The following is a 115,343-nucleotide window of genomic DNA, read 5'->3' as shown; positions in this document are numbered from 1 at the left end:
TCAGGCCAAAAATCAGTAAAATCCTGCTGCTATCTTGAAATAACATTAACCGAATCAAGACATTTCCCGCGCCTTCTGACTTAAAAGCCCTCCCATATTTCACAAAATATCTTTGATATCAACACCTTTAGGGAACGTTAAAAGTTCGAGAAATTTCGCATCATTTGCTAACAATTTCTTGCAATGATAATAGCAATGCGTATATTTCTCATTTGCTTTAAAGGCAACATCACGCCAGCGCGAAGACGTACGCAGAGTGGGTTTTCTGGGATAACCCCCAGAAAAAAGGCGAAACGCAGCGGTTTCGTCCGCCAGGCTGCAAGGCTGTGAACAGTGGCAAAAAATCAAAAATATAAATGAGGAATTACCGATGTCTTTTGATGTTAAGCGCGTCAGGGAATCTGCAACGAACATGCCTTCGCTTGCGCACAACAAACCTCTGCGTCTCTCCTTGCTGGCGGCTGTTGTCGCTACCGCCTTCACCAACAATGTGCAAGCAGCAGAAACGACTGTGCCCGCCGCCACTGATGATCAGACCATGGTGGTGAGTGCATCCTCTGCGGGTGATGTTGCCGATACGCCTAATACCGATTACAGCGTGCCCGTGACACGTGCAGGAACAAAATTAACCTCTACCGTGCGTGATATTCCGCAGTCGGTCAGTATTATTACCCAGCAGCGTATGCAGGATCAGCAGCTGCAATCGCTGGGGCAAGTGTTGAATAACACCACTGGCATTCAGGAAAGCACCGCTGACATGGATCGTAAAACCTACTATTCACGCGGCTTCCTGATTGATAACTACATGATTGACGGCATTCCCAGCGTATTTGAAGAGCGCTGGAACCTGGGCGATTCACAAACCGACTCGGCGCTGTATGAGCGTATTGAAGTCGTCCGTGGTGCGAATGGCCTGTTAGTCGGCGCGGGTAATCCTTCGGCAGCTGTGAATATGATCCGTAAACATGCGAACAGCAAAGTGGCAACGGGCGACCTTTCCGCCAGCTACGGCAGCTGGAATAAACAGCGCTATGTCGCCGATGTTCAGACTCCGCTGACTGAATCAGGTAACGTGCGCGGACGCGTCGTTGCCGGTTATGAAGATAAAAACAGCTTCGTTGAGCGTTACGGTGCTGAAAAGAAATTTATATCTGCCATCGTTGATGCAGACCTGACTGACTCAACGACCTTGTCGTTGGGTTATGAATATCAGGAAAATAAAGCCGACAGCCCAACCTGGGGTGGCTTGCCACGTTACTACACCGATGGCAGCAAAACCGATTATCGTCGTGGCTTTAATACCGCGCCGGACTGGGCTTACAACAACAAAGAGACCAAAAAGGTCTTTGTCAATTTGCAGCAGGCGTTTGATAACGGCTGGCAACTCACCTTAAACGGTACGCATAACGAAACCAATTTCGCCAGTAAGCAGCTCTATATTGATGGCTACTTCGACAAAGTCACCGGTATTGGACAGTCGGAATATGCCGGTTATCCGGTAGTGGGTGGGACAGGTTATAACACCGGCAAGCGTAAAGTGGATGCAGTGGATACCTTTGCCAGCGGCCCGTATGAGCTGTTTGGGCGCACCCACGAATTGATGGCAGGCGTGAGCTACAGTAAGCAGCAAAATACCTATTACAGTGCGTTTGCCAATATTTCGCCGGAAGAGTTGGGTGACTTCAACAACTACAACGGTCAATTCCCTGAAACGGATTGGGGTCCGCGCTCGCTGGCGCAAGATGACACCACGCGCCAGAAGTCAGCTTACATGGCAACGCGCATTTCACTGGCCGATCCGCTGCATCTGATTTTAGGTGCCCGCTACACGCGTTGGATCAACAACACGCTGACCGGTGATTTAGAGAAAAACAACATCACGCCTTATGGTGGGTTGGTGTATGACATCAATGATAACTGGTCGACTTACGCGAGTTACACCTCGGTATTCAAACCCCAAACCAACCGTGACAGCAGTGGCGCGACGCTTTCACCGGTTGTGGGTAACAACTATGAAGCGGGTGTGAAATCAGATTGGTTTAATAGTCGCCTGACGACGTCATTCACCGTGTTCCGTACCGAGCTGGATAATGTCGGCGTCAGCACCGGTCGCATCATTGAAGGATCAACCGACACGGCATATGAAGCTAAAAAAGGCACAGTCAGCCGCGGCGTGGAGTTTGAAGTCAACGGCGCACTAACCGATAACTGGCAGATGACGTTTGGTGGCACGCGTTACATTGCGGAAGATCGCGATGGTGAAGCAGTTAATCCAAACCTGCCGCGCACCCAGCTGAAACTGTTCACCCGTTATCGCCTGCCGATGTTGCAGGATCTGACCATTGGCGGTGGTGTGAACTGGCAAACTCACGTCTGGAAAGAGAGCGCGGGCCCAAGCGGCAATGGCACCTTCTACTCTGAGCAGGGCAGCTACGCGCTGGTTGATCTCTTTAGCCGCTATCAGCTGACCAAACAGCTGGCGCTGCAAGCTAACGTTAACAACCTGTTCGACAAAAAATACGACACCAATATCAATGGTGATGTGGTTTACGGCGAACCGCGTAACGTCTCGGTAACGGCGAGCTACAGCTTCTGATTTTTTTGCCTTGGCTTATCCCGTAGTAAAAACGCCTCTTCGGAGGCGTTTTTACTGCAAACTTTACAATCCCCTTAAAAAGCGTTCTCAAGCCTTATTACCTAAGCCGCTGATGAACGCTTCTGCTCGGCTTCATACTCCGCCACTTTTTGACGAATCACGGGTAGCAAATACTGGCCATACTCAGTGGCATCGCGCAATTGATCGAAACCACGAAACAGAAACGTCGTCACGCCGAGTTTGTAGTATTCCAATGCGGCATTGGCGACGGTTTCCGGCGAACCCACCAGCGAGGTTGAGTTGCCCGCAGCGCCTGAAAGCGCCGCAATCCCTGTCCACAGGCAGCTGTCATAAACCTTGCGCGCCGTCGCGAGTTGATACAACCGTTGTGAACCGACATTGCTGTCCGGCTGAATCGCTTTACCGCCTATATTGGCCTGCGCGGCGGCCAGCAGCGATTCTGCCCGTGCCCACGCCTGTTCATCACTGGCAGCGACAATCGGACGCAGTGACAAACTAAAGCGAATCTCATTTTCACGACCATATTTTTTCGCCGCTTCACGCACCTGTTCAATGCGGGCTGCAACCTGTTCCAGCGGTTCGCCCCACATCATGTAAACATCTGCATGTTGCGCTGCAATTTCCACTGCAGCATGTGAAGCACCGGAAAAGTAGATGGGCACCCGTGGTTTTTGTAGCGGTTTCACCTCAGTCAAATTATCCCGTACCTGATAAAACGCGCCTTCAAAGTCAAAAGGCTGGTCGGATTGCCACACCTGTTTCATGATCTGCACATATTCACCGGTGCGGGCGTAACGCTCATCCTTGGTCAAGAAATCGCCGTCACGCTGCAAATCGCCGCTGTCTCCGCCGGTAATCACATTGATCGATACGCGCCCCTGACTCAGCTGATCGAGCGTGGCAAACTGGCGTGCAGCAAAGGTGGGCGCTTGAAATCCGGGACGATGCGCAACCAGCAAACCCAACTTCTCCGTAAAGGCGGCGACGTAACTGGCGATAATCATCGAGTCTGGCGCGCGGGTATTGACCGCCAGCAACACTTTATCGAAACCTGCATATTCCTGAGCATGGGAAAAGGCTTTGATAAAAGGGATATCGACAATTTTACCGTTGCCTGCGTCCGATTCACTCTGTTCATGCGCGCCGACCAGACCAATAAATTCGAGCGTCATTTGTGACTCCTGTTAAATGAGAGCGCCGTTTTACCGGCAGCTGTAAAAATGACATCATCCTGCGGGGTATGAATGCGGCCACACAGCACGTTACGTAAATGCCGTTCAAGTGGATTACTGCGTGTCAGGGCATGATTACCAATGCTTTCCACCATCAGCTGAACGCTGCGAATGGCATTTTCAATCACAACCTGTTTGATCTTCGGCGCCTGAGCGCTTGCAACCAGCCCGGACGTGGCAAAATCGAGCAGCGTCTGGCTGGTAAACAGCAAGGTTTCTACCCGGCCAACAATCTCCTGAAAGCGTGGCAAACTCGCCAGCGGCGCACCTAAATTTGCCGGGATGCGCTGCTGAAGAAAGGTGATAAACCAGTCGCGCGCGGCGTGGGCGATGGCGTCATAGAGCGATCCAAGCAAAACCGCCATCCACACCGTCTCCTCATCATTTAAACCTGCACGTGGTTCGCTCCAGCGGCTGACGTTGACGGCATTTTCAGCCGGGATCCATACATCATCAAACACCACGCGATGGCTACACGTGGCGCGCATGCCCAGATGATCCCACTCAGGTTCAATGCGAATGCCCGTTGCTGATGCCGGGACCAAATAACTGCCCACCAGCGGATCGGCGTCGTCGCTGCTTGCCCAAACCAAAAACCAGCTCAAGCCCACGCTGCCGGTGGCGTAAATCTTCTCACCGCTCAGGCGCCAACCATCGGGTTCACGGCGCGCGACGGTTTTGGGTAAACCGCCGCGTGCTGGCGTGCCGAGTTCCGGTTCAACACGCAGCGCATTAATCAACGCGCCCTGATCGCGCACGCTTTGCGCTACCCGTAGACGAACGGATTCTGGCCAGTCTGAATCCTCACCTAAACGGCGCGAATTCAAATACTGCATAATCACAATCAAGGCGGTGGAGGGTTCGCCTTGTGCTATGGCGGCAATAATGGCGCGGGATTCCGTTAAATCAGCCCCGAATCCACCCGCCGAAATCGGTAGCGCCCGGCTCAGTAATCCGTGTTGCTGCAACAGCGCAAAATTTTCGTGGGGAAATTCGCCCTGCCAATCAATCTGATCGGCTGATTCCTGGAGGGCACGCGTAATGGCGGGCAGACGTTCTCGCAAAAAGATGGATGAATTATCGCTGTCGTTAACGGACATAACGCAAGCCTCAATGAATAACCTGATTGTGACGCAATCTTTTATTTTTATGCCGCCAATGTAAAAGCAAAATACCAGATAACCTCATGCAGAATTGGCATAATTTCAATGCTGGTTGCTGAGCAAATTAATCATTACTCTGCATGAGATTAATGAAAACGTTATTTATGTTAAGGGTCTCCACTTATTTGGGAGTAACATCGTGCCAGCTCAATATTCACTATCTCGTCGGCATTTTCTTAATTATTCGGCTGCGGCATTAGCCGCCAGCGCATTACCCGCCTGGGCAAACCCTCATGACGCGATGAATATGTCGCCTGATATTTTACAGGGAGGTGCAGGGAAATGGGCGTTGGCAAAACCCGCGAAAATACGTCTGGCGGTGAACCTCAACGCTATTTGTCTGGCGCCGGTGATCGTCGCCGATCAGCATAATTTCTTCAAAGCACATAATTTGGAGGTCGAGTTCGTTAACTTTGGCAATTCAACCGAACTTTTACTGGAGTCGATTGCCACTGGCAAAGCCGAAGCCGCGGTGGGCATGGCGCTGCGCTGGTTAAAAGCACTGGAGCAGGGCTTTGACGTTAAGCTAACGGCAGGCACGCATGGCGGTTGTATGCGGCTGTTAACGCGCGACGACGGTCCACGCTCGCTTGAAGCGCTGAAAGGCACCACCATTGGCGTTACCGATATGGCCGGTGCCGATAAAAACTTTTTCTCCTTAATGCTGAAGCGGCACGGGCTTGATCCTAATACGGATGTAAACTGGCGCGTTTATCCGCAAGACCTATTGCCGCTGGTGTTACAGAAAGGTGAAATTCAGGCCGCAACCGGATCCGATCCGGTGATGTGGCGACTCTCTCAACAGCCCGGTTATCGCGAGGTTGCGACCAACTTAATGGATGAATATGCCAATCTGAGCTGCTGCGTCATTGGTACGCGCGGCAGTTTGATTCGCGATCAGCCTGAAGTGGCAGCGGCGATTACCCATGCGATTTTACAGGCGCATGCTTATGCGGCGCAGCATCCTGATACCATTGGCACCGAATTTAATGGTAAAGCGCTGAATACCACGCCACAGGAGATTGCCAGCGTATTGAAAACCCATACGCACGGCCACTATTCCGTGGGGAATGACTTTGTGAAGGAAATAGACGTCTATGCCCGCGATTTAAAAGCGATCAACGTATTACGTCCAGAAACCGATCCGATGCTCTTCGCCAAAGGTATTACTTCAGACGTATTGATATAACAAAAAAGGCAGCCTCGGCTGCCTTTTTTGTTTGTAACGATCAGCTTAAAAGCTGTTGTGATGTCTGTACCGCATTGGCGTTTTTTAAACTTTCTGCGGGACGATGGTGATCGAACAATTGCGTAGAAAGATAATTTCCACCGCCATCCGCCAGCAAAATGACGATACGTTTTCCCTGATTCTCTGGCCTTGCTGCCAACTGCCTTGCCGCATACAGCACCGCTCCCGACGAATCCCCAACTAATATCCCTTCGACTAATGCCAGCTCGCGCGCCGCCTGATACGCCTGCCAGGTTTCCACTGCAATCACCTCATCAATCACCTGATGATCGACATTGGCGGGGATCCGCTCCGGTGGTTGGCTGCTAAAGGCGTGAACGCCAGTGATCTCAAGCGGGTCAGGATTATCAGGTTGTGGCTGCGAGCCAATACCCGGTTCTACAGCAACCACATGAAGTTCTGGATACTGCGATTTGAGATAGCGCCCAATACCAGAAAGCGTACCGCCGGTGCCCACCGAGGCCACTAAAATATCAAGCTCACCTTGCGTATCGCGCCAGATCTCTGGCCCGGTTGTCAGCGCGTGCACACGCGGATTCGCCGGGTTCTCCAGCTGCTGCAAAAAGTGTACGTGCGGTTCTGCTTCCCGCACCCGCGCCACCAGCCAGCGGGTTGCCGCGACAAAATCGCCGTCGGTAGATTCATAGAAGTCGGCAAAGCCCGGAACCTGGCTAAAAGGGATCAGTTCTGCGCCTAAAGCCTGAATCACCTTGCTGCGTTCGATACTAACAAAGTCATTGATGTAAACACGAAAGCGATAACCTTTTGCCGCCGCAAACGCCGCCAGGCCAATACCGGTATTGCCGCTGGTGGTTTCAGCAATCACATCGCCAGGTTTTATCAGGCCGCGGCGTTCAGCATCTTCAATCATCGCCAGCGCAATGCGGTCTTTCACGCTGTGATTAGGATTAAACAACTCCAGCTTCGCCAGCAGGTCAACATGCAACTGGTAGCGCTCACTAAAGCGCGTCAGGCGCAGCAGCGGCGTATTGCCAGTGAGCTCGGTTATTGAATTATAAATAGATGCAGCCATTTCTTGTCCTCACTGAGATAAAAGTGCGATCACCATTTCACCGCATTGCGCTGCCACGCCAATGTGCGATCGCGCACGATGAACAGCAGCGTAATCAGCGAAGAGCACAGCAGCGCCATGATGATCAATGCCGCATACATGTTGGCGTACGCCGCCCAGCCTTGCGCCCACTGCAAATACCAGCCAAGACCTGATTTAACACCCATCATTTCTGCAGCAACCAATACTGAGAATGAGGCGCCCAAGCCCATAAACAGCCCGACAAACAGATGCGGCAGAGCAGCGGGCACGGCGACACGCAGCACTAAAAACAATGCGTTCGCCCCCAGCGTGCGCGCCACATCGTAATAACGGTTATCAACGCTGGCGACGCCTGACCACGTCAACACCGTCACCGGGAACCAGGTCGCCAGCGCAATGAGAAAGACCGCTGCGGAAAAGCTTGAGGGAAAGAAATAGAGCGAGAGCGGTAACAACGCAGTGGACGGCACCGGCCCAAGAAAACGTAAAACAGGATGCACCCAATATCCCAGCCCGCGCGACCAGCCAATTGCCACGCCAGTAATGAATCCCACCACGCTACCAAAGGCGAACCCAATGGCCAGCAGACGCAGCGAATTCAGTACGCTGTCGAGCAGGCGGGGCCAATCTGTGGCGTAAGCTTCAAGTAACGCACGCGGTGGGGCGAAAAAGGGGCGGGCAACAGCGCCTGTTTCGCGGTGACGTATTCCCAAATCCCCAACAGCAGGGCTAACACCACTAACCAGCGCGCACTGGTTTTCAGCGGTTGCCAGAGTTTCAAATGGGGTGCTGCGCTGGCTGCCAGCACTAACACCGTAAGGAGTGACGCAAGGGCGATAAAAAACGCTTGGGTTTCATTGACAAAGCGTGGGGCCGCAAAGCCGATTTGTTTATCGGGCAGGCCGGTCATCAGCGCGACCAATCCCCACCAACAGAGTAAGGCTGCCCATAAGAGGGGATCAATGCGACGTACCGCATTTGACGATCGCCCCAGTGCTAACGTTTCACTCACCATGTTTCTCTCCCGCTGATAACTGCAATATTTACTGTATTTGCCAGGCATTCATTAATTGATTGCGAATGCGCAAGCCCTGTTAGTCATCAATATTGATAAACCCGTATTTAAAGCAATATCGCAAAGCTGGAACCGCACACCAAATAACAATCCTGTATGAGTTAATGCGGTTTTTATTTATGAGTGATTAGCAAACGCTATGCTGCTATTAGCATAATTACCGGCGGGTTATTTGTGTTATTAATTTTTAAAATGCATTTTTAAAGTCATCCGCTTGAGGAGTATGATATGGCATCACAGAATGTAGACGCTATTAATAGAGGCGCGAACAGCGCCGGCGTTAATATTGATATCGAAAATGTCAGCCACCATTTTACGCTGGAAGGAAACGATTTGGCGGTATTGGAAAATATTCACTTGCAGGTAAAAGCGGGTGAATTTGTGGCGCTATTAGGCCCGTCCGGCTGCGGTAAATCGACCTTGCTGCGCTTGCTGGCTGGACTCGAACAACCCGCCAATGGCTTACTGGCAGAAGAAGGTCGCGCCATTACTGCGCCACACCCTTCTCGCGTCGTGGTGTTTCAAGATCCTACGCTTTATCCCTGGCGCACGGTTTACGACAATGTAGGATTAGGACTGCAAATTCGGGGCGAGAAAAAGCAGGCGGCAGAAGGACGCATCAATGCCATGCTGGATCGCGTAGGTCTGCGTCAGTTTGCACGCGCCTGGCCACATCAACTTTCTGGCGGCATGGCGCAGCGTGCGGCATTGGCGCGCGCTTTAATCAATCATCCTCGCTTACTGATTCTGGACGAACCGCTTGGCAAGCTGGATTCATTGACGCGCTTACGCATGCAGCAGGAGATTGTCGATTTGTGGCAAGAGCAGCAATTCACGACCTTGATGGTGACGCATGATGTGGAAGAGGCGCTGTTTATGGCTAACCGCGTGGTGGTATTTAGCCCGCGTCCGGCGAAGATAGTGGAGATTATTGAGGTTAAGCAGCCGTGGCCGCGTCGCCGTGATGATCCAGAATTAGTGGCACTGCGTAGCAAGGTTCTTTCGCTGCTGGGTAGCGAGCACGTCGCCGCCTAAAAGCAGGGAAGGCTGAGCCTTCCCTGCACGTTATAGATGAAAGCGCAGCGCTAGGTGAAAACCTGACGAGGCTTCCACCACAATCGCCTCCTCTTCCTCAATGAAATTCACATCGCCCAGCAGCAACGCCGCTTTGACCTTCGCCAAATCCTCTGTTTTAAATCCCAGCGCCGCCATGCGTGCACTGCCGTCATAATCTTCGGGTAAAGAATGAAAGCGACGTTTTGCATAGTCTGCCGAGGCGAAGCGAACTGTTGCTGCGCCAGCACGCAAAACAAAAGCCCCTTCAGGGCAGGCAAGAATGCGTGCGGCACCAAACAGATGGCTGTAAACCTGCGCCGCCAGCGCCGGATCCTGCGCTACGATCACAAACTCACTGATGTTCTGCACGCCGTTGGGATGTTGCTGCCATTCCTTTTGCCAGACGTTTTCTGGCGTCAAATGCTGACAGAAGAAACTACGGCCGTTGGGAATTAACGACGGGCGCAGGCGAACGGTGCGAAATTGTGCCTCACCAACCGTGCCATCGGGTAAGTCGACAGGGCGATGAAAAGAGGCGGGCGCGTCACCGTCTAAATCCTGACGCTGTAAATGCAGGAATTCGCTGTCTGCATCGTCTGTTTTCCACACCAGTCCACTTAGACCTGGCGGTGCTTGCCAAAGATCGGCACGTTTCTGGGCGTTACCTTGCTCATAACCCAGCAGCTCAAGGTAGTTTTCACCGAATATCGCCAGGTGATTACTGGAACCCAGCGAGTGATGACCGCGTTCAGTCAGCTGAAAACCGAGGCGACGATAAAGCGCACTCACCGCATCTAACTGATCGGCAACGTTGATCACCACATGATCCAGAACGGGTTGTGGAACAGGTACAGACATTAAGCGTCTCCTTCTTTTCGTCATTGCTGCGCCACAATCTGCAAAGCACGCGGCGCCAGCGCACTAAAATAGTTAACGGCTGCATCGATCAGTGATTCATCAGGATCGAAAGCGGGATGGTGCAAACCAAAATCACTGGCGCTGCCGATACTGACAAAAACGCCAGGTAGCTGTTGCAGGTAAAAAGCAAAGTCCTCGCCACCCATTTGCGGCGATTCAGCGCGTTCAGCGTGATAACCGGTTTCCTGCGCCAGCGCCAAAGCGAAGTCTGCCCAAGCAGGTGTGTTGATTAATGCGGGTGGACCTTCAATCCACTCCAGCTCAGCCTGTGCGCCAAAGCCGCCGGCGATTCCCTGAATCAGAGAGGTGATCTTATGCGGGATCTGGGCACGGATGTCAGCGTTGTGGGTGCGCACGGTACCTTCCAGCTCAACGCTTTGTGGCAGCACGTTCCAGGTATTACCGGCGGTAAAGCGCGTTACGCTCAGCACCACCGATTCCAACGAACTGAATACACGACTCGGTAGCGTTTGCAGAGCGGTGACAATGTGGCTGGCAATCACAATAGAATCGATGCCTTCCTGTGGTCGGGCGGCATGTGCGCCTTTACCATGAATGCGGATCACAAAGCGATCGACATTGGCATAGAACGCGCCGGGACGCGTGCGAAATACACCCAATGGTAAATCTGGTGCGTTGTGCATGCCAAAGATCGCCTGAACGCCATCGAGTGCGCCTGCGTCAATCAGCTGCTTCGCGCCATCAAACGTCTCTTCAGCCGGTTGAAACAGAATGCGCACCCGACCCGGCAATTCAGCCTCGCGCTGTTTGAGCTGATGGGCAACACCCAGCATCACTGAAGTATGCAGATCGTGGCCACAGGCATGCATAACGCCAGGTTGCTGTGATGCCCACGGTTGTCCGGTGACTTCTTCAATCGGCAGCGCATCGATATCAGCGCGCAGGGCAATTAACGGTTCGCCTTGGCCGATCTCAGCCACCACGCCGGTTTTCAACTCAAACGGCAGTAAACGAATATCACCTTGCTTCAACCAGCGCGTAATACGTTCTGTGGTGGCAAACTCCTGATTGGACAACTCAGGATGCTGATGTAACTCACGCCGCCATTGCACCCGCTGTTGTGAAAGCTGTTGTGCTGATAATGAGGTAGAACGTTGTTCAGTTAAAAGCGTAGTCATGATCATCCTTGAGACGTTGGCAGGAAAGGTTCACCCAGAGTGAGCATCAGGCGGTTGGCCCAGGCGAAGAAGGCGCTGGATTGGATCAGATCGAGCAGAGCCAGCGTGTCCAGGCCTTGCTCGCGTAGCACGGTGATCTGATTCAATGATGCCTGCTGTGGCGTAACGGAGAGAGAAGCTGAAAAGCCGATCACCGCTGCCCAGCGTGGAGATTGACCATGCGACAACACCGCACCCGGTGAAACATTCAGCAGCTTTTGTACCGCTGCATCCTCTTTCGAGAGTTGGCTGGCTTTGCGTGCATGTACGGAAGCGCAGAATATGCAGCCGTTCACTTTACTCACCACCGCAGCGGCTAATTCACGCTCGGCACGCGGCAATCCACCGGCGGTATAGAAAATGCCTTTATCGGTTAAGGTTCGCTGCTCAAGCAGCGGCAGATTGCGCGCCAGCAGGCGGAAATAGTCGGAATCCGTGTGCCCAAAACGCGCCAGCGTGGCGTGCTCTTCTGGCGTAAACTCGGTCAGCGGTTTTGCCGCCAGCCAGGGTTCCCATCCCAGCGCGTGCTGTGTAAAGGCGGTCAACGCGGTTTTCCCGCTTGCGGTCTGCGGCGCATCATGCCAGCGGCCCGCCACTACAGCCGGACCCTCACTCGTTGGCTGCTGGCCCTGGAGCAGTAATAACCCTGCTAATAAACGGCTTTGAAAGCTGATAAAAGCGATTAACTGTGACAACGTCACAATGCCGCGTGCACTCCAGCCAGCTTGTTGAAGTTCAGTAAGATGTTCTTGCTTGGCCTCAACCGGCGCAAAGGTCAAGCGCTTTGCAAAGGCCAGGGCAACCTGATGGCGTGTGCTATCGCTCAGCGGTTCTGCCTGCTGCCGGTAATGCGCCTGCAAACCCGCTTGTGCGTGCCATTCTGCCACGTGCGCCGCGATTGCGAACCGTTCCGCCAAGGGAAAGTCTTCATCGGCCTGGCTAAACAGCACGTCGTAACTGCCTTGCGCATGTCGTGTAGCGGCGTCACGCGTTTGACGTGCCTGCGCCAGTTCAGAATCGGGAGCGATGTCTGCCAGTGCAGCCAATAAATCGTTGGGTTGAGTCATCTTCTTCTCCAGTTAGCGTGCTTAACCCGCCGCTTTGAGCGCGGGTGCAATGGTTTCAGCGATCAGTTCGATTGAGCGCAGCGTGTCGCTGTGTGAAGGCTCAACGGAATGCACCTGAAACGAAATATCAGTAACTCGCGACAAAACGCTGTCTTGCGCCAGTGAAGCCAGAACGTCACTGGCGTCGCCAACGTGCGCATCAAACTGCGTCAGTAAATCGCTGAAACTTTCGCCACGCAGCGTATGGCCGCTGGCGAGATAGTGCGCCGCTTGCTGACGAATGCCCGGCTCGGCGATGCGCCGCGCATAATCAGTGGAATCGGCGACGAAGGCCGTTCGCGAAGCCAGAATGCGTGGTGCTACAGGGGTTGGCAGCGCCGCCAGATAAGCGTCAATAATCGGATTTTGAATGGCGTCCAGCGGCAATTCAGGTTGTCCAGCGGGACGCGGCTGAGTGCGGGATAACATCAAGCCGTGTCCCGCCTGGGCGGCACGAATCGCACCTTCAACCGAGAAGGTGGCAATCCATACCCGTTCGGCCAGTTGTGGGGCCGCCGGATAAAGGTGGTTATCCGGATGGCTTAGCGAATCACCGCGCCAGGCGCTGATCAGGGTGTGCAAATTGTCGTTGAATGCGCCGCTGCGATCGGCAAACGTCAGGCCAAACGGTAAAAACGAATTTGGCGTACCGCCTGAACCTAGTCCGATTTCCAGTCGTCCATCGGCCAGCAAATCCAATACGGCGGCATCTTCCGCTACGCGTAACGCGTTTTCCATTGGCAGCGTAATGATCGCGGTGCCCAGGCGGATGGAGCGCGTATGGGCAGCAACATGCGCCAAAAACAGCAGCGGTGCCGGCAAGCCGCCTTCCTGTTCATGAAAATGGTGCTGTGCAATCCACGCTCCGTCGAAACCCAGTCGCTCAGCGTGCTGAATCTGCTCTGTCGCCAGCCGATAGCGCTCTTTCGCCGGGACGTTATCCAGTAGGCGAGTAAAAAAGCCGATATTCATGCAGGTTCCTCTTGGTGAGTCGGGTAAAGCGGGGGAATAGCCGCGATCAATTCTTGGGTATAGGCGTGTTGCGGTGATTCAAATATCGTGACAACGTCACCACGCTCAACCACTTCTCCCGCTTTTAATACCGTGACGCTGTCGGCTATTTGCCGCACTGTCATTAAATCGTGGGTGATAAACAGATAGGTCAAGCCTTGCTCAGCCTGTAGCTGCTGCAACAGCGTCAGAATTTGCGCCTGCACGGTGACATCCAGTGCGGAGGTGGCTTCATCAAGCACCAGAATCGAGGGTTGTAATATTAATGCTCGCGCCAGTGCGACACGCTGTCGCTGACCGCCGGAAAGCTCGCGGGCGCGACGAGATAAAAACGCCAGCGGCAAAGCCACACGTGCAGTTACCGCTTCAACCCGCAGGCGACGTTCTGCACGACTCAACTTTTCAAAGTTGAGCAGCGGTTCTTCAATGATCTCAAACAGCGTCTGGCGCGGATCGAGTGAGGCAAACGGGTTTTGATAAACAAACTGAATTTTTCGGCGCAACTGGCGTAGCGCTTCGCCCTTCATGCCGTTGACGACGATGCCATCCAGCTTCACGCTGCCGCTGTCGGGCTGCTCAAAGCCGAGCAGAATGCGCGCCAGCGTGGTTTTGCCGGAGCCAGATTCACCCACCAATGCATGTGTGGTGCCGCGCTGCACCTGAAAAGTCACATCCTTCAACGCCTGCAAGCGCTGTTGTTTGCTCAGCCTAAAGCTTTTATTAATGGCCGTTGCCTGAATAGCCGGGGCAGAAAAGCGAGCCGCAGAGTAAGGCTGGCGCGGGCGCGGTGCGGCATCGGTCAGCAATTGCCGCGTGTACGGATGCTTCGGTGTAGTGATCACGTCTGCGGTTACGCCCGCTTCCTGAATCTCGCCGTGACGAAACACAATAATGCGATCGGCACGTTCGGCGGCCAGTGCTAAATCATGGGTGACAAATAACACCGCCGTGCCCGATTCACGACGTAGCGTATCCAGCAGATCGAGAATGCGTTTCTGCACCGTGACATCCAGAGCGCTGGTGGGCTCGTCGGCAATGATGATGTCCGGCTGCAAGGCCAGGGCGATAGCGATCAGCACGCGCTGCTTCATACCACCAGAAAGCTGGTGCGGATAGTGATTAACACGCTGTTCAGGATGACTTAATCCCACCCGTGTGAGCAGGTCAATCACCCGCTGTTGCCGCTGAGAACGGCTAAGGTTGAGATGCAGACGCAAGATTTCTGCCACTTGTTCGCCAATGGTTTTTACCGGATTCAGGGAATTGCCCGGATCCTGCGGCACCAGGCTAATGCGCGCGCCGCGCAGCGAATCAAAACGCTTTTGCGACCATTGGCTGATCTCCTCATCATTGAGCAAGATCCTGCCGTTATCGCGGCGGCCATTTTCCGCCATCAAACCAATAATCGCCTGCGCGGTGGTGGTTTTGCCCGAACCTGATTCACCCACCAGCGCCACTATTTCACCTGCTTTCAGTTCAAAGCTGACGTTGTGCACCACCTGTTGCCAGGCGTTGGCGCTGCGATAACTCAGGCTGAGATTGTCGACCTTTAATAACGTGCTCATCGGCGGACTCCTGACAGTTGCTGGCTGATGCGATTCGCTGACAGCACCACGGCTATCACCACCACGCCGGGAAAGGTGGTTAGCCACCATGCGGTTGCCAGATAGTTTCGACCTTCGGCAATCAATAATCCCCACTCAGGCGCGGGCGGTGGCGTGCCGTAACCGAGAAAGCTCAGCGTCGAGAGCGCCAGAATGGCCTGACCAAACTGCAACGCGGCGTAGGCGATAACCGGCGTTAGCGCGTTAGGTAAAATGTGACGCCACAGCACCGTAGAGAAGCGTCCGCCGCTACCAAAGGCGGCTTCAACGTATTCGCTGTGACGAATGCGCACGACTTCACCGCGTGCCAGGCGGGAAAAACTGGCAATAGACGCAACGCCGACTGCCAGTGCGGCGTGCAAGGTGCCGAAACCCATGAGAATCAACACGCTTAATGACAATAAAAGTGACGGAATTGAGAGCAGCACATCCACAGCGCGCATTAGCCAGGATTCGGTTCTGCCGCCGATTGAACCTGCCAGCACGCCTAACGCGGTTCCCACGATCAATCCCATCGCTACCGCAATCAGTGCCGCGGAAAGTGAATGTGATGCGCCGTAGATAATGCGTGCATAAAGGTCGCGTCCGAGTTGATCGGTGCCGAGCCAGTGTCCAAGTTGTGGGGCTAAACGTTGCGCACCGGCAACACCGTCGGTTGCGCTGTAGTCAGTGAACAGTCCTGGCGCCACGGCGGCCAGCAGCGCAGCAATCATTACTAACCAGGCCAGCCATAAACCGGGTTGCACAGAGAAACTGCGGCGAGGTGTGGCCGCCGTTTTTTGACGTGCGCTGGCGTAATCGACCAGACTCATGCTGCACCTCCCACTGTTTGTAACCGGGGATCCAGCAGCGGCATCAGCAGATCGACCAGCAGGTTAATCACGACAAATCCCAGCGCTGAAATCATCACCACGGCTTGCAATACTGCCACATCCTGATTATTCACAGCCTGCTGCGTCAGTTGGCCCAAGCCACCCAGACCAAACACGGTTTCAGTAATCAGCGCACCTGCGATCAGCTCGCCTAACAGCAAACCGGCCACGTTGAGCACTGGTAGCATGGCGTTACGTAACACATGGCGCCACAGCACATAACTTTCACTGGCCCCTTTAGCGCGAGCCACCGCGACAAACGGACGCGTCGCCACATCGTCAATGCTGCGTAATAGAATTTGTGCCAAAGGGGCCGAGATCGGAATGGCCACAGTGATAATCGGCAGGATCAAGCCCTGCCACGGCGACGGATTGATCACCGGAATCCAACGCAGCTGGAAAGAGAACAGCTGAATCAGGGCAATGCCGAGCCAAAAGGTTGGCACTGAAATGAACAGCGCAGGCAGCGATTGCAACAGATTGCGCAGGCTGCGTAACGCCGGAAAACGTGACAACGCCGCGAGCACGAATGCCAGACCCATCGCCAGCAAAAAGCCACACAGCGCCAGGCGTAATGTGCCGGGCAGATTGCTGGTTAGCTGATCGCTGACCGGCACGCCCGCCTGCACGGAATAGCCAAAATCACCGTGCAGCATGGCGACCAGCGTATGCAGATATTGCTGCCACAACGGGTTGTCGGCACCATACGCCTCGCGCATCTCCGCGATCTGTTGTGGGCTGAGGCCAAGATCGGGATTTTGAAATTTAATCAAAATCGCGTCGCCCGGCAGCACCTGCAACAGCACGAAAGAGAGGGTGAAGGCGGCCCATAACACCAGCAGCCCAAGCCCAACCCGATGCAGCAGATAACGTCGCATCATTCACCTCAACTTAATGTTTTTCCAGCCATGCGCCATACAGCGCTGGACGGCCAACGGCTTCGAAATTTACGCCTTTTAACCAGGGCGCACCCGCAAAGACTTGCGGCTCTTCAAACACCGGGATCACGTAGGCCTGGTCCAGCAAATAGCGCTGCACGTCGCCGGTTAATTGCAGGCGTTTAGCCGGATCAACTTCAGCGGAAATATCCACCAGTAGTTGATTCAGCTTGGCGTCACGGAAGTTTTTCACCTTGTCGCTGGAGCCGCCTTTTTGCAGCAGCGCATCGCGGTTAGCAAAATAGAAACTGCTTTTAATCACATCAGGGTCGGCGCGGCCGACTTCGGTGACATTCAGCGGTGTTTTCTGCGGGTCGAGGCTGTCGATGGTTTTACTGCCTGCATCACCGGCTTTTACCGTTAACGCCACGCCAACCTGACGCCACTGCTGTGCAATGAGCTGAAGCACCTCTTTGTTCTGCGGCTGCGGCAGTGATTCATACACGGTCAGCGCCAGACGTTGTCCCTGCTTTTCACGAATGCCATCGGCACCCGCTTTCCAACCCGCTTCATCCAGCAGACTTTTGGCTTTTGCCTGATCGAAGGTGAGCTTGTCAGCCAAATTAACGTAACCAGCGGCAGTGGTAGCAATCACCGATGTTGCTTGCGGATAGTTTGGTGAGAACAGCGTTTCAACCACCTGTTTCGAGTGAGTGGCATGCAGCAGCGCCTGACGTACGCGAATATCGCTGACCAATGGGTTATCTGGACGGAAACTGATGCTGTCATTTACCCCACGCGTGGGTGCGGCATAAATAGGAAAGTTTTGGTCTTTGGCCTGCTTCTCATCGTAAGCCTGTACCTGACGAATAAAATCTGCCTGACCCGCCAGCAATGCGCCAATACGCACACTGTCTTCCGGGGTCACGATCACTTTAATGCCGTCGAGATTCGCCGGGCCTTGCTGCTGACCATTTTTCGGGCCCCAGTCATACGCTTTACGGGCGGTTAAATCGACTTCGCGTCCTAACTTTTCAGCGCTGACCACAAAAGGACCAGAACCAATGATATTGCGCGCATCACCCAGTTGATCAAAATTACGCGCCAGCGTGCTTAGCGATACCAGCCCGGAACCAATGGTTGCGGTGCCTTGTAAAAAGCCCGGTGACGGTTTTTTGAAATAAAACTTCACCGTGAGTGGATCAATGACTTCACTGCGATCGTAATTATTAATCACCTCTGAAACCGGCAGGCGTTGAGCTTTATTTCCTAATCCGTAAGTATCGAAGTTTTTAGCCACGGCATTGGCATCTAATGGTGTGCCATCAGAAAAGGTGACACCCGATTTTAATTTAAAGGTGTATTCGGTTTTATTTTCATTGGTGGTCCAGCTTTCTGCAATCCAGGGTTCAACCTGCAACGTCTTTGGATTCTGCCAGGTCAGTTTATCGGTAATTTGATTCAGTATGCCGCCATTGGGATAAAACCCACCTGCGGGTGGATAAAGATTAGTATGCGCCTGCTGTTCAAGATAGATCAGCGTTCCGCCTTTAACCGGCGTCTCAGCGGCATGGCTGGCAAAACTCCCGGCGAGTAAGGCAAAGGCCAAAGCGCGCGATAATGGCGAAATCGGTAATAACGTCTTCATGTTGAATTCCTTTGTTATTAATTGCCTTAGCAGGCTGGAATCATCATCGAATGACGGCGCTATCAGGTGAAGCAACGAATTGGTCAAAGCTTATCTGGAATTGATAAATACCCTCAATCCTTCACGTCGCAGAGGCGTTGGCTGCGCTTGTGCATGTCAGTCACCCTGAATTTTCTGTGGTGGGGATGAACAGGCTTGCCGCCTTTCCGCAACGCGAATAATTAACGGCGGAGTGATTACACTTTAATAAATAGATTTCGCATTAAGCCTGTTTTTTTATTCGTAATTCATTTCAAGACGCAATGCGCATTACGTTGCATTGCCATTTTTTAACTTCGTATTTTCATATTTGTTGTTTTACGAAATATAACCTCCGCTCCACACTAGCCCACAAATCGTATTTAAGAGGAAAGGGTGAATGTCATATCGACTGAGTCTGTTAGATAAATCACCGGTTGTAACGGGAGAAGCGCCCAGCGCCGCGCTACAGCGCACATTACAGCTGGCTCAGCAGGCAGAAAGCTGGGGCTTTCACCGTTTCTGGCTGGCCGAGCATCACAATACCGATCGCCTGGCGAGTCCTTCACCTGAAGTATTGATCGCCTGGATCATCGCGCAGACGCAACATATTCGAGTGGGCTCAGGCGGCGTGATGTTGCAACATTACAGCCCGTATAAAGTCGCCGAAAATTTTAACCTGTTGGCTTCACTGGCGCCGGGACGCATCGATCTTGGCGTGGGTAAAGCACCGGGCGGTTTACCGCTTTCAACCCATGCGCTGCAACTGGGCGTTCACGCTGACGAGAAGGGCAGTTTCGCCGAACAGTTACGCCTGCTTGATAACTGGTTGCAGACCCGCGCGCAGGATGAAAATGATGACGAAGAGGTTTTACGCGCCACGCCACAACCGGCGCGACCGGCGAATCGCTTTCTGCTGGGTGCCAGCGAAGAGAGTGCCAAACTCGCGGCGGAGCTGGGCTGGCAATTTGTTTTTGCTGCCCACATCAATGGCGATCGCCCGTTGCTTGAGCATTCGCTGAATACCTATTCCACGCTCAGTAAGGGGCAACGTGCCTTGGTTGCAGTGCAGGTTGTGGTGGCGGATTCTCCTGCTGAGGCGGATCTGCTGGTGTCCGATCTCAAGCACTATCACGTGCAGGTCAAAAACGGCCCGAGCGTGAATGTCGGCAGCCTGGAACAGGCAGAGCGTTATGTGCGGCAGGGGGATTTTCCGATTACCTGATCGAGCCGCGCACGCCGTCGCTGCTCAAAGGCACCGCGGCTCAAGTCCATGCTCAGCTAGAAGCGCTGCATCAGAACTTCAACATTGACGAATTCATTATTGATACACCGATTGCCGAACCCGTTGCGCGTCATGCGTCGCTGGCGTTGTTGGCAACGCACCATCTGGTCGAAGCCTGAGTGCAGACATTCAGCGGAGGTAAACCATGAAGCCGAATGAATCACAGTTGATTGCGTGGCGACGCGAACTGCACACCTGGCCGGAACTCTCCGGAAAGGAATTTGCGACCACTGCGCGTCTGCGTGAATGGTTGCAGAGTGCGGGTATTCGCTTACTGGACTTTCCGCTGGAGAGCGGTGTGGTAGCCGAAATTGGCAGCGGTGAAACGCGGGTGGCGCTGCGTGCCGATATCGATGCACTGCCGATTCACGAAGCCAGCGGTGTCAGCTTTCACTCTCGCCATCCTGGTGTGATGCATGCCTGCGGGCACGATCTGCACAGCGCGGTAATGCTGGGCGCAGCACTGGAATTAAAAGCGCAGGAAGCGCAACTGAAAGGGTGCGTGCGCATCTTATTTCAGCCTGCTGAGGAGATTGGCCGTGGTGCAAAACAGTTCATCAAGGCGGGCGTGTTAGAGGATGTACAGGCTATTTTTGGCATGCACAACGAACCGGGGTTGCCCACCGGCACCTTCGCCACGCGCGGCGGCGCGTTTTATGCCAATGCGGACAAATTCATTATCCACGTCAACGGCAAAGGCGCGCATGCTGCGCACCCTGAGCAAGGCGTTGATGCGATTGTGGTTGCCAGTCAGATCATTCAGGCACTACAAACCTTAACCAGCCGCAGCTTCAATGCGCTCGATAGCGTGGTGCTGAGCATTACGCGCATTGACGGCGGTAAAACCTGGAATGTATTGCCGAGCGGGGTGGAATTTGGCGGCACCGCGCGTACTCACGATCTTCAGGTACGCGCCGAACTGGAACAGCGACTGCGTCAGTTGGTGGAGAGCATCGCCTTAGCCCATGGTGCCGACGCGACACTTCGTTGGCATCCTGGCCCGCCCGTGTTGATCAACGATCCCGATTGGGCGCGCTTCAGTAGCGAGATTGCGGCGCAGGTCGGCTATCACGTGCAAACGGCTGATTTGCACCTGCTTGGTGAGGATTTTGCCTACTATCTGCAAAAAATTCCCGGTGTATTTGTCAGTATCGGCAGCGCCAGCGATTTTGGTTTACATCATGCCGCCTTCACGCCGGATGAAGCCTCAATTGCCCCTGCCGCACACTATTTTGCCCAACTGGCGCAGCAGGCGCTGCAACATCTCAACGCACGATGTTGTGAACCCCTTCTGAATTAATCCCCCTTTTTAAATGGCGTCTGGACGCGAGGCAAATGCACTCTCGCCAGGCTCGCTACGACTAAAACAGAGAGAAGATCATGACAACGAGACAGCTTCGACTGGGTACGATTTTGCACGGTGCGTCAGGCAATATGTCAGCGTGGCGCCATCCGGCAGCGCAGGCTGATGCCAGCATCAACCTTGCGTTCGCCAAGAAGATTGCGCGTAAAGCTGAGCAGGGCAAGCTCGATTTTTTGTTTGTTGCTGACGGGTTATTCATCAATGAAAAGTCGATCCCTCACTTTTTAAACCGTTTTGAGCCGTTAACCTTGCTGTCCGCGTTGGCCGGCGTGACGGAACATTTGGGGCTGGTCGGCACGGTTTCGACCTCCTACAGCGAACCCTTTACCGTGGCGCGCCAGTTTGCCAGCCTCGATCATTTGAGCGGCGGACGCGCTGGCTGGAATGTGGTGACATCGCCACTGGAAGGGTCTGCTAAGAACTTCTCACGCGCCCAGCACCCGGAACATGCGCTGCGCTATCGTATTGCCGATGAGTATTTGCAGGTGGTGAAAGGGTTATGGGATTCCTGGGAAAAAGATGCGTTTGTCCGTAACAAAGAGAGCGGCCAGTTCTTTGATCCCAGCAAGCTGCATACGCTGGATCACCATGGCGATTTCTTCCAGGTGCAAGGCCCGCTGAACATTGGCCGCACGCCGCAGGGCCGGCCGATTATCTTTCAGGCCGGCGCGTCTGAAGATGGCAAAAAGCTGGCCTCCAGCCACGCCGATGCAATTTTTACTCATCAACCGACGCGAGAAGAAGCGCAGGCGTTTTATCGCGACGTTAAGCAGCAGCTGGTGGAGAAAGGCCGTAAACCGGAAGACTTGCACATCTTCCAGGGTGTTAGCGTGATTGTTGGCGACGATGCCGACGACGTGGAACAGCAATATCAAACCACCGCTGCGCTGGTCTCGATTAAAGATGCGCTCAACTATTTGGGTCGTTTCTTTGATCATCACGACTTCTCGCAATATCCCCTTGATGAACCTTTCCCTGAATTAGGCGATATCGGACAAAACAGCTTCCGCAGCACCACCGATGAAATCAAAAGCAAGGCGCGTCAGTTTAATCACACGCTGCGTCAGGCTGCGCTGGAAGCGGCTACCCCGCGCCCGCTGTTCCACGGTACGCCTGAACAAGTCGCTGATGGTTTGCAACTCTGGTTTGAAACCGACGCCACCGACGGTTTCATTATCAACGGCGGTACGCCAGATACCTTTGAACGCTTTGTTGATCGCGTGGTGCCGATTTTGCAGGCGCGTGGTTTATCGCGTCGCGAGTATCCCGGAACCACATTGCGCGACAGTTTTGGCCTGAAACAACCCGTTAATCAGTTCACACAACAATAAGAGTCTTCGCTATGCAAAAAACGAAAACAGTGATCGCCCTGATGCTATTGGCTGCCAGCAGTAGTGCATGGGCTGAAGATACCAATGTGGATTACAACGGACAGCGCGTAAGCCTTGAGGCGAATAAAACACCGATCAACACCGGTAAAAACGCGCAGGCAGTGGCACAAATTCCGGCGGGTCACCGCTTTGCGGTTCCGGGATCCTTTACCGTAGCGGTCGCGGCACTCAATTCGCCGCCCTTAACGGTCTTTTCTGATGACAATAAAACCTTGCTGGGCAGCGAAGTGGATATCGCCCGTCTCGTTGCTGACAGCCTCGGTCTGAAGCTCAACGTGGTGCCCACTTCCTGGGAAGACTGGCCGTTAGGCGTGGCGTCAGGCAAATATGATGCAGCGATCACTAACATCACTGTCACCAAAGATCGCAAAGAGAAATTTGATTTCGCCACCTACCGTAAAGATTCGCTGGGCTTTTATGTAAAAACCAGCAGCCCGATTAAATCACTGAGCAAAGCAGAAGATATTGCCGGGCTGCGCATCATTGTTGGTTCCGGCACCAACCAGGAAGCGATTCTCCTGGCCTGGGATAAAGAGAACCAGGCCAAAGGCTTGAAGCCCTTTACCCCGGTTTACTCCAAAGATGACGCCGCCCAAACGTTGGCGCTGCAGTCCGGTCGCGCTGATGCCTATTTTGGACCCAACGTAATTGGCGCATGGAAAGCGGCGTTGAATGGCAAAACCCGCTTGGTAGGCAGCGTTGATGGCGGCTGGCCGAAAGCGGCGCATATCGCCGTAACGATGAAAAAAGGCAGCGGTTTAGCGGAACCTGTTAGCACCGCGCTCAACGGTGTGATGCAAAACGGCGACTACGTAAAAGTATTGAACCGCTGGGGTGAAGGTGTAGAACGCATTGATCGTTCTGAGATCAACCCGCCGGGATTAGGCGATTAAGGAGGCGATATGAGCCAGCAACATTTTCGCGAAGTCTCACCAGAAGCACCAGAATTGCAGCCGATCCTCGCAGGTCTGTTTGGTGAATATGCCGCGCGCTATGGCGATTACTTCACCTCGCAGAAAGAGGTAGAACTGACGGAATGGTATCTGCCGCCACACGGTCTTTTCATCGTGCTGGAGCGTGATGGCGAGATTATCGCAATGGGTGCTTATAAACCCTATGACGAGCAAACCGCTGAGCTAAAACGCATCTGGACACGCCGCGATCTGCGCCGTCAGGGCTTGGCCTTGGTGATGGTGAAAGAGCTGGAGCGGCGCGCCTTGCGTGCCGGTTATCAACGGCTTTTTCTCACCACCGGTTTTCGCCAGCCGGAAGCCGTGCGGCTTTATACCGGGCACGGTTATCAACCTCAATGCGATATCAGCGGCGATCTTGAGCGTTATGGGCAGCCGCCGCATGACGGCCGTTTGCGTTTTTTAAAGTGATTGACGTTCAAAGCGTCGCCCAAGCCAGTTAAGGAGGCACGATGAGTAAGGAACCGCAATTGCAAGTGGTGCCGGCGCGCTATCCCGCACGTACCGTAGGGGCGATTATCGCCCTGTTTATTCTGGCTGGCGTGGTGCAATCGGTGGCGTTTAATCCGCGCTGGGAATGGGGCGTCTTTGCCCGCTGGTTTTTCGATCCGGTAATCCTGCATGGTTTAGGGCAAACGCTGTTGTTAACACTACTCGGCACGGTCTTCAGCTTGATGCTGGGCGGTTTGCTGGCGCTGGCGCGACTCTCCTCATCCTGGTTATTGAGTAGCTTAGCCTGGGGTTATATTTGGCTGTTTCGCTCGCTGCCGCTGATTGTTGTGCTGATCATCTTGTACAACTTCTCCTATCTCTACGACACCTTATCGATTGGCGTGCCTTTTACCGCGCTGTCGTGGGGCAACTTCCAGACCATCAACGTGTTGGGGCAGTTTCCGGCTGCGGTAATTGGTCTGACGCTAGTGCAAGCGGCCTACAGCGCTGAGATCATTCGCGGCGGTTTTTTGGGGTTGATCATGGTCAAGTTGAAGCGGCTTCAGCGCTGGGTTTATCCGCCACGCGTCGTACTTTCCGCATCATTCTGCCGCAGGCGCTACGCGCAATTATTCCTACCGCGTTTAACGAAATCATCAGCCTGGCGAAAGGCACCGCGATGGTTTACGTGCTGGCAATGCCCGAGCTGTTTTACACCATTCAGATGATCTACAACCGCAATCAGGAAGTGATTCCGTTGCTGATGGTCGGTGCGGCTTGGTATTTGATTATCACCACCGTGCTGTCCGTGATTCAGCACAGCGTTGAACGCTGGCTGGCCCGTAGCGTAACCCGCGAACCAAAACCTTCACGCTGGCGTCAATGGCGCAATCGCGTCGCGCCGGTGATCGCAACTGAGGAAATTAGCCATGTCCGAAGCCATTGATTACCGCTCAGTCCATACCACAGGCGCTATTAGTATCACCAGCGTCAGTAAAAGTTTTGGTAAGCACAAAGCGCTGGATGACGTTTCGCTGGAACTGGCACCGGGCTCGGTGACGGTGATTCTGGGGCCATCCGGTTCGGGCAAGTCAACGTTGCTGCGTTCGATCAACCATCTTGAACGCGTTGATGCGGGTTTTATCCAGATTGATGGAGATTATATCGGTTATCAGCGGCGTGGCGACAAGCTGTATGAATTGAAAGAGAACGCGATTTTACGTCAGCGTATTAACGTCGGTTATGTGTTCCAAAACTTCAATCTGTTCCCCCATCTCACCGTGCTTGAGAACCTGATTGAAGCGCCGATTGCGCATCGGCAACTGACAAAACGTGACGCGGTCACGCGTGCCGGTGAATTGTTGGATATCGTTGGGTTGCGCCACAAAGCGGATGCGTGGCCGCGCCATCTTTCTGGGGGCAGCAGCAGCGTATTGCTATCGCGCGCGCCTTGATGTTGAACCCTCGCGTAATGTTGTTTGATGAGCCAACCTCGGCGCTCGATCCTGAACTCGTCGGTGAAGTGCTCGACGTGATCAAAAAACTGGCGCGCTCCGGCACCACATTGGTGATTGTAACGCACGAAGTGGGTTTCGCCCGTGAAGTTGCCGACAACGTGGTGTTCATGGTTGATGGCAAAATCGTAGAACAGGGCAATAGCACGCAAGTACTGAATAATCCACGACATGAAAGAACTAAACGGTTCCTCGCACGTGTTTTGTAATCACAGGAAGAGTCAGTCATGCGAAATTTCTGCGCAATAACGTTGTTAGCCGTTTTGCTGGTGAGTCAGGCGGCGGGAGCCGCCGAGAAGTTAGACGCGTCAAAAAATGAAACGCCCATTAACGCGCCTGCGAATCCAGATGCGATTAAAAAGATCCCTGCAAATTTTCACTTTATCGAGCCGGGCACGTTAACGGTGGCGACCTCCGCTACCCATTCACCGCCGCTGGCGCTGTTGGCGTCAGATAATCAGACCCGCATCGGCAGCGATCCTGATATTGCGCGGTTACTGGCGGACAGCCTTGGCTTAAAACTCAAGCTGGTTCCCGCTTCCTGGGAGGATTGGCCGCTTGGCATTACCGCTGGGCGCTACGATGTGGCGATGTTTAATATTGCCGTAACGGAAGAGCGGAAGAAGAAGTTCGATTTCGCCACCTACCGTGCGGACAACCATGCTTTTGTGGTGAAAGCTAACAGTTCAGTGACCTCAATCAACTCGCCGGAAGAGATTGCAGGCAAACGGATTATTGTGGCATCCGGTACGAATCAGGAGCGGATTCTCCTGAGCTGGGATGAGAAAAATCGTGCAAAAGGTTTGCCGCCGGTGCAGCCAATTTATTTAACGGATGATGCCTCCGCGACGCTTTTGCTGCTTTCTGGACGCGCCGATGCGATGTTTGGCCCACATTCCATGGCCGCCTGGAAAGCGGCCTCACGCGGGCAAACCAAAATCGTTGGCACCGGGCCGTTTCGCGCGTGGGTCGCTGTGACCACCAAAAAAGGCAATGGCCTGGCCGATGCCCTACAAACGGCGCTGGATGGCACCATTGCGGGTGGTCAATACCAGCAGGTATTACAGCGTTGGGGCGAGCAGGATGAAGCGATCAGCCATTCGACAGTGAACCCGCCGGGAATCGTTTATTAATAAAAAGAAGCAAGGATGCTTCTGTTCGGTCCACTCTTTGCCTGCCGATTTGCGCTACACTTTCCAGCTTAACTGACCTGGCAATATCATAAAAAATGTCATCAGGACCTTAACCTGGACGTAGCATGAAAATCAGATTCCTTTCTGCCAATGAGCAAAAGCTGGCGGAAGTACGCAAAATTCTTGAGCCTGTCGGTGTTGAAGTTTTGCCTATTGCCCGCCGCATCGAAGAAATTCAAACTGAAAATGAGTTAGAACTCATCCGCGACAAACTCACCAAAGCTTTTTCCTTGATTGGGCGTCCGCTGTTTGTGGAGCATACCGGTCTCTATCTTGATGGCCTGAATGGCTTGCCTGCCGGTCTGACACGCATTTTCTGGAACCGCTTAGACGCTGAACGCTTCACTGCGCTGGTTCAGGGGCTGGATAGTCAGTGCGTCACGGCGAAAACCGTGCTGGGCTATTGTGATGGTCGAAAAATGTATCAATTTTCCGGCGAACTGCGCGGCACCATCGCGGCCAAACCTGCGGGTACGCGCGGCTTTCAGTGGGATTGTGTCTTTATTCCCGAGGGCCATGATCAGACCTTTGCCGAGATGGGTGACAAGAAAAATGAGATTTCCATGCGCCGCATCGCACTGGATCGCTTTGCTAACTTTTTAAAAACTGCGCGGGGAGTCGCATGAAACCTGAATTAAAACGCGCCTACGATTCTGGAAAACTGATTCTTTTTGCTGGTGCCGGTATCTCACGTAACCTTGGCTTGCCGGAATGGCATGAGTTAATTTCCCATCTCGCCAACGAGTTGGGCTACGATCCTAAAATATTCAACACCTACGGCACGCACCTTTCCCTGGCGGAATATTACAAGCAGAAAAAAGGCTCGCTGGGCCCGTTACGCAGTTGGATGGATCGTGAATGGCATCGGCCTGATATTGATGTTCGTTCTTCCGAAATTCATACCATGATCACGCAAGGCAATTTCTCTCGTATCTATACCACTAATTACGATCGCTGGCTCGAAGCGGCACACGAAGCGCACGGCGTCCCTTATTTTAAGGTCGCGAATGCAGCTGATTTAGTCTCATTGACGGAAGATAAGCGCCACATCATTAAGCTGCATGGTGATTTCGACGATGATACGTCGATTGTGCTGGACGAAAGCAGCTACTTTGAACGGCTCTATTTTGATTCCCCGCTGGATATCAAATTGACGCACGACGTGATGGGCAACTCGGTATTGTTCGTTGGCTATAGCATCAGCGACTTTAACATTCGTCTGCTGTTTTATCGTCTGACCAAAATGTGGGGCCGCACCGGCCTGGCGACCGCGCGGCCTAAATCCTACCTGTTCACCAATCGCAACAATCCGGTAGCAAAAGAGGTGTTGGGACAATGGGGCATTGAGATGATCGTGTCGGAAGAGGATGATCCGCGCAAAGCGTTGGCGGATTTTCTTGAAGCGTTATTGGCCTAAAAATTCCATTAGCGCAGCCATTATAAAGATATGCAGGGCGTTTTATCGTATAAACCCTGCGTCTGATCATCATTGCGCAATCGGGGAGCACTCTGGGTTTTAGAAGACGCATGGGTGTGCCGTTTTAAGATGTTATTCTCTAGTGGAAAACAAAAAACGGCGTGTTATACTGTATATATTCACAGTATCAGAGAGGCAAGAAAATGGCTGTCGAAACAAAATTTGTAGTCGTCAGAAAGGGTGAAGAGAAGATGACGTTTGCCAACAAGAAAGAGGCCGATGCCTACGACAAAATGCTCGATATGGCCGAAGCCTTCACTGACTGGCTGTTGCAGCATCAACCTGGACTGGATGAAACCCAGGCTGAAACGCTGGGCCTGCTGATTGCTGAGCAAAAAGATGCGGTGCAGCATATCCTCCGTACCAGCAAACTGCCTGAAGCGGCGCCTTCTGCAGACATTACTGTCGCAGAGAAAGATGATCATGAAGAGGTTGCTGAAGAAGCAACCAGCACCAAAAAGTTCGCGCAGTTAAAGCGGCTTGATGACCGAAACGCCGTGAGTAATAAGCTGACGGCGTTTTTGTTTCTGCCTTTCTAAACCCGGCGAACCTGATAACGCGTACTTCTACCTCCGCCTTCCAGCTTGTAAAGACACTCTTTTTCCAGCAGATCGGCTAAATGGCGTGTTGCCGTCGACTTACTCACTTTGGCGACTTTTTGATACTGACTGGCGCTAATGCCTAGCTCAAAACCCTGTTCGCCGCCGTCCAGTAATCGATTGAGCACTTTCACCTGTTCTTTACTCAAACCCAACCCTTGATGGCGCAGCCAGAATCGGGCTTTTAGTTGTGTACGCTCAACGCTGAGCATCGCCTGATTCAGGCTTTCTTCCAGAATATCCAAAAACCACACCAGCCAGCCGGTGATGTCCAGATCGCCTTTCTGCGTTTTTTCCAGCACCCGATAATAGTCGGCGCGTTTTGCCAATATGGCTGAAGACATGGCATAAAGCCGAATGCTTTGGCTATCCGCTTGCGCTAGCGCCAAATCTGTTAATGCACGTGTAATGCGCCCATTACCATCATCGAACGGATGAAGCGTAACAAACCATAGATGGCAAATGGCAGCGCGTAACAACGGGTCGAGTAATACATTTTCCCGGCTTTGGTTAAACCATGTCATAAACGCGTCGAGCTGATGTTCCAGTCCCGCACGCGGCGGCGCTTCAAAGTGAACCGTTGGTCGGTCAAGGCGTCCCGACACCACTTGCATTGGCTCGCTGCCGCGAAGCGCACCGACGCTTAGCGAATGGATTGACCATTCATCCTGTGGAAAGAGCCAATGGTGCCATTGGTACAAGCGCTTGAGTGTTAAAGGTCGATCGCGATTATTGATGGCATCAAGCATCATCGCCGCCAATCCCTCAGACCGATCGGATATGGGATAAGGTTGTTCTTCGGAAACACCTAAACGCCGCGCCAGCGATGAACGCACCGATTGCGCGTTAACGCGTTCTTCTTCGATGGCAGAAGAGGAGAGAATATTAGCCAGCAAGGTATCGAGCGTTTGCGATTCATCGTCCGATTGCAGGCTTGCGCGGCCCAATAACGTGCCACGCAGTTGCTGAGCATGGCGAAGCCGCGGCAGGAGTTGTGCATCTTGCCAGGTAAACTGTGGCCAATCGGGGTGTTGCCAAATCCATAACGTTGTCATCAAACGGCTCATCTTATCGGTATGAGCCGAATAGAGAGGGTCATTCGGCTCAAAATATGAGTCGATTATAGGGGCTTATTGTCTCATGTGCGAGCGAGAAAAATTCAAAGAGGAAAGAGAAACAGGACGCGAAGGCCCTGTTTTGAGATTAATGTGTGAATTGCGTGAAGGTGCTCGAGTAGAACTGAACCATCCAGATCACATAAACCAACCATACCACCAGCGCGCCTGCTAACCCGACTTTGCCCGTCATCATTATCTTCTCCTGCTGTCGTTTCGTGGTTTAAAAACCGTTTACATAAACTGACAGTAGTGCGGATAACGTTTGTTGTTGTAGATCAAAAAAGCGTTGTCGGCGGATTTAAGTTTTCCGGTTTGTGGTCAAGTTAACCCTAATTCAGTTACTGGCTGGAAAAATTTCTCCATCTCTTTACAGAGCTGAACAGGCAGCATCAAAATCAGGCCGCACGAAGCGGCTTTATGCGTTGATAAATTGGCTATCAGGCGCGTTTAAGTCTTCGCTGACCGCCGTTATCGGGGTCTTGTGCCTCTTCGCGCTTTTGGTTTACGTGTTCAGAGTATGTTGAATTTGTTGAATGCCCCATAACGCCAACGTATGATCTTCTTCAGACGGTAAGCCACTGACGCTCACCGCACCAAACACCACGCCCGCCTCGTTCAACAGCGGGAATGAGCCACCGTGATCGGTAAATTCATCTTGTGCAATCCAGTTCATCTCTTCCATGCGTTTGCCGCTCTGCTCATTGTTAAGGCCGAGGTACATTGAGGCATGTCCGAAGCGCAGTACTGAATTGCGTTTACGCTTCATCCATTCCAGATTGTCTGGGCTTGAACCGGGCAGCGCGGCGAAGAAAAGAGGCTGACCAAAGGCATAAACTTCAATAGCGACCGGTAATTTTTGCTCACTGGCACGCTGTTGCAGGCTTTGGCCTAAAAGCCAGGCCAGTTGGAAATCAAACGTAGATAAACGACTTTCAGCTTCTTGTTGCAGGATAGTGTGTGAAGTAAGGGTCGATGACATGGTTATCACTCTGGTTTAATGGAATTAATATTCCATTAAACATACCAACAAAATAAAATTACCGCATCCATTTATCCTGAATGCGCAAAATTTAAGTTTTTCGCCATGTAAACTTCACTGCATTCAAGCGATCCTTTTAATATCAGTGGCAAATAACCCATAAGGATGACAAATGGCAGCACGTGAACATCATTATCAGCTTAGCGTCGAATGGACCGGCAACAGCGGCAAAGGCACCGAATCTTATCGTTCCTATCAACGTGATTTTGTGGTGACGACAGCGAACAAACCTGCAATTCAAGGCTCATCCGATCCGGCCTTTCTGGGCGATGCGACCCGCTGGAATCCAGAAGATATGTTGCTGGCCTCTACGTCCGCCTGTCACAAGTTGTGGTATCTGCATCTGTGTGCGGAAGCCGGAATCGTGGTAACTGCATACCGTGATAATGCAGAAGGCACGATGACAGAAGGTGAAAAAGGGCACTTTACTCAAATTAACCTAAAACCGCAGGTCACGGTGCGGCAGGGCAGCGATAAAGCGTTGGCGTTGGCGTTACATCACAACGCGCATGAGATGTGCTTTATCGCCAATTCGCTTAATTTTCCGGTGCTCTGCGAAGCATCGATTACCGACGCGGCTGAATAATCTCACTTTTACAGTGGCGACTCCCCACGCCACTGCGATCTCTTCTAAAAAAGCGTCCTCGGCAGTGATTAAAGTTCAAAAAAAGCGCCGATAGAGGATCCTGTAACGGATGAAATTTACAGGGAGGTCATGAGAAGGTTTATTTCAGGGGAGCCGCAATGGCCAATCAAACCAAAGAGAAGAAAAGAATGAGCACCCGCACACAGATGCTGTGGACGGGAGGCTTGACTATCATGCTGGGTTTCGCCGTTACCATTGGCGTGCTGAGTTGGCAATCGAGTAAAGAACAGAAGACGCTGGCTGAAAACTATTTGCAGCAAATTGCGCAAAGCAAAGGTTTGCAGATTCAACAGGAATTAAGCTATGCGCGTGATGTGGCGCATAACCTTGGCCAAAGTCTGATTGCGTTGCCTGCTGCGAATATCACCGACCGCAAAGTCGTTGACAAAATAATGGAATATTCGCTGCGCGCGAATCCCGACTATTTATCGATGTCAGTGATTTTCGAAGAAAACGCCTTTGACGGACGTGATGCGGAATTCGCAACGCAACCTAATCAGGCACCAAAAGGGCGTTATGCCTGGTTTGTCGATCGCGATCAATCCGGCAATTACTCCATGCACCCGTTAACCTCTTATCTCACACCAGGACAAGGTGATTATTATCTTGTGCCACAAAAAACCCAGAAAGACACCCTGACAGAACCTTATAGCTATGCTTATAACGGTGTACCTACCTTATTAACCTCCGTGGCTGCGACTGTTTTTGAAAATGCGAAACTTCGCGCCGTCGTCACCTCTGATATTTCGTTAGCCTCTCTTCAGCAGAAAGTGAATCAAATTAAACCTTGGGAAGGCACCGGTTATGCGCTGCTGCTCTCCAATGGCGGCAAAGTGATTTCGTCCCCGAATAAAGATGAAGCAGGAAAAGCGTGGAAAGGTCAAAACGATGGGTTTACCTCGGCGGTGGTTCAGCATTTTGATGCAGTGCTCGGTGAAGAGGCATTGATCACCTGGCAACCGGTGATTATCGGGAACAGCGATAAGCCTTGGTATATTGGTGTGGTCGCGCCGGTGAGTCAGGTGATGGCGGCGGCAAACCGTCAATTAATCTATGCCATTGTCTTGATGATTGTGAGCATTTTGCTGGTGGGTACGCTGCTTGGCGTGCTGTTCAACCGTAAAGTCCTGCGACCGATTGGTGGCGAGCCGCTGGAAGCCGCAAAAATTGCATTAGCGGTGGCGGATGGTCATTTGGATAATGTCATCACCGTTCAGGCTAACGATCGCAGCAGCCTGTTTTTGCGCTGCATACCATGCAAAGCCAACTGCGAGCCATTGTTGGGCAGATCAAAGATGCCAGCGAATCAGTACGCCAGGGTGCAGGTGAAATTGCCAGCGGCAATCTCAACCTGGCTTCGCGTACTGAACAACAAGCCGCGGCGCTGGAGCAAACGGCTGCCAGCATGGAACAGATCAGCGCCACCGTTCGCTTAAATGCGGATAACGCACAGCAGGCAACCAGCCTGACAGAAAATGCCACGCTTATTGCGAGTCGCGGTGAAACTCTGGTCGGGCAAGTGGTTCAAACCATGGCGCAGATTGATGACAGCTCGAAGAAGATCGGCGACATCACCACCATGATCAACAGCATTGCTTTTCAAACAAACATCCTTGCACTGAATGCCGCCGTTGAGGCCGCGCGTGCAGGCGAACAGGGGCGTGGATTTGCCGTGGTAGCGTCAGAAGTGCGTAATCTTGCTCAGCGTAGCGCAAATGCGGTGAAAGAGATTGCCGCATTGATTGAGGAGTCGAGCGTGCGGGTTGAAAGTGGTGTGAGGCTGGTGAATGACGCGGGAAAAACCATGCAGGAGATGACGCAGGCGGTAACTTCGGTTCAAGGCATCATTGCTGAGATTGTATCAGCTTCTGATGAGCAGGCGCGGGGATCAGTCAGGTTACGATTGCGGTTAATGAGATGGATGGCACCACCCAACAGAACGCCGCACTGGTGCAGGAAATGTCTGCGGCAGCCAGTTCTCTGGAAGATCAAGCGCAGCAGCTGGCACAAACAGTTGAGCAATTCCATCTACAGCAGAGTGCATAATCACTGACTGTCGCTGTTGTTTGATGAATAAACGAAACCCGCCATTTGGCGGGTTTTTTATTAATGCTCAAAAACTTCAGTGAGCCGTTCACCCTTTTCTGCATCAAACAGATGTATTTTCTGCGTATTAATACCGATTGCCAGCGATCCGCCCGGCGTTGCTTCGCTGCGGCCTGCTAACTGCATGTGCAGTGGCGAACCTTGCCATTCCAGATGTAATAACGTGGATTCACCGGTAATTTCGACAATTTTTACCAAGGCTGGCTGGCCCGATGCGTCGCAGATCAAATCATGAGGGCGTACACCCAAGGTTACTGCTTGCCCTTCGCGTTGTTGTGCGGCCGTATGCCAGCGTGGCGGCAGTGCAAACCATTGGGCACCGCACAGCAAGCCGGGAAGGCCATTTTGCTGCTGAAAAACGGCATTGAGAAGATTCATGGGAGGCGAGCCAATAAATCGCGCCACAAATGTATTTACCGGACGATCATAAATAGCCAGCGGCGCGCCTTGTTGCACAATCACACCATCCTTCATCACCACAATCTGATCGGCTAGCGTCATCGCTTCAACCTGATCGTGGGTCACATAAACCATGGTGGTTTTAAAGCGCTGATGCAATGATTTGATTTCGGCGCGAAGTTCCATTCGCAACTGAGCGTCAAGGTTGGAGAGCGGCTCATCAAACAAGAAAACCTGCGGATTTCGCACCATGGCGCGTCCCATTGCGACACGCTGACGTTGACCACCAGAAAGCGCACGGGGATAGCGTTGCAGCAGCTGATCAATGCCTAAGATAGCGGCAATGCGAGCGATTTTACTCTTTTGCTCGTCACGCTTGACCTTCTTCACCTGCATATGGAAGGCAAGATTTTCCGCAACGGTAAGATGCGGATAGAGCGCATAACTTTGAAATACCATCGCGATATCACGATCTGCCGGGTCGAGATCGTTGATCTGCTTTTTATCCATCAAAATCGCGCCATCAGACAGGGTTTCAAGTCCCGCTAACAGGCGCAGCAAGGTTGATTTTCCGCAGCCGGAAGGGCCAACTAACACGGTGAAGCTGCCATCGGGAATGGTTAAATCCAGCGGATGTAACACGCTCTGTTTGCCGTAGCGCTTAGCCACTTTTACGAGTTCAACACTGGCCATAATTAGCGCACCTCTTTGTGTTGTTGAAGTTGTTGCCAGTCGGGATAACGGCGCGGAGAACTGCTGATCGCCAACGAAGCAACATCAATGCCCCATTGCAACGCGGTGTGCGCAGATTCTTGATAGAGCAATGCCGTCAGAAAGCCGGCGTTAAAGCTGTCACCGGCACCAATGGTATCGACCACTTTCACCGGCTGAGACGCGACATGCATTTCCTGCAAGGAATGCCAGAGGCGTGCGCCGTCAGCGCCGCATTTCACTACGCAGCCACCTATGCCACTGAGCTTGGTGGCCAGTTGTTGCGCGCAGGATTGCAGAGAAGGCAAATCTGCCAAACCCAAGGTTTCGACTTCATTCAGCAGTAGCCAGTCGCAATGCTTCAGCCAGACGTCAATCTGCTGACGCAGCGCAGTCGACCAGCCTTCAGGCGGCCAGCCGGTATCGACCGCCACGATAAAACCGCGCTGTTTAATCTCTGCCAATAAGGCGGGATAAGCCGCATAAAGTTTGAGGCAAAGGAAGGTGCCGCACAGCAGTACGATGTCACCCGCTGTGGCTTGCGCGGGCAGTTGCGCCAGAACATCTTCCGCGGTGAGTTCGGTGATGTGACCGCGATTACTGATAAAAGAACGTTCATTATCCGGGTGCGTTAAGCCCACCGTCAGCGAGGTTTCGCATGAGGAAAGCGGCCAATGTGCTGCACTGTGTGGAAAGTGGCTTGCCAACCAGGCGCTAAAGCCATCATTGCCCTGATTCGCGATGGCGCGATGGGGAACCTGCATCGCTTCCAGCGCCAGCGCGCAGTTACCCGCCGAACCGCCGGGACGCAATTCACTGTGCTGCAACATCACTTCTGTACCGCGCTGAGGCCAGTCGTTAAGTGTACTCATGATGAGATCAACGTTGATGTTGCCCACCACATATAAAGTATTCATCCTTTACTCCCGCCACTGGCCAGGCCGCTTACCAGCGTTTTCTGAAGCCAGATAGCAATAAACAGCGGTGGAACCGACGCCAAAATCCCGATGGCTGCTATCAGACCATCATCGGTAGCGCGGCCAGCGGTGAACCCGGCAATCGCAACCGGCAAGGTTTGCGCCGAGATATTGCTGGTAAACAGCAGCGCATAGAAAAATTCATCCCAGGCGAGCAGCCAACCAAACAGCGCCGCTGCACCCAAGACCGGTTTTGCCAGCGGCAAAGTAATACGCAGCAAAACTTGCCAGAAGCGTAATCCATCCAAACGCGCGGCTTGCTCAATATCACGCGGCAGTGAGTCGAACTGATTTTTCAACATCCAGGTCAGGAACGGCAAAATCAATGAGCAATAGACGATGACCAGGCCGGGGCGGGTATTAAGCAGATCCAGCTGTTGCAGCAAAAAGTAGAGCGGCAACACGAAGGCCACAGGCGGCACCATGTAGATGGCCAGCGCACCGAAAAGCCAACCATCACGGCCTGGGTAGCGCGAAAAGCTGAATGCTGCCGGTATCGCCAGAAACAGCGAAATCAGGGTGGCGATACTGGCGACTAATAAACTATTGCCCAACGCATGCAGGAACAGATTGCCGGGTTGATTGGGGGCCAACGACACTAGTCGCGTGTAGCGGCTGAAATCCCATTCACGCGGCAGCCACTCCAGCGGCACGCGTGACAGATCGCCGGTAGAACTCACGCTCATCAGGAACAGCCAGCCCATCGGCGCCAAAATAGAGAGTGCCACCAGTAAAGCCGCACCGTAGCGCAGCAGAATGCGCAGGTTAGTTTTCATAAGCGGAACTCCGGCGACGCTGACGCCATAACATCAGCAAATAGATCGTGATCAGCAGGGCGCACATCAACGTCATCAACATGGCATAGGCGGCACCGCTGCCCGCGCGCAAATAGCTGAACGACTCTTGGTAAACAAAAAAGCTCAGCGTTTTAGTGCTGTCGACGGGACCCCCGCGTGTCATCACATAGATGATGTCGAAGATTTTAAAGGCATCAATGGTGCGTAACACCAATGCCACGCCGAGCGGTGCAACAATGGCCGGAAAGGTGATGGCGCGAAAACGACGCCAGGCAGAAGCACCGTCTAAGCGAGCCGCTTCAAAAAGATCGTCGGGAATGGATTGCAGCGCCGCCAACACTAACAGCGTGACCAACGGATAGTTTTTCCAGATGTCAGCGAACATCACCGCGTTCAGCGCGGAATCAGGCGATCCCAGCCAACTGCGATAACTGTCGATGATCCCGAGTTGCGTCAGCAGCGCATTAATGCTGCCGTAATCAGGATTGAAGTTAAGCCGCCACATCATGGCATTAACGATGGTCGGCAGCGCCCACGGCAGAATCACCAATACCCGCAATACATTGCGACCCGTGAATTTCTGATTTAGCAGCAGCGCCACCAGCACGCCGATAACGCCTTCAAAAGCCACCGATACCACAGTGAAATAGAGCGTACGCAGGATTGAGGTTTGAAAATCGGGATCGGTCAGCGCATAAACATAGTTCTCAAGACCGATCCAACCGGGCGTTTCGCCGCTGCCAATCAGCGCCGCATCGGTAAAACTTAACCAAATGGTGCGCAGCAGCGGCCAGGCAGTAAGCAGCAGCATCACAATGATCATGGGTGCAAGCAGCACCCATGCCTGACGCTGTTCGCGTTGACGCAAACTCAGCATCGTTGCTCCTTAACGCAAGCGCGCAGCGCTTTTATCGACGGTTGCCATGGCATCTTGCGCTGGCGTTTTACCTAACAACACTTGCTGAAGTTCTTGCTGCAGCGTATTGGAGAGGCGCGAATAATCCGCAGTTTCAGGACGTGACAACATCACGTTTAGTGACTTGTCCGCTGCGGCAATCAAACTCTCCTGATCTTTTTTAACCGCCTCATCCTGATAAGAGGATTTCCAAATCGGCAGACTAAGTTTGGCGTATTGGTTTTGTACCGGCTGAGAGGTCATATAGGTAATGAACTGCCACGCTTGCTCAGGATGTTCGCTGCCTTTCGCAATGCCCAATCCCATCGAGCCGTTAACCGCGCCCACTTTGCCCGGTGCGTCTCCAGGCGCGGGCAGGATACCGACATCACCTGCGACCTTGCTCTGTTTGGGATCGTTGGCCATGTTGTACATGTAAGTCCAGTTAAGCGCGAAAGCGGCATCACCATTAGAGAAAGATTTGCGAACATCCTCTTCAAGATATTCACGCGATGCGGGATTACTCAGACCTTCATCCAGTGAACTTTTCATAAGATTTAGCGCTTTCAACGAGGCGGGACTCGTAAAGTTCAGCTTACCGTTTTGATAAAATTCACCACCAAAACCAGAAACCAGCGTGGTGTAATCGCACACCAGCGCTTCAGCCTGCGACCAGCTCCAGACCAACGGATATTTAACGATATTTTTCTGCTTGATAATTTTGGCGTCGTCCATCACCTGTTGCCAGGTTTGCGGCACGTCGGTAATGCCTGCTTTTGCCAACATCGCCTTGTTGTAATAAAGATATTTGGTATCCAGAATCCACGGCATGCCAAGGGTTTTGCCCTTATAAACCACGGTGCTCAACGCGCCGGGGAACACCTTTTCTTTCTCTTCTGGCGTAATACGTGAACTCACATCCTGCAGCAAATCAAAACGGGTGAATTCGGCAGGCCAAATCGCATCAAACAGCACCACATCGTAGCCGTTACCACCTGCGCCTTTTGCCGCCACGATTTTGTCATGCAGCGCTTCGTAAGGCACAAACTCAAGGTTCACTTTTACATCAGGGTGTTGTTTCTCAAAATCTTGCGTCATGGCGCGAATGTCATTTTCGCTGTAAGCCGCTTGCGTCATGAACAGGGCGTTGATTTGGCTGGCCGCGGATGCGCTACCAGCACTCAACATCAGTAACGCGGCGAGGCCGCCTTTGAGTTTCGGAGTGAAACGTTGGGTCATGATGATCTCCACACAGCAGAAACAGAGCGGGATTAATTAAATCAATTTGATTGATTTAATCAGAGGCGTAACTTAGGCCAGCTTGAAACCGCTAACCTGATAACACTAAGCAAACGCCATGCCATAACAGGATCAAGGCGCAACAACGCTTAGGAAAGACTGCGCTTTTGAGGCCAATCTGCCTATCATCACGCGCTGAAATTGTGTGCAGGATCAAAGATATTATTTGATCAGCCCTTTTTCGCAGCCGATACTGAGCCACTTGCTGTTATGGACATCATCATGAAAACCTCGGGCACTAATTTAGAACATGCACGTGCGCACAATCGCCGCGTCATCATTGAAGCGATTCGCCTAAACGGTGAACTTACGCGGGCTGAACTGGCGCGGTTAACTGCGCTAACGCCGCAAACTGTCTCTAATATTGTCGCGGAACTGGAGCAGGCCGAGCTGCTCACCAGCCGCCAGCCGCGACGGAGCGGACGTGGACAACCCTCCATTCCAGTCGCGATTAATCCCGCCAGCGCGTGGTCGATCGGCATTCATCTTGATCATCAAACATTGTTGCTGGTGCTGGTGGATCTGAGCGGTGAAATTCACTTTCGTCGCCTTGTTATGGTGCAGAAGCCGCAACCCGCTGCTACGTTAGCGCGCATCGCGGCACTGCTTGATGAGATGCGCGCCTTTCTCGGGGCGCAGTGGCAAAAAGTGTTGGGTATTGGCGTCGTCATGCCAGGCCCGTTTGGCGTAGAGGGAATCTCATCTGTTGGGCCAACCACACTCAACGGCTGGGAAAATATCGATATTGAAGCGGAGCTTGCTGCATTAAGCAATCTGCCCGTTACGCTGGAAAATGATGCTACCGTCGCTGCTATTGGTGAACGATTCCACGGAATTGCGCGTCAGCTTAACTCGTTTATCTATCTCTATATCGGCACCGGTTTGGGCGCCGGCATCTTTACGGATGGGCATATTTATACCGGCCATGCGCACAACGCTGGTGAAATAGGGCACATCGTCGTGGAGCCGGGCGGGCGGGCTTGCTATTGCGGCAATCAGGGATGTCTGGAACGTTATGTCTCGTTGCAGGCAGCGTATGAATTTTGTGGGCTGGATCCCATGAGCGCGCTACCGGAAGATTTATTAAATATTGAACACGCGCAATTTGATGCGTGGATTGAGACGGCACTCACGCCGCTGCGTCAGGCGATCAACATTCTCGAATCGGTTTTTGATGCGGAAGCCGTGATTATTGGCGGCATGATGCCAGCGGAATTACTTGAAAGAATCGTCAAGCGCTTGCCGCCATTGTATCAATCTGTACGTGGGCGTTATCTTGATGGCATGCGGCTGAAAACCGGCATGAGCGGCAGTGATACCGCTGCGCTGGGTGCCGCCGCCTTACCCATATTTGACGAATTTAATCCGCAGTTTCAGGTCTTGATGAAATAGCGAGGCGCTGCAGATAATCAGCAGCGCCTGGTTTATTAGCCTGGATAGATACCACGATCTTTACGTGCCATCAGGATACGTTCACACGCCACAATGTAGGCTGCGGTGCGCAATGAACAATCCTTCTCTTTGGCTTTTTCCCACACGTGGACCATCGCTTCAGTCATGATTTTATCTGAGCGCTGGTTGATCTCGTCCTCGCTCCAGAAGAAGCTGGCCATGTCCTGCACCCATTCAAAATAACTCACGGTGACGCCGCCTGCGTTGCAGACCACATCGGGGACCACGATGATGCCACGCGTTGCCAGCATGTCGTCCGCGTCAGGATAGGTTGGACCGTTTGCGCCTTCCAGCACCAGTTTGCAGCTCAGCGTTTCAGCGCGTTGACGAGTAATTTGACCTTCAAGCGCGGCAGGGATCAGGATATCCATCTCCGTACTCCAGAAAGCCTCTTTATCAATATGTTGCGCACCGCTGAAACCGGCAATTTGCTTGTGCTCAATCTGCCATTGTGTCAGGGCGGCCATGTCGATGCCGTCTGCGTTGAACAGCGTTGCCGTGTGATCCTGAATCACCACCACGCGCGCACCTGCTTGATCGAACAGTCGTGCTGCTTCGCTGCCGACGTTACCGAAACCTTGCACCGCTACGCGCGCACCTTCTATTTCGATGCCAGCACGGTGAGCAACTTCGCGGCCGGTGATAAATACACCGCGCCCAGTGGCTTTTTCACGTCCCAGCGATCCACCAAGGTGAATGGGTTTGCCGGTGACCACGCCGGTAATGGTGGTGCCATGATTCATGGAGTAAGTGTCCATCATCCATGCCATTACTTTGCTGTTGGTTCCCACGTCCGGCGCAGGAATATCTTTTTGTGGCCCAATAATGATGCCGATTTCGCTGGTGTAACGGCGCGTCAGACGCTCCAGTTCACCTTCTGAAAGCTTAAAGGGATCAACACGAATGCCACCTTTTGCGCCGCCGTACGGTAAGTTAACTGCCGCACACTTGATGGTCATCCAGGCAGAAAGCGCCATCACTTCATTAAGATCAACGTCTGGATGGTAACGAATGCCGCCTTTTCCTGGCCCGCGTGAGAGGTTGTGCTGAACGCGATAACCTTCGAAATGACGAATGGTGCCGTCATCCATTTGCAGGGGGATATCAACGATCAAAGCACGTTTAGGATGACGCAGCGTATCTATCCAGCGTGAAAGGTCGCCGAGGTAAGGCGCTACGCGGTCAATTTGCTGTAAATAGGTTGACCAGGCAGATGTGCTAGTTTCTGACGCGTAAGATAACTTAACCATATAAAAACCTTTCTTAATGAAGTTATTTATTGTGTAGGGCCGTGGATGTGGAGCGCATTTAACCGCGCAGACATAATTTATCACTGCTGGAAAAAATATGATGTCGTTGCTAAGGCTAACCCAGCGCCAACATGCTCTTTAAAGCGGAAATTAAGTGAATAATTATCCAAAATATGGCTGCGTTATAGCTGCATAAAAATGCGTAAATGTGGCGTAAGCTGTGCATATAAAACAATTTTTAATGAGTTTGTAGATCTTTGAAGGGCTTCATAAAGTGAACTTATTGTTTATAGGACGTATTGACTTTGTTGCACCATCAAGGTGCATGAGAGAAAGTAATCAGAGGGTGAGATAAAGTAATGAGTGAGGCAGGGATTAAGCTTGGTGATCAACAGATTAGCGTATAACGGCTGGCGAAACCGGTTATAGCCAATGTTCAGCATCACAAGGAAATGACATGAAAGACCAAAGAAAGCCAGCGTTGCTGAAGTGAACATCGACGCTGGCATAAACACGTTATTGCACGAGTGCGTGTTCTGCTTCTTGTAATTCTTCCTGCGCTTCCGCTAGCTTTTGTTGACGCTTTTCAATTTTGCTGGCGCGGCCTTCGGCCTGTGCTTGCGCCAATTCTTGCTCGCGTTTTTGAACATCCTCTTTTTTAGCCGCTACTTTTGCCTGGCGCTGTTTTAACAGTGAACTGTCGTTACAGTGAGATTCAACTTCGCGTAACGCTTTTTCCAGTCCGGCAACGCGGGACATATTGTTATGCTGTTTTGCATATTTCAGTTGTTGCTCAATATCCGCTTTTTTCGCAGCGCATCCGGTCAGGTCACTGGCCGCTTGTGCAGATGAAGCAGTCAACGATAATAAGAGTGAAAGAGCGAGCAAGGTGGTTTTCATAGAGGTTCTCGTTAGGCTTAAATAAGATGATGCCTATTATATTCAGGAACCTTAAGAGAATCTTACCCAAAAAAATATCTGAAGGACAGAGAAAAGAGCCGGAATTAACCGGCCTTAAGCTGCGCCTGATTGCCAGGTGTTAGCAGGAAGGGAATTAAATGAGTAGCGCAAATTTTTATCAGGCCCGCTCAGCATGACCGCTTTTCCCGCTGCACGTTCACTATCAAAATAGTGATTCATCGATTTACTGATGCCCGCGCCACACCACATAACATGATGTTGATACTGAGCCGGTTTCGCTGCGGGCTGTCCAGACATTAATGTCGAGACTTCAACGTGAAAACCCATTGCGGTTAAACGAATCGCTTCCAGCCAGATTTCGCTAACGTTCTGTACACTGACCGCTTCGAGAAACAGCGGAACAGTTTCCCCACGTCGAGAAGAAGCGCGCATGACAATCCCCGCTTGCTGTCGAACGCTCTGTTCGAAACGCGCCAACCGCCGTGATGAACCCTGGCGATGATCGGCATGTAGCCACTGGTTTAGGGGACAAAGCAGCTTAAAAACCAAGTCATCGCCACTGTAGTCATTCGACATATCGCGCATTTTGCGCGAAAGCGAAAGCGGTGTGCCGTATTCAAGTTCCCATAACATGTCGCCTTTACGCGCATGCCAGCCGGAAGTCGAAACTGGACGATGTAACGCTTTACCACGTTTGATTTCTTTTAGCGTCGCACCTGTCGCTGTTAAGGCAACAAGGTCGTAAATTTCGTTTAGCTGATCGTCACTCCAGCCCTCGTTTTGTAATGTGTACGCAAGCAGGCCCTGATGCATCCAGCGCTTTAAATTTGCCGGGTGCGTGCCAGTCAGTGCACAAATAGTATCAGTCGTATGGAATTGCATAAGATGCCCTCAGATGAGGGAATGGCCGCCGGGTTAACCGAGGATGAGAGGTCACTATGAACCTCATAAAAATAAATAGATAGGTTTCCACTGCCTCAAAAGCGAACAAACTCATTGCTGAATAATACATGTTCACTTCTACGTCATGATTTTAAGCGATTATTAACCCAAACGGCAGCATCAGAATTTATCTATAAATGTTAAGCATAAGCACAGCATTTTTAGTCATAACCTTTTGGTGCAAAACAACATTAGCGCATTATTTCACCGCAATAAGGCTGAGAAGTCAGCGACGACATCTGGCATGAGCGACTTTTACAGAAACCTGACGTTAAAACCCATTTTTAAGAGCATGCCGAGGGAGGCTGCGCTTTCATCCTTTGCCAGAATCGCTAAAATAGACAGTTCATTTGTTTGGGAGAAAGACCGCCATAATGCGTTATCGTTTTACACTCGCCGCTATAACGGCCGCCACGTTGCTGGCGGGATGCGCTAAGCATTCCTCAAAAGATGCACCGAATGAATTCGCTGCTGGTCCAACGCAAATCAATGTTTCGCACATTGTGACGCGTGCGGATGATGGCTCAAATGTGTACCTGACAGTAGACGGCAAAGATGCTGGCGAATTACTCAATGGTGACAGCATGTTGATACATGTGCCTGCAGGCAAACACAAAATTGGTGGCTACGTTCCGACGCTGTTTGGCTTAGGCCGCGTAACGATTGCACCGGTTGAAGTCACCACGTCGCCCGAGAATGTAAAAAAAGTGGCTTATTCCGTCACGCGTAATCAGGCTTCTTTTGCTGAACACGACGACGCGCAAGGTTAATGAGATTTCGCCCGGCGCGTTACGGCGCGCCGGACATATTGATAGATTGCATTGCTTGTTTGAGCACGTCCAGAAAGGTGATAACCCGCACGGGCAAATGCCGTGAAGTAGGGAACAGCGCCCAAACCGCTAACATTTGATCCTGCACGTCATCCAGCGAGATGGCGATAAGTTCGCCGTTAATTAACTCCTCACGTACGTCCCATTCTGTCAGCTGCGCTAATCCCATTCCGGCTATACAAAGCGCACGCACGCCTTCAACATTGCTGCTGCTAAAGCGGCCTTCTACGCTGATGCTGGTGGGTTGTCCATCAGTAATAAAAGTCCACTGTAAGACGCTGCTTAGCCGCAGGCAGTTGTGTTCGCTTAATGCCGTTAGCTGCGTGGGTTTGCCATGCTGCTTAATATAATCAGGCGAAGCACACAAAACGCGGGGATTATCCGCCAGCTTGCGCGCTACGAGCCGAGAGTCCCGAAGCGGTGCGATGCGGATCGCGATATCAAAACCCTGTCCAACAATATCGATAATGTCGTCGCTGAATTGAAGATCTACGTTGAGCTCAGGATTGTTAGCCAGCAGCGCCGGAAGAAGCGGCATGATAGTACGACGCGCAAAGCCGGAAGGCGCAGTCACACGTAAATTGCCGGCAGCGCCTGATTTCTGCGGCGACAGCAAGTTTAATGCGCCGCGTTCGGCTTCCAACATCGCGCGTGCATAAGGCAGAAATTCTTCTCCTTCAGCGGTTAATGCCACCGCCCGCGTTGTGCGATGCAGTAAACGCTGACCCAGTTCATCTTCAAGTAATGCCAGCCTGCGCGACACGGTCATGGGCGTGGTATTGAGTCGTTTTGCTGCCTGCGTAAGGCTTTGCGTTTGCGTCACCATCAAGAAGACATTCACATCTTTGAGATTCATTTATAACGAATTCCGTTATGCAGACGTATCATTTACGTCTCTTACTGTCTGAACAGGCTCTTATTATAATGATAAGTAATACTTCTCGCTTATCAGGATAATAGAAATGACGTCTTTACCCCTTTTTCAAACCGGTCAGATCAATAAGCTGCAACTAAAAAATCGCTTGTTAGTTGCACCGATGACACGCATCTCAGCGTCTGAATGCGGTGTGCCGGGAGAGCGGATGCAAAAATATTATCAACGCTTCGCCCGCGGGGGCTTTGGCACCATTATTACTGAGGGTATTTATATTGATGATGCCTGGTCGCAAACCTATGCCTTTCAATCTGGCTTGATTAATGCGGAGCAAATTGCAGGTTGGCGAGCCATAACAGAAAGTCTTCATGTTGCGGGTAGCAAGGTAATTGCACAGATTCAGCATGCGGGCGCTTTATCACAAGGCAACATTTACCGCACAGAAACAGTCGCGCCTTCGGCAATTCAACCCAAAGGAAAACAGCTTGAGTTTTATCATGGGAAAGGCCCGTATAAGCTGCCGCATTCCCTGGAAGAGGATGAGATTCAAAGCATTATCAGCGCGTTTGCCAACACCGCATCGCATGCGGTTAACGAAGCTGGATTTGATGGTGTCGAAATTCATGGTGCCAACGGCTATCTCCTTGATCAATTCTTCACCAGTTATACCAACCAACGCCGCGATTGCTGGGGCGGTGACATTGCTAAACGTTTGTCACTGAGCCTGGAAGTCATCCGTGCTGTACGCCAGAAAGTAGGGCCAGATGTGGTCGTAGGTATTCGTATTTCGCAGGCAAAGGTCAATGACTTTGAGCATCAATGGTCCGAAGGAGAGACGGGTGCAGCTCAGGTGTTTTCTCTGCTTGCAGCGTCAGGCGTGGATTACGTGCATATCACCGAACACCAAGCCTGGCAGCCAGCATTCAAAAACGGCACATTATCGTTGGTTGAACTGGCGCGTAAAGCTGCGCCTGATTTAGTGTTGATTGCTAACGGCGCAGTAGATGATGCAGATAAAGCCAGCCGGGTGATGAACCTGGGCGCTGACTTTATTGCTATTGGCAAAAGCGCGTTGGCGAATCCAGACTGGCCGCTACGTGTGCAGCGTGGCGAATCAATAGATAAATTTGATCGCGATCTTTTGGCACCGTTTGCCGATGTTAAAGAAAGCGAACTTAGCTAAGCAGCATAAAGCAGGCGGTTCGCTAAAGACCCAACTCACTGAGAGAAGGGTGATCATCAGGGCGACGGCCTTGCGGCCAGTGAAATAGCCGCTGGCTTTCGCTTATAGCCAAATCATTAATGCTGGCAAAACGGCGCGTCATTAATCCGTTTTCGTCAAACTCCCAGTTCTCATTACCGTACGAGCGGAACCAGTTATCGCCTTCGTCATGCCATTCATAGGCAAAGCGAACGGCAATGCGATTGAGGTGAAAACTCCATAACTCTTTGATCAGACGATATTCATGCTCGCGCTGCCATTTTTCAGTCAGAAAGGTGACAATGTCACTGCGTCCATTAATAAACCGGTCGCGATTACGCCACTGGCTCTCTTCGGAATAGGCTAAGGAAACACGTTCGGGTTCACGGCTATTCCACGCATCTTCAGCCAGACGAACTTTTTGAATAGCCTGGTCGGCATGCGTGAAAGGGGGTAAAGGTGGGCGCGTGTTGCTCATGAAATCTCCTGAATACACTAAAAAGTCATGATGAAACGTCAGATGTCTGCCAACAAAGCTTTAGCCGTCAGCTCATCGGTAATCAATCCTGTTAGTAAACCACTTGCCAACACTGCGCGGATGGCCGCAATTTTGGATGCACCACCGGCTAACGCAACGATTTCATCGCGGCGTCGTATATCCAGCGAAACAGCCAGCGTGCGCGCGGTGAGAGTGTTATGGATCATTTGACCGCGTGCATCAAAGAAATGACCAAGCAGCTCGCCGATGCCACCTGAAGCTGAAATATCACGAATTTCTGTTTCTTCGATCATTCCCGCTTCTACTAACTGTGCGGCAGGTTCCACGGTACCGATTCCCACTAATTTCACTTCGCTTTGCGCGGCCATGGCAAAGACTTCGCTTACGCCACGTTGCGCCAGCAATACATCACGATCTTCTTCGGTATTGGCAAAAAGGGCACCGGCATCATGTAGGCCTGTGCGCCGGTTTTTTCTGCAATGCGGTGCATAACATCATGGGGATTAAGCGCGTAATGACGCGTCAGGCATCCCAACAAGGAGACAAAGCGGATATGGTGTGCATCAAGGCGAGGTAATTGATGAATGGCAGCAGAGAGAGTACGCCCGTGTCCTAAACCCAGCGTTGTGGGTTGAGTGGCGCAGAGCAAGTTGCGCAGATAATCAGCGCCCGCCATGCCCAATGCGCGCACCGGCAAACCTTCTTCACCCAAATCAGGCGCTACGCGACAAAGACGTAACCCGTGACGCTCACGCAACTGATTTTCCAGTTCAACGCAAGCCACGATATCGCCATCAATTGAGACTTTTACTGCGCCTTCTGCCACCACACGGGCGATCAAACGGTGGGTTTTAACCGAAGGCAAACCCAGACGTTTTGCCACTTCAGCCTGCGTATAGCCGCCGACGTAATGCAGCCAGGCGGCACGTAGCGCGAGCGACTCATCGTTGTCAGGTGAAGTGGGCGCAGATTTCATAAATGAATCAGATTTCCAGCGCGTGAATCTGGCTAACCGCATTAGCGGCTTCTTTGCCTTTCTTCACGAAATGCGCCGTGTAGAAATCGATAAACTCATCAGCGGGCTGGAAGTTATGCGGTGTCAGAGAAACGGAAAAAACAGGCACATTGGTAGCAAGCTGCGCCTGCATCAATCCTGTGACCACCGCCTGGGCGACAAAGTCGTGACGATAAATGCCACCGTCTACCACCAGTGCGGCACAAACAATCGCGTCAAATTTGCCGGTCTGCGCTAAACGTTGAGCCAGCAACGGCATTTCAAACGCGCCGGGCACATCCCAGGTTTTGATTTCGAACGGTGTTCCGCGGCTTTCAAGTTCTTGCTCAAACCCAACAAGGGCTTGAGAAACGATTTCGCTGTGCCAGTTTGCTTTGATAAAGGCGACTTTCAACGGCTGCATGACTTACTCCAGTAAAAGTGACATGACGGGTTAGCGGATCAGATTGAGATCCTGCACCCCCGAATCAATATGGTTGGCCCAGAAGGCAACGCTCTCGGCGATATCCGCGACCACCTGACTGTCGGTGGGTTCGCGCTCTTTGAAGCTGAGTTCCAGGCAAATTTCATTGTCTTGCGCGCCGCCTTTAGCAAACGCGTCAAGCAGCGGAGCCGGTTGGATTCGACCGCCAGTATTATACTGTAATGTAAACGGCCTGTGCCCGCCTTTATCCAACATACTTTGTTTTATATGGATAATCGGCGAATAACGCGGCACTGCTTCAGCCCAGGCATAGGGATCGTAATCGCGTGGATCGGCAGAGGTAACATCACCGTGATCGATATCTGCCATCATCCACAAAGGTATCGCCAGGTTTTCCCCACTCAATCGTTGCTGTAAAGCCATACAGGCTGGCAGAGTCTCGCCAAACTCACGGCCCACGCTCATTGGCTCCCAGAACAGATAAGATAAACCGGCGGATTTCGCATGTTCAGCCACTTCTGCCCAGCAATCGATGGCAATATCGATCATCTGCTCGCGGCGGGCGATATCGTTAAAATCTTTATAAGTAAAAATGGCGAATTGCGAGCCCACCGCGTCACCGCCAAGCTCAGCGGTGATATCCGCGAACGTTTTAAACCAGTTAACGTAATAGCGTCGAACATCCGCATCGGGATGACCAAAGTGATTCAGCCTGCCGTAAGGGCCGGTCATACCCGATGTGATGCGAACACCCGTTTCGTTCATTGCCTTTTTCATGCGGCGCGTCATCTGCATGATGGTTGACGCCTCCCAGCTGGGATTAATAAATTCATGCGTAAGCTGTAAATCCCGCACGCGAATCTGCTGCGCGACGGTATGAATCAAATCTTCAGGATCGGCAAAGCGATTCACCAGTGGATTAGTATTGAGTGAAAGCGTCAATGGCATGATCGGCTCCTTATCCTACGTTAACACGCAGCGGTTCAGGTGACGTTGTCACAAAAGTGGCGTCAAACCATTGCGTAAAGGCTTGCTGCTGCTCAGGGCTGAGATGCAATTTATGTTTGGTGCGGCGCCACATCACATCTTCAGCCTGCTGCGCCCACTCTTTCTCAACCAGATAGCGCACTTCGGCTTCATAAAGTAATCCGCCAAAATGGCGACCAAGATCGGCTATCTGAATGGAATTACCGACAACTTGAGATAACCGTGCACCATAGAGGCGAGCATAGTGTTTGCGTAACGCTTGGGGCAGCCACGGATATTGCGCTTTGACCTGCTGTAGAAAACCCTCGAAGTCCGCGTTGGCGATTTCACCGCCGGGCAAGGTGGCGCCGCGTGTCCAGTTTGGTCCCATAGTCGGGAAGAAAGGCGCCAGTTTTTGCATCGCATGTTCAGCAAGTTTACGGAAGGTGGTGATTTTGCCGCCAAAGACGTGCAGCAGCGGGGCATTTTGCTGATCGTCCAGATCAAAAACGTAGTCGCGCGTGACCGCAGATGGATTGCCTTTGCCATCATCAAACAACGGCCGCACACCAGAAAAACGGGTAATAATATCGCTGGGCGTGAGCTTCACTTTAAAATAGCGATTAACGACATCAATAAGATATTGCTGTTCAGTATCATCAGCCGTGACGGCTTCAGCTTTGCCTTGCCACGGAATATCGGTAGTGCCGATCAGCGCTTTGTCACCTTCATACGGATTGATAAAGATGACGCGTTTATCACTGTTTTGTACCAGGTACGCCTGCTGGCCTTCCCAGAATTTAGGCACGATGATGTGCGAACCCTTGACCAGCCGCACGCTTCGGCTGCTGCGGGTCTGCGTGACCTGATTCACGATGTCCAACACCCAAGGACCGGCAGCATTGACCAGCACGCGGGCTAAAACCGTCCGCTGCGCGCCGCTGGCTTCATCCTGTAAGGTAATTTGCCATTTTCCTTCCAGCCGCTTTGCCGCAAGGCAGCGCGTGCGCGGAAGAATGGTGGCACCGCGCTCGGCAGCGTCTAAAGCATTTAGCGTAACCAGACGCGCGTCATCAACCCAGCAATCTGAATACTCAAACCCTTTTTTATATTGATCGAGCAGCGGTGCGCCTTCGGGATCGCGGGCCAGATTTAACGAACGCGTGCCGGGTAACTTCTGGCGTCCTCCAAGATGGTCATACAGAAACAAACCAAGACGAACCAGCCAGGCAGGGCGATCGTTCGGACTGTGCGGCAAAACAAAGCGCATCGGCCAGATAATATGGGGCGCAGAGTTCAGCAAAACTTCGCGTTCAATCAACGCTTCACGCACCAGACGAAATTCGTAATATTCGAGGTAGCGCAGGCCACCATGAACCAGTTTGCCGGAGCGTGAAGAAGTCCCTTGCGCCAGGTCATCTTTTTCACACATCATCACTGACAATCCGCGCCCAGCCGCATCACGGGCAATGCCTGCACCATTGATACCGCCGCCGATGACAAATAAATCCAGTAGATTTTCACTCATGATTCACTCCTTTATGAAGGCGTCAGGCTTGGCCAAACGCATTCAGCACGCGGATTACTGTTTCAGTTGATGCCAGACCGAGGGCAGATCGCTGCGGATTTGTTGATAGCTGGCGAAAAGGTGTTGATAGCGCGCGACCAACTCTGCGGGTGGCGCTTCAGGAGGATCAAGCAGAGGCGTAACCCAGGTTTCCACGCAGCGCTGCATGGTGGGATAAGCACCGATTGCCACCGCTGCCATCATCGCGGCGCCTGCCGCGCCAGCTTCCTCTCGACGACTGCTGCGTACCGGCACACCAATGCAGGCTGAAAGGATCTGGCGCAGGTGTGCAGAACGTATAGCGCCACCGGTCAAACGCAACTCGCCGGGCAGTGCGCCGCCCATTGCCTGATAGCAATCACGCGCGGCCATGCCGATACCCTCAATAACCGCACGAACCAAATCACCAAACTGGTGGTTGTAGCTCAGCCCAATAAAACTGGCGCGTGCTTCAGAATTCACAAATGGGCCGCGTTCTCCTGCGATGGAGATATACGGGTGATAAAGCAAGCTGCCGGGTTTGGCTTCGCTCAGCCAGCGATCAATGTGTGCCACTAAACGGGCATGATCGGCTTCGCAACCAAAACTGTTAAGTAAATCGCTGGCGACTTTGAGCAACCAATCGAGATTCAACGTTGAGGCCATATTGGTTTGCACCTGCGTGACATAACCGGGCCATGGCAAAGGGATGACATAACCGGTCTGCGCAGGGTTGAGCCAAACATCGTCAATGGCGACGGCACGCAGATGAACGCCGGTGGAGCCCACAATCGAACAGGCGGTATTGGCTTCGCCGGTATGGACGCCCGCACCCAGCGCGGTCATGGCCATATCGACATAGCCCAAACAAACAGGTATGCCGACAGCTAAGCCAGTCAATGCAGCGGCTTCCCGAGTAAGCGGATGGGTGATTTGTGTGCCATCAATAATTTCTGGCAACAAATCTCGGCGATGTTCCAGCCCCAGCGCGGCAATCACCGTGTCGTCATAGCGCTGATGACGGAAATTACCAAACGTAAAGCTGGCTTCAGAAGGATCGGTGGCGCGCACACCCGTGAGGTTAAGATAAAGCCAGTCTTTGCAGTGCAGCGCCACTTCGCAGTGCTCAAGCAACGCGGGAAAGTGGCGATCCATATGCGCAAGTTGTGATCCCTGCTGACAAGTATTTAGTCCGGTTCCCGTGGCGTTAAAACGTGCGCCAGCAAGCGCCGAGTGATTCAGCTGCTCAACCGTTGATGCCGCACGCGCATCCAGCCAAATCCAGGCGTCACCAATGGGTTGATTATCGGCACCCACCAACCAGCTTCCATCCCCCTGAGCGGTAACCGCAATCGCCACCACGCGGGCATTCAGATTCTCTACGTGTTCGCCCAGCTTGCGCATGGCATTCACTGCGTCTTGCCAGGTTTGCGTCATGGATTGCTGCGCCGCACCGCCTTCACCACGGTAATAGGTGTTGCGCACTGAGGCGCAGGCGAGTTGTGTACCTTCAAGATCAAACGCCACCGCTTTTACTACGGAAGTACCCGAATCCAGACCCAGAATAATGTCGCGATTATCCATGCATGCCTCCAGGCCTTTGCCGCAGTCGATCGCTGTTAAGAGAAGTGATGTTCATTGCCATCCCGCTTTAAAGGTGCTGACACACTCTGTAGTGGTGTTAACAGCATGTGATTTTTTTGCTAATTAAATTCATACACCACATCTCACTGAGATAACACTTCATTTGTATTATTTTGCTGACCAGACAATATATTTCATTTGAATTAGCGAGGAAGATCACGCTTTTCAGGCGGATAACGAAATGTGATCGCGGCTACGTTTTATTATTTATACTTATAAAACAGTGAATTAATCTCATTTTAATTTTAGGTTGTGCAAATAAGCGATCCAGATCTCTCTCTGCAAATAAAGCGTTGGCAACTGTTGACAATTTAGTCACATCAGAACGATTCTCTTCACAGTAGTTATCATATTTATAACATTTAAGGCGGCGTATATCGCCTGTTGAACAGCCTGAGAGGTCAACATCATGTCCGATGTCTCTACACTTACGAGCCAACTTTCCCGCCGCCGCTTACGGCGCTACAGCTTTATTAGTCTCGCCGTCATCGTGGTGATCGGTGCAATGGCATTGGACACCAAAGTGGTCAAAAAAGGCTCAGCTGACGATGTGCAAGAGCAGGCTTTTTCGCCCGACAGCTACGGCAGCAAACACTTCCCTGATATTCAGAAAGACGTTGCTGCGCGAGCCATTGATGCCAAAACACTGGCAGAAGCCTTGCTGGCTAATCAGCAAGAAGCGGCGAAAAAATATGGCGTGGGTTCACCACTTCCGGTGATGTCGGTGAAACTGGAAGGCGTGGTAGAGCAAGGAAAAATGGGCATTTACGCGTTGAAAGTGGCCGATATGCCACAAGGGATACAGGTAAGGATGCAAACTGGGCCAGCCATTACCGGTACCGATCTGCGTGATGCAACGGGCAAAATCCAGTTCGGCGATTTCACTAACCAAATCGAATATCAGAACGCGGGTTCAGCGATTAACCGCGCGATGAAAACCGCCGTGTTAGACAAAGTCGATAACGCTGCCTTAACCGGTAAAACCGTGCAGGTGGTGGGCGTGTTTCGTTTACTCAATCCTAAAAACTGGATGATCACGCCGGTTAGTCTGGAGGTGAAATGAGCCCGTTTAACGTTAATCCCGCGCTGTTGAAAGGCGAAGTAATCCTTGAGGCTCGTAACGTGAGCAAGGTTTACGGCTCTACCCACGCGCTGAAAGGCGTCAATTTTGAAATTCGTCGTGGCGAAGTCACTACGCTGTTTGGTGAAAATGGCGCAGGCAAATCCACCTTAATGAAGATCCTGTCTGGAGTAATCAACCCCAGCTCGGGTGACATTGTATTGAACGGCGAACGCAAAGTGTTTCACTCCGCGACTGAAGCGCGTGATTGCGGGATTTCGATTATTCATCAGGAGTTGAATCTCGCACCAAATATGAATGTGCGCGACAACATTTTTATTGGGCGTGAAATCATGAAACCTGGCGGCGTGAACTACGCCGAAGAGGCACGTGTAACGCGCCATCTGATGGAGGCGCTTGAAGAAGAAATCGATCCGTTAACGCCGGTTGAAAATCTCCGACTCGGTCAACAGCAAATTGTTGAAATTGCGCGAGCATTGTCCGTGAACTCACAAATTTTAATCATGGATGAACCCACGTCTGCATTAAGTGCTGCTGAAGTTGAAGTGCTGTTTCAGGTGATTCGCGATCTGACCAGCCAGGGCGTAGCGATTGTTTATATCTCTCACCATCTTGAAGAAGCACTCGAAATTACCGATCGGGCCGTTGTGCTGCGTGATGGTGTCATGACCGCCTATGCCAAGCGCGATGAAATTGATCTTGAGTGGATCGTGCGCAACATGGTGGGCGACCATTTTGATTTGGGCGCGCCGCCGCAAGGCTACGACTTTGGCTCTACCGCGTTGGAAGTGAAAGATCTCACGGTGAAAGGCAAAGCGGGCATCAAGCTGGTGGACAACCTTTCTCTGAATGTCCGTGCGGGTGAAATCGTCTGTATATACGGGTTAATGGGGGCAGGCCGCACGGAACTCATGGAGTGCGTGGCAGGGCGGTTACGTCAGGCCAGCGGCAGCATCTTTTAGGGCGCGACGATGTTTCAGATCTGACCATTTCACAACGCATCGCCGGCGGCTTGGCCTTGGTGCCAGAAGATCGTCAGCGAGACGGTTTGGTTCAAACCATGACGGTAGGAGAAAACATCTCTCTCGCCAGTATCAGCGAGTTTGTGCGTGGGCTGGTGCTGTCGACGCGCCGTGAAAAACAGCTGGTTAGCGACAGCATCCGTAACGTGACGGTGAAAACTTCCGGCGGCGAGGCGGCAATTGGCTCGCTGTCGGGTGGCAACCAACAAAAAGTGGTGATTGGCAAAATGCTGGCCACCCGTCCCAAAGTGATCCTGCTGGATGAACCCAGCCGCGGCATTGATATCGGTGCGAAAGCGGAAGTCTTTCGGCTGCTGGCGGAGAACGCCAAAAAGGATTAGCAGTGGTTTATACCACCTCCGAAGTGGGCGAATGTTTGAGCATTGCACATCGAATTGTGGTGATGAGCAAAGGGCGGATATCAGCCATCTTCGATTCCAGCGTAACAAAAGAACGCATTATGGCCGCTTCAGGCGAATCACTGGTGGCATGACGATGAAAAACGGAGAAAAACCCATGACTGACAGAACTCAAATATTGAGCGCATCACCGCCTGTCACTAAAAAAGCGAGTCCGTCTAAAGGCACGAATATTGCTCGCTTGCTGTTGGAAGGTCGCGCCTTTATTGCTTTGCTGATCATTATCGCGACCTTTTCCTTGCTCTCACCCAACTACTTTACCGGCGCAAACTTTTTAACCATGGCCTCTCACGTTGCCATTTTCGGCTTGCCGGCAATTGGCATGCTGCTGGTGATTTTGAATGGCGGAATTGACCTCTCGGTGGGATCGACGCTGGGCCTGGCTGGCGTGTTTGCCGGCTTTTTGATGCAAGGCGTGAACTTAGAGGCGCTGGGCGTGGTGCTTTATCTGCCGGTGTGGGCCGTAGCGGTTCTAACGCTGGCGATGGGGGCATTGGTGGGATTGGTCAACGGTATTTTGATTGCCTGGTGCCGTGTACCGGCATTCGTCGCGACACTCGGCTCATTGTATGTCGCACGTGGCGTGGCACTGCTGATGACCAACGGCCTGACTTATAACAAATTATCGGGCAGCGAAGCGCTCGGCAATACCGGTTTTGACTGGCTGGGCTTCAATCGCATCTTCAACATTCCGGTTGGCGTATTAGTGCTGGGCGTGGTGGCGCTGGCCTGCGGTTTCTTGCTGAGTCGTTCGGCGTTTGGTCGCTGGTTATATGCTTCTGGCGGCAACGAACGTGCTGCGGACTTGTCCGGTGTGCCGGTTAAACGCATCAAAGTCAGTGTTTATGTGCTTTCCGGCATTTGCGCTGCGATGGCCGGATTGGTGCTCTCTTCACAACTGACTTCTGCAGGCCCAACGGCGGGTACCACCTACGAATTAACAGCGATTGCTGCCGTGGTCATTGGTGGCGCGGCGCTGACCGGTGGACGCGGCAATGTGCGCGGCACGCTTCTCGGTGCATTCGTCATCGGTTTTCTCTCAGATGGACTGGTAATTATCGGCGTTTCTGCTTACTGGCAGACGGTATTTACTGGCGCAGTTATCGTGCTGGCTGTGTTGCTGAACACCCTGCAATACGGTCGACGCGGAAGATAGATCTCACTCGCTGCGGCGTTCTCGTCCGTAGCGAGAGTGAATCCGTATACCTGTACCCCAATAATAACGGAGCAATAACATGTTTAATAACAGCAAACGTTTCATTCTGGCAGCCGCCGCTGTCGCAGTCACCGCTTTTGCTACACCCAGCTGGGCCGATAATGGGCTGATGACCATCATCGTTAACGATCCTTCCAATCCTTATTGGTTAACGGAAGGGCAAGTCGCGCAGAAGGCCGCAGAAAAGCTGGGCTATAGCGCCAAAGTCAGCGCGCACAAGGGTGATACCAACACCGAGAGCCAGCTTATCGATACCGCGATTACCAACAAATCAAAAGCGATCATCCTCGATCCCGCGAATGCGGACGGTTCAATCGGTTCGGTGAAGAAAGCTATTGCGGCCAATATCCCGGTATTTGTGATTAATGCTGAGCTTAACCAAAGCGGTTTAGCCAAAGCGCAATTGGTGTCAAACAATGCGCAGGGCGCGGCAGTGGGTGCAATGGAATGGGTAAAACAAGTCGGGGACAACGCAAGCTATGTTGAGCTAGTCGGCCCACCTTCAGATAACAATGCCGCCACCCGCGCCAACGGTTTTGAAACGGTGTTAACGCAATATCCAGACTTAAAACAGGTCGGTAAAGAAGTGGCGAACTGGGACCGCACACAAGGCTTTAATAAAATGCAGTCGCTGCTGCAGGCGAACCCCAATATTAAAGGTGTTATCAGCGGTAATGATGAAATGGCATTGGGTGCTATTGCGGCATTAAAAGAAGCGGGCAAGCTGAATCAAATTAAAGTCGGTGGCTTTGACGGTTCGCCGGATGCGGTTGACGCAGTGAAAGCGGGCACGTTGGCTTATACCGTCATGCAACCTGTTGCGCAGTTTGCACAAAAAGCGGTTGAACAAGCCGACAGTTTCTTGAAAACCGGTAAAACCGGCGCGGCTTCTGAGAAGCAACTTTTCGACTGCGTATTGATTACTAAAGAAAACGCCGACAAGTTTGTATCACCTTTTGTTTTATCTGAGTAAGTGTGCGAACGACGTTATTGGGCGCTGCGGCGCCCTTTTTTATCTCACATCACTATTTGCTAAATAGTCGATTCGGCGGTGTAATTGGGTCCGAAATGGCATTTTCCTCTCATAATCTCGGATGAACTATGGCGCAAAACCCGCAGGATAATTCTCTCGGCGTATTTATGGCAGAAACGTTACCCAGCGACAGCCGACAAGCACGACAACTGGCGCGACGCCAACTGATTGCGGAAGCCGTAATGGCCGCAGGCGCCATCCGTATTGAAGAGTTAACCGAGCGCTTTGGCATCAGCCTGATGACCGCGCATCGTGATATAGATGAAATGGTAGAGCGTGGCTTGTTGCACAAATCACGCGGTGTGGTTTCAGCAACCCCAACCAGCTTGGTTGAATCCAGCGATATCTATCGAGCAACGCGCCAACTTGAGGAAAAGCAGGCGATTGCGGAAGTGGCGGCGGGTTATCTTGAAACTGGGCAGGCTATTTTTCTTGATGATTCCACGACCGTGCTGCAAATGGCGCGCTTTCTCCCTGCTAAAGCCCCTTTGACCGTAATTACCAATTCGCTGACGTTAATGAGTGAGTTGAAGAATGTGCGCGACATTACGCTGTTGGGCTTGGGAGGGCAGTTCCATAACTGGTGTAACGCCTTTATGGGCCGGATGACACGCAAAGAGATTGCCAGCCTGCGTGCTGACATGTTTTTTGTCAGCATGTCGGCTATCACCGACGACACCGTGTTTCACCAGTCAGCAGAAACGGTTGAAACCAAGCGCGCCATGTTTGAATCCTCGCAGAAACGCGTTCTGATGATGGATAACACTAAGTTTGAACGTCGGGCGCTGCACAGTTTTGCGCATTTAAGCGAGTTTGATGTTGTCATTGTTAACCAAGGTACGCCGGTGCCGACTTTACATCGCCTGCAAGATTTGGGGGTAAATGTGGTTATCGCGCCGTTAAAAATGCCTGCTGTTCGCAAAACCGCTGAAGATTAATATTCACTTTGTTCCCTGTTCACTGCGCCTTGATGGGGTGAACAGGGCTAATTATCAACAACTTACGATCACTTTACACCGCCATGCCGTAAAAGATTCAGCTTACATAATTGCTTAAAAAAATACTGGATATTTAAACAGGTGATTGTATAATATTTCTACTGCCTGCCGGGTAATTGTGTAAGTAAGTGGATGGTGATGCCTATGATGATGTTGACAGAAAACCTCAATTCGCTGGATCAATCGGTCACGATGAGCAGCCGTGAAATTGCCAAAATGACAGGCATTACGCACGGTGAAGTGAAACGTCTGATAAAAAGTCTCGAAACCGCGCAGCGTCTCTCTAATCCCATCATGGTTAACCTGTATGAGAGGGAAGGAGAAATGCGTCAGGAATATTGCCTGAACAAGCGAGATTCTTTACTGGCGGTTGCCCGTCTCTCCCCAGGATTTACAGCTGAAGCGCTGGATCGCTGGCAAGAGCGCGAAAAAAGCGCCCATTTACCAGACTTCACCAATCCTGCTGCTGCTGCGCGTGCATGGGCTGAGCAATTTGAACAGCGCCTGGCTGCTGAGCAGAAACTGGCACTTTCCGCCCCAAAGGCTGAATTTTTCGATCGCTTCATTGAAGTGGATGATGCGCTAGGTTTTCGTCAGCTTTGTAAAATGCTGAAGGCGAAAGAACCTGAGTTCCGTCAGTTCTTGCTGGAACGCAACATCATGTATCGCGCTAATGGCGTGCTGACTCCGCAGCATTACCATCTTCAGGCGGGCTATTTCACACTGCATTCCGGTGTAGGTGAAAATCAGCATGCATTTTCGCAGGCTCGTTTTACCGCCAAAGGCGTGAAGTGGGTTGCCAGCTTGTGGGCAGGACATATCGCTTTGCAGACTAAAGGCGCGGCGGCATAACGCGTTATTCAGGATTGATGGTGAAATTGCGCTAAACAACGGCATCCCCAACGGCAGGTTGAGGATGCCGTTGCTATTTAGAACATATATGAGAGGCTTACTGAGTAACTGCGTGGTTCACCGTAAACCGCATAATCACTGAGATAAGCGTAGTAAGTGCGGTCAAACAGGTTGTCGACGTTCGCCTGAACCGCTAACTGTTTGTTGACCTGATAACGGGCAAACAGGCTCGCCAGCGGATAGCTTCCCTGATAAACGCGTGCCGCTTCGCCGTTGGCATTGGTGGTGTCCTGGAAGGTACGGTTTTGCCAGTTTACGCCACCGCCAATGGTCAAATCGGGCACCATCGGTAATGCGTAGCGGGTAAACAACTTGAACGAAGTCTGCGGGAGTTGGCTGTTGAAACGACCGGTTGAATCTTTCGCGACGTAGCGCGTGGCACCGAAGGTCAATTGCAGGTTATCGGTCACTGCGCCATTCAGCTCAAATTCCGCGCCTTTACTCACTGCCCCTTTGGCGGCGTAATAGGCCTGTTCACTGGAATTGTTAACATGTCTATCGCCATCTTCCTGACCTACATTGTCTTGCTCAATGCGGAACACCGAAAAAGTAGACGTCAGGCGACCATTAAACCAGTCTGATTTCAGCCCGGTTTCATAATTTTTACCGGTAACCGGCGAGAGATATTTGCCGCTGCTATCACGATAGGTTTGTGGCTGGAATATTGAGGTATAACTGGCGTAAGCCGACCATGTGTCGTTGATGTCATAAACCAATCCGCCATAAGGCGTGATGTTGTTTTTACGCACGTTGCCGCTACTGCCCACGCTGCTCCATTGCGTATAACGCGCGCCAACAATCAGTGATAACGGATCAGCGAGAGAGAAGCGAGCCGCCGTATAAGCAGATTTTTGACGCACCACATCATCAGCGTTCAGATACCATTCACCCCAGCTGGGTTCGGCAACATCACCGTTCCATCTGTTGGTTACGCTGCCCATCTGCTCCGTTTCAATCGGGCCGTCTGAGCTGTACGTTGTATTGTGCTGGCGACTGTAACTGACGCCAGCAACCAATTCATGCTGACGGCCTAACAGTTCAAACGGGCCGGTTGCGTATGTATCAATGGCGTCGACCTTGCGCGTGCCGCGATCTTTACTACCAAATCCACTGGTCCCTTCGCCCGTATCGATATCCGGGAAACCTTCAACATACAGCAACTTATCGTTGAACTGCTGCTCGCCGTGTGTGCCATTCACGCGCACGCTCCAGCCGTTATCAAAATTGTGCGTCAGGTTAGCAAAGACTTTGCGCGACTCAGTGTTGTAATCCGTCCAGTCAGTTGACACGCTGCTATGGCGATCATAATGGGTACGCGCACCGTTGCTGTACCACGTCGGCAGTCCGCCCCAGGTTGGGTTGCCGGTATTACTTTCCTGATAGTCGTAACCCACTGACAACGTGGTGTTATCTGTGACATCCGCATCAACCACGCCATATAAAAACTTTTTGGTTTTATGGTAGCGATCAACCCAGCTGTCCTGATCTTGATAGCCGGCCACTACGCGGCCACGAACCGTGCCTTCTTCGTTCAAGGAGCCAGAAACATCCGCCACGTAGCGTTGCTTGTTCCAACTGCCGTAGCTGGCGCTGAGATTACCGGTAAATGTTTTACTGTCTGCGTGTTTACGTACCATGTTGACGGAAGCTGAAGGGCTGCCAGCGCCTGTCATCAAGCCAGTTGCGCCACGCACCACTTCGATACGATCATAAATCGCCGTGTCTTCTGCCGCATCACCAAAGTTCCAGGTATCACTAACTGAGCTTGGAATGTCATCAAAGGTGTAATCGGTGATCTCGAAGCCGCGTGAGTAGTAACTGGAACGTTCACTATCAATGAGGGAAGTGGCAATGCCGGTGGTGTTATCCAACACATCACCCACAGATTGCAGGTTTTGATCTTCCATGCGTTGCTTGGTGATCACACTGATTGATTGTGGAACGTCGCGCGGCGTAAGCAGCATTTTGGTGCCAGCACGCGTGGTTTTCACTGCGTAATCTTGCTGCTCGTGGCTGACATCAGCGGGACTTGCGTCAGCATCCACCACGAGATCAGGTTGTGAAGCGTCGTTTAAAGCAGCTTGCGCCGCTACAGGCGCAAGCAATGCATGAATCGTTAAGGCTAATAAAGAGAGCGTAAAACCTTGTTTAATGCCCGACGCACGCTGGGGTTGGCCTTTTTTCCTGCAATCAAAATCCATATCACTTCCCTTAAGGAATGTTCATTTTATTCGCGTTGCAGTTTCACATTCCTAAACCCTGGCCTATGCAGAAAAGCGCATTATGAGAGAGAACAGAACCGCAATGATGAGAATGCGGATGATAATGATTTACTTTTGGTTCGTCGCGGAAAAGTTCAATGACTAAATGTAACAAGCCATTTCTTCAAGGCGTAATAGTTAACCTATCTAGGTTGTTGTTTATAAAACTTTTTGATCAGAAAGGATGCGCGAAGCATGAGCAGATTCAAGATGAGCAAAATTTGTTCATACAAAAGTCGTGGCTCTTTTTGTTAACAAACACTGGATTTACTTAGTATTTGGTAATGCGTATGATTCGCATTCTTTGTCGGCGAGACGTTTGCGCATCGACCTTACCAAAGTCGTTTTTCCATTGATGGAGTTCATTTTGAAAATGTTTATCAGCTCGCGCAAAGCCGCGTTAGCCGTGGCGACCGTTGCTGCTTTCAGTCTGACTGCGTGCCAAACCCCGCAAAGAACAACAAACCCGCAGCATTCGCTGAGACGACAATAAAGCCAGCTGAGGCCCACATTTCTCAACGTGTTATTGGGGACGGGCTGTATGAAATGACCTATTCATCTGCCGCCAACGCGCTGTTTGTTGCCAGTGCCCAAGGGTTTAAAGATGTTAACGGCGGTATGCTTTATCGTCTCGATCCCGCCACTCTGGAGACCAAAGGCGAAACGCATACCGACCTGAAAAATTTTGCGATGGCAGTAGAGCCGGACGGCAGCCTGTTTTATGTCACCAATACGTTGGATGGTGGCATCTCCAAAGTGGATGCGAAAAGCGGCAAAGTCTTACAGCGCCTGATGTTCAGTGAAAAAGACAAAGATGGCGATCCCATGGGTGCGCGTGAAATTTTCCTACATCAAGGGCTACTGTATATTGGTGGCGTAAGCGATCCGGCGGTGATTTGGGTGGTTGATGCCAAAACAATGACCCTGAAAACGCGGATCAAAAATGCAGGTAAATGGGTGACAGGCATCACGTACTCACCGGTAACAGATCGTATTTATGCAGCAACCGGTGGCGGCGTTATTCAGGTTATTAATCCGCACACGCACAAGATTGTAAAACGCTGGGCGCCTGACGACGGTAAAGAATATCTGTTCGTCAATCTTGCAGAAGATCCGGCGACCGGGCGTCTGTTTGTGACGGATGATTCCAAAGCCAAAACCACGCTGGTATTTGATGAGCACAGCGGCAAGGTGATAAAACGTATTTCAGGTGATGCATTAGGGATTAAATTTAATGCCAAACGCAATGAAATTTATATTAGCCAACGCCAGTCGAAAAAGTGCTTCAACTGGATGCGACAACCTACGCTGTGAAAAACAGCTGGTCATTCGAAAGCCATCCCAATAGTTTGCTGGTTTCCGAAGATGGGCAAACGTTGTATGTGTCTGTTAAGCAGGATTTTAACGAAGACAATTCAACTAAAGGTCCAGACAGTGTGGCGCGTATTAATCTGAAATAAGCCTAAAAAAAGGTGGCAGGGAATGAAACTTGCCACCTTTTTGCCGTGCTTAAAGCGCAGAAACTGACTCAACGCTATGCTGAAAAACATAAGGATCAGAAAGCAGCGCAAACTGTTCGTCGTCCTGATAGGTAACGGCGACATGATAATCCTCGCCTGCAAAGGCTTTTACCGCCTCTACATCTCTCCAGTAAGTCGCCAGAAAGAAATGTTCCCAGTCGCCCTGTGTTTCACGTCGAACAAAGGCGCCTAAATTTCCTGGTGTGTTTTTAGAATGTTCAACGCCCGTCAACGCTAAATGCCTTGCAAAGCCTTCTGCATGATGTAGCGGAACGCATCCATGCCAGGTTCTGACAATCATCTTTTTCACCCTCTTGGTGTTCTACACCGGAACCGTCGAAAATTCCGGCCCGTTGTTTTTAGTGATCTTTCGACACTTCAATGACTCCATCAGCAATACCCTTTTCCAGCCTTTCCATCCATTTTGCAAAGCGAAAATATCCAGGGTATTGCAGGCAAATGTAGTCCATCTGGACTTTTGAAGTGCTGTCCATCATCTGTTTAAAGACATCCATGTAGTCATAACAGCCTTGCAATAACTGAGCAGCGCCATTTCTGTCAGGGCAAAGTGGGTAGCATAATCATGAACTATATTCGCCAGCTGTCGCTGTTCCGCAGTTAAATCGATCATTTTCTCTCCTCGGTAGTCTCAGAGGAGGCATCGACCTCATTTCCTTCGTTATCAGGCACAACAACGATCGTTCCATGAATCACGATAGATAATATTTCCTTCCGTATACTTCCAGGTAATCGCCTCATAACGCAACTCGAGTGTTTCAAGATGGGTGCTGCTCATGCCATTCGGGGCAAGGTAAGGGAAACCGTCGTGATTTTGATGTTTTCCAGAATGATATTGAAATACTCTGCCTCAATGCCTGATTCCAGAATACGGTACATCTTGATTGTCGCCTTCTTCATGGTTCGACCTTCACAGACAGCGCGGTACAGGAGTGGTGTTGTCTGATCAAACTCCTTCACTATCGTGATAGGGCGGTGAACTCGCGTGCCTGTCAGTTTTCCCCAGCTCGGATCCACAGGAATAGTTACACCGTGGGAGAATGATTTTAACTCAATAGACCCCTGGCGCAGTGGCATTAAACAACTGCCAACAATCGGCGATCCGTTTTCATCTTCAAGCCATAAGTGGGCGGGTGTAGACATGTAATTTCCTTATAAATAAATTTTAGATAATGCTAACGTTTGGACTTTACAATTTCATAGATCGATAAAATAACCATCAAAAACACAAAAAATAAGGGTATAAGCCAGATTGGGCTGTCCGGGAATAACAAATCCTGAACCAAAGCGAATATTATTGTCAGCCCTGTCGGGCTATAATCCGAAATCAATGACCTGACTATCCGACTGAAAAACCTTTTAATAATGTTCATCATTATTATCGAATCATCCTGGTAATGATGTCTGCAATTTCACTATCCGATACCCATTGTGCTTTAAACGCCTCAGCCCGCTCAAACAGTGGCTCTATCAGGAAGTACATCATTTCCAGCTCTTGAGCGTATAGCGCTGAGTAGTAAGCTGGGTAAGTAATGTGAAGACGATGCGCGCTATTTGCTGCTTTCTGGACAATGCCGTATATACCAATAACCCCAACAACCTGTCTCGCTCTTCGCCCTGCCAGCGCACTGAGTTCAAGGCTTAGATTCATGCCAGCAGCGACAAATGATGCTGTTGCTAAAGCAAACCCCGCGTTTGTCAGCGAACTGGCGGCAAGATGGATATTAACAGTCATAAGCATTTGTTTGATATGCTCAAGCTGTTCTGAAGTTTTATATTTAAATATTTCTTCGAAATATATTTTGAGCATTTCATACGCAACATTACCATGTCGCAGAAGATAAATGACGCCGTTTTTAAATCGGCTATCCTCGGTCTTTTGTTGCTGGCAGACGTCCTGATATTCGTCAGTAAAGCAGGATGTGTAATACAGCACACGCGTTGCACCTGCACCTATCGTTTCAATCTGATTTGATACAACCTTTCCTACGCCCGTTAATGCGTGGTCGAGCTTTAGTGCAAGAATCTTATTAGCCTGCAAATAAGTGATAACTTGATTGCTGTAGTACATAACCGCTCCTTGTTCATTTTCATTAAATCCAGTTTTTCATTTTTCCCACGGGAAAGCGCTGTGTATTCCGATGATTCCGGCCAATCGGCGATCCGTTTTCATCTTCAAGCCATAAATGTGCGGGTGTAGACATGTAATTTCCTTATAAATAAATTTTAGGATTACTCGTTTTAAGAAGTTACCATTTCACATATCGACTAAAAATATATATTACAAAGACAGCGAACACCGGTATAAACCAAAGCGGGACAGCAGGAAAAAATTTATCTGCACCAGCGCATATGTAATTATTATTACCTGAGGAGCATAAAGGCCGACAAGAGACGTAAACACTCGCTTAAAGAATCTTTTAATAAGGCTAAACATCGTTATCGAATCATCCTGGTGATAATGTCTGCAATATTTGTCTCTGATTCTGAGTACGTAAACGCCCCTGCGCGCTCAAGTAATACAGCACACGCGTTGCACCTGCACCTATCGTTTCAATCTGATTTGATACAGCTTTTCCTACGCCCGCTAATTCATGGTCGAGCTTTAGTGCGAGAATTTTATTAGCCTGCAAATAATTGATGGCTTCATTGTTGTTGTACATAACCGCTCCTTGTTAATTTTCAGTAAGTCCAGTTGTTCATTTTTGCCCACGGCAAAGCATCCGGTAAACAGTCGGTCGTGAAACGGGAAATAATTCAGCCAAACCGCTGATTGAATATTCGCCGCTTCCGTGCATCCTGCAAAGCGCTTTTTGCTGCTTATCAGACAATTTTGGTATTTCCCTCGCAGTTTCCCTTTTGCTCATGCGATGGCCATACCTTCGCGGGTACGCAGCCGTATCAGGTCTCCTTCAAACTCTGAAAGGTAATATATTGAACGTTGCTTTTTTCAGTGTGCGGCTTTCACATACGGCGCGATACAGAATAGGTGTCGTTTGGTCAAATTCTTTCACTATCGTGATCGGGCTATGAACGCGCGTTCCGGTAAGTTTGCATCAGCTGGGATCTACTGGAATGGATACACCATGCGAAAATGATTTTAATTCGATGGAACCCAAACGCAGGGGCATTAAAAAACTGCCAACAATCGGCGATCCGTTTTCATCTTTAAGCCATAAATGAGCGGGAGTAGACATATAATTTCCTTATTAGTGATGATTTAAATAACTGTGATATTCACGCTTTCACCATTTACAGTAACGCGTAAAAATAACAATCATAAGTATGGCGAATACGCCTATAGGCCAGACAGGGCTATCAGGGAAAAAATACCCCTGAAGCAGTGCGAAAATAATCGTGAGAATCACAGACCCGTACAGCGATGATAAAAACCTGAGTTGCCATAGTAGAAATTTCTTCAGTGATTGAATCATGGTAATGGATCATCCGAGTGATGATGTTTGCTATTCCGGAATCAGACGACCATTGCGCTTCAAGTGTGCCCGCGCGCTCGAATACCGGTTCGATCAGGAAATACATTATTTCCGGTTGTTCCATGTGATGAATCATGGCAATCATGTCATGGCGAGAATCAGCGATATACCGTTCCCTGTACTGGAAACTACATATGAACAGTACCTCCACCTGGTATCACTGCTCACGGCCAATGACTGTATCACCGATGCCATAGAGGCCCTGACGGTTTTTCCACTCTATTCGTTTGATCCAGAGACGCTTTATGGTGCCGTTGACGGACAGAAGGTGGCCTGGCAGCACATTTTGCTGAACGGGCATTATACCTTCCAGAACAGCAATGAAATTATTGATCTGGATGTGCTGGTCGCCGGGCTGAAACTGGGGAAACGGAAATTTCGGTGGTTCCGGCATAGAACCCCCCTCTTGGTGTTAAATGAAATTTCACAACAACATGATGTAAAAAAGCCGACACAGTGCGTATCGGCTTTAAGAGGGTTATCAGCTAAAGATTATTCTTCCAATGATCAGTCAGAACGGATCATCCACGAAGAATGACGACCGAAGGCCGCTCTTTAAACGTTTCCAATTTAAGAGTGTCTTCCAGCAACAGCGCTTCTCCGTTGAGAACATTGTGATAGCGCCGGTTGGCAAGCTGTTCAGGCAAAGCGATCTCTGTCTCTGCCCAGTGCTCTGTGTTCGGCTGCATAAGACCCTGCTCAATGCCTTTGAAGACGAGGCGAGGGACGATGACAATGAGCGCATCGTCGCCGTCAAGGCGCGCAAAGGCCAACGCGTGTTCCGCTTTTTTACCTTTGGCGATCAGCGGCAAATAATCACCCTGACGAAACAGCGTTGGTGTTTCTTGACGACAGCGTAACAACGTTGCAATCACATGTTGTTTTAGCTCACCGCTGAACACGCTTTGCTCAGTGAAAGCACTCAGCTTCTGATCAACGTTTAGCTGCTGCTCTAGCGTGGCGAAATCGGGTTCGCGCCGATTATCCGGATCAACAAGGCTGAAATCCAGCGCCTCACAGCCTTGATAGATATCAGGCACGCCCGGCGCAGTGAGTTTTATCACCGACTGCGTCAGGCTGTTAACCAAACCCGCGCGAATGAAAGGCTGCATAGACGCGCTAAAATCCTTCAGGAAGGTTTGATTAGAGGAAGAAAGCAGATGACGTGCATAGTCGAGCACTGCTTTTTCATAGGTTTCGTTGCCATCGCCCCAGTTGGTGCGACGTTTCGCTTCCCGCAACGCTTTTTCTACATAAGCCAGAAACCGCTTCTCAAGCGCCTCCAGGCCAGCGTTATCGTCTGGCTGCAGCATAGCAGGCCAAACGCCAGCCAGCGCCTGATAAAGCATCCATTCAACCGCAGGTTCCGGTGCGGCTCCATCATCAAGCTGGCTAACGTTGGATTGATTCAGCTGGCGCCAACGGGCGACGCATTCTGCCCACAGCTCGGGCGCTTCGGTCAGGGTATAAAGCCGCGCCCGCGCATCTTCGCCGCGTTTAGTGTCATGCGTTGAGGTGCTTGAAAGTGCATCTGGCTGACGTTCCAGCCGCGTTTTCATCTCAGCATGAAAGTGGTCAGGCGAGAAGGCGCGCGGCAACGGTTCTGCACCCACTTCATTCAACGCCAACGACATGTTTTGACGATAAAACAGCGTATCTTCTACTGATTTCGCCATCAACGGTCCCGTTAATTGCTGGAAACGGATACGAAAGTTAGCCGCCTCGCTTAAGGCTGCTTCAGCGATCTCGCCAGTAAGAATATGGGTCAGGTAATCGAGTGCCTGAGGATCGGGTGCGTTGACGCTGGTTTTAACTTTCTCGACCACCTTTTGCAGCCTGTCCTGGCTGGCTGGCGGTAGCGATTGCTCCGTACCGTAAGTGCGATAAACCGGGAAAGCCACCAACAGCTCGCGCAGGGCGGATCGCACGGCTTTCTCCTCCAGCGTGAGTTTTGCAGTTTCTGCTATTGATAGAGCGAGGGTGAGTAGCGTGGTAAATTCGCCCTCGAAATTCTTGTCCGCCATCAGAAGCTTTGCTGCACGCAGTTCAGCTTCCATATCAACCGGCTTGCCCACGACATCAACATACGCTTTACGCAAGGCAGTGAGCTTTTCGCCATCCACCAGCGTGTGGGAAAGTGAGGCAATAAATTCGTAACCGGTTGTGCCAGAAATGGGCCAATCATCGGGAAGGTGTTCACCTTCGCCAAGGATCTTCTCGACCGTGATGTAACAGTCAACGCCAGCCTCCTGACGAAGCAGATCAAGGTACGCCTTGGGATCAGCCAAACCATCCACATGATCAACCCGCAATCCATCGACTGCGCCTGTATGAACCAGTTCAAGTATCAGCCGATGCGTATCATCAAAAACAGCTTTATCTTCAACCCGCACGCCGACCAACCCGGTGACTTCAAAGAAGCGTCGATAGGAAAGGTCACGCGGCGCATCACGCCATGACATTAATCGATAAGGCTGCTGTTCATGGAGTGTGGCGATTTCTGCCTTGTCAGTAAGTTGCAAAGTCTCTGACTCGCGACCTTGCCAGGTTTCGTGGGCGAGAGGAAAAAGTTTTCATAGTAGGCGAAGCTTGGATTACCGGTTTTCGGATCGGGTTTTAGCGCGATTTCGCCGTTTTCCAGCACCGTCTCAAAGGTATCGCCAAGCACCGGTAAGGTGAGTCGCCGCGACCAGTTAATATCAAAATGTTGGGCGTAGCGGCTGTTTTCACCTTTTTCAATGACATCACGCCACCAGGCATTTTCCAGCGAGGCGGCCATATGATTCGGGACAATATCGATAATCAGCCCAATATCAGCCGCTTTTAACGCTTTTACCAGGCGGTCAAAACCTGCGCGGCCGCCAATAGCAGGCTCAATTTCATTCGCATCGGTCACGTCATAGCCGTGAGTGGACTCCGATGTCGCGGTGAAAATTGGCGAAGCATAGAGGTGGCTGATGCCCAAGCGTTTTAAGTAGGGGACAAGGCCCGCAGCACGATCAAAGGTCATGCCATTGCGAAACTGAATTCGATAAGTGGCGGTTGGTATCTTCACGCTGCGTCTCCCGAAGCCAGGCGGACAATGATTGAATTCGGCGGCAGTTCCGTTTCAGCTTTCGGCCAGGCGAAAAGGATCTGGCCGGGTTGTTCGGGAAGCGGTTGGGATTGCTCGCCAATATTGAGCGCGATCGACAACGTGCCATTCGGGAAAGTCCAGGTTACAGCGACTAACCCTTTTGCGGTTTTCACAACGTTGCCGGAGTCACCGCCCGCAGTAGAAAGCAGCGGCACAATATGTATCTGGCGCAACGCCAATAACTCACTGGTCAGCGCCAGCCACTTTTTACCCGCTTCGCTGTCTGGTTTCTGCCAATCCAGCTTCGACATTTCAAATGTGGTATTAGCATTTGGATCGGGCACGCTTTCCCCTTCATGGCCTGCATGTCCCTGAAATTCTCTTGCGCGGCCTTCACGCACGGCTTTGGCGAGATCGCCGTGAAAATCGGTAAAGAACAAGAAAGGATTTGTTTCACCATACTCTTCACCCATAAACAGCAGCGGGATGTGCGGCGAGAGCAACAGGGATGCCAACAGGACTTGTGTGCGTTCAGCGCCAGCCAATTCAATCAGCCTTTCGCCCTGAGCACGGTTGCCAACCTGATCGTGATTCTGGATAAAGTCCACAAAAGCGACCGGCGGTTGGCCGCTACTTTTTACACCGCGCTTTTCGCCCGACTGCGCTGAAATCTCACCTTGATAGGCGAAGCCCTCGGCCAGAACGCGTGCAAAAAACTTTTCCGGTGCTTCGGCAAAATCTTGGTAATAGGCGTGGGTTTCGCCCGTGGCCAGGACATGGATGGCATTGTGAAAGTCATCGTTCCATTCGCCGGTAAACAGCGGAGCTGAACCCTCGTCATCGCGAGGATGCAAAAAGATAACGTTGCGGCTGTCCTCGGTCGTCAGATGAATGGGCCGGCTGGTTATTTCTGCCCGAATACGTTCGGCGATTTCAATCAGCACATGCTTCTCAGAGGTATCTTCGATCTGATCGATGGCATCAAAGCGAAGGCCATCAAGATTATACTCTTTTAGCCAGTAGAGCGGCGCCTCCACCATATAGCGGCGGGCCGCATCAACATCATAAGCAATGCCAGCACCCCAAGGCGTCATGCGTTCTTTATGGAAGAAGTCAGGTGAAAGAAGCGGCAGATAATTGCCCTCGGGCCCAAAATGGTTAAGCACAATATCCAGCACCACTGAAAGGCCATGTCCATGTGCTGCATCGACAAAGGCTTTGAAATCGTCCGGGGTGCCATAGGCGGAATGCGGTGCATAGAGAAGTACGCCGTCATAGCCCCAGCCACGATTCCCGCCGAACTGCGAAAGCGGTAAAACCTCAAGCATGGTGATACCGAGATTGGCAAGATAGGGCAGTTTTTCGATAGCCGCGCGGAATGTGCCTTCCGGCGTAAAAGTGCCGAAATGCATTTCATAGACCACCGTTTCTTCCCACGGACGTCCTTTCCAGTCACGGTTTTGCCAACTGTATTGGGAGGGATCAATCACCAGGGATGGGCCGTTGACCTCGGCCTTTTGGGCGCGAGAAGCGGGATCGGGTACCACCGTTCCGTCAGCGAGAACAAAGTTATACTCCGCGCCAGGTGAAACGCCGCTGGCCTGCAATTCAAACCAACCGTCGCCGACGGGATTCATCGCCTGGTCTTTGCCCGAAAGCCTGAGCGTGACATTGTCCTGACCTGTCGCCCACAGGCGAAAGCAGACGGTATCTGCACCCACATATTCGGCGCCCCAACTTTTAGTAAATGATTTTGACTCCATGCGATTGCCTCTTTATATGCAGATGTAAGCAAAAGACGACATCACGCGGTTGTCGTTCCGCTGATGCAAGCGTCATTAGTCAGAGCAGCTACGCGCGATCTGTATGCCGAAATTGGTCAGTAAAATCCGGCTCAATGGTTCGGCTATAGGCAGCATACGAAGAATAATCATAGACTAAGATGCAGGAAGTAAAATGCTGTGCTGGCAGAGGTAAAGCCAACGGTATGTCAACACATCAGCAGCATCGCAAGTTCCCTATCGGGCCCTTATCTGTGTTCTTTTGGCGGCAGAAACAGCATGAGCAAGGCGAGTGAAGCGAATCCGATGAGCGTAGGCGCAGCGCCAGCCTGGGCATAAAACAGGCCAAAAATAGCGGTGCCTGCAATCTGTCCTAATGCCAGCATGAAAAAGGTAACGCCCACACCTGCAGCGGGTGAATCTTTCGTTATTGAAGCGCCAACAACCAGCAAGACACCCGATAACGTGACGTAACCTGCGCCACCAAGCGCGACAGCAGGATATAGCCAGCCTGAAAAGGTGTGGCTTAATGCCAATAAAAGCAGCGGAGTCGCCATAGAGAGTTGAGAAAGGCGGTAAATTTGTTTCATGCTGAGGTAACGCGCTGCGGGCCCGGTCATAACACCGGCTATTCCTGCGGCTCCGCTCACCAGCCAAAGCAGACTGCTAAGGTGTGGGTTCACGCCAAGATGATTACGCAAAATATCCGGGCCAAAATTCCACCACGCTGCACTGCTCATGCCGCTGATAAAGGCAATGATGATCAGTCGTTTCATTGGCGCGCGTAAAAGCCATTGATGTCCACGGTTATGATCTGGACTAGCCTTCAGTCGCTCGGCGGGAAGATAGCGAATCGCAGGTAACAGACATAAAACCGCCATTACGCCAAAGACCACGCAAGCGATGCGCCATCCGCCAGGTACAAAGGCCAACACGGGTACTGTCAAAATAATGCCTGCGCCTGTTCCTGCGTTAATAACCGTGTTTACCATCGCCTGTTTATTTTCAGCGACAGTGCGCGTAACTGCACTGGCAAGGGAAGGCGATGCCAGTCCTGAACTTAATCCAGCAATGAAAAGCCCACTGGCTAACATAGCGGGAGAGTGTGAAGCAGCGAGCAACAGCATTCCCGCAGCTGCGCACAGGGCGGCGATGACAGCAGGTAAACGTGGACCGAAGCGTGAAACCAAAAAAGAAGCGCCGACCACCGAAAGGCAATAAGCCAGATAACTGCATGCAGCAATAACGCCGGATAACCGTGGCGTAAAAGGAATGTCTTCTGCGATTGAAGGCATCATTAGCCCCCATGAAAACCGGGCCATGCCGTAGGTTACGGCTATCAACGAAAAGCCGGTGATCCCCAGCGCCAGAGACGTTCTCACAGCGCTGCTCCGCTTTTTTCATCAGCAGAGCAGCGGCATGACCTGCATCCAACGCGGCTTGCGAACCTGTTAACAGCGCTGTGGTAGAAGCCCCCTCAAAAAGAATCCAAATCACATTGATCAGTGCCTCGCGGTTTACACCATGAGAGTGGTTGATGCAGGCGGCGATGTAATGACGCAGCATATAGCGATAGTCCAATGCCAGCGCTGCCAGCGTCATGTCGTGCTCAGCATATTCAGCCCAGGCTTTGACAAAGAAGCACCCCTGAGCGCCGTTCTCATCCATCCACCGCTTCAGCTCTCGAAAAAGTTGGTCAATCGCTTCCACATGCTCGGCAGGATAGAGCGCTGAGAAAAAGCGGTTTTTACGCTGCTCCATCACAGAAGCAGTCAGGCTTTCGCGGGAAGGGAAATAGCGGTAAAGCGTACGCGTTGAGACGTTCGCTTCGCAACAGATATGGTCTGTGCTGGTGGCGTGGAAACCGTTGTTGTAAAACAACCGCTCTGCTGCGCGTAAAATATCATTTCTTTTGTCCATACTTTAAAAGTAAACCGATCGTTTTACTTTTGCTAGTTTAAAAAAGAATTTCGGTTTGGCGGCAGAGAACGTTGAAATGAAAAGGGGCAGCGCTATTACTGCGCTGCCCTTTTTTAGCCTAATTCCTGAGCGGTTTTATTCTCTTCTGAACAGCGCAATACTGCGGCCTTCGAGATCGAAATCCTTTTCTCGGGTAATAACAATGCCAGGTTTTACGGTATCGGAGGTTGAAAGCTCAAGTACCCAACCGCCTTCGCCAAACTGCGGGATACGGAAGGGTACAACACCTTCAAATGGATTAAACAGCATTAACACATCGTGCCAGACGCCTTCCTCGGCCTGAAGATCTGCCCGGCCTAAATAGACGCCGAGCGTGGTTCCTTCGTCCCATTGCTCAGGCAACTGGAATCCACCGCCCGCATTAAACCACTTGATATCCATGCCATCGCGCCAGTTTTCGCGACGTAGTAGTGGCTGTTCCGCACGAAGTTTGATCGCCTGACGAGTAAAATTGCGCAGCGCTTCCGCAGATTCCGGCAGATTATCCCAATGCACCCAAGAGATTTCGCTGTCCTGACAATAACCGTTGTTGTTGCCCATCTGACTGCGACCAAACTCATCGCCAGCCAATAACATTGGCGTGCCATGGGAAAACAGCAGCGTTGCAAGGAAATTGCGTTTCTGGCGTTCTCGCACCGCATTGATCGCTTCGTCATCCGTCGGGCCTTCAACGCCGTAGTTATAAGAGCGATTGTCATTATGGCCGTCGTTATTATCTTCGCCGTTGGCTTCGTTGTGCTTGTCGTTATACGAAACCAGATCGTTAAGTGTAAAACCATCATGAGCGGTGATGAAGTTGACGCTGGCCCAAGGTCGGCGTCCACGCTGATCATAAAGATCGCCGGAACCGAGCAAGCGGGTGGCAAAATCTGTCGAGACATTGTTGCCTTTCCAGTATTCACGCACCGTGTCGCGGTACTGGTCGTTCCATTCAGCCCAACCTGGCGGGAAACTGCCTACCTGATAACCGCCTGGGCCGATATCCCAGGGTTCGCCAATCAACTTCAATTTGGACAGCACGGGATCTTGCATCATCGCATCGAAGAAGCCGCCGCGTGGGTTAAAGCCTTCCGGCTCACGACCCAGAATGGTGCCGAGATCGAAGCGGAATCCGTCGATATGCATCGATTCTGCCCAATAACGCAGCGAATCCATTACCAGTTTCAGCACCCGAGGATGTGAAATGTTCACGGTATTGCCGGTTCCGGTATCGTTGATGTAATAACGGTGTTGATCGGGCAAGGTGCGGTAATAAGAAAAGTTATCAATCCCTTTGAATGACAGCGTTGGGCCAAGTTCATTGCCTTCAGCCGTATGGTTGTAAACCACGTCAAGAATCACTTCGATGCCTGCATCATGGAAAGCCCGCACCATATCGCGGAATCCCTGAATGCCCCGAGGGCCAAAATAGCGAGAGGCGGGCGCGAAGAAACCGAGCGTGTTATAGCCCCAAAAGTTTTTCAAACCTCTGTCGAGAAGATGCTGATCATCGGGGAAGCCGTGAATGGGCAGCAGCTCAACCGAAGTAACCCCAAGGCTTTTGATGTAGTCGACGGTGGATTTGTGGCTCATACCGTCGTAGGTGCCGCGAATATCGGGTGGTATGGCGGAATTGAGCTGGGTAAAACCTTTTACATGGGTTTCATAGATAATAGTTTTCGACCACGGCACGTTCGGGCGATTTTTGTCTTGCCAGTCAAACTCATTAGGATCGATAACGCGACATTTCGGCATAAAAGGCGCGCTGTCACGCGTATCAAAAGTGAGGTCTTTGTCTTCATGAAGCAGGTCATAAGCGAAGTGCGATTCATCCCACTTAATATCGCCCGCGATCTCACGTGCATAGGGGTCAAGTAACAACTTGTTAGGATTGAAACGGTGACCATTTTCCGGGTCAAAAGGGCCATAAACGCGATAACCGTATAACGCACCTGGCTTCAGGCCAGGTATGTAACCATGCCAGACTTCATGGGTAAACTCGGGCAGATCCAGCCTGGCAATCTCCTCTTTACCGCTGGGATCGTAGAGACAAAGCTCAACGCGCTCCGCAGTGGCTGAAAAGAGAGCGAAATTAACGCCTTTACCATCATAATTGGCCCCGAGAAGATGACTATCTCCCGCTAAGATTTGAAAACCATTACTGTTTACCATTCTTCCCTCTCCATCAAATATGCCGATTTTCACGCAATACAGCATGTGTATTTCAATGCGATCACTCGCTCACGAGTACGACAGGAGACAATATTCGACTGTTTCCTGGTTGATGCGGTAGGTCAGAACTCTCTCTTCTCTACGATGAACTAAACGCTGGCGTCGATCAGCGAACCGCCTGGACAGTTATGGGTTCGGGTCATGCGAACGTAAAACTTGTTTACCGGTATGTTGTTGCCGGGGTGGACCGGCGCGGCTCTGGTAGCCTAAAGGTGGCATATCCTCGGGGTGAGGATGAGGCGATTTTAGGGTGCCTCGACCACAAGCAGCATACGTAGAAAAATCATAGACTATTCCGCAAAAGTTGTTTGCCTGCGGTGAAAAATGCGCAAAAACGGCGCTGAAAAACATGTCAATTTCAGCGCCGTTGAGTTGGCTTAACGCAGCGTACCGTCTGACGTTTCAGCCGGGACTTTTACCTGTTCTAAAGCGATGGGAATACTTTTGTAAGCGGGAATGCCACTCTGCGTATCGTGACTGTCCAACGGCACCAATACGTTTGCTTCTGGATAGTAAGCTCCGACAGAACCCGGTGCCATATCGATCACCACTATGGTCAACCTGGCCATTTTTCGCGAGGTTGGTTTGCCTTCAGGATCCAGGGCCACGATGTTGACCTGATCACCGACGCGCAGTTGACGTTTTTCTGCTTCATCAGCATTGATAAACAGCACATCACGACGCCCAGTCACGCCGCGATAGCGGTCATTCAGACCATATAAAGTGGTGTTGTATTGGTCATGGCTACGCAGCGTGGTGAGCACCAGGTCGTGGCAGCGGAGTGAACGGGGATCTTCGTTTATTCCCTGCATCACCTTGAACTGTGCCTTTCCTGAAGGTGTGTTCCAGACGCGCTCCGATGCCGTGTTGCGCAGGCGGAATCCGCCGGGTTTTTTACCCGCTCATTGAAGTTTTCAAATGCAGGAAACACCGCTTCGATGGCATCACGGATAAAGCTGTAATCGCCAATCATTTTTTCCAGTCAACCACGCTATTCGGCAAGGTTGCCATCGCCAGTTCGCCCACCAGCGCCGGTTCAGATTTGAGCAGTGGAGAGGCGGGTTTCAGCGAGCCGCGTGAGGCGTGCACCATCGACATCGAATCTTCTACCGTCACGCTCTGCGCGCCAGAGGTTTGTATGTCGGTTTCAGTGCGGCCAATCACCGGCAGCAGATAATTGTGTTTGCCCAGCAGCAGGTGTGAGCGATTAAGTTTCGTTGCCATGTGCACCACTAAATCCAGTTTACGCATGGCGGGAAAAGTCACTTGTGGATCAGAAATCGCTTCAGCCAGATTCCCCCCAAACAAAGCAGGGCTTTGGTATGTCCATCACGCATCGCCTGAATCGCCGCCACGGCGCCGTGGCCATGCTCCTGTGGTGGCTTAAAGCCAAAAACCTTTTCAATGCTGTCGAGCAGCGATTGCGGAGGAATTTCAGTGATACCCACGGTGCGATCACCCTGCACATTGGAGTGACCCCGTAACGGGCAAATACCTGCGCCTTTTTTCCTATGTTGCCACGAAGCAGCAGCAGGTTAGCGATTTGCTGCACATTTTGAGTGCCATATTGATGCTGTGTGATCCCCATGCCGTAACAGATGATAGTGCGTTCAGCATTGGCGTAGAGCCGCGCAATGTGTTGAATCTCTTCGCGCTCCATACCGGAAACTTTAAGGATGTGATCCCAGTTTGTGGCATCCAAATCCGCTTTTAGCGCATCAAATCCTTGGGTATGTTCTTCAATAAACGCGCTGTCGATAACACCCGCTTCACCTTTTTCCAGCGCCGCTTCGTGCATGGTCAGCAAGATTTTCATCACACCTTTCAGCATCGCCGCATCGCCGCCCACGCGAACCTTGTAATACGTCGAGGCCAGTTCGGTTGAACTCATAGACAGCATTTCAATCGGGCTTTGCGGTGAGGTAAAGCGTTCCAGTCCGCGCTCGCGCAAGGGATTGATCGCAACGATGGTCGCACCGCGCTTTGAAACTTCACGTAAGGTACCTAACATGCGCGGATGGTTGGTGCCGGGATTATGACCAATACAGAGCACCAGATCGCAATGATCAAAATCGCTCAGCTCAACGGTGCCTTTGCCGACGCCAATGGATTCAGGCAAACCAACGCTGGTGGGTTCATGGCACATATTTGAGCAATCGGGAAAATTATTGGTGCCATATTCGCGAGCAAACAGCTGCCAGAGAAAGGCAGCTTCATTTGAAGCGCGCCCAGAGGTATAAAACTCAACGCTGTTGGGATCCTCGTAGCTGCGCAAATGCTCACCGATCTCTTTAAAAGCCGTTTCCCACTCGATGGGCTGATAAGTATCGGACGCCGCATCGTATTTCATTGGATGGGTCAGGCGACCTTCACCTTCCAGCTCAAACGCATTACGCTCCCATAACTCGCTGACCGTATGGGCAGCAAAAAATTCTGGCGTGGTGCGTTTGCTGGTGGCTTCCCATGAAACCGCTTTTGCGCCGTTTTCACAAAATTCAAATGAAGAGGCATGTTGAGGATCGGGCCAGGCGCAGCCGGGGCAATCAAAACCCTGGGGCTGATTGACTTTGAACAACGCAATGACATCTTGCTTCACAGACATCTGACCGCGAATCGCGTCTGCCACTGCTTTTAACGCACCCCATCCGCCAGCTGAACCGCCATAAGGTGCAATGCCGATAGTACGATTTTGCTCTTTCATAATGCTCCGCAGGTCCTGTTTTGTTTTTTTAAGTTTGGTACAAAACGGAGATTTCGTGATGCGCAGCTTAAATTTGAACGTAGGCGTTTTTTACAAAATGTTTCGTCTGCGTTGATGCACGGGCAGCAAATCATTCACCTCGTTGAGATTTCTGGATTAACGAATACGAGGTGAAATGCGCAATTAAGAAGAGATTCTTGCCGCGCATAACCGCATGCTTTTCAAATAAATGGGGGCATATGATCCGTGTTGCGAGGGGGTTCAAGCGACATACTGTACAACTCTTCAGCTTTTAGCTTGGTCACTAACGTCGCGCTACATCAGCCAGTAATCGCACGATTTGTGGCTGTAGTTTTTGAGCTATAGCCACAATAGCCATTTAATCAGCATCACCCTGCAGCAAGGATGTTCCGTAGGAATTATCGACAGTGCAACGCCAACAATTATCGCTCTCCTGGCGAAAAACATACGTTGCCCGACGCGTCGTTTCCCGCGTTTTACCTTGATCATCAGGGTATCGAAGCACAGTTTCCATGATAACCAGCGCGGTTCCGCCACCTTCAATCACCTGCATCTCACCCTGTTCTACCACCAGCTGACCTTGAAAATGTTCGGCGATGGCGATAAAGGCTTTCCTGATGTTCTCTTTTCCATGAGCAATCATGCCCGGCTTTATAACTAGCGCGGCGTCTTCCGCGTAATAGGTCATCAGTGAATCAAAATCTTTCGCTGAGATAGCCTTGTCGCATGCTTCAATAATCTGCCGTATCGGGTGAGTATTCACGCGCTGATTTCTCCTTAACGTTAATGACCTGCATTTACCTTAGCATTAACTCGCAGCTTGGTTCACGGCGCCAGCATTGTCCACTCATATGTGACAGTAATTGCCATTTTACAGCATTGATGCGCAAATAGGTTTACCTGTAATCTCTTTCTATCGAAGCGCAACACAGCTTCACTCATTTAAAACAGAGAGTTAGGGAGCACATCATGATTGAACAACGTCTTTCTGAACAACGCGGATTAGGTGATCACGGTTGGTTGAATTCACGTCACACATTCTCATTTGCTAATTACTGGGACCCTAAACAAGTTGGCTTCTCTGACTTGTTGGTGATTAACGATGATCGCGTAGCAAAAGGCCGCGGTTTTGGTGCTCATCCACACAGCAATATGGAAATCATCTCCTATGTGCTGGAGGGAGCGCTAGAGCATAAAGATTCAATGGGCACCGGTTCGGTGATTGTCCCCGGTGATGTGCAGTTGATGAGTGCAGGCAGTGGCGTAACACACAGTGAATATAACCACTCAAGCACGGAAGGGGTTCATTTCCTGCAAATTTGGGTGGTGCCTTCAGAGAAAAATACGCCGCCTGGCTATCAACAGGTGAGCGTGTCGGAAAGTGATAAACGGGGAAACTTGCGTCTTATTGCTTCACCTGAAGGTGTAAACAACGCACTTCGCATTCGCCAGGATATCAACATCTACGCCGGGTTGTTTACGGGTGATGAGCAGCAAACCTTTACGTTGGATGAAGAGCGCTATGCCTATATTCATGTCGTGCGTGGCAATATCATCATTAACGGCGTGCAGTTTAAATCAGGTGATGGTGCCCGCGTTCGTGATGAAAAAGCGCTGACCTTCGCTAACGGTGAAGACGCAGAAGTGCTGTTATTTGATCTGCGGCCGATTGAAGTCAACCAGCCTTCTCGATAAGCGCTGTTGCATCCTATCGCCTCTCTTCCCAACAAAAAAACCGACCTTTTACAGGTCGGTTTTGGCTTAAGGTGTGATGTGGTGTGTTAACTGCACGGCTTAACCACGCAACGGATTAGCGTGCTTTCAGGAAGGTCAGTAAATCTTCGTTTAGTTGATCCTGATGCGTGACAGCAAAACCGTGCGGCGCATTGTCATACACCTTCAACGCCGAACCTTGGATCATCTCAGCCGCGACTTTACCGGTGGTTTCAAACGGAACGATCTGATCGTTACTGCCATGAATCACTAAAGTGGGAACATCAATTTTCGCCATGTCAGCGCGGAAATCCGTCTCGGAAAATGCCGTTACACAATCCACTGTTCCTTTCAGAGATGCCATCAGCGCGATGTTCAGCGTCTGAGTCAGTACGCCTTCGGAAACAGTCTGGCCCGCATTAGTGCCATAAAAAGGGGCGGCAAAGTCGCTGATAAACTGCGCACGATCTTTAAGCAAACCCTCTTTGATGCCAGCAAATACCGATTTATCCACGCCCTGAGGGTAATCTTCTGCCTGACCAAAAATCGGTGTTACTGCGCCCAGCAGCACCAAACCCGCAACGCGTGCGCTGCCGTAATGGCCGATATAGCGAGTGACATCGCCGCCACCCATGGAGAAGCCGACTAAGGTGACATCTTGTAGATCAAGGCTGGTGATGAGGTCATTAATGTCTGAAGCAAAGGTGTCATAGTCGTAACCGGTCCAGGGTTGATCGGAGCGGCCAAAGCCACGACGGTCAAAGGCAATGGCGCGATAACCACGCTCGGCCAGAAAATTCATCTGGCTGTCCCACATATCCGCATCCAGCGGCCAGCCGTGACTGAACAGCACCGGCTTGCCGGTTCCCCAATCTTTGAAGTAAATCTGTGTGCCGTCTTTTGCTTTGATTGTGCTCATTTCTGTCCCTTACGTTGAATGAATAACAGGAGTAATAGGTGCACCCGTTAGACGGGCGCGACCAGATACCTGACTTCAGGAAGGCTTTCTCCCTGATGGAATGCAAAAACGCGATTCTGAATTTTGCGATCATTCATGGTGTAGCGTTCTTTTTGACGCAAGTGCTCCATCCATGAGCCAACCACGAAGGTTTCGACGAAAATACCGGGCTGCAAAATGTCTTCATACACAGACCAGTTTATTGCGCCGCCACGACGTCGCACCCGGCGCATATCCTGCATACAGACGGTAAAGTCGTGCGCATCGTCTGTTTTGATCAGGTATTCATAACTCACCATCACCGGGCCGCGATCGTGGCGGATATCCAGCGCTGGCACGGTTTCGCCATCAGCGATACTGTCCAGATTCAGGTCAGGATCCAGATCTAACCGCCAACGCAGCACGGTGGCGCTTGCCAAAAACATGCCTGCGGTGGCAATTGAAAGTGAAACCGGAATACTGAAATGCGATGCCAGCTGTCCCCAGACGGCGCTGCCGACGGTCATCGAACCAAAGAACACCGTCAGGTATACTGCCAGGGCGCGGGCCTTCACCCATTTTGCCGCACTGCGCTGCGCGCCAAGATTGAGCGTAGAAAGCACCGCAATCCATGCAAATCCCGTGAAGAATTCAAACGCATTCAGCAACCAGAAGTGGCGCACGAACGCCAGTGCCAGCATAGTTACGGCAAACATCAGGCTCGCCAGTACCATCAAACGATCGGGACTCAAGCTTTTACGCATTCTCGGCAGTAAAACCGCCCCGAAAATGGCGCCGACGCCGATACACGCCAGCATGATGCCGTATCCACCTGGCCCCAAGCCAAGCTCGCGCCGCGCCACCAGCGGTAACAAAGCCCAACCGGCGCTGCCAAAAAGGAAGAAGGCGACGGTCCGCACCAGTACGTTCCGCAATACCGGAGCTGCATGGACATAACGCAGTCCCGCACGTACTGCTGAGAAAAATGTTCTGGCGGCAGACGCTGCACGCTCGGTTCAGCTTTCCGGTGATAGAGCACCCAAGCCACGCCGAGCACCGAAATGGCGTTGAGCATAAATACCATCCACGGGCCAGCGAAGGAGAGAATCAAACCGCCCAGCGCCGGGCCAATGGCGCGACTGATATTGATGCCCAGCGAGTTCAGCGCGATGGCCGGGCCAAGCTCATCCTTTTTCACCAGGTCAGGCACAATGGCCTGGAACGGTGGTGAACTCATCGCTGCACCCGCACTCAGCAGGAATGCGGCAATCAGCAAAATTAACGGCGTGATGTGGCCGGTAAAAGAGAGGATTGTCAGCCCTGTCGCAGCAATAAATACCCACAGCTGGGAAAACAGCAGGTACTTGCGTCGGTCAATGATGTCAGCCATCACCCCGGACGGCAGCGCAAACAGGAACATCGGCAAGCTGCTGGCGGCCTGAACCAGCGCAACGGACAGCGGATCGGCGCTTAGCGTCAACATCGTCCAGTTCACGCCAACATCGTTCATCCATGAACCAATGTTGGACATCACCGTGGCGATCCACAGCATACGAAAAACGGGCTGACGAAGCGGTTGCCACGGTGAAGGGCTAGCTATAACAGCTTCTTCCGGCAGTTCTGGCGTGACGTCGTTGATGTCATTAACTTGCGCCATGTCGTACCTCCTGATGAGGGCCCGCTGCGATACGCCATTTTCCCGGCCCGGTTATGGCTAGCGTGGTAAAAATGATCAGTAGCAGCCAGCCAAACTGACCTTCAGCAATTGACCAGCCAGGATGCACGAACAGCATCGCTACCAGCAAAACGCCTATAATCGGCAGGCAGGCGAGGCGGGTGCCAACACCCAGAATGATAAATATCGGGCAAATCACTTCAGCAAATATGGCCGGGATAAGGCTCATGTAAGGGCCCATGCCAAAGGGATCTTCGATACGCGTCAGCTCTTCACTGAAGTGAAATACCTTGGGAAGCCCGTGCACATGCAGTAACAACAGGCTGCCAGTCAGGCGCAGGAAGAACAGCCCCAGATCAATCCGGGGCGGGATAAAAAGTGCAGATGAGTTTTTCATGATTAAAACGCAAAGCAGCTGCAGCCGAGCGCGCCCCAGAAGGCGTTGTCTCCGGCGACGGGCACGTCAGAGCCGCGCGCGATGTCGTGCGAGTGGCTGTGCACCCCGCACGGACCGCTGCACTGGTGCGGCTGTTGCATCATGCCCACGCGCGTGGCCGCGGTGGGCGGCGCGCTGCGGTAGTGCCCCGGCACCGTCACCACCGGCGACCAGTCGGGCAGCACCGGGATCGCAGGCGGCGCTTCTGCACTGAACGAGCCGGCGGCATACACCACGTTGCCGTCCACCACCGTCAGCACCGACTCGATGCCCTTGATCTCCTCTTCCGGCACGCTGAAAAAGTCTTTGCTCAGCACCGCCATATCCGCCAGCTGGCCGGCCTTGATCTGGCCCTTTTTTCCCTGCTCGCTGGAGAACCAGGCGCTGCCCTGCGTCCACAGCATCAGCGCGGTTTCGCGGTCGAGGCGGGCGTTGACGTCATACATCTGCATGCCACCCACGGTGCGCCCGGAGACCAGCCAGTACAGCGCGGTCCACGGGTTGTAGCTGGCGACGCGCGTGGCGTCCGTTCCCAGGCCAACCGGCACGCCGGTTTCCAGCATGCGCGCCACCGGCGGCGTGTGGCGGGTGGCCTCAATGCCGTAGCGTTCGGCAAAGTATTCGCCCTGGAACGCCATGCGGTGCTGCACCGCGATGCCGCCGCCCAGCTCTTTAATGCGGTCGATGTTGCGCTGCGTCACGGTCTCGGCGTGGTCAAAGAACCAGTGCAGGCCGTTGAACGGGATGTCGCGGTTGACCTTTTCAAACACGTCCAGCATGCGGCTGATCGACTCGTCGTAGGTGGCGTGCAGGCGGAACGGCCAGCGGTGCTCGACCAGATGACGCACCACGCGCTCCAGCTCGTCCTCCATGCCCGGCGCCAGGTCCGGGCGCGGCTCGAGGAAGTCCTCAAAGTCTGCGGCCGAGAACACCAGCATTTCGCCCGCCCCGTTGTGGCGGAAGTAGTCGCTGCCCTGGCCCGGCGTCAGCATGTCGGTCCACTTTTCGAAGTCCTCCAGCTCGTGCCCCGGGCGCTGGGTAAACAGGTTATAGGCGATGCGCAGCGTCATCTGCTTTTTCCCGTGCAGCTCGGCGATCACCTCATAGTCTTCGGGGTAGTTCTGGAAGCCGCCGCCGGCGTCGATGGCGCTGGTCAGGCCGAGGCGGTTCAGCTCGCGCATAAACTGGCGCGTCGAGTTGACCTGCTGCTCCAGCGGCAGTTTCGGGCCCTTTGCCAGGGTTGAATAGAGGATCATGGCGTTGGGACGGGCGATCAGCATGCCGGTGGGGTTGCCGTTGCCGTCGCGCTGAATTTCGCCGCCCGGCGGGTTTGGCGTGTCCCGGGTGTAGCCGACCACTTTCAGGGCGGCGCGGTTGAGCAGGGCGCGGTCGTAAAGGTGCAGCACGAACACCGGCGTGTCCGGCGCGGCTTCGTTGATCTCATCCAGCGTCGGCATGCGGCGCTCGGCGAACTGAAACTCGGTCCAGCCGCCCACCACGCGCACCCACTGCGGTGACGGCGTGCGCAGCGCCTGCTCCTTCAGCATGCGCAGCGCGTCAAATACCGACGGCACGCCCTCCCAGCGCAGCTCCAGGTTGTAGTTCAGGCCGCCGCGTATCAGGTGAAGGTGAGAATCGTTGAGGCCGGGCACGGCGGTGTGGCCCTTGAGGTCAATGACCTTGGTGCCTTCGCAGTGATGCTGCATTACTTCTGCCAGCGTACCAACTTCAAGAAACTTGCCGTCACGAATGGCAACGGCTTCAGCAACCGGGTTTTCCCGATCCACCGTGTGAAATTTGCCGTTAGTTAAAATCAGCTCTGCTTTACCAAGCGAAACCATAGATCCTCCTGAACTGGTATGTCCGAATAGGGCGGCTGTGCCGCAGGACGGGAAATGCGCTGCCGCAGGGAAAGCAGAGCACGAACAGAACAGGATTATGGTGAGACTGAAGTGGCAGCGTCTAGTTATACGAAAGGATACCTATACCTTCGTATAGTTATACACAGAGATAATAGTGCGTATAAAGAAAGCCTCCTACACTGCGGCCTGACAGTGACCACCGGTTTAGCATGATGATGTTTGACGGACTTGCCGTCATGCTCATGCCTGAGCCCTAAAGCGGCCTCGCATCTGGCTACTGTCACCTTTGATCCGTACTGATATTCACGGAAATCCAGTTACATTAACCTCAATGGGTAAATTCATGTCTAATTCAAAGCTTGAAGTCCTGACGCCACAGAACAGCCAGATTATTTTTATCGATCAGCAGCCACAGATGGCCTTTGGCGTGCAGTCAATTGACCGCCAGGTGCTGAAAAACAACGTGGTGGCGCTGGCCAAAGCGGCCAAAGTCTTCAACATCCCGACCGTCCTGACCACCGTTGAGACCGAAAGCTTTTCCGGCAACACCTTCCCGGAGCTGCTGGACGTGTTCCCGGGCCAGGACATCCTTGAGCGTACCTCAATGAACTCCTGGGATGACCAGAAAGTGCGTGACGCACTGGCCGCTAACGGCAAGAAAAAGGTGGTGGTTTCCGGCCTGTGGACGGAAGTCTGTAACAACAGCTTCGCCCTGTGCGCAATGCTGGAAGGCGACTACGAAATCTACATGGTGGCGGATGCGTCAGGCGGCACCACCAAAGAGGCCCATGACTACGCGATGCAGCGCATGATCCAGGCCGGCGTGATCCCGGTGACCTGGCAGCAGGTGATGCTGGAGTGGCAGCGTGACTGGGCACACAAAGAGACGTACAACGCGGTAATGGATATCGCGAAAGAGCATTCAGGCGCTTACGGTATCGGCGTTGATTATGCCTACACCATGGTGCACAAAGCGCCTTCCCGTCAGAAGAGCGAACACCAGACTCTGGCTCCGGTACCTGCACCGGTTCGCTAATTGCACCGGTTCGCTAATTTGCTAAGCTGGCTGGTCCGTTTCGCGACTGGCCAGCCATTGCAGCATTAGTGGGGTTGCTGGGCATGTTGGTCTGTATTCCGCCAGACAAGCGGTTAATCACTTGTTAGTCCGTTATGCTGGCTTGATTTCACCCTGAATGCGTACCGACAATCAGCGGAACCCCGCCTCCGGGTGGAGGGAAAACACCTTAAGGAACATCCTCGTGCACGCGTGAGGATTATCAGAGGATAACAGCATGATGCTGTCTCATCGTATTGTCATCGTTGATGATGAACGCTCAGTGCGTAGCGGACTGAGCAATTTACTGCATTCTGATGGGTATACCACCCGGGCGTATGCGTCTGGCGAAGAGCTGCTCTGCGATGACACTGCGCTTGATGACGTCGACATGCTGATCCTCGATATCCGCTTAAAAGGAATGAGTGGTTTTGAACTTTTTGCAGAGTTGAAGAAAAAATCGGCTTTGCCCCCGGTGATCTTCATCTCGGCCGATCAAGAAGAAAACATGCAGTGGTATGCCATCGCGCTCGGCGCATTAACCTTTTTGCGCAAACCGATTGATGTTGATACGCTCCTGACACTGATTCGTAGCGAGTTATCTCAACGGGAAGCACGCTGATGAGTATCATTTCTGTCATTCCATCCGAGAACGACGATGAGGGCATTACGCTCTCAGACGATGCCAAACTCACTTTGCTGACGCAAGATGGTTGTATTGCCTGGTATATTGGCACGCCTTCTGTCGGAGAGATGTTTATCCTGGCGACAGCTGCCAGCGATGAGGTGGCATTTCAGAGCACGCAGTTGTTAAAAAATGAGTTCGCTCTTTCTACTCAACTTTCCTCACTATGGGCGGTAAAACCCTCTGGCCACTCACGCTATCATGGCCGCTATTCGCTGATTTATCCGGTTTTTCCCTTCAGAACGTTGGCACAAATCATAGGTACGCCCACCGAAAAAATCAGTGATTACCTGCGAAAAGCCATCCAGCTTTGTCTTCCTTTGAGTGAATTGCACCATCAGGGCATCGTGCATGGCGATATTAAACCCGGCAATCTGTTCCTCAATGATCAAGGCTCTTACCGAATTGGTGGATTTGGCCTGGCCTCCACGGCGGCTCACTCACTGTTGAAGAATACCTTTCGTGCCTCTGGCGGCACGTTAGCCTACATGTCGCCGGAACATACCGGACGCACGCCCAATCCGGTAAATAGCCTCAGCGATCTCTACAGCCTTGGCATTGTGTTGTATGAAATGCTGACCGGCAAGTTGCCCTTCGGCTCTCCCGATGCAGGGCAGGCGGAATGGATTCACCATCATATTGCGACGGCACCGCGCCCACCGGAGTGTGTCAGAGCCGATGTGCCACCGATGTTGTCCGCTATTTTGCTGCGGCTGATGACGAAATCACCGGCGAACGGTTATCAAACTATTGACGGTCTTATCGCGGATCTTCGCCGCTGCCAGGCGACGTTAACGGCCGAAAATGAGATTGCGCTGTTTACGCCTGGCTTACAGGAGCGTTTCACGACGAATTTTCGTGCTGAAACGCTCTTTACCAGCCATCCGCAAGCGCGAATATTGATTCATGCGTTGGAGGATGTGCATCGCAGTTCGACGCAAACGCTGGTGATGATCAGCGGTGCACCGGGCTCAGGAAAGTCTTCGCTTATCGCGACCGCACTGAAAAAATTGCAGGACAAACACATCCTGTTGACGGTAAGCAAAGCCGATCAGCATTCACCGGTTGTGCCTTACTCGGTATTAGCGTCGGCATTTCGTAGGGTGACGTTATATCTGCTTGGTTTATCCGCAGCGGATGTTAAAGCGTGGCAAGCGCGGCTTTTACATTACCTCGATGATTACGTTGCTTTGGCGGTAGAGCTGGTGCCTGAATTAAAACAACTGCTCAATATCAGTGCGCCGGTTGTTTTAGAGATGGACACGCTGGATGCGCGTGAACGCTTTAATCAAATGGCTTGTCGCCTACTCAACGCATTTGCCACGCCCGGCAGGCCACTGGTGATGTTGATCGATGATATTCACTGGGCAGATCATGCCAGCTTGCAGTTGCTGGAAACGTTGATTGTGCGCAACGAAAATCTTCCTTTCATGCTGGTTGTTACACACAGAGATGCAGAATCGATGCCTTGCCCATTGATTGCAGGCTTTCTTACCCGCATACGAGCATCAGCCGCGCGCGTCATGGACATTACGCCTGAACCCCTTTCGGTGAAAGCGGTGTCGCGCTGGCTCGCTGGCGCACTGCATACCCGAGCGAGTAGCACCTTTGAGCTGGCTCAACTTATCCATGAAAAAACGCACGGCAATCCACTGTTTATTCGGGAATTTTTCAGGCAGGCGGTAGAGGATGGGCTGGTTTTTTACAGTAAAGACCCACTGAAATGGCACTATGATCACACAGCCCTGAAAGCTCGCCAGTACACAGATAATGTCGCGAGTATTGTGGTAAAGCAGCTCGAAAGGATGCCGGAGTCGGCGCGCCAGCTTTTAGGATGCCTTGCCTGTTTAGGCAGCAACGGCGATCTCGCTTTAATCAGTCAAATTCTTGGCATGAGTGTGCTAAAGGTTCAGGAACGGCTTGCGCCTGCCATTAGCGCAAAATTTATCACGCTCACCTGCGATGAATATGCTTTTAGCCACAATCGCGTTCACGATGCCGCATTTTCACTGATTAGCTTTAAACAAAAGCTTCGCCTACATCAACAAGCTGCCTGCCTGTTAGCGGAGTCTGCAAGGCGGGCTGAAGGCAACGAGACCTTGTTCCGTGCCGTGCATCACATTACGTTGATGTGTGACGCTCCGCTGACGTCAATGCAGAGTAAAAATTATTATCAACTTAGCTTTATGGCGGCTCAACAAGCAAAGCGAGCAGGGGATTACACCTCGGCATTACGTTATTTGCAGACGGCACACACACTGAATGGCCAACTTACTCAACGCAATGATTTTGCCATAAGCCTGGAGCAGGCAGATTGCAAATTCCTGCAAGGGAATCTCAGCGAGGCTCAGCAGCTTTGCACGCAGTTGTTAAGTATGCCGGGCAATCTGACCGAAAAATCTGCCGCTGCCTGCTTGTCAGCTGAGATTCATATGCGCCAGTCAGACAACTATTTAGCCTTAGAAACGGCGCTTGCCTGGCTCGCGGTATTTGGTTTGCATTTCAATCGTTATCCTGATGATGCTGAATGTCACGCGGCTTGGCATTCGCTTAAAACCCGGTTAGGTGACGACCCCGAAGCGATATTAGGTTCGCTGCCTTTGATCACGGATCGTGAGAAAGAGTCGGTATTGAATTTGATGGCCAGCACCATCTTTGCCTCTTCCTATGATTGTCCGCAGCTGCACCTGTTGTTGGTGTGTAAGATGCTGGAAATGACGCTGGACCATGGATTAACGGGCGCTTCAGCATTTGGATTGGCATGGTTTAGCGTGCTGATTTCGGATCGCTACAAAGCGTATCACTTTGGTTATCAATGCGGTCTGCTGGCTACACAACTGGCGGAACAGCATGATTTTACCCGCTATAAAGCCCGGACGCTGTTACCCCTCGATCAAGTGGGGATTTGGACGCAACCTTTGTCGTTCGCTATTGATTGCGCAAAGCAAAGTTTTAATGTGGCTGTTGCGCATGGCGATAGTTCCTTTGCCTGCCTCGCGTTGCGCCATCAGATCATGAATTATCTGACGCGCGGCGATCATCTGGAATCCGTCTTGACCTCAATTGAACGTGGTCTGGCCTTTACCCAAAAATCCTATTATCCAGATGTTGAAAACGTTCTGTTAATGCAGAAGTACTTTGTGATGCATTTACGCAACGGAACGGGGCACACATTCACCGGTTTTGATTGGTATCCTGAAACGTTAATTGGCAGTGAGCCGGGGCTCATGTCCGGGCCGAAAGCGATGGTGCAATTTTGGTCCTGGATCTATCGCGGGATGACCCATTTTTATGCCAGTGAATATTCAGACGCTTTGCGCTATTTCGATCTCGCAACACAGCTCATCAGTGCGGTGCCGGGATATATTTATCTGATGGATCTGCATTTCTACAGCGCGCTTTCTCATACCTTGTCAATGCGTCACGAATCAAACAATCCTTCAAGTTACCGTGCAGCGGAAAGCCATCTTAACGTCATTTCTGAATGGGTAGCGCTCAACCCGGCGCTGTTTGCAGATAAAGAAGCGTTAATCAAAGCAGAACTGGCAAGGCTTGCCGGCGAATTAGGGCCTGCTCTGGCGCAGTATGAATCGGCGATTGCGCTTTCTCGCCAGGCTGGTTTTACCCACATCAATGCGTTGGCCAATGAGTTGGCAGGTCACTGCGCCCGAAGTTTTAAATTAGATATCGCCGCAGATGCCTATTTTAAAGGTGCGATGAGCGGTTGGGAAAACTGGGGAGCGATTGCCAAAGTTCGTCTGCTTGAGCAGAGCCATCCGCATCTGACCACGCAGGGGCAAAGTAGTGCATTTGCGACCATTCCTTTTGCTCAGGATGAATCGATCCAGGATCTTGAAAGTGTGGTGACGGCGGTTCGGGCTTTAACCGAAGAGATTAATCTGGATCGGTTGATTCATATTCTACTGAGGATGTTGCTTGAACGTTCAGGTGCGCAACGCTGCCATTTGATTCGCGTGCTGGATGGCAATATTCCGCAAACAGAAGCGTGGGCAGAAGCGACAGCGGATGGCGTTCGAGTAAAAATAGCGAGAGAAAGACCCGCAGCGACAGATTTACCGCTTTCAGTGCTCTCTGCTGTGATTCGAACAGGGCAGGAGATTCGCACGGGCAAACCTGAAGAATTTAGCCCGTTTAGTCAGGATCCGTATCTTGTTGCCTCCGGCGCGGCTGTTTTGTGTGTGCCCATGTTTAAACAGGCCAATATGGTTGGGGTGCTCTATCTGGAAAATCGCCTGATGCCCGATGTCTTTACCGCAGAGCATTCACACATTGTAAAAACCCTCAGCGCGCAGGCTGCTGTTTCATTGGAAACTGCACGGTTGTATGCCGAACTGCTGGAAGAAAACATTCACAGACGTCGCGTTGAGAAACAGCTGCGTGATAGTCAGACTTCATTGATGTTGGGAGAAAAAATCAGCCATACCGGCACATGGAGCTGGGAAATTGAACAGGACATGATGATCGTATCGAATGAATATGGCCGAATTCTTGGCCTACCTGAAAATCAGGATCGATTGTCTATGGCCGATTTCCTGACTCGTGTTCACGCTGATGATTTTGAATGTATCAATGAACTCGTCAATGTCAGCGTTCGAAAAGGGATCACTATGCAGGCGGAGTTTCGCGTAATAAGACCTGATGGTGAATGTCGCTATATCAAGGGGATAGGGCAACCGGTGGATAACTGGCCGGAGGTTAAAGAGTACTTTGGCACCATTGCAGACATTACGCTTCAGCGCAGAGCGGAAGATGCGGTGCGCATCGCACAGGCTGATTTGGCCCGCGTTTCTCGTGCCACAACGGTAGGCCAGCTAACATCCTCAATTGCCCACGAAATTAATCAGCCGCTGATGTCAATTGTGGCAAATGCAGGCGCAAGTCTCCGTTGGTTGAAGCGTGAACCGCTGAATCTGGAAAATGCCTGCCTGAGTCTGGATGAGATTATCGATGAAGGTAAACGTGCGGGTGAAATTATTCGTGGTTTGCAGTCGTTGACGCGGAACCACGATTCCGCCTATGCACCGGCTAATTTGCATCTTATCGCGAAAGATATTTTGTCGCTGTCACGCATGGAACTTGAAAGCAAAAGGGTTTCGCTGGAGTTGCAGCTAAGGGCAAACCAGGCGGAGATATTTTGCGATCGGATTCAAATTCAGCAGGTCTTACTGAATTTAGTCATCAACGCTATCGAGGCCATGTCGTCAATAGAAGATCGGACCCGAACACTGACACTTTCAACCTTTAATCCTACACCTGAGACGATTCGCTTCGAGGTGCTTGATAATGGAACCGGCCTGACACAAGAGGTTCATGAGCGCATTTTTGATTCGTTTTATACGACTAAAAAAGAGGGGATGGGAATGGGGTTGACCATTAGCAAAAGCATTATCAAAAAGCATTGTGGCGAGCTGGAAGCTGAAAATCGTCCTCTCTTCGGCAGCGTCTTCTGGTTTACGTTACCCACCGAGCAGTGAAGATCGTGTGCCCGCCAGGGCACAGTTTTGCGTTACGAGCCCTACGCCACCTAAAATTACGAAGGCGACGGCTCCTTTATCGACGCCGGTTATTCAGGATATTGAGTCGTTCTGCTGTTCTGACTAAATCAGAGAGGGAACGCGCATTCATTTTATCCATCACTCGACGTTTATGAACCTTTGCCGTGATCTCACTAATGCCCATCTCTGCGGCGATCTGTTTGTTAAGAAGCCCGCTTATCGCGAGCATCATGACCTCGCTTTCACGTGGCGTCAGCGTCTGATGCCGTGATGTCATCTCTAACTTCTCCTGAGATGAGGTCATATTTTCCTCAGAAATACGCAGCGCTTCCGCCACGGCTTCAAGGATGCGATCGGGATCAACAGGTTTAGTCAAAAATTCATACGCGCCCGTTTTCATCGCTTTTACCGTCACAGGAATGGTACCAAAACCCGTCAGGAATATGGTAGGAATGGAATAGCCCCGCGCACTTAAGGTTTTGACCACATCAAAACCGTCAGCGCCAGGCATATTAATATCCAAAACCAGGCAACAGGGCGTGGGATTAATGTTATATGCCAAGAATTCCTGCGGTGAGGAAAAAGGAATAACGTCATAATTCACTGAGCTGAGCAGATTATTGAGCGCAGAGATTACGGATGGGTCATCATCAACTACATACACTATGTGATTCATAATTGGTCTCATTTAAAACCTGAAATTCACTGATGTTTAAAGTAGTGCGTAGATTTAATATACCGTTAAAAGGATGTTTTTCCACACGTGGTGTCTACAAGCCGCCAGCATTTCCACGATATTATCATAATAGTAATCATTATCATCCTTTAATGCATGACTTAACGATAAATATCTAACCTATTGAGTTGGCTGTATTAATTACATACAGCGCATGTGGTGAGAACATGAGCAAGTGTTGAAATAAGCATCATAAATAGCCATTAATTACATAACATGTACGTTTATGCTTTTTTCATTGAATAAGGATGAGTGTTTCTCGAAATATAAAAATGCTTAATTTTTTTCGCCCCTCTTTTTACAATGCTAAATTTACTATTGAACAGATAAGGGCATGACAGAATGCGTTAACTTAAAAGACAATATTCTATATGAAATGTAATAATCATTATTATATCCTGCTGTTACGCGTAACTTATTACTACAAATCATCAAACTTAGAGGTTAATCGCTATTCTTTAACACCCTAAGCTTTTAATTTAAACAGTCCTGCAGCGTGATTTTCTAAGCTGATGTGGTTATTTCTCAACACTATTTCAATCTGGCGCGCCAATCTGATGCAACGATTGACGCTATTTCGCACTATTTGGTGAGATGACCTCCATGAGTCTACTCTTTAGTGCTGACCTTCTCACATCATCCCTCGAAAGCCAGCGGGGCTTCAGCAAAAGCGGGCAATAAACCCGTTTCGCTGCAAATTACATGCGCCATACACATTGAGAGAATCGTAAATCTGACGGCCTAAAAATTAACGCCTCAGATTTGAGGAATTAACATGCATAGCGAAAATGAAAACAGTCAGGCAAGAAATGTGCTCGTCATCGGTGGAAGCCGGGGAATCGGTGAAGCGATAGTTCGCCGCTTCGCTGAACAGGGCGATCGCGTTACTTTTACCTATGCCAGTTCCGAAGAGAAGGCACAGACGATAGCTCAACAAACGCAAAGTCAGGCAGTCAAGCTTGATGTATCTGATCGTGATGCGCTGATAGATGCTGTAGCCGAAGCAGGCGCGCTGGATGTTCTTGTGTTTAATGCAGGATTATTAAGTGCTGGCGATCCGCTTGAGACAGCTGCTGATGAGATTGAAAAATTATTCATCGTTAATATCCATGCTCCCTATTTTGCCGCCGTCGAAGCGGCGAGAGAGATGAATAAAGGTGGCCGAATTATCATTATCGGTTCTGTTAATGCCGATCGGATACCGATGAAAGGGCTTACTGCTTACGGCACGAGCAAGGCTGCATTACAAGGTGTAGCCAAAGGGCTGGCAAGAGATTTTGGCGATCGCGAAATAACGGTCAATGTGATCCAACCCGGTCCAACTGATACGGATATGAATCCGGCCGAAGGGCCAATGAATGAAACGATGCACAGCTTTATGGCGATCAAAAGACATGCTCATGCCAGCGAAGTTGCTGGCATGGTGTATTGGGTTGCCGGACCGGAAGCGAGCATGGTGACAGGAGCGGCACTGACCATTGACGGGGGCTTTGGTGCATAAAGATTTAACCAGCGGCATCTAAATTTTGTCACATGTGATTTAGATGCTTGCTTAACCCATTTGCCAATCATTTTTTTCTCAACCACAGTAGATTTTCAGCATCACATCTCCGCTTCACACCTGCCCACATTCTCGGCGACGCATGTCACATCATCCTTGATGTAATCCAACACAACATAGCAATTTTTATGCGATGCCCAAGGCTACCAGGCCCAAAAAGCCCACTCCGTTACCCTGTAGCAACAAAGGTGCGCATAATCAACATTATGTTAAATATGATAACAAGGAACCTCGCCAATCTTGGGTTTAAGCGCACACTATTTCCTGCAGTCTACTAATAATTAATTCTTCTGGCTGGCTTACACGCCATAACGGTAAGCCAGCGCTATGTCAGTATTTTTCTATATCACTTCATGACACTGAACGGCAGTTTCAGGCCGCATCAAAAATGACATACAGCTTACGCATCTGTGTTTCGATAACCCACGTGCCTTGGGTATTTTCTTCAAAGAAAAAGAATCTCCTGGTTTGAACGTCAAGGTAGCTTCGCCGTCTGGCGTAAATGAGCCCTCGCCGCTCAGGAAATGCATGATTTCTGCTTGCTTGACTGAGCGTCGATAGCTTCCGGCTGTACATTCAAAAATACCGGTATCAACATTCTCTTTGCCGGGAATGATTTTTTGCAGCCCGGATAGCTGAATAGTCGGTGTATCAGGTAAGCCCTCAACGCTTCCCCAGGGCTCTAACTTTTCAATGGACGCGGGCTGATCGATCTTTTGCACTTTCATTTTTTTGCTTCCTTAAACGCAGGCTTTATTACTGTGACTTTTGCTAAAAATTGGCCAGTTTTCAGCGTGTTGCTTTATTTTAAGGATGAGGTAAAACAGCTTGATGGGGTTTTCAGTCGGCAATTACTATTTTTGCGCACAAAACATCGAGTATTTAACAGAAACTTTTGTGAACAGGGATTATCAATTAAGCGATGGCGTATCACCCATGAGAATCTAGCGGGCATGCTCATCAGGTTTAGCGTTGATATCAATCCGTTCTTCGCTGTAAATTCGTTTAATCCATATCAAAGAAACTTTGTTAAGGATTCAAATCTCGCGCAGGCGCGCATCGTCTTCACATTACTTATCCAGCTTACTACTCAGCGCTACGCGCTCAAAACCCAGCGCAGTGAAATAATCAGTTATGGCGGAAAGTCTTCCTTGCTGATCAACCATTGCTATCCAGGTGTCTGGACGAATAAGATAAACGGCATTTTCAGCGAAACCTTTGTCCGCATATTCCTGTTTCCAAGCCATGTTATGCAGCGGAATCGCATGAGCCTCACACCAATCGACAAGTTCTTTTGTCGCTGTGCCTAAAATATGTATCTGCCAGGTCATTTCTCTGAGCGGCACATAATTGTCATATCCTTCAGGCGCGAGCCACGGCAGTCGATCACCTCCCTGATTTTGCCTGCATCTCCCTTACTCAGTGGGCTGTGGTGATACTCCAGCATGGTTTGTGAAATGATTCGGAACAGCGCGCTGCGGGTGCTACCAAAGCTGTAAATCAGGCTGGCAAACAGAGGAAGAACATGCATTTTAAATTGTGTGGCAACGCTCCCTTCTTTGGTCATCAGCGAAAACATGCGATCAGTGGTAGAGACGAGTTTGCGAGCAAACGAGAGACGTTCCAGTTCATAACTCTCTAGCAGGCTTTCAGGCGCGTGAGTTCGTATAACCGCAGCCAGCTTCCAGGCAAGATTTATCGCATCCAGGATGCCGGTATTCATTCCCTGCCCGCCCGCTGGACTGTGCACATGGGCTGCATCGCCCAATAAAAAACATGGCCTTTACTGAATTGTTCTGCCACCCGGTGGTGAACCCGGTACGTTGAAAACCAATTTACGCTTTTTACAGTGGCTTTAAGATTGTGCAATGCATGATGACTAACATCCTCAAACGTGAGCGGTTTGTTATCGATAATTTTGTCCGCGCGCACTGTCCCAATTAATCGACGCTTACCCGACTTGCCGTAAGCCAGCACGGCAACAAAATCATCGCTGTCCAGTGCAACATGTACTTCGTCTGCGGGTTCTAGCCCGGTTAACTCAACATCTGCAACATAGAATATTTTATTATAGGTTCCGCCCGGAAACCCAATACCTAACTGATGACGAACTGTTGATCCCGCACCGTCACAACCTGCCAAAAATTGTGTTTCACACATTTCCTCTCTGCCATCTGGCAACCTTAACCAAGCGGTAATTTTTTGCCCATCGTCATCCATTTTTATGAGTTCAGTTTCTCGTTCAACGTCTATTCCGAGCGCGGTAAGTTGATCAATGAGCAATCTTTCATGCTCATCCTGCGGATAAACAAGAATGAACGGGTAAGGTGTAACATCTCTGCCTGCATCTCCAAATGAGAGGCTTGCCCGTCTCACTCCTGTTGCCCACAAATTGATGGAAGGATTCCGATGACCGGCGTTAACGACCTTTTCGCTTAAATCTACTTGCTCATAAAGCTCGAGCGTCCGGGCCTGAACGGCCATGGCACGAGATGAATCTCCGGGGCCCGCGCTTTTATCAATAATACGAACTTTAACCTTCTGTTTAGTCAACCAGATGGCCAGCACCAAGCCAGTAGGCCCGGCCCCGATAATGAGTACCTCGCACATAATTAGCCTCGATGATATATGAATGACTCACAAATCATTCACGGTGACCCACGTTATCCTGTCAAGGTTGAAGCACTACTCCTGATATTCGGCATCACGAAATTATTCTCGTCTAGATAGAGAGATGTATTAGAGAGCGGGTTTTCGAGCAGCGAGAGTACTGTTTTAACGTTGCGATGATTGTTCTGATTAGCGTGGACTGGAATATTTTTCAACGAGTGAAGTTATTGAATAAGGCACCCTGTTTTATATAAAGTCATATTGAATGATGTAACTAAGTAAAGTAACAGATTGCATTATACCTGGTTTAATGGCTCCCTTAGGTTAAGTCTTGACCAATCACCATCCTGTGACCATCCGGTGTCGCTACGGTAAATTCCCGCATCCCATGTGCTTTGTTTTCTGGTGCCGCTACCAGAATCGCGCCATTACGTAGAAATTCTTCATAAAGCGCATCGGCATCATCCACATAGAGATAGGCAAAATAGTTATGATCGCCGGTATCAGCGGGTGAAAGAGCATTGGGTGAATGGCCCAACATGATACGGACACTTCCCCTGCTCGCCTGTTGCCATCCTAATCCTTCTGGCCATGTTAAATGGAATCCCAGAACGTCACGGAAATACGCTGCGCTTTTAGTCAGATCAGGCACTGCAAGCACAAATGCGCTCGAATGTAGATGGGCAATAACATCAGTCACGCTGGCATCCTTATTGAAAAATTAACGCATCGTATTAACCCAAGACCTGCTGCCCTGCACTTTTTCCAGCCGGTACACATCAATCATGGAAAAAAGAACCAAGACAGAAATACCTATGAATGCCAGATTAATATCAACGTGAGCAGGTGTGTGATGGTTATTCCACACCATTGATAACCGCAGAAACAGTGCTGAAAGTGCAATACCCGCACTCATACTAAACTGGAAAAAAATACTGAAAATAACGGATGCATCACTCATTTTGTCCTGTGGCACATCGGCAAATCCCAGACTGTTATAGCAACTGAACTGCAATGAACGCGTCAGTCCGCCGATAAATAGAATAACGGCAATAGCGTAATAGCTCAGTGATGGGCTTAATAACAGGCAACTTAAAATAGCCAGCAGGCTGATCACCCCATTCCACATCAGAATGCGTCTGAAACCCCATCGTTTCATTAACCAGGTCGTAGCGGGCTTCATTGCTAAATTGCCAGCGAATACCCACAACACCATAGAGCCAGCCTGAACCGCGCTCCAGCCAAAACTCAGTTGGAACAGCAGCGGTAACAAAAATGGAATGGCATTAATGGAGGCGCGAAAGAGTGAGCCTCCTACTACTGCACTTCTGAAGGTCTGAATCGTCAGTGTTGAAAAAGGCAGCAGCGGACGGGGATGAACGAAGCTATGGCGAAACGTTAAAATACTGAAAATGAGACCGCCCGCAATAAGCATACATCCACTGTCGATTTCACCATGCCCCATCAGCTCCAGACCGGTAATCATCATTACAAATGCGGACGCGGTAAAAATGAAACCTTTAATATCGAAGGCTCTGATCACCTTTTCTCGGGTTTGCGGAACCAAGAAAAATGAGGCGATCAGCGCCAGAACACCCAGCGGGATATTGAGCCAAAAAATCCACGACCAATGGCTGTAGGTGACGATTACGCCGCCCAACGGTGGCCCTAACACCGGCGCGATCAAGCCAGGCCAGGAGATAAAGGCGATCGTTTTAACCATATCTTTTTTGCCGTCATCCCTAACACCACCATGCGCCCTACAGGCACCATCAATGCGCCGCCAATCCCCTGTAATATGCGGCTGAAAGCAAACATCGGCAGGCTCTTACTCATGCCGCACATCACTGAGGCGAGAGTGAAAATCAAAATGGCACCCACGAAGACACTTCGCGCGCCGATTCGACCGGCCAACCACCCACTTATCGGAATAAAGATCGCTACCGCAAGCAGATACGCGCTAATACCGATATTCAGTTCTACGGGACTAACAACAAACTCTCTCGCCATCTGTGGAATTGCTGTCGCGATAACCGTTGCATCCAGGTTCTCCATAAAAAAAGTAACAGCCACTAAAAGCGCCAGCCAGAGCGTGCTTTTTGAGAGCGAGTTGCTGTGCGGATGACTGTGATTCATAAAGATAAATTCCTTATAAAATTAATGCATTAAGCAATTTTATTCTGGCTATTGATAGCAAGCGATTCGTTATCGCGCGAGAAACTTAGCCTGGCTATCCATAACCTTAGTAATCCCCGTTTTAGAAGGAACCTTTTCATCTTCTCTTAGTAGCTGGAAGTTTTGAAGCAAATCACAATAATCATGGAGATTTCTAATAAAAGGCATATTGAAGAGGTGGATTACTCAGGCACCTTGTCCCGATGTGGGTCGCCGCATTAAAAACGAACTGCCGTTGAAATCGCATTCCACTGAATTTAAAAGGATAAGTGATAAAAACTGCCATCTGCTCCATGAGTAACTTTTAGCACTAAATCTTTGCGAAATTAAACCGATAACAGCTGCATCATGTGCCCTTCCTCAGGATATCGAGATGTCGCTTAAAAAGTCCTCATTACTTGTTTTACTCACTCTTTTTATAGTGTTTTTTACCAGCATGAGCGCCAATTTCTGGCTGCTCAACCGAAGTAACCAATCGCTTGATGCCGTTAATAAAGAGATTCGCGTCGTACTTTCAATTATTGATCCAATAAACCACAGCCGTACTTTGCGTGTACGACTGATGGAATATATGAAAACATTGGAAACCAGCCAAAATCTGCAATCAAAAGATACGCTGGATGCTGCGAAAAGCGTCATAGCCAAAGCGGATATGGCTTTTCAAGCTTATTTAAATGCGCCTAAACTTCCCGGCGAAAATGCGGTGGCTGATGCTTACCGTAAAACCTATTTGGCTTACCGTGAACAAGGTATCCAACCCCTGCTTGACGCCGCTGAAGCGAATAATCAACAACGCTTTAATGAGCAAATTGCCACTGTTGCCCGTCTGGATCGGCAATATGAAATTGAACTCGATCAGGTGCTGGCGCAGCATGAAGCCTATGCGAAAGCGCTCAACCAAGATGCGCAAAGCCATTTCAGCTTTGGCATTGGCTTAATTATCGCCTTTGGCTTGCTGTTCCTGGTGGTGATTATCGCTGTACTGTTTTTTATAAAGCACTATGTTTTGATCCCTTTGAACAACGCAAAAGCACATTGTGGACAGATAGCCGAAGGGATTTTAAACACGCCAGTACCGGTAAAACTGGGCTCACGCAGTGAGATTCAGGATTTGATGACGACCATGGAACAGATGCGTCTTTCATTAACAGACATTATCAGCCGGGTTCGTCACTCGACTCAGACTGTTTCTCATGCGTCACAAGAGATTGCCGCCGGGAATATCGATCTGGCCTCGCGTACCGAACAGCAGGCCGCAGCGCTGACGCAAACAGCCGCGAGTATGGAAGAACTGGGCGCAACGGTAAAACAGAATACTGAAAACGTTCAGGAAGCGAGCCGTCTGACCAGTGAAGCAGTGAAAAATGCGAGAACCGGCGAGAAAGTGTCGCAAGAAGTGATCGTCACCATGGGAATGATCAACAGCAGCTCGAAAAAGATCGAAGACATTATTGGCGTGATAAACAGCATCGCTTTCCAGACTAATATTCTCGCGCTCAACGCCGCAGTAGAAGCGGCGCGAGCCGGAGAACAAGGTCGAGGCTTTGCTGTCGTTGCGGGTGAAGTGCGTAATCTTGCCCAACGCAGTGCGGTGGCCGCGAAAGAAATCGAAACGCTCATCGCGGAATCCGTGGAAAATATCAAAGCAGGCTCGAATCAAGTTTCACGTACCGGTGAAGCGATCAGCGCCATTATCGCCTCGGTCAATCAGGTTGATGTTTTGATGGATCATATTTCCACTGCTTCTGATGAACAGAGTCGGGGCATTAATCAGATCGAACAGGCCGTTATTGAAATGGAAAGTGTGACCCAGCAGAACTCAGCCTTGGTGCATGAATCCGCAGCCGCCTCCTCTTCTCTCGAAGAGCAAGTGCATTATCTGACACATTCTGTGTCGGCTTTCAGGCTCTCTGCTGACTAAAGCAGAGAAAAAAGCACCATAACCCCAAGCCGTTTAACGCTTGGGGTGACTTACTTTATTTTAAGCTCATACACGACACACGGCTGATCGTAGTGTTCTTCAATACCCACATATGTCATTCCCAACCGTTGCATCACCTTGTGTGAAGCCAGATTTTCTGGATGGGCGACGGCGACCAGATGCGCTGCGTTAAAACGTTCCACAGCAAAGTGGATAATCGCTTTGGCTGCTTCTGTTGCATAGCCTTTACCCTGTTGCTCTTTTCTTAAACGCCAGCCAAGTTCCAGAGGTGCGCCATCCAAATTGGCAAGGTGTTGCAGGCAAGCAGCCCCGATAACCTCTGCGGTTTCCTTTTCAATGATTGCCCACCATGAATATCCACGTTGCCGCCAGCGCAATTGTACGCGCTCGATAGATGCAACGGTTTGCTCATGTGTTTTGATGGTGCCATCGCCGATGTAGCGCATGATCTCGACATCGCTGTCCATGGCTCGCAGCCCATCAATATGTTTTAACTCATAGGGTTCTAAACGTAATCTTGCTGACTCAATAGTTAGGTTCATATTCACTCATGGTTATAAGTAGAAAGTCGCGCCAGAGATTTTGTATAACACAGCACAGAATTAAGCGCATAAGTTCATGCCTGTGGCTGTTATGTTAATGCGAGTAAGCAGTTCAGCTATGTGATTAAAAACAGGATGACCGCGACGTAACGACGGAGGGAATAGCGGTTCTGTTTTCATTCTACCGGTGGCCTCATTGAGGATCGTTTAAAAGCGCGACGCTAAATGCCTAACCTATTGACTTAAATTCAGATGATAAGAGAATGTTTCTTTTAGAACGACTACCAGAAAAAACTGGAGTTTATTATCGTCTGTTCTCGCCGTTATTCCCTTGTAACTCACATCAAAAAGCGAAGTGCGTTGATCGCCTTTGCCCTTTTAGTTGTCAGTTGCTCCTCGGAGCCGCCTAAATCATTGGTCACTCCGCTGACTCCAGTGACAAAACAGCCACTGCCGATCCAACCTGAGCAGCAACACCAACCGGTACGCGGTGTCTGGCTCGCCACCGTTTCCCGTCTTGACTGGCCGCCAGTTTCATCCGTTAATCTCAGCAATGCAGAAAATCGCGTTAAACAGCAGCAGAATGCGCTGACGCAAAAGCTGGATAAACTAAAAAGTCTGGGCATCAATACGGTATTTTTTCAGGTAAAACCCGATGGCACGGCCCTGTGGTCATCAAGGATTTTGCCTTGGTCAGATATGCTGACAGGCAAAATTGGTGAAGATCCGGGCTACGATCCGCTGCAGTTTATGCTGGATGAAGCGCACAAGCGCGGGATGAAAGTACATGCCTGGTTTAATCCCTACCGCGTCTCCGTGAACACCAAGCCTTCTACTGTTACCGAATTAAACCGGACATTGACGCTGCATCCTGCCAGTCTTCGTACTTCATCGCGACTGGATCCGTACAGCCAGCGATCGCTTTGTGCTTGATCCCGGCATTCCAGAGGCGCGAGACTGGATCACCAGCATTGTGGCGGAAGTGGTCGCGCGTTATCCGGTCGACGGTGTGCAGTTCGATGATTACTTCTATGCCGAAACCCCGGGTTCCACTCTCAATGACAGCCAGACCTATAAACGGTATGGTCAGGGATTCGCGTCCAAAGCAGACTGGCGGCGGCACAATACACAGACTCTGATTGAGCAGGTTTCTCATACCATTAAGCAACTCAATCCCAATGTAGAATTTGGCGTCAGCCCCGCTGGCGTATGGCGTAATCTTTCACACGATCCTGCCGGTTCCGACACGCGTGGTGCAGCAGCTTATGATGAAGCCTACGCCGATACCCGCCGCTGGGTACAGCAAGGTTTGCTGGACTACATTGCTCCGCAGTTGTATTGGCCCTTTTCACGTCAGGCGGCCCGTTATGATGTGCTGGCCAAATGGTGGGCAGAAGTGGTGAAACCCACCAACACCCGCCTCTATATTGGTATCGCACTCTATAAAGTGGGGGAACCCTCAAAAAATGAACCTGACTGGACGATAAAGGGCGGCGTGCCGGAGCTTAAAAATCAGATCGATTTGAATGAGTCTGTGCCGCAAATCAATGGCACCATTCTGTTCAGAGAAAATTATCTCAACCAGCCTCAGACCCAGGATGCGGTGCATTACCTTAAAAATCGTTGGGGAAGCTGAGCTGAACCGCCATAACCGTTCCGATCAGTCAAAAGGCCGCAACAGATAACGTTGCGGCCTTCTGAAGGGGAAAACAGTCAAGCAATAAAGCCTCACCGGCTTTTTTAGAAAGTGGCGTTTACGCCCACATTCCATGTCACCTGGTGATAATCGCTGTTGCCGCCCACCGTTGAAACGCCAGCAAATGCATTCACCTTTTCACCGAGCGGCACGTTCGCGCCCACCGCGACATCCAGCCAGTTCTTGTCACGTGCCTCCACCGTACGAGCAAATGAGGTGCTGGTCGATTGCAATCCTGCTGTTACCGTAGAATCGGTGTCACCAAATTGGTGGTTGTAACTGACCTGCGCCCATGGATTTATCAGCCACTCTTTACTGTCGATGCGCCAGCCGAGTGATCCAATCTGTGAATGGGTAGTTTGATCGGAATAACGCATAGAGGTGCTGTTATTGCTCTGCTCACGATAACCGCCCACGCGACCGTAATCCAACGCGTAACTGGCGACAGGACCGGTGGTGATGTGTGTACCCAGCGGCAGATCCCAACCGGTTTGCACACGCATACCCAACAATTTTCCGCCTGCGTTACCTTGCTCGGTTCGGCTAGCAGGACCGATTTTGATATCACGCTCTATGTCATCAAAATCGAGATCGGCATAATGAAGATCCGCGTTGATCCAGCCTTGTTCAAGCAAGGTCAATTGACTGTATAGCGCCACCAAATTGCCGCGTAAGCGATAATCAAAGTTGGACGAAGGTTCCTGACGCTGGTTGGTATTGGAGAACAGCACACCCGTTTGCCAGTTGTCGGTGAGCTGATAACCAATACCCAGCGTCAGGTTAGCGGTATTGGCATCACCATCCGACCAGGCATCACCTTGATAATCGACATGTTGCCCGGCGTAACCGCCGAATACGGTAAATTCCCCGGCATCTGCAGGTTTATGGCGCTGCTGCTGTAAATGCCCATCAAGCGTGTTGTGCATGTCACGCGCCATCATCAGCGGTGACTGGGACAGCGCAGCGACTTGGGCTGGCGCATCAAGAATCGACTGAATGTAGTCGGCGATCATGGCATGCACTGCGGGGCTGGGATGAAGACGATCAGCGAACAGGTAATCCTGAGCAGATGAGAAGCCTGGTGTAGAAGATGCACATTCATCTGCCGACGTGCCTACCGGACACGCCATGCCGATGGTGTTAGTCAATCCATATTGACCGGGACTGGCGATAACTTCATTGAGCAAGCCGGCAATATCAACCCGTACGATATTGCCCTTGATTGCAGCAAGGCCACTCTCTTCCTGCTGATTAAATTGCGTTGATAACGTGGTAGCCAACTCACTCAGCTCCTGCCAGGCATTATAAAGTTGCTCCGCTAATGCATCACGCACCGCTGGCACGTCAGACACTTGCGCCGCCGCCTGAGTAAAAGCATTTTGCACCGCCTGATTACGTGATGCGGTGTCGGTAGTAGAGACGCTGTCCAGCGACTGGAATGCAGCAACCATTGCCGCATCAGAGACCGGGCCGAGCACTCTGAGCACCGTCTGAATCATAAAGGGCGTTTCACCCAGCTGCGGCGTGGTGGGCACAATCACCGCACCCGCACCGGCATCCAGCAAAGTCTTCACCTGCGAAGCGGCTGCGGCTGCACTGGTATCAATGGTTTCGATCGCTGTTAACGGATTAGTCACCGCAGCCGCTATGTCGTTGGCACCCACCCAATGAATATAAAGCCCGTTACTGTCAGCCCTGCCGCCGGTTGATCGCAAATACGCGGCCAACTGATCCTGGGTATTTAACGCGGGATCAAGGGCTGGGATTGCCACCGCGCCGCCCTGCGCATAGTTACTGCCGCCCAGTGTCGAACGCTGCAAATTTTGTCCCAGTCGCTCGGCTAAAACTTCGTCATAAATAGGATATTGCCCCCATCGTAAGTGAAGCGGCCAATGTTACCGCCGTCACTGAGACTGTCGCCAAAAACGGTGAGATTATCCCACGCCATGGCGGGAAATGACGCTAGCGAGGCGCTTAACGTGGCGAGGGCAGCAAAAGAAAGCGCGAATCTATTGTTTTTCATCATCAGCTCCGGATGAAGTGCCAGACCAAACCCGCCTGGCGGCAAGATTGTTCGTCTTGCGCGTATAAAAGCAGCAGCGCAAGTCAGAGGTAAACGCCACATCAGAGATGTGCGCCAAATCAAAGAAATAACAAGGACGATAAAAACGTAGTCAGGAAAAATCCGCTTTACCAGTTTGGCAAGGGAATTTGACTTAAAAACAGTTTAGAAGAAGGGATGAATAACAAGGAATGCGGATGTGATTACATTGATCTGTGCAGCAAAGTAAACTCACCTTTGCTCAGTAAGATTTGGATTTGTCAGGGATTAACCCACTGAGAGTCCACAAGTGCGCCGCTGTTGTCATAAGTAAAAAACGCTCTCTGATTCTGTTCTTTGTGTAGCTGATACCAATCCAACGAGCTGGCGCGCACGATTAACACGCCAAAATTCGCCTTTCCTTCGGCTTCCTCAGCAGCGCTGATCGCTTTAATGTCATCACATGCTCGCGCGCCTCCGGGAGGCCCACCCGCGTAGGTTTTCTGTGTATGGGCGGGCAATCTGCTCCATATCGCTTGAGCCACATCGCTTTCAGCATCATAGGGCTCAACCCTTCCCTGAAGGCGCAGTTGCAGTCGCGTTTGAGCGCAATATCCCAATACCGTGACGTGCGGATTGGCTGCAATCTCCTGCCATTTCAGACTCCGCGTATCGGTATGAAATTCCATAACCCGCATCAGTTTGTCAGCACGTCGCAAAACTATCGTTCGTGCCTGCGGTTTGCCTTGTTCATCGACTGAACAAAAAGTGAGGTAGCGAAAAGCGGACGCCGGCTCGCTCACGGCTTTCTCAAGCTCTGCCCAGGCAGCAGCATCAATCTCGTTGAGGATTATTGTCATTATCATACTTCTGTTAGTCATACAGGCTGGCTCAAGCCCGAATTATAGACGCCAGAAGGGATTAAGGTTGGCGACGCCCCTTATGTAGCGGGTTTAAATCTTAGCGCTATCACAATCAACACCATGACGCCCACACTCATGATTAACCAAGCGCTAGAGAGTGAAGCGACACTGTCACGTATGAGTCCGGCGATTAAGGGCATCAGGGCGGCAATCAAATAGCCACCCCTTGCACCCATGACAATAATTTCCCCGCCTCAGTCGGCGTTCGAGCATGATCAAGCGTCACAATCAGCGACAGTGGAAACAGTGCGCCAATGCCCACACCCAGCAGCAGCGTTGATGCAATCGGCATGGTACCAGGGAAAAGACCAGACACAGCAACCCCACCAGCAACAGGAGCAGAACGACGATCAGCGGAGCACGGCGATCGGGAAAACAATGAATCAGCGCAGAGACGGCAAAACCCGCCGCGACTTCGGTTAACGTTAGCCAGGCCAGCATGTATCCGCTGCTGCGTGCGCTCCACCCTGCCTGAATATAGAATGGCGGCAACCAAGCCAAGACCAGCGTATACGCGCCCGTTCCAATGCCGAAGAACAGCATTAACAATGCAGTTCGGGATGACGATAAGGCAACATCTGCATGCGATGTTTTTTCCAATGGGCGATGTTTAATTTGGGTCAGCCAAATAACCAAAGCGAGAAGCGCCAGCAAACCGGCCATGGCAAGCGTAGGCTGTAGCCCCAATCGTGAAAAAACCGGCTCGGCGCTGGCAGCAGACAGCGCGGCACCCGCCATAATACCGGTGGTAAACAGCGACATTAAGGTGCCCGCTGATTGCGCATACTCTTTTTTAATTAGTGCGGGCATTAAAGCCTGTATCACACCCACGCCGGCTCCACCCGCTAACGCAGTACACATCAATGCTGTCACAGATGAATCCCATCCCCGCAGCGAACAGGCGATAGTCAAAACCGTCAATCCAGCAGCGATACCCCGCACAGCGCCCACTTTAATTAATAGCCAGGGTCCACTCAGCGCTGCCAGCCCCATCATCGCAACCGGCAAGGTAGTAAGCAGACTAAATTCAGTGGCTGATAAGCCTGTTTCGCGCTGCAACACCGGAAACAACGGACCGATGGAGGCGAGAAGAGGACGAAGATTCAACCCGACAAGAAAAGCGATAAATGCGAATATTATGGGCAATGGTACGACATGTTTCACAATGGACTCCTTTAGAACGGTTTTTGCTTTAGCAAATAAGCGCCACCAGCATTTATCTTAACGTTAAGATAAATAATCATCCTGTGTAAGATGCACCGCACAACGCGACAAAATAGCCACACTGTTTAGGGGCGAATAATGCACGACCATATCGACTTCGTTATCGGCCAATGGGATAACGCCATGCCGGAACTGGATGTCTCTTCGATGAAAGTTTTTGGCAGAATGCTGCGGCTTATGAAACATGTAGGAAAAGCGCGGGCTCAAGCGCTGGAGCCGTTTGGGTTTCGTGAGGGTGAATTTGATGTGCTTGCCACTTTGCGCCGGGCCGGTGCGCCTTATTGCCTCTCGCCAACGCAGCTGTATAAATCGCTGCTGGTCACTTCAGGTGCAATGACGCATCGCCTGAGCCGGCTGGAGCAGGAGGGATTGATTGAGCGCATTGAGGATCCGCAGGATAAACGCAGCACATTGGTGGGACTGACCACGCAAGGCCAACAGCGGATTGAGCAAGCACTGGTCGTTCACACCGCCACGCAAGCGGCGATATTGGCAACCTTATCTGCAGCTCAACGAGAAGCGCTGGAAACGCAGTTAAGAGCGCTGCTGCTTACCTTTCCAGGCGAAACTGTAGAGTAAATGACTTAGCGGGCTGCCAGGCAGATTCGCTATCGTCACAGAAAACAATCTGTAATAAGCTGACTTTTTAGCGACTCAACGATAAGAGAATTATGGCAGCACCCTCAACAGAACAAGACATGCGTAGCCGAATTATTCAGGCTGCTCAGGATGTCATCATTGATCATGGTGTTGTGGGAGCGACCGCCCGTAAAATTTCATCACATGCCGGGATATCACCTGGCACGCTGACCTACCATTTTCAAACAGTAGATGAAATTCTTGAGGCCGCTTTCTCGCGCCTGGCTGAGCAAGTCTCCGTAAATTTCCGACAGCGACTTGAATCGGCAGCGAATGTAAGCGAAGCAATAGAAGCCGTTTTGGACCTCATCTGTGGTGAAATCGTGGCAGCGCCACGCAATATGCTGCTGAGTTTCGAACTCTATGCCTATGCATCACGTAATCATAAAATTCGTCAGATATGCCGTAACTGGCTACGCAGAAGCAGAGACGCATTATCTCTGCATTTCGATATCCAAATCGCCATGACGATTGACGCGCTGATTGAAGGTTTTACCGCCCATCGGCACTTGGGCGAAGAGATGCTAAGTCGCGAAGAATTGCGAAGTATCCTGCAAAAGTTAACCTCTGACTGATTTCTTCAAAAGAAACCCTCGACATTCAGGGAACAGTGTCGTGTATATTACCTGCTCTCGTACAGATGTACGACAACCAAGAAATTCAATTCTTGCCGATCAGCATCATCGTGTAAGGCGGGAAACAGGTAAGCGAGGAACGATGAAAGCAAAAGTGATTAACCCTGTTACGCAGGTTGAAGATGGTCTGCTTTATGACGCAAACCATGACGCTGAGATCATCTTGAAAAGAAAAAAGCCAAGGAAGCCTGTTTCAATTTCAATAGCTTACATCCTGCAAAAGAAACTGAAAAACGTCAAATTCTGACGGAATTATTGGGCAGTCATGGCAAAAGCCTCACGATAGAATCCCCTTTCCATTGCGATTACGGGAGTAATATTTATCTGGGGGAAAACTTTTATGCTAATCATAATTTGGTGATTCTTGATGGCGCAGAGGTGATCATTGGGGACAATGTTTTTATCGCTCCAAATGTCGGTATTTATACTGCGGGACATCCCCTCGATCCAAAGAGGCGAGCTGAAGGTCTGGAATTTGTACTACCGATAAAGATTGGTAATAACGTTTGGATTGGTGGCGGTGTGACGATCACGCCAGGCGTGACAATCGGAGATAACACCGTGATTGGTGCGGGAAGCATGGTTAACCGTGATATTCCGTCAGATGTTATCGCCGTGGGAAATCCATGCAAAGTTATTCGCACGCGTTCAGAGGAAGATAGCCAGCGTGAAGATTTTCATCGCCGATAAGCTTCATCCAGTGAATCAAAGGGCAACGGGATTGCCCTTTTTTATGCGTTAAAGATTGAGCCAAGGCGCAAAGAGAGCAAAGAAAGATGTAGTGCTCTGAAGGCCCAAATCGATTACCCACGCGTTCAGATAGGTGCCTTACTTTTTGTCCAGCGACCACGTCGCGCTACTGACATCGACTTTTACCGGCAACAAACCGATTTGGGTAAATTTATCTGCCAGCGCCTGCTGTTCTTTGAACACTTCCGGCGTCATACGTTGCGCGCCATACGGCATTCTGGCTAACGCTTTCTGCCAAATAGGCTGAGGAAGTCCGGTTGATGTTGAAAGAATTTTCGCCGCTTCTTCCTGATGACTGTTTGCCCAGTGACTCAAGGTGCCTAGCTCATCGATAACTTGCTTTGCCGTCTCTGGATAGGTATCCGCAAATTTGCGGCTAGCAAGATAGAATGTGTAGTGCGGAACCAATCCTTCGGCATTTTTCACCAAACGGGCTTTAGCGTTGCTTTCGACTTCCGCATAGTAAGGATCCCAAATCACCCAGGCATCCACAGCACCGCGTTGAAAGGCGGCGCGTGCATCTGCAGGTGGCAAATAGACCGGCGTAATATCCTTATAGCTCAGCCCAGCATTTTCTAGCGCAGTGACCAGAAGGTAGTTAACGTCAGAACCTTTATTCAGCGCCACGCGTTTGCCTTTCAGATCAGCAACCGTTTTGATGGCGGAATCAGCCGGAACCACAATCGCCTCGGTTTTAGGGTTAGCCGGTGAATGCGCAAGATAAACAAGATCGGCTTTCGCTGCCTGTGCAAAGGTTGGTGGCGCATCGCCAGTTGCGGCCAGATCAATGCTGCCAATATTTAAGCCTTCCAGCATTTGCGGCCCGGCTGGAAATTCAACCCAGCGCACACCTATCCCCTGTTTCTTAAATTCACTTTCCAGCGTGCCACGGTATTTCAGCAGGGCAAAAATATTCGCTTTTTGAAAGCCAATATTAACGGTTTTTGGTTTCTCTTCTGCCTGTGCGCTACAAGCCATTCCCGCTTGTGCGGCAATAATCAGCGCGCTAAGTAATAGTTTTTTCATCTCTCTTTCCTGAGTGGTGTTGTAATCAGCGCAACATAACAAATGCAAGGTGAACGGCTTAGCGACTAAAAATTCTATGCTTAGTTAAAAAACGTCATTGCTGCCAGACGGCATCCCGCACCTTAATGGCATGATTAAGCAGTCCTAACGCATAAAAGCGATCCGCAATCCGCTGTTGCTCGCGAATCATGGCAAGATTCATGTGCTGCGTCTGATGACTGCGGCGCGCCAGGGCATGCGTCAGCGAATCAGTGCAAATACCTAACTCAGTAGAGAGCAACGCAGCGGCCTCCGGTCTGTGCGCGTCGATATAGCGCCCGGTCTGCTCCAGGGCTGACATGAGTGTCTGAAGCAGATCGCTGGAATGCGCTGCAAATTCACGACCAGCAAGATAAAACTGATAGTTATTAACCCGCCCCACGCCGTCAGCGATCACGCGCAAGTGCCCCTCTTTCTCGGCATCGCTAAGCAAGGGATCCCACATCATCCAGGCATCAATGGCATGACTGTCGCTGGGTGTCAGAGGATACTTTGGCGGCGCATAAACAATACGCACATCGTCCTGCGCTAAACCGGCTTCATCAAGCAGTTGCAGTAACAGAAAATGGACGTTTGAGCCTTTAGTCACGGCAATACGTTTGCCTTTAAGATCCGCGATCTGCTGGATCGGACTCTGCTTTGCCACCAGCAACGCTACGCTTTGCGGCGCAGCAGGTTCCCAGGCAACGTAAACCATTGCATCGTTATTCGCCTGAGCAAACAGAGGCGGCACCTCGCCGGTGGTACAAAAATCAATTTCCTTGTTACCTAGTGCGTGTAACAGCTGGGGTCCAGCAGGAAATTCGCTCCATAACACGCTCACGCCCTGATCGACGAGTTGCGCTTCCAGTGACTGACGCGCTTTGAGAAAACCGAGATTACCGAATTTCTGATAACCGATACGCAATTCTCTTTCTCGTTGTGGCCGTGAAGACTGGGCTGGGGTGGGGTGCCGGCCCAAGCTGCGACGCGGTTTAATCAGCCCAAGATGCCCAAGATGGGTACGCAAAGTATTACGTGAGATCCCCAGCAGCGTGGCCGCCTGTAGTTGATTTCCCTGGCTCAGCTCAACAGCATTTCTCACCAGAGATTCAATAACACGAGGATAAAGCGGGCTACGGCTTTCCAACAGTTGCGTACGCAGGAAACGGTCAAGATCGCCGTCATCCTGGGGTTGATCGTGAGCCGTGATAGCGCCCAGCCGCAGTTGCTGCGAGGTAATTAACGCTTCTTTACTGAGTAACACAGCATTGTGCAGCGTATTTTCCAGCTCACGAATATTGCCGGGCCACGGATAAGCCTTGAGGGTTGCCATGGCTTCCTCGCTTAGCCGACATTGAGGACGGCCCAGACGGCGGGCATAAAGCTGCAAAAAATGCCCGGCCAGCAGAGGAATATCTTCACAGCGCTGACGTAGCGGCGGCAACGTCACGCTGGCGACATTGAGCCGGTAATAGAGATCCTCACGAAACCGGCGTTCGCGTATCGCCACGGCTAAATCTCTATTGGTTGCCGCAATCACTCTGACATTAACCTTTACTGCGCGGGAAGAACCTACGCGCGTAATCTCTCGCTCCTGTAAAACACGGAGCAGCTTAACCTGTAACGGCAAGCTTAATTCACCGATCTCATCAAGCAAAAGCGTGCCACCGTCAGCCGCTTCAAACCACCCTTGATGTCGATCCATTGCGCCGGTAAACGCCCCTTTTTCATGGCCAAAGAGTTCTGATTCCGCCAGGCTCTCAGTCAGCGCTCCGCAGTTAACCGCTAAAAACGGATGCTGACATCGCTGACTATGATGATGGAGGTAGCGCGCCATGACTTCTTTACCCGTTCCGGTTTCCCCAATGATCAATACGGTTGCGTCAGTGGGAGCCAACTGGTCGAGCACGCTTTTGACAGCCAATGAGGCAGGATCGATCAAATCAGGGCTGGGGAGCTGCATGGAATGTTCCCGAAAAAGATGAAGAACTTGAAGATATCGTGAGTCGAGCGCTGAAACGAGAGGCCGAATAGCCGCGAAAGTTGCAAATGCAACAGCGTACACACCACTGCTGTTGCATTTGCAACACGTAAGATTTTGAATCGAAAACTTTACTTGCTGAATTTTAAAGAAAAAATAGCGCACCCACCTTGGCATGTTTCCTGCAATCGCTTTTATAACCAAATGAGCAGTCTCTATGTATTAAATTTAGATAACGTTATAAAGGAATCAGCTAATGAGCGAAGCGAATCAGGAAAACATTAAACTCTTTTGGTTTTTACCCACTCATGGCGATGGTCGCTATCTGGGTACCACACAAGGAGGCAGAGCCGTTGATCTCCCTTATTTACAACAAGTTGCGTTAGCCGCCGATAACCTGGGTTATTATGGCGTGCTGATCCCTACCGGTAAAAGCTGCGAGGATTCCTGGCTGGTGGCATCTGCGCTGGCCCCCATCACCAAAAAACTGCGCTATCTGGTGGCGGTACGTCCCGGTTTACAACCGCCTAGCCTTGCCGCCCGAATGGCTGCCACGCTGGACCGCCTTTCAGAAGGTCGCCTGCTGATCAACGTTGTCACCGGCGGCGATCCGGTAGAAAACAAAGGAGACGGTATTTTCCTCAATCACGAGCAGCGTTATCACGTTACCAAAGAGTTTCTGGAGGTCTATTCCCGCTTATTGCAAGGTGAGAAAGTCGATTTCAACGGTGAGCACATCCGCGTTGAAGGCGCTGAAATCTTATTCCCGCCGGTACAGGAAAATGGCCCACCGCTCTATTTTGGCGGCTCCTCTGAAGAGGCCATTGACGTCGCGGCTAATCAGATCGATACCTATCTTACCTGGGGCGAGCCGGTTGCACAGGTGGCAGAAAAACTGGCAGTGGTTCGCAAACGGGCAGAGGAAAAAGGCCGCACGCTCTCTTATGGCATTCGCCTTCACGTTATTGTGCGTGAAACAGAAGAGGAAGCCTGGGCAGCAGCCAATCGTCTGATTGCACACCTGGATGAAGAAACCATTGCAGCTGCCCAGAAAATTTTTGCGCGCATGGATTCCACCGGGCAAGCACGAATGAGCGCACTTCACAGCGGCTCACGTGAGGGATTAGTGATTGGTCCGAACTTGTGGGCTGGTGTGGGCCTGGTGCGCGGTGGCGCTGGAACGGCGCTGGTGGGCAGCCCGCAGCAGGTCGCCGACCGCATTCGTGAATATCAGGCGCTGGGTATCGAAAACTTTATATTCTCCGGTTATCCGCATTTGGAAGAAGCACACCGTTTTGCCGAACTGGTGATGCCATTATTGCCGCTGGCCGCTAACGCCGAGAAAAAGCAGCGTACTGTTAATACCGGACCTTTCGGCGAAACGATTGGTGGCGATCGCCGTCCGAGTAAGTAAGTCAGCTAATCAACAAGAGAGCCCGCGTATGTCTGAAAAGCACATTGTCATCATTGGTGGCGGATTTAGCGGCACGGCGCTGGCTATTCACCTGGCGCGTTACGGTCAGGCAGGTTTAAAGGTCTCGGTAATTGAGCCGCGACCTCAGCTGGCACAGGGTGTGGCTTACAGCACAGAAGATCCTGCACACCGTATTAACGTGCCCGCCTCGCGGATGCAACTTGCCGGCGATGAAGAAGGCGCTTTTGATCGCTGGTTCCGCTCATCACCTGACTTTCAGGCCGATACCGATGCCTTGTGGCATGATGGCACTGTCTATCCGCAGCGCGGGCAGTTTGCCCGCTGGGTAAATGAACAGTTCCGGCAGCAGAAGCACTATTCCGCGGTAGAACTGACCCATATTCATGACCGTGCGGTTTCATTCCATGCTGGCGTAGTGAACACAGCTTCTGGCGCTAAGGTTCAAGCCGATGTAGTAGTGCTGGCAATCAGTCATCCACCGCCTGCCTTACCTGCAATATTTATGTCGTTACACGGTCACGTCGGGCTGATTGCCGATCCATGGCAGCCTAATGCCCTGGCAAAAGTGGGCGCTGATGATCAGGTCGCGATCATCGGTTCAGGCTTAACTATGTCAGATATGGTCGCTTCGTTGCATCGCAAGGGACATCGCGGAAAAATCACCGTGTTTTCCCGTCGTGGTCAATTACCTCGCCCTAACCTAAGCGGCAACTATGAGAACCGCGAGTTAAATTACCTTCAACCACAACAGCCTACTGCACGGGGCTGGCTGCGACGCATTCGTCAAGAAGTCACAGACGCAGCCGCTGAAAATCTGCCCTGGCAACTGGTGCTTGATGACATTCGCCGTCATGGTCAGCAAATCTGGCAAACACTGTCGTTAACGGAGCAGCGTCGCTTTTTGCGGCATCTGCGCCCGTGGTGGGATGTTCATCGTTACCGAATTGCGCCACAAGTGAGTGCCGTGTTGTCACAACTGCAGGCCAGCGGTCAGCTAACGGTTATGGCTGCTCGCCTGCTTGCGGCAGATACAGCCGAAGACAGCCTCCAGCTGACGCTTCAACCGCGAGGTTCATCACCTGAGCATTACCGGGTCGATAGAGTCATTGTGACCACCGGGCCCGCACATGGCGCCCTGCTTAACAGCGACGCGTTATTACACCAGCTTGCTACAGAAGGCGTAATCCAGGCCGATCCGCTGGCGCTGGGTATTAATGTCAATGCGCTGTCACAAACCCTGAATGCACAAGGTCTGGCTAATCCTCATCTTTATGTCGTCGGGCCAGCCGCGCGCGGCCGTTTTGGTGAATTGATGGGCTTGCCGCAAGT

78 protein-coding genes and 24 pseudogenes are annotated in these 115,343 nt (G+C 51.3%); 40 read left to right on the top strand and 62 right to left on the bottom strand.

Going from position 1 to position 115,343, the window contains the following annotated elements; genetic code table 11:
• Positions 1 to 99: 99 nt before the first annotated feature.
• Positions 100 to 414 (bottom strand): hypothetical protein, encoded by a 315-nt coding sequence (locus KQP84_RS23035; protein WP_215848726.1) that lies wholly within the window; start codon positions 412 to 414, stop codon positions 100 to 102.
• Between KQP84_RS23035 and fhuE (KQP84_RS23030) the strand changes: the two genes are divergently transcribed.
• Entirely contained in the window at positions 413 to 2,596 is a 2,184-nt protein-coding gene (gene fhuE / locus KQP84_RS23030) for a ferric-rhodotorulic acid/ferric-coprogen receptor FhuE (protein WP_243079438.1), read from the top strand. The genes KQP84_RS23035 and fhuE (KQP84_RS23030) overlap by 2 nt on opposite strands.
• Before the next feature lie 101 nt (positions 2,597 to 2,697).
• Here the strand turns inward: fhuE (KQP84_RS23030) and KQP84_RS23025 are convergent, their stop codons facing one another.
• Together KQP84_RS23025 and KQP84_RS23020 are read right to left on the bottom strand one after the other, a co-directional pair.
• A complete protein-coding gene (locus KQP84_RS23025) occupies positions 2,698 to 3,789 on the bottom strand; it encodes an LLM class flavin-dependent oxidoreductase (RefSeq protein WP_215848447.1) in 1,092 nt (363 codons plus the stop codon).
• A complete protein-coding gene (locus KQP84_RS23020; RefSeq protein WP_215848446.1) occupies positions 3,786 to 4,949 on the bottom strand; it encodes an acyl-CoA dehydrogenase family protein in 1,164 nt (387 codons plus the stop codon). The genes KQP84_RS23025 and KQP84_RS23020 overlap by 4 nt, the downstream gene beginning before the upstream one ends.
• A 202-nt stretch (positions 4,950 to 5,151) precedes the next feature.
• On the opposite strand from KQP84_RS23020, the gene KQP84_RS23015 reads away from it, so the two are divergent.
• The gene (locus KQP84_RS23015; protein ID WP_215848445.1) at positions 5,152 to 6,201 is read left to right on the top strand and encodes an ABC transporter substrate-binding protein; all 1,050 of its coding nucleotides are present in this window, start codon (positions 5,152 to 5,154) and stop codon (positions 6,199 to 6,201) included.
• A 40-nt stretch (positions 6,202 to 6,241) separates the two neighbouring features.
• Here KQP84_RS23015 and KQP84_RS23010 read toward each other — a convergent pair whose 3' ends face one another.
• Together KQP84_RS23010 and KQP84_RS23005 are read right to left on the bottom strand one after the other, a co-directional pair.
• A complete protein-coding gene (locus KQP84_RS23010; protein ID WP_215848444.1) occupies positions 6,242 to 7,294 on the bottom strand; it encodes a PLP-dependent cysteine synthase family protein in 1,053 nt (350 codons plus the stop codon).
• Positions 7,295 to 7,323: 29 nt separating this feature from the next.
• Positions 7,324 to 8,330, bottom strand: a pseudogene (locus KQP84_RS23005) (ABC transporter permease).
• Positions 8,331 to 8,618: 288 nt separating this feature from the next.
• Here KQP84_RS23005 and KQP84_RS23000 point away from each other — a divergent pair.
• Positions 8,619 to 9,425, top strand: a complete 807-nt coding sequence (locus KQP84_RS23000; protein ID WP_215848443.1) for an ABC transporter ATP-binding protein — start codon at positions 8,619 to 8,621, stop codon at positions 9,423 to 9,425.
• A gap of 30 nt (positions 9,426 to 9,455) precedes the next feature.
• On the opposite strand, the gene KQP84_RS22995 is transcribed toward KQP84_RS23000, so the two are convergent.
• From KQP84_RS22995 to KQP84_RS22960, 8 genes are read right to left on the bottom strand one after another with little or no spacing between them, the layout of a single operon-like run.
• On the bottom strand, positions 9,456 to 10,304 hold the full coding sequence (locus KQP84_RS22995) for a VOC family protein (RefSeq protein ID WP_215848442.1): 849 nt from the start codon (positions 10,302 to 10,304) through the stop codon (positions 9,456 to 9,458).
• A gap of 20 nt (positions 10,305 to 10,324) precedes the next feature.
• Positions 10,325 to 11,503, bottom strand: coding sequence for an amidohydrolase (locus KQP84_RS22990; RefSeq protein ID WP_215848441.1), 1,179 nt, complete (start codon positions 11,501 to 11,503; stop codon positions 10,325 to 10,327).
• A 2-nt stretch (positions 11,504 to 11,505) separates the two neighbouring features.
• Positions 11,506 to 12,609: an alkylhydroperoxidase domain protein gene (locus KQP84_RS22985; RefSeq protein ID WP_215848440.1), complete on the bottom strand. Its 1,104-nt coding sequence runs from the start codon at positions 12,607 to 12,609 to the stop codon at positions 11,506 to 11,508.
• 21 nt (positions 12,610 to 12,630) lie between these two features.
• Complete coding sequence (locus KQP84_RS22980; RefSeq protein WP_215848439.1) at positions 12,631 to 13,620, bottom strand: putative FMN-dependent luciferase-like monooxygenase; 990 nt, start codon at positions 13,618 to 13,620, stop codon at positions 12,631 to 12,633.
• The gene (locus KQP84_RS22975; protein WP_215848438.1) at positions 13,617 to 15,224 is read right to left on the bottom strand and encodes a dipeptide ABC transporter ATP-binding protein; all 1,608 of its coding nucleotides are present in this window, start codon (positions 15,222 to 15,224) and stop codon (positions 13,617 to 13,619) included. The genes KQP84_RS22980 and KQP84_RS22975 overlap by 4 nt, the downstream gene beginning before the upstream one ends.
• Positions 15,221 to 16,075, bottom strand: a complete 855-nt coding sequence (locus KQP84_RS22970; protein WP_215848437.1) for an ABC transporter permease — start codon at positions 16,073 to 16,075, stop codon at positions 15,221 to 15,223. The genes KQP84_RS22975 and KQP84_RS22970 overlap by 4 nt, the downstream gene beginning before the upstream one ends.
• Positions 16,072 to 17,013 carry an ABC transporter permease gene (locus tag KQP84_RS22965; RefSeq protein ID WP_215848700.1) on the bottom strand — a complete coding sequence of 314 codons (942 nt, stop codon included), beginning with the start codon at positions 17,011 to 17,013 and terminating at the stop codon, positions 16,072 to 16,074. The genes KQP84_RS22970 and KQP84_RS22965 overlap by 4 nt, the downstream gene beginning before the upstream one ends.
• Positions 17,014 to 17,026: 13 nt before the next feature.
• A complete protein-coding gene (locus KQP84_RS22960; protein ID WP_215848436.1) occupies positions 17,027 to 18,661 on the bottom strand; it encodes a TIGR04028 family ABC transporter substrate-binding protein in 1,635 nt (544 codons plus the stop codon).
• A 418-nt stretch (positions 18,662 to 19,079) separates the two neighbouring features.
• Between KQP84_RS22960 and KQP84_RS22955 the strand changes: the two are divergent.
• The 11 genes and pseudogenes from KQP84_RS22955 (at position 19,080) to KQP84_RS22905 (ending at position 28,789) form a co-directional block, all read left to right on the top strand.
• A pseudogene (locus KQP84_RS22955) lies at positions 19,080 to 20,083 on the top strand (MsnO8 family LLM class oxidoreductase).
• 26 nt (positions 20,084 to 20,109) lie between these two features.
• The gene (locus tag KQP84_RS22950; RefSeq protein WP_215848435.1) at positions 20,110 to 21,264 is read left to right on the top strand and encodes an amidohydrolase; all 1,155 of its coding nucleotides are present in this window, start codon (positions 20,110 to 20,112) and stop codon (positions 21,262 to 21,264) included.
• An 80-nt stretch (positions 21,265 to 21,344) separates the two neighbouring features.
• Positions 21,345 to 22,658, top strand: coding sequence for an LLM class flavin-dependent oxidoreductase (locus KQP84_RS22945; protein WP_215848434.1), 1,314 nt, complete (start codon positions 21,345 to 21,347; stop codon positions 22,656 to 22,658).
• An 11-nt stretch (positions 22,659 to 22,669) separates the two neighbouring features.
• Positions 22,670 to 23,611: an ABC transporter substrate-binding protein gene (locus KQP84_RS22940; protein ID WP_215848433.1), complete on the top strand. Its 942-nt coding sequence runs from the start codon at positions 22,670 to 22,672 to the stop codon at positions 23,609 to 23,611.
• Positions 23,612 to 23,620: 9 nt separating this feature from the next.
• A pseudogene (locus tag KQP84_RS22935) lies at positions 23,621 to 24,132 on the top strand (GNAT family N-acetyltransferase).
• Between the two features lie 9 nt (positions 24,133 to 24,141).
• Positions 24,142 to 25,067: pseudogene (locus KQP84_RS22930) on the top strand (amino acid ABC transporter permease).
• Positions 25,051 to 25,844: pseudogene (locus tag KQP84_RS22925) on the top strand (amino acid ABC transporter ATP-binding protein). Before KQP84_RS22930 ends, KQP84_RS22925 begins: the two co-directional pseudogenes overlap by 17 nt.
• Before the next feature lie 18 nt (positions 25,845 to 25,862).
• A complete protein-coding gene (locus KQP84_RS22920; RefSeq protein ID WP_215848432.1) occupies positions 25,863 to 26,768 on the top strand; it encodes an ABC transporter substrate-binding protein in 906 nt (301 codons plus the stop codon).
• Between the two features lie 125 nt (positions 26,769 to 26,893).
• On the top strand, positions 26,894 to 27,454 hold the full coding sequence (locus tag KQP84_RS22915) for a non-canonical purine NTP pyrophosphatase (RefSeq protein WP_215848431.1): 561 nt from the start codon (positions 26,894 to 26,896) through the stop codon (positions 27,452 to 27,454).
• Positions 27,451 to 28,245, top strand: a complete 795-nt coding sequence (locus KQP84_RS22910) for an SIR2 family protein (RefSeq protein WP_215848430.1) — start codon at positions 27,451 to 27,453, stop codon at positions 28,243 to 28,245. The genes KQP84_RS22915 and KQP84_RS22910 overlap by 4 nt, the downstream gene beginning before the upstream one ends.
• A 203-nt stretch (positions 28,246 to 28,448) precedes the next feature.
• Positions 28,449 to 28,789, top strand: a pseudogene (locus KQP84_RS22905) (YebG family protein).
• A 51-nt stretch (positions 28,790 to 28,840) separates the two neighbouring features.
• Here the strand turns inward: KQP84_RS22905 and KQP84_RS22900 are convergent.
• Positions 28,841 to 29,959: a Fic family protein gene (locus KQP84_RS22900; protein WP_215848429.1), complete on the bottom strand. Its 1,119-nt coding sequence runs from the start codon at positions 29,957 to 29,959 to the stop codon at positions 28,841 to 28,843.
• 565 nt (positions 29,960 to 30,524) lie between these two features.
• Positions 30,525 to 31,001: a heme-degrading domain-containing protein gene (locus tag KQP84_RS22895; RefSeq protein ID WP_215848428.1), complete on the bottom strand. Its 477-nt coding sequence runs from the start codon at positions 30,999 to 31,001 to the stop codon at positions 30,525 to 30,527.
• 172 nt (positions 31,002 to 31,173) lie between these two features.
• On the opposite strand from KQP84_RS22895, the gene KQP84_RS22890 reads away from it, so the two are divergent.
• Positions 31,174 to 31,647, top strand: coding sequence for an OsmC family protein (locus tag KQP84_RS22890; protein ID WP_215848427.1), 474 nt, complete (start codon positions 31,174 to 31,176; stop codon positions 31,645 to 31,647).
• A 158-nt stretch (positions 31,648 to 31,805) separates the two neighbouring features.
• Positions 31,806 to 33,753 (top strand): annotated as a pseudogene (locus KQP84_RS22885) (methyl-accepting chemotaxis protein).
• Positions 33,754 to 33,813: 60 nt separating this feature from the next.
• Here KQP84_RS22885 and KQP84_RS22880 read toward each other — a convergent pair.
• The 5 genes from KQP84_RS22880 to KQP84_RS22860 are packed head-to-tail and all read right to left on the bottom strand — an operon-like array spanning position 33,814 to position 38,831.
• Positions 33,814 to 34,905, bottom strand: a complete 1,092-nt coding sequence (locus KQP84_RS22880) for an ABC transporter ATP-binding protein (RefSeq protein WP_215848426.1) — start codon at positions 34,903 to 34,905, stop codon at positions 33,814 to 33,816.
• Positions 34,906 to 34,907: 2 nt separating this feature from the next.
• Complete coding sequence (locus KQP84_RS22875; RefSeq protein ID WP_215848425.1) at positions 34,908 to 35,840, bottom strand: carbohydrate kinase family protein; 933 nt, start codon at positions 35,838 to 35,840, stop codon at positions 34,908 to 34,910.
• On the bottom strand, positions 35,837 to 36,676 hold the full coding sequence (locus tag KQP84_RS22870) for a carbohydrate ABC transporter permease (RefSeq protein WP_215848424.1): 840 nt from the start codon (positions 36,674 to 36,676) through the stop codon (positions 35,837 to 35,839). Before KQP84_RS22870 ends, KQP84_RS22875 begins: the two co-directional genes overlap by 4 nt.
• A complete protein-coding gene (locus KQP84_RS22865; protein WP_215848423.1) occupies positions 36,666 to 37,574 on the bottom strand; it encodes a carbohydrate ABC transporter permease in 909 nt (302 codons plus the stop codon). The genes KQP84_RS22870 and KQP84_RS22865 overlap by 11 nt, the downstream gene beginning before the upstream one ends.
• A 9-nt stretch (positions 37,575 to 37,583) precedes the next feature.
• Positions 37,584 to 38,831: an extracellular solute-binding protein gene (locus KQP84_RS22860; RefSeq protein ID WP_215848422.1), complete on the bottom strand. Its 1,248-nt coding sequence runs from the start codon at positions 38,829 to 38,831 to the stop codon at positions 37,584 to 37,586.
• A 282-nt stretch (positions 38,832 to 39,113) separates the two neighbouring features.
• Here KQP84_RS22860 and KQP84_RS22855 point away from each other — a divergent pair, with 282 nt between their 5' ends.
• Positions 39,114 to 40,283 (top strand): ROK family transcriptional regulator, encoded by a 1,170-nt coding sequence (locus KQP84_RS22855; RefSeq protein WP_215848421.1) that lies wholly within the window; start codon positions 39,114 to 39,116, stop codon positions 40,281 to 40,283.
• A gap of 35 nt (positions 40,284 to 40,318) precedes the next feature.
• Here KQP84_RS22855 and KQP84_RS22850 read toward each other — a convergent pair whose 3' ends face one another.
• The 3 genes from KQP84_RS22850 to KQP84_RS22840 all read right to left on the bottom strand — a co-directional run bounded on the left by KQP84_RS22850 (position 40,319) and on the right by KQP84_RS22840 (position 43,396).
• On the bottom strand, positions 40,319 to 41,593 hold the full coding sequence (locus KQP84_RS22850; RefSeq protein ID WP_215848420.1) for a Glu/Leu/Phe/Val family dehydrogenase: 1,275 nt from the start codon (positions 41,591 to 41,593) through the stop codon (positions 40,319 to 40,321).
• A 516-nt stretch (positions 41,594 to 42,109) separates the two neighbouring features.
• Positions 42,110 to 42,493, bottom strand: a complete 384-nt coding sequence (locus tag KQP84_RS22845; protein ID WP_215848419.1) for a DUF1090 domain-containing protein — start codon at positions 42,491 to 42,493, stop codon at positions 42,110 to 42,112.
• Between the two features lie 114 nt (positions 42,494 to 42,607).
• Complete coding sequence (locus KQP84_RS22840; protein WP_215848418.1) at positions 42,608 to 43,396, bottom strand: transcriptional regulator; 789 nt, start codon at positions 43,394 to 43,396, stop codon at positions 42,608 to 42,610.
• A gap of 434 nt (positions 43,397 to 43,830) precedes the next feature.
• Here KQP84_RS22840 and KQP84_RS22835 point away from each other — a divergent pair, with 434 nt between their 5' ends.
• The gene (locus tag KQP84_RS22835) at positions 43,831 to 44,226 is read left to right on the top strand and encodes a hypothetical protein (RefSeq protein ID WP_215848417.1); all 396 of its coding nucleotides are present in this window, start codon (positions 43,831 to 43,833) and stop codon (positions 44,224 to 44,226) included.
• Positions 44,227 to 44,245: 19 nt separating this feature from the next.
• On the opposite strand, the gene KQP84_RS22830 is transcribed toward KQP84_RS22835, so the two are convergent.
• The gene (locus KQP84_RS22830) at positions 44,246 to 45,142 is read right to left on the bottom strand and encodes a LysR family transcriptional regulator (protein ID WP_215848416.1); all 897 of its coding nucleotides are present in this window, start codon (positions 45,140 to 45,142) and stop codon (positions 44,246 to 44,248) included.
• Between the two features lie 106 nt (positions 45,143 to 45,248).
• Between KQP84_RS22830 and KQP84_RS22825 the strand changes: the two genes are divergently transcribed.
• Positions 45,249 to 46,343, top strand: coding sequence for an oxidoreductase (locus tag KQP84_RS22825; protein WP_215848415.1), 1,095 nt, complete (start codon positions 45,249 to 45,251; stop codon positions 46,341 to 46,343).
• A gap of 22 nt (positions 46,344 to 46,365) precedes the next feature.
• On the opposite strand, the gene KQP84_RS22820 is transcribed toward KQP84_RS22825, so the two are convergent.
• The 6 genes and pseudogenes from KQP84_RS22820 to KQP84_RS22795 form a co-directional block, all read right to left on the bottom strand.
• The gene (locus KQP84_RS22820; protein ID WP_215848414.1) at positions 46,366 to 46,839 is read right to left on the bottom strand and encodes a nuclear transport factor 2 family protein; all 474 of its coding nucleotides are present in this window, start codon (positions 46,837 to 46,839) and stop codon (positions 46,366 to 46,368) included.
• A 38-nt stretch (positions 46,840 to 46,877) separates the two neighbouring features.
• Positions 46,878 to 47,836: pseudogene (locus KQP84_RS22815) on the bottom strand (sugar-binding transcriptional regulator).
• 7 nt (positions 47,837 to 47,843) lie between these two features.
• Positions 47,844 to 48,278, bottom strand: a complete 435-nt coding sequence (locus tag KQP84_RS22810) for a 6,7-dimethyl-8-ribityllumazine synthase (RefSeq protein ID WP_215848413.1) — start codon at positions 48,276 to 48,278, stop codon at positions 47,844 to 47,846.
• Positions 48,279 to 48,308: 30 nt separating this feature from the next.
• Positions 48,309 to 49,247, bottom strand: a complete 939-nt coding sequence (locus KQP84_RS22805) for a sugar phosphate isomerase/epimerase family protein (protein ID WP_215848412.1) — start codon at positions 49,245 to 49,247, stop codon at positions 48,309 to 48,311.
• Positions 49,248 to 49,257: 10 nt separating this feature from the next.
• Positions 49,258 to 50,793 carry a glycerol-3-phosphate dehydrogenase gene (locus KQP84_RS22800; RefSeq protein ID WP_215848411.1) on the bottom strand — a complete coding sequence of 512 codons (1,536 nt, stop codon included), beginning with the start codon at positions 50,791 to 50,793 and terminating at the stop codon, positions 49,258 to 49,260.
• A gap of 54 nt (positions 50,794 to 50,847) precedes the next feature.
• Positions 50,848 to 52,395, bottom strand: a complete 1,548-nt coding sequence (locus KQP84_RS22795) for an FGGY-family carbohydrate kinase (RefSeq protein WP_215848410.1) — start codon at positions 52,393 to 52,395, stop codon at positions 50,848 to 50,850.
• A gap of 469 nt (positions 52,396 to 52,864) precedes the next feature.
• On the opposite strand from KQP84_RS22795, the gene KQP84_RS22790 reads away from it, so the two are divergent.
• The 6 genes and pseudogenes from KQP84_RS22790 to KQP84_RS22765 all read left to right on the top strand — a co-directional run bounded on the left by KQP84_RS22790 (position 52,865) and on the right by KQP84_RS22765 (position 59,076).
• On the top strand, positions 52,865 to 53,518 hold the full coding sequence (locus KQP84_RS22790; protein WP_215848409.1) for a DUF2291 domain-containing protein: 654 nt from the start codon (positions 52,865 to 52,867) through the stop codon (positions 53,516 to 53,518).
• Positions 53,515 to 55,051: pseudogene (locus KQP84_RS26015) on the top strand (sugar ABC transporter ATP-binding protein). The gene KQP84_RS22790 and the pseudogene KQP84_RS26015 overlap by 4 nt, the downstream one beginning before the upstream one ends.
• Before the next feature lie 23 nt (positions 55,052 to 55,074).
• Positions 55,075 to 56,133 carry an ABC transporter permease gene (locus tag KQP84_RS22780; RefSeq protein WP_215848408.1) on the top strand — a complete coding sequence of 353 codons (1,059 nt, stop codon included), beginning with the start codon at positions 55,075 to 55,077 and terminating at the stop codon, positions 56,131 to 56,133.
• Positions 56,134 to 56,212: 79 nt separating this feature from the next.
• Positions 56,213 to 57,166 (top strand): D-ribose ABC transporter substrate-binding protein, encoded by a 954-nt coding sequence (locus tag KQP84_RS22775; protein WP_215848407.1) that lies wholly within the window; start codon positions 56,213 to 56,215, stop codon positions 57,164 to 57,166.
• A 128-nt stretch (positions 57,167 to 57,294) separates the two neighbouring features.
• The gene (locus KQP84_RS22770) at positions 57,295 to 58,164 is read left to right on the top strand and encodes a DeoR/GlpR family DNA-binding transcription regulator (RefSeq protein WP_215848406.1); all 870 of its coding nucleotides are present in this window, start codon (positions 57,295 to 57,297) and stop codon (positions 58,162 to 58,164) included.
• A 204-nt stretch (positions 58,165 to 58,368) separates the two neighbouring features.
• Positions 58,369 to 59,076, top strand: coding sequence for a phage antirepressor KilAC domain-containing protein (locus tag KQP84_RS22765; protein WP_215848405.1), 708 nt, complete (start codon positions 58,369 to 58,371; stop codon positions 59,074 to 59,076).
• A 77-nt stretch (positions 59,077 to 59,153) separates the two neighbouring features.
• Here KQP84_RS22765 and fhuE (KQP84_RS22760) read toward each other — a convergent pair whose 3' ends face one another.
• On the bottom strand, positions 59,154 to 61,337 hold the full coding sequence (gene fhuE, locus KQP84_RS22760; protein WP_215848404.1) for a ferric-rhodotorulic acid/ferric-coprogen receptor FhuE: 2,184 nt from the start codon (positions 61,335 to 61,337) through the stop codon (positions 59,154 to 59,156).
• Between the two features lie 427 nt (positions 61,338 to 61,764).
• Here fhuE (KQP84_RS22760) and KQP84_RS22755 point away from each other — a divergent pair.
• Positions 61,765 to 62,857 (top strand): annotated as a pseudogene (locus KQP84_RS22755) (YncE family protein).
• A gap of 49 nt (positions 62,858 to 62,906) precedes the next feature.
• Here KQP84_RS22755 and KQP84_RS22750 read toward each other — a convergent pair.
• From KQP84_RS22750 to KQP84_RS22715, 8 genes and pseudogenes are all read right to left on the bottom strand, one after another.
• Positions 62,907 to 63,218: an antibiotic biosynthesis monooxygenase gene (locus KQP84_RS22750; RefSeq protein WP_215848699.1), complete on the bottom strand. Its 312-nt coding sequence runs from the start codon at positions 63,216 to 63,218 to the stop codon at positions 62,907 to 62,909.
• Between the two features lie 58 nt (positions 63,219 to 63,276).
• Positions 63,277 to 63,548, bottom strand: a pseudogene (locus KQP84_RS25615) (arylsulfatase regulator).
• Positions 63,549 to 63,599: 51 nt separating this feature from the next.
• Positions 63,600 to 64,078 (bottom strand): annotated as a pseudogene (locus KQP84_RS22740) (Hcp family type VI secretion system effector).
• 235 nt (positions 64,079 to 64,313) lie between these two features.
• Positions 64,314 to 65,006, bottom strand: a complete 693-nt coding sequence (locus tag KQP84_RS22735) for a hypothetical protein (RefSeq protein ID WP_215848402.1) — start codon at positions 65,004 to 65,006, stop codon at positions 64,314 to 64,316.
• Between the two features lie 376 nt (positions 65,007 to 65,382).
• Positions 65,383 to 65,598, bottom strand: coding sequence for a hypothetical protein (locus KQP84_RS22730; protein WP_215848725.1), 216 nt, complete (start codon positions 65,596 to 65,598; stop codon positions 65,383 to 65,385).
• A gap of 36 nt (positions 65,599 to 65,634) precedes the next feature.
• Positions 65,635 to 65,858, bottom strand: a pseudogene (locus KQP84_RS26335) (helix-turn-helix domain-containing protein); the annotation flags it as partial.
• Between the two features lie 7 nt (positions 65,859 to 65,865).
• Positions 65,866 to 66,132 (bottom strand): annotated as a pseudogene (locus tag KQP84_RS26330) (Hcp family type VI secretion system effector); the annotation flags it as partial.
• A 121-nt stretch (positions 66,133 to 66,253) separates the two neighbouring features.
• Positions 66,254 to 66,493, bottom strand: a complete 240-nt coding sequence (locus KQP84_RS22715; RefSeq protein ID WP_215848724.1) for a hypothetical protein — start codon at positions 66,491 to 66,493, stop codon at positions 66,254 to 66,256.
• A 3-nt stretch (positions 66,494 to 66,496) separates the two neighbouring features.
• Between KQP84_RS22715 and KQP84_RS22710 the strand changes: the two are divergent.
• A pseudogene (locus KQP84_RS22710) lies at positions 66,497 to 66,701 on the top strand (Tn3 family transposase); the annotation flags it as partial.
• A gap of 249 nt (positions 66,702 to 66,950) precedes the next feature.
• Here KQP84_RS22710 and treY read toward each other — a convergent pair.
• The 7 genes and pseudogenes from treY to KQP84_RS22675 all read right to left on the bottom strand — a co-directional run bounded on the left by treY (position 66,951) and on the right by KQP84_RS22675 (position 78,962).
• Positions 66,951 to 69,439: pseudogene (gene treY, locus KQP84_RS22705) on the bottom strand (malto-oligosyltrehalose synthase).
• A 41-nt stretch (positions 69,440 to 69,480) separates the two neighbouring features.
• Positions 69,481 to 71,268, bottom strand: coding sequence for a malto-oligosyltrehalose trehalohydrolase (treZ, locus tag KQP84_RS22700; protein WP_215848401.1), 1,788 nt, complete (start codon positions 71,266 to 71,268; stop codon positions 69,481 to 69,483).
• Between the two features lie 266 nt (positions 71,269 to 71,534).
• Positions 71,535 to 72,581: an MFS transporter gene (locus KQP84_RS22695; protein WP_309140195.1), complete on the bottom strand. Its 1,047-nt coding sequence runs from the start codon at positions 72,579 to 72,581 to the stop codon at positions 71,535 to 71,537.
• 484 nt (positions 72,582 to 73,065) lie between these two features.
• Positions 73,066 to 73,206: pseudogene (locus tag KQP84_RS26010) on the bottom strand (TetR/AcrR family transcriptional regulator); the annotation flags it as partial.
• Between the two features lie 135 nt (positions 73,207 to 73,341).
• Positions 73,342 to 75,417 (bottom strand): glycogen debranching protein GlgX, encoded by a 2,076-nt coding sequence (gene glgX, locus KQP84_RS22685; RefSeq protein ID WP_215848399.1) that lies wholly within the window; start codon positions 75,415 to 75,417, stop codon positions 73,342 to 73,344.
• Between the two features lie 437 nt (positions 75,418 to 75,854).
• Positions 75,855 to 78,178, bottom strand: a pseudogene (locus tag KQP84_RS22680) (FdhF/YdeP family oxidoreductase).
• Between the two features lie 379 nt (positions 78,179 to 78,557).
• Positions 78,558 to 78,962, bottom strand: a complete 405-nt coding sequence (locus KQP84_RS22675; protein ID WP_215848398.1) for a YybH family protein — start codon at positions 78,960 to 78,962, stop codon at positions 78,558 to 78,560.
• Between the two features lie 206 nt (positions 78,963 to 79,168).
• Between KQP84_RS22675 and KQP84_RS22670 the strand changes: the two genes are divergently transcribed.
• Positions 79,169 to 79,894, top strand: a complete 726-nt coding sequence (locus tag KQP84_RS22670; RefSeq protein WP_215848397.1) for a pirin family protein — start codon at positions 79,169 to 79,171, stop codon at positions 79,892 to 79,894.
• A 115-nt stretch (positions 79,895 to 80,009) separates the two neighbouring features.
• Here KQP84_RS22670 and KQP84_RS22665 read toward each other — a convergent pair whose 3' ends face one another.
• The 4 genes and pseudogenes from KQP84_RS22665 to KQP84_RS22650 all read right to left on the bottom strand — a co-directional run bounded on the left by KQP84_RS22665 (position 80,010) and on the right by KQP84_RS22650 (position 84,801).
• Positions 80,010 to 80,831 (bottom strand): alpha/beta fold hydrolase, encoded by an 822-nt coding sequence (locus KQP84_RS22665; RefSeq protein WP_215848396.1) that lies wholly within the window; start codon positions 80,829 to 80,831, stop codon positions 80,010 to 80,012.
• Between the two features lie 47 nt (positions 80,832 to 80,878).
• A pseudogene (locus KQP84_RS22660) lies at positions 80,879 to 82,506 on the bottom strand (MFS transporter).
• The gene (locus KQP84_RS22655) at positions 82,493 to 82,921 is read right to left on the bottom strand and encodes a DoxX family protein (RefSeq protein WP_215848395.1); all 429 of its coding nucleotides are present in this window, start codon (positions 82,919 to 82,921) and stop codon (positions 82,493 to 82,495) included. Before KQP84_RS22655 ends, KQP84_RS22660 begins: the two are co-directional and overlap by 14 nt.
• Positions 82,922 to 82,923: 2 nt before the next feature.
• Entirely contained in the window at positions 82,924 to 84,801 is a 1,878-nt protein-coding gene (locus tag KQP84_RS22650; protein ID WP_215848394.1) for an amidohydrolase, read from the bottom strand.
• Positions 84,802 to 85,165: 364 nt separating this feature from the next.
• On the opposite strand from KQP84_RS22650, the gene KQP84_RS22645 reads away from it, so the two are divergent.
• The 3 genes from KQP84_RS22645 to KQP84_RS22635 all read left to right on the top strand — a co-directional run bounded on the left by KQP84_RS22645 (position 85,166) and on the right by KQP84_RS22635 (position 92,056).
• Positions 85,166 to 85,858 carry a hydrolase gene (locus KQP84_RS22645; RefSeq protein WP_215848393.1) on the top strand — a complete coding sequence of 231 codons (693 nt, stop codon included), beginning with the start codon at positions 85,166 to 85,168 and terminating at the stop codon, positions 85,856 to 85,858.
• 256 nt (positions 85,859 to 86,114) lie between these two features.
• On the top strand, positions 86,115 to 86,498 hold the full coding sequence (locus KQP84_RS22640; protein ID WP_215848392.1) for a response regulator: 384 nt from the start codon (positions 86,115 to 86,117) through the stop codon (positions 86,496 to 86,498).
• Positions 86,498 to 92,056 (top strand): trifunctional serine/threonine-protein kinase/ATP-binding protein/sensor histidine kinase, encoded by a 5,559-nt coding sequence (locus KQP84_RS22635; RefSeq protein ID WP_215848391.1) that lies wholly within the window; start codon positions 86,498 to 86,500, stop codon positions 92,054 to 92,056. The genes KQP84_RS22640 and KQP84_RS22635 overlap by 1 nt, the downstream gene beginning before the upstream one ends.
• 76 nt (positions 92,057 to 92,132) lie before the next feature.
• Here KQP84_RS22635 and KQP84_RS22630 read toward each other — a convergent pair whose 3' ends face one another.
• Entirely contained in the window at positions 92,133 to 92,753 is a 621-nt protein-coding gene (locus KQP84_RS22630) for a response regulator transcription factor (protein ID WP_215848390.1), read from the bottom strand.
• Positions 92,754 to 93,588: 835 nt separating this feature from the next.
• On the opposite strand from KQP84_RS22630, the gene bdcA reads away from it, so the two are divergent.
• Positions 93,589 to 94,314: an SDR family oxidoreductase gene (gene bdcA / locus KQP84_RS22625; protein WP_215848389.1), complete on the top strand. Its 726-nt coding sequence runs from the start codon at positions 93,589 to 93,591 to the stop codon at positions 94,312 to 94,314.
• Positions 94,315 to 94,746: 432 nt separating this feature from the next.
• Here the strand turns inward: bdcA and KQP84_RS22620 are convergent.
• Positions 94,747 to 95,102: pseudogene (locus KQP84_RS22620) on the bottom strand (cupin domain-containing protein).
• A 33-nt stretch (positions 95,103 to 95,135) separates the two neighbouring features.
• Here KQP84_RS22620 and KQP84_RS22615 point away from each other — a divergent pair.
• Positions 95,136 to 95,684, top strand: a complete 549-nt coding sequence (locus tag KQP84_RS22615; protein ID WP_215848388.1) for a hypothetical protein — start codon at positions 95,136 to 95,138, stop codon at positions 95,682 to 95,684.
• Between the two features lie 17 nt (positions 95,685 to 95,701).
• Here KQP84_RS22615 and KQP84_RS22605 read toward each other — a convergent pair.
• The 4 genes and pseudogenes from KQP84_RS22605 to KQP84_RS26325 all read right to left on the bottom strand — a co-directional run bounded on the left by KQP84_RS22605 (position 95,702) and on the right by KQP84_RS26325 (position 99,120).
• Positions 95,702 to 96,984: pseudogene (locus KQP84_RS22605) on the bottom strand (FAD-dependent monooxygenase).
• A gap of 319 nt (positions 96,985 to 97,303) precedes the next feature.
• The gene (locus KQP84_RS22600; protein WP_309140186.1) at positions 97,304 to 97,684 is read right to left on the bottom strand and encodes a VOC family protein; all 381 of its coding nucleotides are present in this window, start codon (positions 97,682 to 97,684) and stop codon (positions 97,304 to 97,306) included.
• A gap of 21 nt (positions 97,685 to 97,705) precedes the next feature.
• Positions 97,706 to 98,707, bottom strand: coding sequence for an MFS transporter (locus KQP84_RS22595; protein WP_370661510.1), 1,002 nt, complete (start codon positions 98,705 to 98,707; stop codon positions 97,706 to 97,708).
• On the bottom strand, positions 98,668 to 99,120 hold the full coding sequence (locus KQP84_RS26325; protein WP_370661509.1) for an MFS transporter: 453 nt from the start codon (positions 99,118 to 99,120) through the stop codon (positions 98,668 to 98,670). Before KQP84_RS26325 ends, KQP84_RS22595 begins: the two co-directional genes overlap by 40 nt.
• Positions 99,121 to 99,532: 412 nt before the next feature.
• On the opposite strand from KQP84_RS26325, the gene KQP84_RS22590 reads away from it, so the two are divergent.
• A complete protein-coding gene (locus KQP84_RS22590) occupies positions 99,533 to 101,080 on the top strand; it encodes a methyl-accepting chemotaxis protein (protein WP_215848385.1) in 1,548 nt (515 codons plus the stop codon).
• Between the two features lie 50 nt (positions 101,081 to 101,130).
• Here the strand turns inward: KQP84_RS22590 and KQP84_RS22585 are convergent, their stop codons facing one another.
• Positions 101,131 to 101,643, bottom strand: coding sequence for a GNAT family N-acetyltransferase (locus tag KQP84_RS22585; protein WP_215848384.1), 513 nt, complete (start codon positions 101,641 to 101,643; stop codon positions 101,131 to 101,133).
• Positions 101,644 to 102,078: 435 nt separating this feature from the next.
• Here KQP84_RS22585 and KQP84_RS22580 point away from each other — a divergent pair.
• Positions 102,079 to 103,279, top strand: a pseudogene (locus tag KQP84_RS22580) (glycoside hydrolase family 10-like protein).
• A 104-nt stretch (positions 103,280 to 103,383) separates the two neighbouring features.
• Here KQP84_RS22580 and KQP84_RS22575 read toward each other — a convergent pair.
• The 3 genes and pseudogenes from KQP84_RS22575 to KQP84_RS22565 all read right to left on the bottom strand — a co-directional run bounded on the left by KQP84_RS22575 (position 103,384) and on the right by KQP84_RS22565 (position 107,467).
• A pseudogene (locus KQP84_RS22575) lies at positions 103,384 to 105,362 on the bottom strand (autotransporter outer membrane beta-barrel domain-containing protein).
• A gap of 299 nt (positions 105,363 to 105,661) precedes the next feature.
• Positions 105,662 to 106,240: a pyridoxamine 5'-phosphate oxidase family protein gene (locus tag KQP84_RS22570; RefSeq protein ID WP_215848383.1), complete on the bottom strand. Its 579-nt coding sequence runs from the start codon at positions 106,238 to 106,240 to the stop codon at positions 105,662 to 105,664.
• Positions 106,241 to 106,320: 80 nt separating this feature from the next.
• A pseudogene (locus KQP84_RS22565) lies at positions 106,321 to 107,467 on the bottom strand (MFS transporter).
• 138 nt (positions 107,468 to 107,605) lie between these two features.
• Here KQP84_RS22565 and KQP84_RS22560 point away from each other — a divergent pair.
• The 3 genes from KQP84_RS22560 to KQP84_RS22545 all read left to right on the top strand — a co-directional run bounded on the left by KQP84_RS22560 (position 107,606) and on the right by KQP84_RS22545 (position 109,491).
• Positions 107,606 to 108,106, top strand: a complete 501-nt coding sequence (locus KQP84_RS22560) for a MarR family winged helix-turn-helix transcriptional regulator (RefSeq protein ID WP_215848382.1) — start codon at positions 107,606 to 107,608, stop codon at positions 108,104 to 108,106.
• A gap of 92 nt (positions 108,107 to 108,198) precedes the next feature.
• Entirely contained in the window at positions 108,199 to 108,741 is a 543-nt protein-coding gene (locus KQP84_RS22555) for a TetR/AcrR family transcriptional regulator (RefSeq protein ID WP_215848381.1), read from the top strand.
• Between the two features lie 315 nt (positions 108,742 to 109,056).
• Positions 109,057 to 109,491: a sugar O-acetyltransferase gene (locus KQP84_RS22545; protein WP_305798599.1), complete on the top strand. Its 435-nt coding sequence runs from the start codon at positions 109,057 to 109,059 to the stop codon at positions 109,489 to 109,491.
• Positions 109,492 to 109,629: 138 nt separating this feature from the next.
• On the opposite strand, the gene KQP84_RS22540 is transcribed toward KQP84_RS22545, so the two are convergent.
• Both KQP84_RS22540 and KQP84_RS22535 read right to left on the bottom strand, forming a co-directional pair.
• The gene (locus KQP84_RS22540; protein WP_215848379.1) at positions 109,630 to 110,577 is read right to left on the bottom strand and encodes a sulfonate ABC transporter substrate-binding protein; all 948 of its coding nucleotides are present in this window, start codon (positions 110,575 to 110,577) and stop codon (positions 109,630 to 109,632) included.
• 94 nt (positions 110,578 to 110,671) lie between these two features.
• A complete protein-coding gene (locus KQP84_RS22535; protein ID WP_215848378.1) occupies positions 110,672 to 112,561 on the bottom strand; it encodes a sigma-54-dependent Fis family transcriptional regulator in 1,890 nt (629 codons plus the stop codon).
• Positions 112,562 to 112,835: 274 nt separating this feature from the next.
• Here KQP84_RS22535 and ssuD point away from each other — a divergent pair, with 274 nt between their 5' ends.
• Together ssuD and KQP84_RS22525 are read left to right on the top strand one after the other, a co-directional pair.
• The gene (gene ssuD, locus KQP84_RS22530; RefSeq protein WP_215848377.1) at positions 112,836 to 113,993 is read left to right on the top strand and encodes an FMNH2-dependent alkanesulfonate monooxygenase; all 1,158 of its coding nucleotides are present in this window, start codon (positions 112,836 to 112,838) and stop codon (positions 113,991 to 113,993) included.
• Positions 113,994 to 114,021: 28 nt separating this feature from the next.
• Positions 114,022 to 115,343: FAD/NAD(P)-binding protein (locus tag KQP84_RS22525; protein ID WP_252515509.1), on the top strand; the 1,322-nt coding region annotated here is incomplete at its 3' end.

This window comes from Candidatus Pantoea bituminis, from assembly GCF_018842675.1.
In the GTDB taxonomy this organism is placed as follows: domain Bacteria; phylum Pseudomonadota; class Gammaproteobacteria; order Enterobacterales; family Enterobacteriaceae; genus Pantoea; species Pantoea phytostimulans.
The sequence above is the reverse complement of the archived record's forward strand: the minus strand, read 5'-3'. Positions and strand labels throughout refer to the sequence as shown.

Bases quoted from the DNA above. Each gene is read 5' to 3' on its own strand.
- fhuE (WP_243079438.1), top strand. From the start codon at position 413: ATGCCTTCGCTTGCGCACAACAAACCTCTGCGTCTCTCCTTGCTGGCG.
- KQP84_RS23035 (WP_215848726.1), bottom strand. From the start codon at position 414: ATGTTCGTTGCAGATTCCCTGACGCGCTTAACATCAAAAGACATCGGT.
- KQP84_RS23025 (WP_215848447.1), bottom strand. From the start codon at position 3,789: ATGACGCTCGAATTTATTGGTCTGGTCGGCGCGCATGAACAGAGTGAA.
- KQP84_RS23020 (WP_215848446.1), bottom strand. From the start codon at position 4,949: ATGTCCGTTAACGACAGCGATAATTCATCCATCTTTTTGCGAGAACGT.
- KQP84_RS23010 (WP_215848444.1), bottom strand. From the start codon at position 7,294: ATGGCTGCATCTATTTATAATTCAATAACCGAGCTCACTGGCAATACG.
- KQP84_RS23000 (WP_215848443.1), top strand. From the start codon at position 8,619: ATGGCATCACAGAATGTAGACGCTATTAATAGAGGCGCGAACAGCGCC.
- KQP84_RS22995 (WP_215848442.1), bottom strand. From the start codon at position 10,304: ATGTCTGTACCTGTTCCACAACCCGTTCTGGATCATGTGGTGATCAAC.
- KQP84_RS22990 (WP_215848441.1), bottom strand. From the start codon at position 11,503: ATGACTACGCTTTTAACTGAACAACGTTCTACCTCATTATCAGCACAA.
- KQP84_RS22985 (WP_215848440.1), bottom strand. From the start codon at position 12,609: ATGACTCAACCCAACGATTTATTGGCTGCACTGGCAGACATCGCTCCC.
- KQP84_RS22980 (WP_215848439.1), bottom strand. From the start codon at position 13,620: ATGAATATCGGCTTTTTTACTCGCCTACTGGATAACGTCCCGGCGAAA.
- KQP84_RS22975 (WP_215848438.1), bottom strand. From the start codon at position 15,224: ATGAGCACGTTATTAAAGGTCGACAATCTCAGCCTGAGTTATCGCAGC.
- KQP84_RS22970 (WP_215848437.1), bottom strand. From the start codon at position 16,075: ATGAGTCTGGTCGATTACGCCAGCGCACGTCAAAAAACGGCGGCCACA.
- KQP84_RS22965 (WP_215848700.1), bottom strand. From the start codon at position 17,013: ATGCGACGTTATCTGCTGCATCGGGTTGGGCTTGGGCTGCTGGTGTTA.
- KQP84_RS22960 (WP_215848436.1), bottom strand. From the start codon at position 18,661: ATGAAGACGTTATTACCGATTTCGCCATTATCGCGCGCTTTGGCCTTT.
- KQP84_RS22950 (WP_215848435.1), top strand. From the start codon at position 20,110: ATGAAGCCGAATGAATCACAGTTGATTGCGTGGCGACGCGAACTGCAC.
- KQP84_RS22945 (WP_215848434.1), top strand. From the start codon at position 21,345: ATGACAACGAGACAGCTTCGACTGGGTACGATTTTGCACGGTGCGTCA.
- KQP84_RS22940 (WP_215848433.1), top strand. From the start codon at position 22,670: ATGCAAAAAACGAAAACAGTGATCGCCCTGATGCTATTGGCTGCCAGC.
- KQP84_RS22920 (WP_215848432.1), top strand. From the start codon at position 25,863: ATGCGAAATTTCTGCGCAATAACGTTGTTAGCCGTTTTGCTGGTGAGT.
- KQP84_RS22915 (WP_215848431.1), top strand. From the start codon at position 26,894: ATGAAAATCAGATTCCTTTCTGCCAATGAGCAAAAGCTGGCGGAAGTA.
- KQP84_RS22910 (WP_215848430.1), top strand. From the start codon at position 27,451: ATGAAACCTGAATTAAAACGCGCCTACGATTCTGGAAAACTGATTCTT.
- KQP84_RS22900 (WP_215848429.1), bottom strand. From the start codon at position 29,959: ATGACAACGTTATGGATTTGGCAACACCCCGATTGGCCACAGTTTACC.
- KQP84_RS22895 (WP_215848428.1), bottom strand. From the start codon at position 31,001: ATGTCATCGACCCTTACTTCACACACTATCCTGCAACAAGAAGCTGAA.
- KQP84_RS22890 (WP_215848427.1), top strand. From the start codon at position 31,174: ATGGCAGCACGTGAACATCATTATCAGCTTAGCGTCGAATGGACCGGC.
- KQP84_RS22880 (WP_215848426.1), bottom strand. From the start codon at position 34,905: ATGGCCAGTGTTGAACTCGTAAAAGTGGCTAAGCGCTACGGCAAACAG.
- KQP84_RS22875 (WP_215848425.1), bottom strand. From the start codon at position 35,840: ATGAATACTTTATATGTGGTGGGCAACATCAACGTTGATCTCATCATG.
- KQP84_RS22870 (WP_215848424.1), bottom strand. From the start codon at position 36,676: ATGAAAACTAACCTGCGCATTCTGCTGCGCTACGGTGCGGCTTTACTG.
- KQP84_RS22865 (WP_215848423.1), bottom strand. From the start codon at position 37,574: ATGCTGAGTTTGCGTCAACGCGAACAGCGTCAGGCATGGGTGCTGCTT.
- KQP84_RS22860 (WP_215848422.1), bottom strand. From the start codon at position 38,831: ATGACCCAACGTTTCACTCCGAAACTCAAAGGCGGCCTCGCCGCGTTA.
- KQP84_RS22855 (WP_215848421.1), top strand. From the start codon at position 39,114: ATGAAAACCTCGGGCACTAATTTAGAACATGCACGTGCGCACAATCGC.
- KQP84_RS22850 (WP_215848420.1), bottom strand. From the start codon at position 41,593: ATGGTTAAGTTATCTTACGCGTCAGAAACTAGCACATCTGCCTGGTCA.
- KQP84_RS22845 (WP_215848419.1), bottom strand. From the start codon at position 42,493: ATGAAAACCACCTTGCTCGCTCTTTCACTCTTATTATCGTTGACTGCT.
- KQP84_RS22840 (WP_215848418.1), bottom strand. From the start codon at position 43,396: ATGCAATTCCATACGACTGATACTATTTGTGCACTGACTGGCACGCAC.
- KQP84_RS22835 (WP_215848417.1), top strand. From the start codon at position 43,831: ATGCGTTATCGTTTTACACTCGCCGCTATAACGGCCGCCACGTTGCTG.
- KQP84_RS22830 (WP_215848416.1), bottom strand. From the start codon at position 45,142: ATGAATCTCAAAGATGTGAATGTCTTCTTGATGGTGACGCAAACGCAA.
- KQP84_RS22825 (WP_215848415.1), top strand. From the start codon at position 45,249: ATGACGTCTTTACCCCTTTTTCAAACCGGTCAGATCAATAAGCTGCAA.
- KQP84_RS22820 (WP_215848414.1), bottom strand. From the start codon at position 46,839: ATGAGCAACACGCGCCCACCTTTACCCCCTTTCACGCATGCCGACCAG.
- KQP84_RS22810 (WP_215848413.1), bottom strand. From the start codon at position 48,278: ATGCAGCCGTTGAAAGTCGCCTTTATCAAAGCAAACTGGCACAGCGAA.
- KQP84_RS22805 (WP_215848412.1), bottom strand. From the start codon at position 49,247: ATGCCATTGACGCTTTCACTCAATACTAATCCACTGGTGAATCGCTTT.
- KQP84_RS22800 (WP_215848411.1), bottom strand. From the start codon at position 50,793: ATGAGTGAAAATCTACTGGATTTATTTGTCATCGGCGGCGGTATCAAT.
- KQP84_RS22795 (WP_215848410.1), bottom strand. From the start codon at position 52,395: ATGGATAATCGCGACATTATTCTGGGTCTGGATTCGGGTACTTCCGTA.
- KQP84_RS22790 (WP_215848409.1), top strand. From the start codon at position 52,865: ATGTCCGATGTCTCTACACTTACGAGCCAACTTTCCCGCCGCCGCTTA.
- KQP84_RS22780 (WP_215848408.1), top strand. From the start codon at position 55,075: ATGACTGACAGAACTCAAATATTGAGCGCATCACCGCCTGTCACTAAA.
- KQP84_RS22775 (WP_215848407.1), top strand. From the start codon at position 56,213: ATGTTTAATAACAGCAAACGTTTCATTCTGGCAGCCGCCGCTGTCGCA.
- KQP84_RS22770 (WP_215848406.1), top strand. From the start codon at position 57,295: ATGGCGCAAAACCCGCAGGATAATTCTCTCGGCGTATTTATGGCAGAA.
- KQP84_RS22765 (WP_215848405.1), top strand. From the start codon at position 58,369: ATGATGATGTTGACAGAAAACCTCAATTCGCTGGATCAATCGGTCACG.
- fhuE (WP_215848404.1), bottom strand. From the start codon at position 61,337: ATGGATTTTGATTGCAGGAAAAAAGGCCAACCCCAGCGTGCGTCGGGC.
- KQP84_RS22750 (WP_215848699.1), bottom strand. From the start codon at position 63,218: ATGATTGTCAGAACCTGGCATGGATGCGTTCCGCTACATCATGCAGAA.
- KQP84_RS22735 (WP_215848402.1), bottom strand. From the start codon at position 65,006: ATGTACTACAGCAATCAAGTTATCACTTATTTGCAGGCTAATAAGATT.
- KQP84_RS22730 (WP_215848725.1), bottom strand. From the start codon at position 65,598: ATGTACAACAACAATGAAGCCATCAATTATTTGCAGGCTAATAAAATT.
- KQP84_RS22715 (WP_215848724.1), bottom strand. From the start codon at position 66,493: ATGGAACAACCGGAAATAATGTATTTCCTGATCGAACCGGTATTCGAG.
- treZ (WP_215848401.1), bottom strand. From the start codon at position 71,268: ATGGAGTCAAAATCATTTACTAAAAGTTGGGGCGCCGAATATGTGGGT.
- KQP84_RS22695 (WP_309140195.1), bottom strand. From the start codon at position 72,581: ATGCCTTCAATCGCAGAAGACATTCCTTTTACGCCACGGTTATCCGGC.
- glgX (WP_215848399.1), bottom strand. From the start codon at position 75,417: ATGGTAAACAGTAATGGTTTTCAAATCTTAGCGGGAGATAGTCATCTT.
- KQP84_RS22670 (WP_215848397.1), top strand. From the start codon at position 79,169: ATGATTGAACAACGTCTTTCTGAACAACGCGGATTAGGTGATCACGGT.
- KQP84_RS22665 (WP_215848396.1), bottom strand. From the start codon at position 80,831: ATGAGCACAATCAAAGCAAAAGACGGCACACAGATTTACTTCAAAGAT.
- KQP84_RS22655 (WP_215848395.1), bottom strand. From the start codon at position 82,921: ATGAAAAACTCATCTGCACTTTTTATCCCGCCCCGGATTGATCTGGGG.
- KQP84_RS22650 (WP_215848394.1), bottom strand. From the start codon at position 84,801: ATGGTTTCGCTTGGTAAAGCAGAGCTGATTTTAACTAACGGCAAATTT.
- KQP84_RS22645 (WP_215848393.1), top strand. From the start codon at position 85,166: ATGTCTAATTCAAAGCTTGAAGTCCTGACGCCACAGAACAGCCAGATT.
- KQP84_RS22640 (WP_215848392.1), top strand. From the start codon at position 86,115: ATGATGCTGTCTCATCGTATTGTCATCGTTGATGATGAACGCTCAGTG.
- KQP84_RS22635 (WP_215848391.1), top strand. From the start codon at position 86,498: ATGAGTATCATTTCTGTCATTCCATCCGAGAACGACGATGAGGGCATT.
- KQP84_RS22630 (WP_215848390.1), bottom strand. From the start codon at position 92,753: ATGAATCACATAGTGTATGTAGTTGATGATGACCCATCCGTAATCTCT.
- bdcA (WP_215848389.1), top strand. From the start codon at position 93,589: ATGCATAGCGAAAATGAAAACAGTCAGGCAAGAAATGTGCTCGTCATC.
- KQP84_RS22595 (WP_370661510.1), bottom strand. From the start codon at position 98,707: ATGGTTAAAACGATCGCCTTTATCTCCTGGCCTGGCTTGATCGCGCCG.
- KQP84_RS26325 (WP_370661509.1), bottom strand. From the start codon at position 99,120: ATGAATCACAGTCATCCGCACAGCAACTCGCTCTCAAAAAGCACGCTC.
- KQP84_RS22590 (WP_215848385.1), top strand. From the start codon at position 99,533: ATGTCGCTTAAAAAGTCCTCATTACTTGTTTTACTCACTCTTTTTATA.
- KQP84_RS22585 (WP_215848384.1), bottom strand. From the start codon at position 101,643: ATGAACCTAACTATTGAGTCAGCAAGATTACGTTTAGAACCCTATGAG.
- KQP84_RS22570 (WP_215848383.1), bottom strand. From the start codon at position 106,240: ATGACAATAATCCTCAACGAGATTGATGCTGCTGCCTGGGCAGAGCTT.
- KQP84_RS22560 (WP_215848382.1), top strand. From the start codon at position 107,606: ATGCACGACCATATCGACTTCGTTATCGGCCAATGGGATAACGCCATG.
- KQP84_RS22555 (WP_215848381.1), top strand. From the start codon at position 108,199: ATGGCAGCACCCTCAACAGAACAAGACATGCGTAGCCGAATTATTCAG.
- KQP84_RS22540 (WP_215848379.1), bottom strand. From the start codon at position 110,577: ATGAAAAAACTATTACTTAGCGCGCTGATTATTGCCGCACAAGCGGGA.
- KQP84_RS22535 (WP_215848378.1), bottom strand. From the start codon at position 112,561: ATGCAGCTCCCCAGCCCTGATTTGATCGATCCTGCCTCATTGGCTGTC.
- ssuD (WP_215848377.1), top strand. From the start codon at position 112,836: ATGAGCGAAGCGAATCAGGAAAACATTAAACTCTTTTGGTTTTTACCC.